The organism is Candidatus Chlorohelix sp. (assembly GCF_037138995.1).
GTDB lineage: Bacteria > Chloroflexota > Chloroflexia > Chloroheliales > Chloroheliaceae > Chlorohelix.
The window spans coordinates 1-109,696 of record NZ_JBAXHI010000011.1 but is presented as its reverse complement, the minus strand read 5'-3'; the positions used below and the strand labels follow the sequence as shown (position 1 = coordinate 109,696).

The window sequence follows — 109,696 nt, the reverse complement described above, 5'->3', positions numbered from 1 at the left end:
GACCTTGATAAAACTACCGAATATGCTCTTAAAATTGCAATGAAGGTACTAGGGGCAGAGCGTGGTTCAATTCATTTGGTAAATCGGAATAACCCGCAACGCCTCGATTTAGAAATCTTCCTAGATACCTCTCAACAGCTTAAGGAGGGAGATGCTTCACGTTATACCAGAGACGATGCCCATATACCAGATTGGCTTAGAGAAATGAAAGTCGGAGTCGGGATTGCCGGTAATGTGGCGCTTCTAAAGCAAACCTTGATGATTCCAGATTTAACCTCACTCCAGCAGCATCTAACTGGCATATCTATTGATCCGAACCCACAATGGAAATCTGGAATATTTATACCAATGTTTGCAGCAGACCAATTTTTAGGAGTATTAAGCTTGCTTTCTTATGAGAGCAAAATTTTCTTTAAAGATGACGAACGTTATGCTGAAATGTTGACAGCTCAAATTTCTTATGCCGTTCAATATGCCCGGCAAATTGAAAACCAGCATAAGCAAGAACAATTACAAGCGGCTCTGATTATGGCGCGTACCGCGGCACATGAGCTTAGCCAGCCTCTCACCTTGTTGCAGGCAGAAATAGAGTTGATTACCGATTTTGGAGAAGAACCCACTCCCGAAGTTTTTGAAGTGATGAAGAAAGCAATTTCCGAGATGACCGAGCGTATCCGTGCCTATCAGAAAATTGCTCGGTTGGCAACTACCGAACCAGCACCGGGTATTCGAGTAATTAACCCCAATCTTAGCCAGTCTTAATTTATCAATTCAAAATTTGTTTTAGACCTTAATCGAAAACTGCCCGCTCCTGGAGACACGCGAACAGTCTTCATTTTGTTAATTCTCTGCTATGCTAACCTCAGCGTGTACTCAAGCGGAATTGGGTAAAACTTGCTTCTACTGCGCCACTATAGCTACCGGCTGCAAAACCAATTGAACCTGAACCTGTAGCTTTAATCGGTTGTGCATTTACCGCTTGGTTATTCACGAAAATCTTCAAACCACCATCAGCGGTCTGGATAGTGAATCGGTTTGAAGTTCCCGCTTTCCATGCTCCAATTTTCGCCCATGCTAAAACTTGTTTCCAGCTACCATTGTTAAACTGGCTAACCTGCACCTGACCGCTTCCTGTTACGCTGGCGAGATAATAACTGCTGGGATTTTGATACCAGAATACAAGCCCATATAGTCCGGTATCTCCATTAATCCCCTGTAGCGTTACTTCTGCGCTGAAAGATTGAGGCTGAATTTTGCTGTTAGGATAAACGCCCCAGACTAACTGGCTGCTATTAGCTTTCACGCTGTAACGTCCGTTTTGATAAAGAGTGGCTCCCACGTTTGGTAGTCCGCTGCTAGTATCCTTGAAAAGATCTTCAAAAGTGACATTACCAATCGGTTGAGGGGTTATCGGCACATCGGTGACGGGCGCTGCTGTGGTAGCGTTGGATGCGCCTGTAGTAGCGGTGACGCTAACCTTGCGGGGTGTTGCTACTGGCGTTGGGTAAGCAAATTGCGAATTTAAAGTTACAATCAAGATTGGATTTATATCCGGTTCTTTATTAAGCGTGGGCGAGGGGGGCAATTTACTCTGCGGTTTGGCGTTGGCTGCGCTCGGATTGCTCCCGGCATCGGCGCGTCCGTATCCGAAAGCTACATCGGGACCTGCCGCGCCTAAGTCTTTGGCGTGTTCCAGCACTACAGTTGTAAAATCGCCTATGGACAGGTTGGGATTAGCGCTTTTCAATACTGCTGCCATACCCGAAATCTGCGGGCAGGCGGCGCTGGTGCCGGGGAAATTACCGCTGCCTTCTTCCTCATAGGCGGCACTGCTTACACTGGCAGGGGCAGAAATCTCAGGTTTAAATACTCCGTTTGTTAATGGTCCCTGACTGCTGTAATACTCGATGGCATCTGTTTTATAATTAGTCGCGCCTACTGCCAACGCGCCTTTAGACGAAGCCGGGTCAGCGATGGCAAGGCGAGGGACCACAAACTGGAGAGGCAAATCGTGACTAAAGATGTGCAGCCTGAAACGTTCAACTTTTCCGCCGGTGCGCTTGGCACAGGCTTTGATATAAACCAATTGCCCCGGATTTAATTTTAAGGGTACATACTCTTTGGGTGTACGGGAACGTTGGTCGCCGGTGCTGCTTATCAAAGTGGTTCCACCCTTACTATCGGTTATAAATAGGTCAAGGTCGGTGGCATTGGGATTGACCCCACCGTTTAACCACTGTTCCCAGTTTAGCATCACATAACCGGGGAACGGTGCGCTTGAAGGGTTTCCCAGCGCCATGCCGGTAACGCCCGGCGCAAACTGATGGCAACCGCTGGCATCAGGTTCATAATAGGCGGTATAGTGCGAATAGCCCTCGTTTCCGGCTGAAAACACGAATAAAATCCCTTTTTCCTGTCTGATACGTTCTATTTGTTTCTCCAGAAAGCTGCTACCGTCTCCGGCAGTTCCGTGTCCGCCCATCGAAACCGAGATAATATTGACGTTCTGTTTGACCATATAATCAATAGCCCGCGAAAACTGGTCATCGCTACCATCAATTGCGGCGGCAAAATACTGGGCATCTGGCGCGTGTGAGTAGATAATTTCCGTCACCGCGCTACCATGCACCGTATCTTCAAGCATGCCATCTCCGCCGACCTCTTTGTCAATATCTACCGGATTGAAGTCGCGAGGTAAATAGCTACCACGTAAATCTTGGAAGAATTTAAACCCACCATCAATAATGCCAATGCGCACGCCTTTACCGGTAAAGCCGGCTTGCTGCCACTTATCGGTTTGCATTATTTTGACACCTTCATTCTTTGCTGAACGCCCCACTTGTTGGAGCGCCTCAAAGGTTTGCGTTAATCCTTCAAATTCCTGAGTTGGGCGCGTATATATGAGATTGATGCTCGTGACACCCTTGAAGCCAGCCAAATCCGAGAGGTAATTATCCTGACTTGTTGTATTGACGTAGTCCACGAACACTTTAACCGGGACTTTAACCCGTAGCTTTACGATATTGCCTTCACTGGCAGAGTTAGTGACTCTACCGCCCATTGTTGCAATTTTTTCGGTTATGGGTTTTTCGGCAGTCGGGTCGTTCAGTTCCAGTTCAAAACTAACCTCGTCTTGGTTGTCAATAATATTCAGTTGGCGAGCATAGTCCATTGTTGTCTGCAATTTTTGCTCTTTCGTACCCTCTGTGGTGGTGTATTTAACCAACACTCCAAGCAGCACCGTGTCAATCTTACTTTCCTTCTGGACGGGTTCTGGGGTGGGCGCAGGCGTTGGTTCCGGACCGCACGCCTGCATCAACAAGCCTGCGAGCAAAGTAATTAAAAGCAGAAATACTACCTTGAACTTGTGGATGGGCATACTTTGGTTTCTCCATTGTCTGTGGTTAATATTTGCTGAGAGTTAGAAATACTGTCCCCTTATTATAAATATAATATGCCAGTCTGAAAAGACTTTGATGTACGGTTTCATTGCCGTGAATAAAGGGCTAGAGTATAATTTGTTTTAATTCTACTCTACTTTGTAATCTGTTCGCATAAATTTTGTAGCTACTTTAAATATTTATCAATATTGTCTCATCATCAAAAGATGAAAGTGAAACTTCGTCCTCATTCACGTCTTTTCTGGAGAAAATTCAATGCAAAATAACACCGAAAAGCTGCCATCTGTTCAGGAGCTTAGGTTTTCACCCACAATGAAGCGTCTTACAGTTTTTATAGTGTTGGGCTTGCTGGTGGCTTTCCTTTTAAAGATAGGTGAAATATTACCTCCCTTTATTTGGGCATTGGTTACTGCTTTTATCTTTAATGACCCTATTAAATATCTTACGTGGCGTACTGGAAAACCTCGCTGGGTTTGGTCGGCGGTTCTTTATTTGATAATTTTTGTGGCGCTGGTGTTGGTAATAGCTTTGTTAGTCCCTGCGGTAAAGCAGGAAGCAAAAATACTATCCGAAGATGTGCCAAAAATCCAGCAATCTGTTAAAGATAATCTGGGTGTAAGCCCGACTATAAATATCGCTGGTATAGAAGTACAATCGGATACCGTAATCAGTGCAGTTGACGGGGTAGTGAACCGCCTCCCTGAAATAGCTCAGGAAATCGGACCTAAATTACTTTCCGGCACTTTCCGTTTCCTCATTGATTTTCTATTATACTTGATTACAACGTTCTATTTTCTGTTAATGGGCGCACGTCCTGTCCTGCACTTTTTTGATACGCTTCCTCTATTGGCGCGAAACGAGATGTTGGGCTTGTTTGAACGTGCCGACCGGGTGTTGGGAGCGTACATCAAAGCGCAATTTTTTCTCGTACTGATAATGAGCGTTAGCTCCTTTATAATAATGGAAATTCTAGGGATTCGTTATGCTATCCTGCTGGCAATTATGGTAGGCGTATTAGAACTTATTCCGTTTGTGGGACCCTATCTTGCAATCGGTATTTCCTGCTTAGTGGCATATTTCCAGCCACACGGGGCGGGTCTTTCCTTTGGGTTGGACGGCGTGATGCTGGCAATAGTGGTTGCGATTGTATTATTTATCTTGCGTCAGATAGAGGATTATCTGGTAATCCCCAATCTAGTTGGCAAAATTCTAGAACTTCCCCCGCTTCTGGTAATTTTCTCGACTATTGCGGGTGCCGCGTTGTTAGGTCCGATGGGTTTGTTATTATCCGTTCCGGTGGTAGCAGTTCTGAAAATCTTGGTTGGTTATCTCTATTACAAATTAGTAGATGCCGACCGCCAGAAAATTATCCTGAAACCAGATACCGAGAGCGAGGAATTGTTAGAGACACTAAATCGTTATGAATCTGGTTCGCGCTTATTACTTGTAGGCGCAAAAGGCGAAGTATTACGCAAACCTGAAGTTCTTACCCGTATCCAGCAGCTAAGAGCCACTCGCAAACTGGATGTAGCATTTTTCGTAGGCGAAGATGAGCCAACCTCGCATGCGCTACGTGGCTCTGGTTTCCCGGTGGTGATGCAGGAACAGGAACATTTCTTGGGTAATGAAGACTGATTATATCCCAAACTTGACGATACAAGGCTTGTGACCCATAATCATTGGGTATTTTTGATATTGGTAATAGCTCTCAGACTGGATTAATGTCACAAGTCAAGTTAACTCCTCCTACCCCACGCCGCTTTAGCGGAGGAATCATCCGGGCGGCAATAATCATTTCTTTGGGTAATATTCTAACCCGCATCTTCGGGCTATTGCGAGATGCAGTGTTGGCGGCATTGTTCGGTACTTCCGCTTTTGCCACTGCCTTTGTTATAGCCGATAACACCCTGAGCATATTTTTTGATTTGCTGGTGAGTGGCGCAATTAGTTCTGCCCTTGTTCCGGTTCTCAGCCGCTATGCCGCCCGCGCCGAAGACCGCGCAGAGTTCTGGCGAGTAGTCAATGTGTTGCTTACGCTGGGTTTGCTCTTTCTCATTGGCGTAGTGGCGTTGCTGCAACTTGTCGCCGACCCCTTAGCCCGTTTTATGGCTACCAAAGAAACGGACGACATAAAAGACCTTACGGTTGGTTTAACCCGCATAATCTTGCTGGCGATTGTATTCTTGGGAGTAAGCTCGATAATGACGGCGGCGTTACAGGCGTTGCAACGTTTCGTCTGGTCGGCAATTTCGCTGGCGGCACGCAATCTGGGCATCATCATAGTGGCAATTTCGCTGGGTTGGTGGTTGGGTGTATGGAGCATGGTGCTGGGCGTATTATTCGGTACTTTCCTGCTGATTGTTTTACAAGCCCCCGGTTTGCGCGATATTCCCTTAAAACCTTCGCTTGAATGGAATCATCCAGCGGTACGGCAAATTCTAAAGCTCTATTTGCCCATATTTCTAGGACTGCTTATAACTAGCCTTGCGCTGGTGGTTGACCGAAATCTGGCTAATCAAGCTGGTTCGGAGGCGATTCCGGCAATGCGCTATGCCACCAATCTTCAGCAATTCGCGTTAGGTCTGGTGGGAAGCGCCATTTCGCTGGCAATTTTGCCCACTCTCTCGCGTTTGGCAGATGATGAGAATAGCGATAGTTTCCGCTTTACCCTTATGAGTGGTTTGCGTCTGTTGCTGGTGTTGGTCATTCCGGCTACGCTTGGGTTACTGGCTTTAGCTTTGCCAACCATCACCGTAATTTATCAACGCGCTGCCTTTAATGACGAGAGCAAGTGGTTTACGCTGGTGGCTTTGCTGGGTTATCTGCCCGGTGTGCCTGCCGCTGCTCTTGACCAAATGCTTATTTTCTCATTTTACGCTCGCAAAAACACCCTTACCCCTGTGTTGGTGGGAGTATTCTCCAATTTGGTTTACCTGTTGGTTGCGCTAATTTGTACATGGTTATTACCCGTGGGCGCATTACGCATGCTCGGTTTGGTGCTGGCGAACAGTTTGCAACAACTGGTACATATGCTAGTGATGTTCGTACTTTTACGCCGTTTGTTCGGAACTTTGCGAGGTAACGGGCTATTCTATATGTTGCTGAAGAGCGGGTTAGGTTCGATACTGATGGCGGTGGTAGCCTTTTTGGTGGCAGGCTTTCTGACGAATGGGTTTAATGCCAGCGGGTTTTTACCCAATTTACTGGGGTTGGCGGTAGGCACAGGCAGCGGGGCAGTGGTGTATTTGCTGGCGTTGCGTCTTTTGAAAGTGGAAGAGCTAAATCTTGTTTTCGGGGCGGTGCGCCGCAAATTGAAGGGCTAAATGGCAAAGTCAATCGCGTTAAAACTAAAAAACTTCCTACTGCATCCCGATGCGCTTTCCTTTTATTTTTTCCTGTTTGTTTCCTTCTTTATAATGTACCCGCTCTCGGCTTATATGGCGGTTTCCACCGTCACCGAAGGAGACAGCCTTCTCCAGATGTGGTCAATGCGCTGGACGATTCACAGCTTGACCACTGACCCTGCCAACCTTTTTAACGCTAATCTGTTTTATCCCTATACCAATTCGCTGGCGTTTGCCGATGCCATGATTGCGCCAGCCCTTCAGGCAATGCCGATTTTCTTCCTAACCAATAATCTTGTGTTGTCGTATAACGTTCTAACTTGGTTCAGTTTTGCCCTGAGCGGTTGGACTATGTATCTTCTGGTGAAAGATATTAGCGGGAGTAAATTGGGTGGGCTTTTGGCGGGCATGGTATTTGCTTTTGCGCCTTATCGAATCGGGCGTATCAGTCAGCTAAATGTACTTTCTACTCAATGGTTGCCCCTCTGTTTTTTGATGTTACGGCGACTGTTGCTACAGGATTCACGCCCTTTCAAAGTATCAATAAAATGCGGTTGGTGGTTGGTAGCCGGGTTTGTTATTTTCTACACCTTGACGGCTTATTCTACTTTTTATTACTTACTTTATACTGCCCCGGTGTTTGCCGTTTTCGTGGTGTTGCTGCAACTTTCTACCAAACGGCTACCCTCTCCAGCCTTGTTGTTAAAATTGGCGGTAGGAGTTGGGTTGGTGGGCTTGCTTGTATTGCCGGTAGCTTCCCCTTATTTTGAGGTTGCCTCTCTCCAATCGGCGGAGCGTACCCGCAGCGAAGCGCAGCAATTTTCAGCCAACTATCGTTTTTATCTGGCAGCTACAGATAACAACCTATTCTGGGGCGCTACCCTGAGCCGTTTCGGCGGTACTGGGGGTGAGCGCAAACTCTTTCCGGGCGCGTTAGGTCTAGTTTTTGGCGCAGTTGGGTTGGTAGGCTCGTTTATTTATGGATTCATGCACCGCAAGAAAAGAGATAGCAGCGCAGTTGCCGAGCCTGAGCCAATAAAGCTGATACGGCGCGAAGGTTGGGTTTGGCTTGGGATAGCAATTTTTGCCCTGCTGATGAGTTTTGGTCCATCGCTGAAGGCTTGGGGCGCAGAAATACCCATGCCTTACGGGTTTTTCTTTGATTATGTGCCGGGCTGGAAGGGCTTGCGTGCCGTAATGCGCTACGGTTTGTTTGTTACGTTGGCGGTGGCAGCGCTGGCGGGTATGGGAGTCGCTTTTCTAGCAGCGAGCGTTACATTCTGGCAGCGTTTTTCTGGCAATATCCGTAGATTCTTACCGTTTGGGCTTATGGCAATCCTATTGTTCGGGGCGTTCTGGGAATACCATAGCGAAATCACCTATATTAACCCTAAAATCCTGCCCAATCCGCCACAGGTTTATAATTGGCTGGCGCAACCTGAAAATTCCGGCGCAGTAATAGAGTTGCCTTTCCAACGTGACCCTCGCAATAGTCCAGCAATTCGCAATTTTTACAGTCTGTCGAATTTCCAACCGTTGGCAGGGGGCATGAGCGGTTATGTGCCGCCTGTTTATGGCGATTTGCGCGATATAACCGATAATTTCCCTTCAAAAGAATCGCTTGCACTGTTACAGGGTATGGGTGTTCGCTGGGTGGTGTACCACCTGAATGATGAGAATACGCCGTTGCCTCCGGGCGCGTGGGATAAAATCGAGCCACGCATAAAAAATACCAAAGAACTGACACTGGCAGCAGATTTCTCGACTGATAAAATCAAGGTTTATGAACTTGCAGATGACCCTTGGATGTTGAATCTGGCGCGTAGTATTCCGACTGGCGAAAATGTTATAACTAGCGACTATCGCCGTACTCAACCCGCTACAATCGAATTTACGCAAACCATTTTCCAGCGTTTCGGGCATAAACTGTACGGCAATGACCGGGTGGGTTATCGCTTTCCGCCTTCCCCACCCACCGGGACAGCGGTAGATTATGGTTTGTTCGGCGCAGATGAAGACCCTTCTCCTTATGGTTTTATCGCAACCGATGAGGTTTGGGGCGGTAACGGGTTAAAATTTTACAAGCGCAAAGAACCCTCTCTTGCCGCCTACGATGTTGGGCGTGACCTTTCGTTGAGAGATTATGCCACTATAAATGGGAAACTTGAGCTTGAAATCGGGAAAAATGAGGTTAAATTCAACGGCAATAGCGTTGGTAAGGGTAAAACAGCGAACGGGGTTACTAGTTACCTGACCCTAACACTGGCAACTCTTTACCCGCAAAAGGCTATTATTCGGCAAGGCAACCGTGAGATTACCCTGAATTTAACAGTTGGGTTAACCAATTGGCGTAGTTCCAATCTCAATACGGGTGACAAAATCTCAATAGAGCCTGCAACCGGACAGAGTTTGCAATTGAGTCGCGTAGAGTTGCTCGATGCTACTTCGCAGACTATCGAATCTTTATCCCCTACCGTTGGTAGCCCCGCTATTCTGAATACTGGCAGTCGGCGGGATGGTGATAAATTTATCAGTGCTTTTGAGATTCTGACTCCTTCTCTTAACGCGGATACTTCCGGCAAATATACCCTGACTTTGGATGTGTATCGCCGTCCTTGGGGTACCCATCCCTCCGGTCATTTTGGCAACTGGTCTATTGCGTTGACAGGTTCGCAAACCGCGCGGAAGGTTGTATTTATTTTTGACCCCAAGCTTCGAGAGACTACTGTTACAGTGGATGGTAATAGGGTGGATATGGGCGCAGAAGTGATACGCCCCGGAGACGGCGATTGGGCAGTATTTATTGCTTTGTGGCGCACCGAACCACAGAATCCCACTCTGAATACGCAGGTGGGCGTGGCGCGTCTGTATGAATTTAGCCTTGAAGGTCAACGGATTAGTGATATTAATATCTTGCCATCTCGTCCTTTGTTCTTTCTACCTCCGCTCAAATAGAAGAGTAACCCTGCGTTCTGTTGATATTTCCACGTTAAGCAGGCATTCTTCTTCCAATTCTTGGGTTCAAAGGAATAGACAAGAGCTATAAAAAATCACAGGTTATTTTTGTAATACTTTGTTAAGCTTTTACCGCTTACTAAATATCCGGCATGTTGTACAATTATCGTATAAATTTGGCTATTAAAAAGCAAATAAGCTGGAGATATATAGATGGCGCTAACAAAGGATACAATCGGGAGCAGTCCCGCTCTTTACAATTTCGAGAATAAAACACATAAATGGGCGATTTTTGGAGCGGGCGCGTTTGCTGCTGCTGCAATGACCCTAACGATGCTTTTTTTGCAGATTATAGGGGTAATTCCTCGCACCCTTGCTAATATCCTCTCGGATAAACTTGCTGCCCTCTTTCCGGCGCAAATTCAGGAGTTTTTCATTCAGTCCATAGGTTCGCTGGGTAAGACTCTGCTATTTTACGGCGTATTGCTGGGACAAATTGGGGCGGGTGGTTTACTGGCAATTTTCTTGTTCTGGTTTGTGCCGAGTGTGGAGAACAGGCAGATACTCTGGCGCAATAGCTTCATTCTAAGCGTCAGTGTTTGGGTGATTACTGCACTTATCGGGTTGCCGTTGATGGGCGTAGGTTTTGCTGGCGCAGATTTAGGGCAAGACCAAACTATTACTTTGATTAGCTCATTCCTGCTATTTCAACTTTACGGCTTGGCTTTAGGTTATTTTATCCTCAAGCTTGTGCCTGAACCTTCTGAAGTTGCTCCTGTCCTTAGCGAAAGGGACGAGAGCGAGGTAGTAATAGGAAATGTGCCGAGTCGCCGCCGTTTTGTGCTAGGCTTGACCGCGTTCTTCGTGGTTGCACTTGCCGCTGGAATTGGAGTTGGGGCGTTCAAGGTCAAAAACCCGGGCTACTGGTTTAATCTAGGCGATGGCTATGAAGGTGACAAGCGCAAGGGAGAAATCACTCCGGTTGATACTTTCTATGGTGTCAGCAAAAATGTGATTGACCCGAATGTAAGTGATGCTGATTGGAAACTTGAAATAAACGGCATGGTAGATAAGCCTATTACTTTTGATTACGCTTCTATAAAAAATTTATCCGCAGTAACCCGCGCTCATACCCTGACCTGCATCAGCAATTCGGTGGGTGGGCAACTAATTGGGAACGGCGAATGGAAAGGTGCTTCGTTAAAGGATATTCTAGCGCAAGCAGGGGTAAAACCGGGTGTGAAAAATTTGGTATTTACCTGTGCGGACGGCTATACCGATAGTATAACTCTTGCTAAAGCGCAAGACCCTAACACTCTATTGGTGTGGGAGATGAATGGCGCACCTTTGCCCCAAGCGCATGGTTTTCCGGTACGCGCCCTGATACCAGACATCTACGGTATGAAAAATGCTAAATGGATTCGCTCAATAACTCTGATTGATACCGAATACGAAGGCTATTGGCAAAGGCAGGGTTGGGATAACCTCGCGGTAATAAAAACCGAATCCGCCATTACTTTCCCCCAATCTAATGACGATTTACGCAGTGGCGAACCTGTCACGGTACGAGGTTTTGCTTTTGCCGGAGAGCGTGGCATCAAAAAAGTGGAAATAAGTAACGATGGAGGGAATACATGGCAAGAGGCGCGGCTTAAAGAAGCTATAAATCAGAATAGCTGGCAACTTTGGCAATTTGCGTGGACTCCGGTTGGCGCAGGCAAGCCTGTGACCCTAACAGTGCGTGCTACTGATGGTACGGGTACACCGCAGCTTAAAGATAATGCTGCGCCTTTCCCCAGCGGATCCAGCGGCTATCATAGCGTAAACGTGCATATTGCTTAACCGATGTGGCTCAGGCGATTGAGAAATTGCTTGAGCCTCTACTCAATTTTGTCGCATTTAGCCAAATTATGGAATGCACATAGCAATTGAATATTAGCGGCAGTCAAAGAAGTCTCGCCTTTTGAAAAGGGAAGGATATGAGCAAAGTGCAAATTATCAGTATTATGCTTACCTGTAGCCTACTTGTTATCGTATGGTCGAAGTAATCCAGCGTGTAAGCAAGCTCCAAAACCCTGATAAAGTGCAAGTAAATGGCTGAGGTCTGGAGACAACTTACCCCTGCTATGGCGGTTTATGGGGCAGGTCGTGAATTGGCTTTGAGCGAGAGCCTTTTACAGAATGTGCAACATCCGGCGCTATGGTGGTATAGCGCACATGTTCCGGCGTTAATTTTGGGTACGGCACAAAAGCCTGCAATTCTTGATAATACGGCTTGTTCTGAGCAAAATCTGGAAATCTATAAACGTGCTTCTGGTGGGGCGTTGGTTCTGGCAGAACCGTCATTTCTGAGTCTAGATGTTGCGCTCCCCCCAGAGCATCCGCTTGCTCCAACTGATGTGGTGGAAACCTATCACTGGTTGGGCGAGGTGTGGCTTGAAAGCCTCTCTAAATTGGGTTTGGTGGGGGCGCGACTCGCTAAAGTTACAGAAGTACGTGAGCAAAGAACCGCCCGCGATAGCGAAATTGAACAGGAACGCGAGGATTATCGTCTTGCCAACCTGATTTGCTTCGGCACGCTTTCCCCTTACGAAGTGGTTAGCGAGGAAGGCTTGAAACTGGTCGGCTTGTCCCAAATAAGGCGGCGCGTTGGTACGCTTTTACAATGCGGGTTGCCTCTACAAAAACAGTCTGGCAGGTTGGTGGAGTCACTTGCGTTGGAGACATCTGAAAAAACTCGGTTGGCGCAGTTGCTCGACACTCGTATGACCGCTCTTGAGTTTGATGTTGACGAGCGTAAGTTTAAACCGGAGGAGATACTTTCAGCTTTTGAGGAGACTCTAGCGCAAAAGCACAATATAATCCTTACCGAATCAGTCTGGACTGAAGCAGAATTGGCACAAGCGCACGAATTGGAAACGGGCAAATATCAACGCCTTATGTAGAGAGTGTCCATCTGGTATAATTCACTCATCAAATTTTGGCTTCATCTGAATATTAACAAGGGTTCCTATTGAAAATTTTACTGAATTTACTTTGGCGGTTGTTGGTTTTGAATTGTGGTTTGTTCATTTTTGCAGTGGGGATTTCATGTTCGGTAGCTTCCAATTTAGGATTACCCGCATGGGACGTGCTGCATCAGGGTATCAGCTTTCATACTCCGCTAACTCTTGGGCAGGTCATACAGGTATCTGGGGTGGTGATTCTTCTTATAGCCTTTTGGCTGGGAGCAAAGCCCGGTATCGGCTCATTCTTCAACATTTTTTTCATTGGGTTCTGGATAGATATAATCCTGAAAAGCGAAATATTGTCCACTTTCAGCGCACTTGGCTTGTGGGCGCAAGGTTTGTTAGTATTGGCGTGTCTTTTGTTGGCTGGTCTAGGCGCTGGCTTATATACTCGCCCTGCTTTGGGAATTGGTCCGCGGGATAGCCTGATGGTGGCGCTGGTTCGTAAAACTGGCTACAGGGTAGCCTTGATTAGAACAATAATGGAAATCTCGGCTATTTTGGCAGGTTGGCTATTGGGGGGTGTGGTCGGAATCGGCACTTTGGTAATTGCCTTCGGAATTGGACCGGCGGTTGAGTTGAGTTACCATCTCTTTGGGGTGCAGGTACATCACGTTCGAAAAATCTCACCAATCGTAGAGAATATTTGAGGTTGTAGTCCTAATAAATACGGTTAAGCTTTAAAGCTCATATATCTAGCATCGGATTCTTGTATGTTGCGCTGGCGTTGGTTGGTTTTCTACTACCGTGTCGCTCTAAGAAACGCAGAATACTACAAAATTGGCAAGAAAAAACCATCGCCTTTTTGATTCAGGGCGATGGTATCGGTTTATAAAACTATTTTACTGCTTGGAATAGAATATTATCCCACGCATCGTCAAACCTTATATTCTTGAAACCTATTTCGCTCATTATTTTTTGATAAGTGTTGTGATGCTTGAATACCATCTGAACGAAATCAGTACCAACCGAACTCAAGTAGTGAGTTAGATAATCGTAATTAGGGCTATGGTCGTCGCTAATGTTCATATCGAGTAGCAGGAAACGTCCACCCGGTTCTAGCGTATCATAGGCTTTCTGGCACAGCATTTGGCTGAATTCTTCACCAAAAGGATAGAGAATCCGACTTATCAATACTGCATCGCACTTGGGGAGTGGTTCGCGGTACATATCAATTGCTACCGGAGTAATCCGATCTGAAAACCCTTTTTCTGCCACATTTTCTTTGACCAAATCAATTGCGCTCGGCAGGTTTATAAGGGTTACGGTGAGATTGGGATTTGCTCGGCAAAGCGCCATAGCAATATCGCCGATACCGCCACCCATATCTACCAGATGCGTTACTCCCGCTAAGTCACCCCGCTCCACTAATAGCTTGGTAGGATAGAAAGTATTGCTGCGATGCAGGGTTTCATAGAAATCACTGTCATCTCTAGTGCGAGGCGGATAAGGTGTGAAGCTGGTAAAATTACGCTCTCCTCGTACTACATCCGCCATATTCAGATAATACGGCTCAATCATTTTGCCGAGATAATCCATAAATGGCACAAATGTCAGGTTCCGGTGCTGTTCTGGAGCAGTGAAGAACTGTACAGAGAAGGGAGTTAATCCCCATTTTCCATCTTTTTGTTCAATTAACCCGATTTGATCCAGAGCCATTAGAAATTTGTTCAAGCGAATCGGCAATGACTTAGTAGCTTTTGCTAGGTCTTCAATACACATTGGTTCGTTTGAAAGGGTATCAAATAAATTGAGGTCTAAAGCACCTTTGAGACAAAAAAAGTCCACAGTGCTTTTGAAGACCATATCATAAACCTTTTGGTTAGCGTCAAAAAGAGATGATTCATCCATATAAGTTTAGCTCCTCACTACCAAAACACACCAAAATAGGGGTGTTAAAGACTGCAATATTTCCTTTGTTATGTTCTTAAGGCAATATATTATCATTCCAAAATCTTATTAAGTGTAGTTTACGCAACACCAAGTCTGTACTACTTGGTTCAATTCTACTAATTTACCAGAATAAAATAAATATAAGTAGCATTATAGGTAGCGGCGGAAGCTATTTTGCGTAAGGCTGTATAATGATATTCTATTTAATAATTGCTAAGGTGAAATATCATGAGTCTGGATAAATTTGATGAAAACTTGCCAAGCGAATGGCATTCCGTATCTGATGAGTTAGTGATTGAAGCCGAATCGGTTACAAGTTTTCGCTCACATCAGACGGTGAGAATCGGCAGACGGATTCTGGGCGTTTTATTCAGGATTGTGATAGCCGGAGTGGTAGCTTATATTCTTCTGCTCTTGCCCGACTCAATTTCGTTACCATTCTATAGCTGGAAAAACCCATTGGTTGTTTTCGTTACCATTGTTTTTATTGGTAAGACGTTGCTGGATACCTTTTACTACGACCATTATCCCTCTTAGCTGATTTTGCCCGGAAGTTTGGGATGTGCTATTCTATCGTTTAAGTTCAAGAGAGCAGAGTATTGTATTGACAGAAATTGCAGCAGTAAAACATCGGGATATAGCAAGGCGTTTTACTTCTTTCTGGGGTGGGGCGCTTGGGTTTGTGACAGGGGCGGCGCTGGCAGCCTTGCTTTTTCGCCGTTTAGGATTATGGCCCCATAGCGATGTGAGAATCCGGTCAGTAAGATGAGATGGAAACGCTTATTTAAGGCTTACGTACACGGTTTCCTAGCGGGATTTCCACTGGGCGCAGCCTATCTTTGCTATGTGTACTGGCGTGCCGGGCTTTTCCCAGCTAACCGGGCGCAACTAAAATTTTACAAGCGGGTTCGAGGGCTTGAGGATTAAACCGCACCCGCACTTTTTAGAGGAGAATTGGCTAATGTTTAAGGTACTGGTAAGCGACCCTATCGCCAAGGAAGGTATTACCCGACTTCAGGCGGAAGCGGGGAATATTCAGGTGGATGTAAAAACTGGATTGCCCAAGGAAGAACTGTTGAAAATCATCTCACAGTATGACGGTTTGGTGGTGAGAAGTGAAACCAAAGTGACCGCCGAAGTTTTAAAAGCTGCTACTCGTTTGAAAGTTGTAGCGCGTGCCGGAGTGGGCATAGATAATGTAAATGTAGAAATAGCTACCGAACGGGGCGTGATTGTAGTTAATACGCCAAGTGGCAATACAATTGCTGCGGCTGAGTTAGCTTTCGCTCTGATGCTGGCAATTTCCCGCAAACTGGCGTTGGCAAATAACACCCTAAAAGGTGGAAAATGGGAACGCAAACAATTTGTTGGCGTGGAATTGATGGGAAAAACGCTTGGTATCGTTGGGTTAGGGAGAATCGGCACAGAAATTGCGCGGCGTGCTATCGCTTTTGGCATGAAGCCTCTTAGTTTTGACCCCTTTGTTTTGCCCGCCTATGCCGAAAAACTCGGTATAGAGATGGTTTCGCTGGAGGAAATATATAGCCGCTCAGACTACATAACGGTACATACCCCGCTAACCCCTGAAACCCATCATATGATTGGTACAGAAGCCTTTGCGAAAATGAAAGATGGCGTTCGTATAATTAATGCGGCACGCGGCGGCATCATTGATGAGGATGCTTTGTATGAGGCTTTGACAAGCGGCAAAGTAGCGGCAGCAGGTCTGGATGTGTTCGAGCAAGAGCCGCCCCCAGCGGACTATAAGTTGTCACGCCTTGATAATGTGATAGTTACGCCACACCTGGGCGCGAGTAGCGAAGAAGCCCAAATCAAAGTAGCGGTAGATGCGGCAGAGTCGGTGATAGCCGCTCTTAATGGAGAGTTGGTGCCGAATGCGGTAAATTTGCCCGGAATGAGTAAGGAAACTCTCTCGGAATTGCGCCCTTATATGCTTTTGGCAGAGAAATTGGGCAGACTTGCCACCGCGCTTTCAGATGGAATATTGCGTAAACTGGAAATTACGGTGCATGGGGAGAAAAGCCCAAATAATGCACGGTTACTCACGGCGGCTACTTTAATGGGCTTGTTAAAAGATGAAAAAAGCGATGAGCCTCTCAATCTGGTAAATGCCGGTTATGTAGCAGAACGGCGGGGATTGGAGATTCTAGACAGTTGCACCGAGCTTGAAGGGCAGTATAGCGGGCGAACTATTAGCCTTAAAGTGCAAAGTGATGGTAACGGTATCGCTAACAATTTTGAGGGGGCAGTGATAAACGGAGAACCGCGCATTGTGCGTATAAACGGCTTTCCATTAGAGGTTGCGCCACTTGGCTATTTGTTGGTGAGCCGTCACAACGACCGTCCCGGTATTATCGGCAAAGTTGGCACACTGCTGGGAGAGTATAATATTAATATCGCCTCTATGGATGTGGGGCGGCGTTCTCGTTCCGGTGAAGCCGTTATGATTTTGAGTATAGATGACCTTGTTCCGGCAGAGGTAGTTGAATCTCTCAGCAAAGTGGATGGAATGCAAAACCTACGCTTTGTAGATTTGGGATAAAAGTAAACCAGAGAAGCCCTCCTTTCAAGGGAGGGTTTTTTTATTGAAACAATCAATTGCTATAAGGTGTCAAATAAAACAGTAACGGAAGAACTGATTTTGAACCGAAAGGGAGGTAGTATGCAACGGGTAGTAGTTCCAATATTATTACTCTTTCTGGTAGCCGAAATCTCCGGTGCAGTTGCAATCGTGATGTATGCACCGGGCGGCTTCAGAGGGCTAATTACCCTTGATATTGGTGACGAAAGACGGCTGATTTTACCGGATGAAACCTTTAACGTTAACTCCGGCGCTACGCTGGACATTCAGAGTGGCAATGGCGCTGTTCAAGTAACAGGAGATGCTACTGCTACTCAGGTAACAGTACATGCGACAAAAGTTACCCGTAGTCTAGGTGAAGATGCGTTTGACCTTATCTCTTATAGCGCCAAGCTTGAGGGTAATAATCTGGTAATTCGGGCTAATACCGATTCTTCCTTTACCGTTGGTCTTAGTTTTGGCGGAAATCGGGTGGATTTGGCTATTACTGCGCCCTCAAATCTGCTAAATCGAATAAAAGCGACTAATGGTGCTATAACGGTAACTAATTTCAATACCGCGAATGGGAATCAAGTTCTAGAAACCGACAATGGTCGTATCACTGTTAGGAATGTGATAGCTCAAAGGCTAGAGCTTACCAGTAGTAATGGCTCAATAAATCTGGATGGAGTAACTGCTACTCTTTCGGCTCAAACCAATAATGGCAGAATAGATGCAATCAACAGTGCTTTAGGTATTGAACAGGTTACTAGCGATAATGGGTCTATAAGCCTTTCCGGCACTCTAAACCAGAATAACAGTGGTAGTGTACAAAGTAGCAACGGTTCGGTTCGATTTAGCTTCAAAGGCACTTCCGACAAAGCCAGCTATGAAATCCGAACCGATAATGGCAGCATTAACTTTAATGTAGCGGGCTTAACTGTGCGGCGCGAGAACAATAACAAAACACTTTTTTCAAATAACAATGCGCCAAACATCAAAATTAAAACCAACAATGGCAGTGTTACTGTCGAGTAACACAAGCATAATAGCCAGAGGTTACAGACCATGAACCCGAAAATGACCATTAAATGGCTGGTGGTTGCGCTGGCAATGGAAATCGGAATCGCCGCAATCCTGTTAATAATCACGGGTCACTGGCTAACTCTGTTAAATTTCGTGTCTAATATTGCAATTCTGGGAGGATTGGGATATTGGGGCATAAAATCAGGCATTTTCAATTCAAATAATTATAACAGGACGTACCAGCGTCCTTACAGGCAACGAGGTGTACAAGGAAATACCATGCAAGTCACAATACCGGGAGTTAAGTTTAATTGGGGTGGCATGGAGCAAACCGAAGCGGTGAATTTAGAATTTGAAGTAAACAGCCAACTGAACAGTATTCAGTTAGATGTACAAGTAGGAAATGTAAAAGTTATAGGCAAGCCCGGTTTGGAAAAAATAACCGTCAATGGTTACAAACGGGTGTGGATTAAAGACCCCTTGCAAGGACGAAGCGAATTTGAAAATTTGCAAGTTAGTGGAATGCAAGAAAACGGTATTTTGCGAATATACGCTGGAACCAGAGAAAAAATAAATGTCGCGCTTGGTCAGGTAAGTAGAGTTGATTTGGAAATAACTGTCCCAGAAAATATACCGGGTGTTTATAATGTACAAAGCGGTGAACTGAGCTTACGGAATATACAAGCTGAGTTATCTGCCCGTTCAAATCTCGGCAATCTTTATGTAGAGAATTTCAGTTCAGGCAAGAACCTTAATGTAACTAGTCAGAGTGGTAGTATTACTCTACAACAAATCGCAGCAGGTCAGGTACATGCTACAACCAATCTGGGCAAAGTTGAATTGACCGGCGGCGGCGCAGAGATGCTTTACCTTGAGTCGAGCGCGGGAAATGTTAGGGCGCGTGGGGTGAATTGCGGAATATATAAAGCTCGAACAAATGCTGGAAGTGTAGAAGTGTACGACCTCAACTCCGATGGAGTAATAGAGCTACGTACCAATGTAGGGCGGGTATATGCTAATAATGTTACTGCCCCCGGTTTCCAACTTACCACCGATGCCGGTTCAGTTTTTTATCAGGGCAGCACGCCCACGATTAATAGTGAAGCGCACAGCAACCTTGGCAGCGTGCAGTTGCGGATTGCGCCCGGCTCATCTTTTGCATTGGAAGCAAGCAGTAATGTAGGCACTGTTTCGGTAGGTTTACCGATTAGCAATGTTTACATGCAAAACAAAAATAACTTCAGGGGAATAATTGGCGCGGGTGGGGCAATGATACAAGCAGGTAGCAACCTAGGAAGCGTACAAATTAGCAATTAGCCCCTCAATAACAAGTCCTTGTCTAATCTAAAGACGAGGGCTTTCTTTAATTATTATTCCAAATATTCGCCAGCACTCGTTTGACTTCTTCAAAGTCCAGCGGTTTATTCAAGAACCCGGCTATTCCCATATCTTTAATCTTTGCCCAATCCATTGAGGAGAGACTATCGGAAGACATCAATACTACCGGAGGATTTATCAGTTGTCCGGGTCGAATATTCAGGTAAGTCCTCAACCGCTCAAGGATTTTGGGTGTATCGCGATTGGTTGTCTTCCAATCTAGCAGTATTAAATCGGGACGCTGTTTTGCTATGGTTTCTACTGCTTCAGCCCCGTTGCGTGCAATGTTAACGCGCCAGCCCGACTCGTTTAAAGAGACTTTTAGCAGTGAAAGTAAATCTCGATTATCGCCGATAAGCAATATCGAAGAACGTTTCAATTCAAAGTCTAAAGCAACCGAAGGAGGAAGTTTATAGGGTGTATGATCCTCTCCGAATTCGGCTAAAGGTGTTGCCATTTCTCGAAAAGGTAGGCTGAAAAATATAGAGAAATTTTTGTCAGCGCTGCTAACCCAAATTTTGCCACCATGTTCTTCGATTGCATTCCGAATGATGGCAAAATTGCCGGTGTATTTGTTGGTGGGTTGGTAAAAATAAAAGGCTTCCTGAAGGTTTCGCTGTTGCTCCTTTGACAGCCTGAGAGTGGGATTGCAAATTTCCACCACTAACCCCTCGTCAACAAGCGACAGATTTAAGGCTAACTCATATTTTTCGGGTGAGTAAGATGCGCTTATTTCAATTAACCGGAGCAAAGCGTTTTCAAGGCAAACTCTATCGCCTCTTATTATAGCCCCGTTCAAGCCTCTAACCTTGATGCGCCCTCGTGGGTTAATTACCGTTGCTTGCCTAGAAACATCGCGTAGCATCTCTCCCAGATCTAATTGCCCAACTTTGAGTCTCATCTGGTTATCCCAACTTTTGGCTATATTTATATATAGCAATTCGGAACTTTCCATCCAAATAGAATTGGAATTCATTTAAAAGGATTCTACCTTATAGAAAATAAATTTTCAAGACTTTTCTTGATAAATTTCCCCATTAGTTTATTTTTCTCAAATCGTCCCAAAAACCCGGGTAAGATACATCGGCGCATCGGTAATCAGCTATTTCTAGCTCCTCTCCTTCCGGGAGTAAAAGTCCGGCAATTGCCAGCGACATCGCCATCCGGTGGTCTCCATAACTCTGTACGGTTGCGCCTCGCAACTTTGCCCCCGCTTTAATGGTCATACCATCCGGGTGGGCTTCAAGATTAGCTCCTAACTGTGCCAGTTCGCTGCAAATAGTAGCAATTCGGTCGGTCTCTTTTACTCTAAGCTCTGCGGCATCGCTGATACGGGTATTGCTACGCGCTAGAATTGCAGCGACTGCCAGCGCCGGAATCTCATCAACTAAGCGGGGAATCAGGTTGCCGCTTACATTGGTGCCGCGCAGTTCCGCCGATATGACTCGGATGTCGGCTACTGGTTCTCCGGCAACTTCTCGCTCATTAAGTAGGGTAATGTTTGCGCCCATCTCATCCAACGCATCAAGGATACCGGTTCGAGTAGGATTGACCCCAACATTTCTAAGAGTCAGGTCGGCATCGGGGTGAACGCTTGCCGCTACCAGCCAAAAAGCTGCGCTGCTGATGTCACCGGGAACGCTTACATTTTGCGCGGTTAATTCGGCGGCAGGACTTTTCATTACCAATTCTCCTGTACTTACCTGTAAGGGCGCACCCATCGCTTTGAGCATCCGTTCGGTATGGTCACGACTGTCAATTAACCCGCTCAGATGGGTTTCTCCCTCGGCATATAACGCCGCCAGCAAAATCGCGCTTTTAAGCTGAGCGCTGGCTACCGGCAAACTATAATTTATACCCTTAAGAGTTGTTCCTTTTATACTGAGCGGAGCAAGGGTATCACCTTTGCGCCCCCAGATTTGCGCTCCCATTTGCTTCAATGGGTTTATCACTCGCGCCATCGGGCGACTACGCAAGGAACTATCTCCAGTTATCACGCTGTAGAAGCTTTGCCCCGCTAGTAAGCCAGTAAGTAGGCGCGTGGTTGTACCACTGTTCCCTGCGTTAAGCGCTTCGGCACTCTCGCTCAAACCCCTGATGCCTTTGCCTTTAACTCGGACGGTGCGGGCTGTTTCGTCTAGCTCTATTTCAACACCCATTGCACGCATACATTCGATGCTGCTCAGGCAATCCTCACCGGGCAGGAAGTTGGTGATAAAAGCTTCGCCACTTGCTACAGCATTAAAAATTACCGAACGGTGGCTGATGGATTTGTCCCCCGGTACGGTTAGCTCTCCTCGCAACCGCGCAGCCCCTCTTATTTTTATTCTATGTTGGTCAATTGGTTCCAGTACCGCTTGATTCCGGCTCATAGGTTCTCCTCAATTAATATGTCGCGTAAAAGGTTTATACCCAATTCAATCAGAGCAGGGCTATTGTGCGCTAAACCGAAAATAATACTATCTAAGGGTGGCAAGTATCTATAAAATTCACTACGTTTCTGCCAGCCTTCCTCCAAATTACCACTATAATACTGTTCAACTCCTTCCGGTATATCTAGCGCCGGGTCGCCAATGCAGCAATCTCCGAAGTCAATAATGCCGCTAACTATTTTATTCTTTAGATCTAGAAGTATATGTTCAGGGTTTATATCCGCGTGTATCAGCTTTGGCTCAAAGGAAAAACCGGGTTCATATTGCAGGTAACTCTCGAAAAGCCGTCTTAATTTTTCGCGCTCATGTTGTGCCAATAACCCATAAACCTGATTTTGCGCCAAATGATAAAAAGCCAGCACATTTTCGCGCCAATTATAAGGCTTAGTCGGTTGCGATACCAGCGCCATATCTCGAACGCCCAATTCTCGCGCTCTTTCAATCGGAAAACGATGCAACGCGCTTAAAAAGTGACCTAGCGATTGTTTCCACCATTCTTCTTTTTCGGTTCCAACCGGGCAATCTTCCAGTGGCGTTCCTATCAACTTGCGATAACCGACAAAGACAAAAGGGAAATACCTTCCACCGCTTTTTGCCATGAATTCAAATTGTGGTATCGGCAAAGGCAAGCGTAGCACTAGTTCCGGTAATAAGGCTATTTCTTTGAGTAGTTCGAGTTCAACCTCTTGGCGTTTGGGAAAGCGGAAAATAAACTGTCCGTTTATCTGACAGGCGACGCTATCCCAACCTTCTGAAAGGTATGCAACCCGCTTGATTTCAAACTCCGGGAATTGTTCTTTAATCGCGGCACGATATTTTCTAAGTCTATAATCCGACATTTATTTGACGTTACCGGCTTCTAATCTTCCCAGCCTAGCCACTGGGTTTTATTCTCGAATTGATTAGGGGTACGCTCGGTATTTGGCATAGCCGGATAGCCTAAATAAACAAAGGCTACAATATGTTCTTCCGGTTCTAAACCCAGAAAAGCCTTAATCGCCGGGTCGTATGCAGGTTCACCTGTTCGCCAGATAGCGACAAGTCCGATTTCTTGCGCTGCCAACAGCATATTTTGTACAGCTGCTGCTACTGCCTCCACGTTTTCAATATCAACAACTTTTGGAGAAGATGGCTTTAGTGACGCAGCTATAATCACTACCGGGGCGCGAAATAGCTTGTTGCCTTCTTTTTCAAGCAGGGCTTGCGCTTTATCGTCAGTAGTATTTTCTAGCTTTGTCGTAAGCGATTCGACCATGATTTTGCTCAGTTCTGCCCGTGCAACCCCCGCAATTACAAAATAACGCCACGGTTCCACCATATGATGATTTGGAGCTTGGCAAGCGGCATCCAACAGGATTTCTATTTGCTCGCGGGTAGGTTTCTTCTCAGTAACCTTGCCCACGCTTCTTCTCACTTTGATAGTTTCCAGTACATTCATCTATAACCTCTCTATTGTTTATTTCAGGGCTTCAGGATTTCATGATACATCTATTATAAATCAGGTGAGGATTTCTCGCTTTTCAAATTATGAACATTAGGCAATAAAAATCGCCCACACCGTGATAGTAAACTGAGGTGCAAGGCGATTAAGCGAATATTTTAAGAATCAGCGTTAAGAGTTACTCGAAGAACCTCTGTCGTTGTTATTCTCGCGCTGTTTGCGAAGCTGTCGCTCCAATTCCTGTATCAGGATGTCTGCGCTTGGCAACTCCCCTTCTTCTTCATGACTACCTTCACCCCAACCTTCTGCCTCATCGTCTCCTTCATCCTCATCCGACATATGCCGAAAACCCCTGTCGTAATTTTCTTCCAATGCTTGTACAAAGGTAGCAATGTCGGTTTGTCGGGCTATTGCTTCGGCGACTTGCGTTTCAAACCGCTGGGAAAGCGAGTGCAACTCACTCAAATCCATATTAAAGTTGTATATTCGGTTTAGGGATGTTAGCAACCGCTCTGCTACTTTCCAATTAGGGCTAACCGATAGGTAACTCGGAGATACGCCCCAGATAGAGGAATAGGGTATATTTTCAGCTTGGAAGCGTGTGAGCAGCGTTCCAACCATTCCAGTTGGACCTTCATAGCGAGAGCGAGTTACACCTAATTGCTCAAGTAGAACTTGATGCTCTGGAATGACGCTCCAGCCACTGAGCGGCACAGGGCGGGTATGGGGTACTGTTGCGACCATCGCTCCTAGCAATAGCACTTCGGTGACGTTGCACCGCTGACATATCTCAATAAATATATCGGTGAAAGTTCGCCATTTCAGATCGGGTTCTATTCCTGTCACCGTAATAAGGGAACGATTTAAGCCCGGCACGTATTTAGCAGCCGAAAATTCGATATTGGGCCAGGTTAGCTGGCGCAAACCTTCATTGGTAAGGCTAATTTCAGGACGGGTATCGGAGAACACATAAAATTCTTCAGGGTCAATCGAAGCAAAAGCTTCTACCTGTGATTTTTCGGAAAGTAGGCGAATTGTAGTTGTAGCGCCGGCAGCTGCATCGTTCCAGCCAGAGAATGCGCCAACAAGCAGAGTGTTCTCAAGCTCGGGCCAATTCTCGCCGATAGTCTGGATAAAACCCATAAAGTTTTGCTCCCAAAAATAAAATTGCGGGCCTTATCGCAGGCCCGCCTCAGCTGCTTGGCGCAGACCTGATTCTATTTAGCCGGACTGTTTGGTCCGCCTAAAGCTCCAGCGAATCCCAGAACAGTTCCAAAGAAAATCCCGGCTAAACCAATAGGTCCTGAATTGCGGAAACCTTCCGCTGCCAGAACACCTATTGCTATAGTTATCAACATCCAGCCAAATGCGCCGGGCCACCAGCGCCCCTTCTTGATAATAATATAAGGAACAACCGCCAGTATTATTGTGGGTATCATGGCCCACCAGCCAATGCCCATATTTGTCCTCCTGCAAAATATTTGCTAGACACTATCCTAGCCCGTGCCATTGCTTGTTAGCTTAACGGGCTAGTATTATTTTTATTTGCCGGTACAGTTTTATATGACAGTGGCAAGTGATACATTACTCATTATAGAGCATAGCTACGCCTATGTAAATTCCTTTTGCGTGAATTTTAAGAGAGAAAGTCTCATCCTGCTAAAGCTACGCCAATAAGCTTGCCAACACCAAACGTTACCCCTGCTGCCAATAAACCGAAAAGCACTTGTCGGAAACCGGAATACAAGGTGTTGCGTCCGGTTAGCAGCGTTATACCTGCTCCTATCAAGAACAGGGCTACTGCGCTCAACGCTCCGCTTATTGTCGCGCCCATCAACCCGGAAACAAAGAAGTAGGGTAACACCGGAATTATTGCGCCTACCGCGAATAATAAAAATGATGTTCCTGCCGCTACCCAAGCGGAACCGCCTAGTTCGTCAGGGTCTATACCCAGTTCTTCGCGGGAGAGTGTATCCAGCGCGGTACTAGTATCGCCGATCAATTTTTGAGCCAGCGCTTGTGCTTCCTCTTTTGGTAATCCTTTAGACTGATAGATTAATGCTAGTTCTTCGGTTTCGACCTCAGGAGCTTCTGCCAACTCCTGTTTTTCAATGCTGATTTGTTTTTGGTACAATTCACGGGCGCTTTGTACGGATAACCATTCCCCCAATGCCATAGAGCATGCGCCTGCCAGTAACCCGGCAATTCCGGTAATGAGAATGGTATGTCCTGCCAAGTCCGCGCCAGCCACGCCCATAACAAGGCTAAGATTTGATACTAACCCATCATTTGAGCCTAATACTGCCGCTCTCAGCGCGTTACCACCAGAGCCTCGATGTCGCCCTTCCAGTTGGGCTACTTGGCTGCCCACCATTCCTTCGGTAGATGCGCCGGTTATGGTGCGTAACAACAAAGCATGTGTCTGTTCGTCGCGCGGAAGATTGGCTGCTTGCGCTTCGGGCTGTTTATCATATGCGTGACTGTCCACCTGTTCTCGATTGGCAATGGTCGGAAGAACAAATTGAGTGCCGAATTTCTGCGCCAGCCAGATAAGCGCTCGCGTTCTCCAACCGGGGTTATGGGCGGGAAACGTAGCGCTGAATTCTTTGAATTTGCTTTCCCATAATTTGGCATGCACCTCTTCTACGTCAGCCATACGTTTGTAAACTTCTTTTAGCTGAGGTTGTTTTTCGATGTCAGAGATGGCGCGATATAACGCCACATTATCCATCTCGGATTGCCAGTTTTCACGATATTGTTTTATTCTATTATTTGTTGCCAATGATTTATCTTTCTATTTGTTTTTAGCATACTTGCAATATTATATCGCTAATTGCGTCTTTTGGTTTTACTAAAAATCTATCTGTAATATCAAATTCGAGAGTTACCGAGTGGTGGTAAGTGAACTCAAAATAGCCTTCCGTCTCAAACCGGAAGGAGCTAACTCAACTTAGCAATTCGTTTGGAAAGCCGGATGCTGGTGGAGCGCCTTTTTCAACCCAATTTCTTAACTCGTTCCATGCAAAACTCATTTGCTCTGGGGTAAAAAAGCAATGCCCGGGACCTGATTCTGGATCGTTAGGTACAATTGGTTTATCCGGCGCTATCCAAACTACCAGTTTGCTTCCGAACTTTCTTGTCATTTCATCCAGCTTTAGCTCGTGTATGAAAGGAACAGCAGGGTCTTTGAGGTTGTGTATTGCCAGCAACTTAGCCCTGAATTTTCCGGTAGGCGTGTACCAGCGTTTAAGGTAGGCAGTAGCAACTCGCTTGCATGGTAATCGCTGCACACCATTGTTCAGGGCTTCTAGAGCTTTTATATCTTCTATAGCGGGCAAATATTCTGGCGGGTAGTTATACAATTTGTTTTCGTTGGAATAACCGTTAGCGCCAGCAGTTTCGATATAATCATCTAATCCTACGCTATTGGTGAGTAACACGGTGCTATATGATATGGGATCGGGATTAACCCCTGTTATCAGCGAAATACGTTTGATAATGTTTATCAAAGTATGGTTTGCTGGAGTTGCATTCATATTTTTTTCTGTCATGTAAAACAATGTGTTTACCGAATTAAGCACTTCGTGGCGGTCAGGTATTGTGGCAGGACACAACACATCGCCACAACTCGATAGTGCAATTGGAGCGTCTAGGGGTTTGGTGAAATAATCATAAATAATTCTGAAATCGGATAGGTATTTTATCTGTTCGTACCAACCGGACATTACTCCACAATAGGTAAGTGCGCCTGCAAATTCACGGGGGTATTTTTCCAGCAAGGCGATTGTAATGTTACCACCCATTGAACGACCGGAAAGATAGGCACGCTCCATTCCTAGCACTTCGGTGAACTTTTTTACGTATAAAGTATGTTTGGCGCCTTCTTCTACTGCATAACCAACTTTACCAAAAGTAGAATAGCCATAGGCAAAGCCTTGTTCAAAAGCGCTATTTAATACCCCTAGATCAATTTTATCAAGTCCAATCTGCTCTAGGCTAATTGGAGTACCCGGATCTATATAACCATGCACCAATAAAACCAATTCATGATTCCATTTTGGCGGAAACTTCAGTAAAAACTTCGATTTGCCGATTGTCCCGGTTAAGGTAAGTGCGCCTACCTTGTCCGATTCAATTACCGGGTCATCTATCAGAATATTGCTTTTCAGATTGCGAAGACTGCTTTTTATAGGTTGGCTGTAATTGAACTTATCAACGGCTCTTAAGAGAACATCAGGGGTTAAGGAGCTATCCAGACCAATATCAGTTTCAGGCTGTTGTGTTAGCGCAAACATATGATTATGCCTCCTGTTGAGAAGGTATGAGTATCCTCTGCCCAACATAAGACAAGCCGAGGGAAGAAAAGAGCAGGAATTAATAAATTACTACCCTGCCTTTATTTCTTATCATAATAGATGAATATAAAACAAAGGGTATATATAAGTAAAAGTTAAAGAAAAACTAAATCAGGTGTCGGCAACCAATTGCCAAGTCTGAAGCTGTCGGGGAGTAAGCTTTTCACAAGGTTACTCTTATTGTTCACATGGCGGCTATAGTTGCCTATTACATGCTTGGAAACAGCAGGGTTTGGATAGGATTGCCTATTGCTATAGGCACCTTTAGCAGATAATAGGTTGTTTCGGCATTATAAATGTCATCCAGATGATAGTGTCGTTTCCGCGGGGATGTGGTTCAATTAAAGTAACTTCATAACCCCGCTTCAAATAAAATTGCTGGTTTTCAGGAAGTGATTGGCGCACTCCCAATCTTATTTCGCGAAGACCATTACGAAATGCAATTTGTTCGAAATAGCGCATTAAAGCCAAGCCAATACCACGTTTGCGATAGGTTGGTAGAACTGAGACTCTTCCAACGTATAAATGATCGGATTTGAGAATATAGCGAGCGCAACCTACCGCTTTTGTGTCCTCATATGCAAGCAACGCTCCGCCTTGTTTCATTATCTCAACTACATTCTCAACGGTTTCTCCTGTCGCAGAAGAAGGCACTTCCAACTTGGTGTCATAAGCTTCAAAAGCTTGCAGCATTATGCTATAGACCAATGGAGCTTCTTTCACTATAGCTTCTTTAATTATTATTTCGGGCGCAGTGTTCATTTCATCCAAATATCAAGAAAATAGTGTTTGAGTCTAATTAATCGCATTTGATAATAATTCTGCCAATTCAGGTGGATTGGATTTTTGGATAATCACCTCTGGAGTCTTATGCCAAATTGCCAGTCGTTTTATGGCTGTCGTAACGTCCTTTATCATTTCATCGGTTATCTGAACTTGAGGTTCAAGGTGGAAGCTTTTAATTTCAAAGAGTCGTTCTCGCCTGTGCGCTTTGGGGTCTAGCCGCCCGATCAATTTTCCTTGCCATAAAATCGGCAAAGAAAAATAGCCATATTGCCGCTTGGAAGCAGGCGTATAACATTCGATAGTATAGTTAAAGTCAAATAATTCCCTTGCTCTATTCCTGTCCCAAACCAGCGGATCAAACGGCGAGAGCAAGGTAGTATGGGTTGCTTCTAGGCTGCCTTTTGCTGCTTGCTCAATTAGCGGTTGATTATCAGAGTGGTAATAGCCGGAACTATCCCAGCCTTCTATCTCGATTAATTCAAGACGGTTTTCTGAAACCAGCCTTTCGAGTAAGGGTGGTATCTCCTTCTTTTTTAGCCTGAAATAATCTGCAATCCAGCGTGGATGTGTAATGCCGAGTGCTTGAACCGCTTTAAGTACCAATCTTTCAATTACTTCGGCATAATCGGGTGTGGAAGAATCCTCCCATTCGGGCAAAACTCGCTCCCTTAGCTCATATACTCGGTGGAAATTTGAGCGTTTCGCAATCATTAACTCTCCTGAATTAAAGAGGTATTCGAGTATAATTTTTTCCGGCTTCCTATCCCACCAACCGCCGGCAGTTAATCCCTCTTTTCGTGAAAAATCAGCGGAACGTACCGTTCCATTATTGCGTATATGTTCCAACACATATTCTATTTCGGCTTTATTTTCTTCAACCCAAGCAGAATCGGGATGCCATCCCTTGCGCTTATCCAGAATTAAACGGCGGTAAAGGGGATAGTCCTCAATTGGTAAAAAACAAGCTTCATGCGACCAATATTCAAAAAGCTGACCTTCCGCCAGCAGATTTTCCAGCAATGTCGGATTATAATCACCAAGCCTGCTCCATAGCACCAAATAGGGGCTTCGCGCTATAACATTGATAGTATCAATTTGTAAAATTCCCATCTGTCGAATGGTGTTAAGTACAACTTCCTTGTCAGGGGTAGCGGTTGGAGGGTTCAGCAAGTTTTGAGTAGCCAACATAATCAGTCGTACCGAGTCGCGGCTCAATTTCATATGCTCAAATCTCCTTTAATTTATCTCATATCGGGAGATATTATATAGCATCTTGATTAATTAAAAACCGGGTTGGAAAATGTTCCTCCCGGCTGTGTTTATTTGATAAAAGAAATAAAAACTAAAAACTCAACTGCTAAATTTCCTCTTTAAAACGACAGGTAACTGAAATCCTTGCTTTTCATTGTAAACATCGATAAAGCGAATAACTTCCGAGCATAAAGCTAACACATCATCGCTTTCTCGACTTCCCAGACCCACTCGGTGTACCACAATTTCTTGCTCATTACGCCGTTCAAAATGCTCAAGAATTGCTGTACCAAAGCCTCCGTTTAATTCGCCACGTTCTAGCGTTATTAAACGCCTAAAGTGGTGCGCTACTGCATTCAAGAGTGGTTCGTCCAGCGGACGCGCCCACCTTGCTTCCAACAGCGCGGCATCGTGTCCCTGCTTTTCAAGTTCTTCCACGATGTGCAAACCAACTTGCACACTATCTCCAAGAGCAACTAACGCCACTTCTTTGCCTTGCCGGAGCATATGCCCTTTACCAAGACCGGGGATAGGTCCGAGGTTTGGTTTGACGATAGCTTTGCCAAACTCGAACGGGATGTAACGAATAACGGTTGGTCCCTCTTCATGGGAGAGAGCAGTTTTAAGCATCTGGCGTAGCTCAATCGTATCGGATGGCTCACCGATATTCAAACTTGGAAGAGTCAAAAGTACCGATAACTCATTTACGGCTGCCGGTTGCCAAGTTTGCCCGTTTTCTTTGCCGGCGATAAGTACACAGGTAATCGGTAAATTAGCCGCGCAAGCCGCCGACAACCCGGCATAATTGCGAGCAAGATCGGTTGTGTTCATTATTACCAATGGATGATAACCCTGCGCGATTAAATTAATAGAGGTAGGTACAAGGTCTTGTAAAAATTCCCCTAATCCAAACAGGCGAGGCGGGTACTTGTTCCCTACTTCCCACGCTATTTGTGCCAGTAGGTTTCCCGGTGTGGGAAAATTATGAGTTGCCTGCCCAGAAGCTAGAAACATCACGTTTCGATTAGACTTGAGTAGGTCAAACAGGCAATGGCGTAAGCCATCACCCTCATAAGTGATGACATGGGGGAGTTTGCGTGGTACAGTTTGTTTGTTTGCATTTCGGCTCAAGGCAACTTTCTCCTTTCGAGCCAGGTGATTACCCGAAATCTGGAGATATATTCTTGCGAACTAATACCGAAATATTATCCTGGGATTCTCCAGATTATTTTGTTGGGCTACCAGTTTATATTGTTGTTTTTATTATCGATTAAAATATATTAACTAACTAAATGGTACTATTAAGTCTCAACAAACAGATACAACTTTAGGGCTTAGATGCTGTAACAATACTTCTGCGAAATTGTTAGGTCGTTCAAGCATAAGAAAATGCCCACAATCGGGAAATGGCACAAGCTTTGCTGTTGGTTTGAAACGTTTAATGTTGTACATTCCCTTTGGAGGAATTGTGCCATCTCTATCACCCACTACCAGCAAAAGAGGTGCTTTAAGCTCACCAACTTCTCGATGGTAGCGTTCCAGATTAACAGGAGTAAGTGAGGAAAGCGCTAATTCACGTGCTATACGTATATCCGAAGCAACCATATCGTTGATAATAATTTGTTCATAGCTGCTTTCGATGGGGCGTGCTGCTAACTTACGGATGGTTAATTGCCGCAAACCCGGTAATTCAAGGATACGTTTTATGTTTACAACTAGTTTGATAAAGGGTACAAGTATTTCGCCCTTGCGATCCTCGATTTCAAAACTTCCGCAATTTACGATAGTTAAGCTTGCCAATTTGCCACGCGACTCTAAAATAGTAGCGAGATGTGTTGCTATAACAACGCCCAGTGAATGACCCACCACATGTAAAGGCTTATCCAACAGTTCCAGATGTTCGATTAATTCAAGCGCTTCGTTGCTGCCGTTATCAATTGTGCCTTTATATGTAGCTGGTAATGGTTTTTCTTTTGAAAGGCTGCGTCCGATACCCGGTTGATCATAAGTTAGGGTTTGAAAACGGGACGAAATCCTTTTTACTGTTTCTTTCCAATATCGCGCTGATGAACACCACGCATTAATGAATACAACAGTGCCTTCCGGTTCTGCGGGTGTACTTAATTCATAAAATATAGGGTTATTAGCTTGTCCTATTTTTACGCTAGGCATTATATTATTACCAAGTTCTAAACGGGTCGTAGCCGCCAAAGCTAAGGGCAGAAACGAAAGCTACGACTGCGATTAAGCCGTTGCCCGTAAGCAAATATTTTTTATATTGTGTATGAGTGGGGTTCTGGTATAGTGGACGTTGTGCAAAAAATTGTAATACTAGAGCTACCACTTGTATTAACGCTATCCAGTAATGCCCGATAGCTGCAAGATAAACTACATATACTGCTTGTGACAAGTCAATATAGATGTAAGAGACCCACAAGGCTTTTTTCACGCCGAGCATCACCGGCAACGTGCGTAAGCCTAGTTTCTTATCTCCTTCGATACTTTTCAGGTCGTTTAGTACCAGTAAACCGGCTGCTACAAAGGCATTTACCAAAGCTACCACGAGTATTTCAGTTTTGAAAGGACCAAAAACCATATTACCTGTAATCCAAGTCATCAGGTTATAGCCTAATCCTACTGAAAGTGGTCCGGTTATGCCGTTGCGCTTGAACTCGAAGGGCGGGATACTGTACATTGCGCCAAGCGCTAGACCTAGAATAGTCAATATTATGATAAACCCGGAGTTTTGACCGCCTAGCAAGCCCAGCAAAACTGCCGAAAATATTGCCAGTAATGCTATCACCGTAAAGTTTAGGATTGCGCCATTTAAAGTTACCAACCCAGCCGGAATCGGACGTGTCGGTTCATTAATGGCATCTAGTTCACGATCGAAAAAGTCATTGATGGATTGGCTGAAACCGATGGTGAGTGGTCCTACCAGAATTGAACCGATAATTATCAGCCCAAGTGTTTGCCAATCCAATTTCATTCCGCCACTTGCTACAGCGCCACTTATAAAGCCTTGTGGACCTGCTACCCATGTTACCGGATCGAGCAAGTCCAGATGACCTCGCAAGGTAGATTTTGCAGGTCGCGGCGTATTAGGCTTATTTTGAGCTAATGTTTCTTGTGATCCCATTCTCAGCAATTTCTTGTTTACAGCATATTTTTTAAGATTATGAGTTTACTACTGACCTCATATTCAGATTATACTACTCAAGTGTTACTTTGCGGTAGTCTAAAACACAAACTATACGGAGCAAACCTTCGTGAAAGTAGATGGATTTTAAGATGGAAATATCTAAAAATAAGATTTCCAAAACAGGCAATATGTACATTTGACCGGGTTGGGTAGTGGTGTTACATTAGGCGCAATAGGATTTGCCCCAATTATTTCAGTAGTTAGAAGGTATTTATAGGGGAAGAAATGTTCTTTAATGCTTAGGATGTTATAGAGACGCTGCGCGGGTGCAACCCCGCATTTTTTTATTCAAAAGATGAATCAAAGAATAACGGATGATTGTTCTCTTATATTATAGACTAAAGTAATAAGGCTTGAAAACAGCCTTTTAGCCCTTTTTTAAGTTCCTTTTTCTAGTAAAATACAGATTCGATAGATATGAAAAATTACTATGAGTTACTCGAACTAAATATAGGGGCGCAACCCGAACAAGTAAAGGCAAACTATCGGCGGTTAGCCAAGAAATTTCATCCTGACTTGAATCCTCATAATCCTAGGGCGGCAGAGCAATTTCTGGCTATACAACAGGCTTATGAAACTCTTGGCAACCCTCAAAAACGGCTTACCTATGATTCCACTCTTCAGAAAAACGCTACATCAAATAGTGTTGAATCTGAAGACGATTGGCTTGGAGTTCGCGCCTATACTGCTGCTGCCGCCAAAACTTACCAGCAAGAGGCGCGTTCAACCCCCAAACGCCGTACTATGAGTAAGCCTCACATGCCACGCCCTTCTTATCTGAATTACCGAGTAAGAATTACTTTACAAGAGCTTTTTAAGGGGGCTAAACGCACTATCAATGTTGGGCAAACCCATACCTGTGGGCGTTGCAAGGGGGCGCGTGTATTACCCCACATGGCTCAAACCTGCCCTCGTTGTGATGGTAACGGGTTTTTGGTTTCTTACGAAATACTGGAAATAAATATCCCACCCGGAATGTTACCGGATATGTCGATGCGAATAGAAATGCGGCATTGGATAGATAATGTTCCGCATCCCCTGCATATGCCCTATGCCACCAGTATTCACGTTTTGGTTGAACTATTGCCGCATCCACAATTCCAGATAGAAGGGCGCGACTTATATACCAGCGTTGAAGTGCCTTTAGAGGTTTTAGCAAAGGGGGGAGAATGGAATTTACCCGCGCCGGAGGGAGGCGAACTAATATTTAAAATACCGGCACACTCTCTTAGCGGTGATACTATCACACTCAGGAGGCATGGGCTTTTGAAAGGTTCTTCACATCGGCGCGGCAACCTGTACTGCAAGCTAATTCCCAAACCCCAATGAAATTTGGCTACTTTTGAAGCACTTGGTAATCGAACGGTAGTTGGAACTGCTCAATTTTCTGGATTATTACATCTTCAAGTCCATCGGGTAAGCTAAGCCTTATCCGCGCTATTTGGTCGGCATAGCCAAAATTACGGACTATTTCGGGTGTTATATGGTAAGTATGAAATTGTCCATCGGCAATAATATCGAAGAAAACAGCCGTTTTGGAAGCGATGTCGGTTGAACTATTAGCTAACCAAGTTACTTCACCCTGATAGGCACGCCCTTTTGAGGCAACTTTCATTGTAATATCCAACGAACCTAATTGAGCCGCCGCAAGTGTAAAATCGGGGCTTTGCAGCAAAACACCCCGCGAGGCGTTGACTGACAGACCAGTATCTTGCGAGACCAATGAACCTGTATTATTCAGGTCAAACCAGTTACCTGAAACAGCACTACCGGAGGTACCACGTACAAAATTCCAGCTAAGAAAAGATTTGCTCTGCTTTAATACCTCGTTGCGTTTTAGCATAGCATCCACGATTTCGGTATGGTTAATCAACCGATTCTCACCTTTGTATTCGAGGAAAATAGAATTTTTAAGGCGATCTTGCAAAATAGGCAGTTTGCCAACCTTTTCTACATCAATAGTGCTGTTTTTGTAGAGTAACCGGATTGCATCAGTATATCCATTTCTGAAAATTAATGCCCCGCTATTACTATCAAGAACACCCTCACTCACAATATGCGTATAGTTTGGTACATTAGGTACCACTTTTTTGGTTAAATTCAGGATTTGACGTGAGGTATTACCGGCATCTAGCCATTGTTGTATTCTGGCAGAACTGGTTGCGCCATATGAACCAAGCAAAGCTATTATCGCAATTACTCTGAGCCAGAAACCCAATTCTATAAAAGTTCGGGTTTTTGGTTGGGTATAGGTTGTAAAAGGAGCTATGATTGCCCCGATAAAGATAGCAAAGCCTGCGCTCGGTAAATAGGTAAAACGTTCTGCGGGTAGCGTAAATAGTACTGGTAAAAGAAAGAGAATTATCCAAAGGAAGCCAAAACCGGCGGAGCGCAAGGTATGGTAGGGCGGTGGAGGAAGCTTTGGAGCAACCGGCACGTCAATAGGTTTGGGCGCGAGTTGGATTTGAGGGAAGTTAGGAAAATTCGGATTTTCCAACTTACCCTCAACAGGCAAAATGGGTTTGGCTACTTCGGAATCAAGGGGCAAACCATGTTGTAAGCGAAATTGCTCCCATTCTTGAACAATACTTAAAGCTATGAACGCAATAATAAGCCCAACCAAAACTAGTCCGGTAGTGCCTGAGAACTGAAAAGGTGTACTTATCCAGTTTGTGTAATTGCTTATGAACAGTCCAAAATCCAGCTTTTGTCCTGCCTCGCCTCCATACCCACCCAGACCTTTAAAAAGCGCAATTCTGAGAATCAGGTATGCAAGAGAAATGAGAAAAACCGGGATATAGGAAATAATCAAGCGTTGCAATGCTACTCTTGAAAACTTTTTGTGTTTCCAAAAGAAATCCAGCCCTCCGGTTACAAAATCATATGACAACAACCCCAGCGGAATAGCTATAGCGGCTTCTTTACTGAGCAGCCCAAATATAAATAGACTTGAAGTTGCAATATACCATTTTAAAGCATGTTTAGGATGTTGCCGATACCTTATCCAGCATAATAAACTGCCAAGCGCAAAAAATGTTGCCAGTAAATCGCCTTGCCCACTTATCCATGCAATCGGTTCGCTATGAATTGGCTGGAGCGCAAACACCAGCCCGGCTACCCCTCCTACCACTATTCGTTTGCTTATCAACCAACCGATTAAATAAATTAGCCCTGCATTAGCGGCGTGTAAGGCTACCGAAACCAGATGCCAACCTGTTGGGTTATCTTGAAAAATTAGAAATTGAAAATAATACCCAAGTCTTACCAAAGGACGATAAAACTGCGCTCCTATACCCCAATCACGCCCAAACCAACTCAAGTTATCGACAAATGAAGGATGGGTAAAGGTAAGTTGCCCTAGAAAAATATAATCATCGGCGAGGAATGTAACTCGCCGAGTAATTGAGTAAAGCAAAGCGGCTGAGAAAACCGTTAACAACAGCCAGATAATTGCAGGTAACGTGGAAAATCTATGATTCAAGGTTGCGGGAATAACTTGCGCCCTGTTTTGAAGATTATCCTGAGAAATGATTGACAAATATCCTCCATCTAAATGCAGACTGGACGTTGGCTAGTGTGTGCCGGCAAGCGACTTGAGCAGATTTCTGGCAATTACCAGCCTTTGAATCTGGCTTGTACCCTCGTATATTTCTGTAACCTTTGCATCGCGGAAGTAACGCTCAACCGGATATTCTTTGATATATCCGTAACCGCCATATATTTGTACGGCATCGGTAGTTACTTTCATAGCGGTTTCGCTGGCGAACAGCTTTGCCATGCTGGCTTCAAGCCCCACGCTTTTGCCTTGGTCGCGCTGGCTTGCCGCTTTATGTACCAGCAAACGTGCTGCTTCTATCCGGGTTGCCATATCCGCTACCATAAACTGAATCGCCTGAAAATCATATATTTTATGCCCGAATTGTTGCCGTTCGTTGGCATATTGCAGAGCAAACTCGTATGCGGCTTGTGCAATACCCAACGCTTGCGTTGCAATTCCGATTCTGCCTCCGTCCAGCAATTGCAAAGCAAGTTTAAACCCCTCTCCTTCATTTCCGAGCAGGTTTTCAACTGGGACTTCACAATTTTCAAAAATTATCTCAGTGGTATCGCTGGCTCGCATCCCTAATTTGTCCAGTTTTTTACCAACCTTGAAACCGGGAAAACTTTTTTCTACTATGAAGCAGGAAATCCCGTTGGAACCCTTCGTTTTGTCGGTAACGGCAAAAGCCAGATATATATGCCCAGAAATGCCACTGGTAATAAACATTTTGGAACCGTTTAGAAGGTATTTATCTCCCTGCAAGGTGGCTGTAGCACGCATTTTAGCGGCATCGCTTCCGCTTTCAGCTTCGGTGAGGCAATACCCGCCTAGCTTTTGACCTTGTGCTAACGGTATCAGATACTTGCGCTTCTGCTCAGTTGTGCCGAATTTCCATATACCGTAGCAAGTTAGCGAGTTGTTTACCGACATAGCGGTACTGAGAGCGGGATTACCCCGCGCTATTTCTTCTAACGCTAACACATAGCTAACCGTATCTACCCCTGCTCCGCCCCATTCTTCGGGTATGAGCAAGCCCATCATGCCCATTTCGCCGAGCTTTTTCCACAGGGCAGTAGGGAACTCCTGCAATTCGTCAAAATGGGCAGCGGTAGGTAAGAGTTCTTTGTCGGCAAACTCGCGTGCTACTTGGCGAATCATTTCCTGTTCTGAAGTAAGCTGTAAGTCCATTATTTTGCCGTTTCCTATTGGTTTTTCAATTCGCGCAGCAAAAGACGCGCAATGACAATTCGCTGTATTTCGGAAGTACCTTCGCCGATTTCGCAGAGGCGAATATCCCGGTAGTAGCGCTCGACATGATATTCTTCTACGTATCCATAGCCCCCATGTATCTGAATCGCCTGATGACAAGCACGCTCACCTACTTCGCTGGCAAACAATTTTGCCATTGCCGCTTCCTTGCTAAAAGGCAATTTTTTATCTTTTAACCACGCAGATTGGTAAATCAAGAGGCGTGCTGCTTCAAGTTGAGTTGCCATATCCGCCAGCTTAAATTGAATTGCCTGAAAATCGCTGATAGGTCGCCCGAATTGGTGGCGTTGGGTGGAGTAGCGAAGCGCGGCTTCATATGCGGCTCGCGCAATACCCAGCGCCATTGCGCCGATACTGATGCGACCAGAATCCAGAATTTGCATAAACTGCCTGAAGCCATCATTAGGTTGTCCCAGAATATTCTCTTTGGGAATACGGCAGTTATCAAAGAAAAGTTGGCTGGTTACAGAGGCTCGCAACCCCATCTTCTCTTCGTTTTTACCATAGGTGAAGCCGGGGGTGCCTTTTTCAATAATAAAATTCGATATACCCCGCGCCCCTTTGTTTTTATCGGTCATTGCGGTAATAATTACAGTATCTGCAAGGCTACCACTGGTTATCCAGTTCTTGGAGCCATTAATAACCCACTCGTCTCCATCAAGCACAGCAGTAGTGCGAGTACCTGCTGCATCGCTTCCGGCGTTAGTTTCTGAAAGACCAAATGCGCCGATTTTTTCGCCCCGCGCCAACGGTATCAGGTATTTTCGCTTTTGTTCTTCCGTACCAAACAAATAGAATGGAGCAGAGCCAAGAGAGGTATGTGCTGCTAGAATAATTCCGGTGCTACCACAGGCACGGCTGATTTCTTCAACCGCCATAGCGTACATTAGGGTATCACCCCCTGCCCCACCCCATTCTTCGGAATAAGGCACCCCTAAAAGCCCTAATGCTGCCATCTTTTTGATATTTTCCCATGGAAATTCGTGGTTCTTATCATAATAAAGAGCTTTAGGAGCTATTTCTTTATCAGCAAAATCACGAACAGTATTTTGGAAAAGCTGATGTTCTTCACTAAGCTGGAAATCCATATGTTTGCACTCCTCGCCACTCCAATGTGGCTTTTCGCACTATTTTTGTACTTATCCTTCGCAACAGCTCAGCCATTTTACCATTTTTAAAATCCGGTTGCATGCCAAACCGTGACTAGCCTAGCCTAGCAAAATAGCAAACCATATGAATGGTCGAAGTTATGGGTTAAGCCGAATAGAAGTAACTTCACATAAATAAAATCGTCTTCACAGTGCATCGGTGTGCCTACTCATACAAAGCCCCTCCGTTAAGGGCTGAATCCTTTTTTGTCCACAATTTTACACCTATCTATACACCAAACTGAAACAATATATGTGGAAAAACCACTTGAAAAGTGAATAGAAAAAGGGGTAGAATAAAAGGTCAGCCAAAAGACGCACAAAATGCTGCTGCGATTATTGGCGCTTACTGCTTGGGCATATCCGATAACCTACTGGTTGCCCTAAATCGAATAGAAAAATCAAAATTGGTTTTGATTTGTCGAACTTGAATTTAAGGGCGGCAGAACTATTTTTATTTATAGGGCTAACCGTTTACGGCTATCGAAGTTTTACCGGCTAAAGGCGATGCGTATGAATGGCTTTGTGCCTAACTACATCGAAGAAATTAAGCGACGCTTAAGCGTGGTGGATCATATTTCCACGCGAGTCCCGCTTAAAAAATCCGGGAAAAATTATAAGGGTCTTTGTCCTTTTCACGGTGAAAAATCCGGGAGTTTTTTTGTATTCCCTCAAACTGAGAGCTACTATTGTTTCGGTTGCCATGAGTCCGGCGATATATTTACCTTTACGATGAAAACCGAAGGGTTGGAATTTAACGAAGCCCTGGAAATGCTGGCGAAGCGGGCGGGAGTAGAATTACCTGAACGCCAGCCACAAATCGCGCCCGACCCCGAAGTCCAATCCCAACAACAGCTTAAAGAACGTCTTAAAGAAATAAATGCAGCGGCGGCAATCTATTTTAGCCACTTGTTGCTCAAATCTAATGAAGGTCAGGCTGCTCGCGCCTATTTGTCAAAACGCGGGGTAACACCAAAGTCTATTGAATTGTTCGGGCTTGGTTATGCTCTGGATAGCTGGGATAATTTATTCAAATATCTTACCGCTAAAGGTCGCTTCTCACCACAAGAATTGGTGCAAGCCGGGTTGGTGGGCGAAAGAGAAAATGGGGAAGGTTATTACGATAGGTTTCGAGGTCGGCTGATTTTTCCGATTAAAGACAGGCAAGGACAGATAATCGCTTTCGGCGGTCGTGTGCTTGAAGGTGCCCCTTCCGATGCGCCAAAGTATCTGAACTCGCCTCAGACTTTTCTGTTCGACAAGAGCGCCACGCTTTATGGGTTTGACCTAGCGCGGGATAGCATCCGCCGCAGCGACTGTGCGGTAGTGGTAGAAGGCTACATGGATGTTATCGCTGCGCACGAAGCAGGTTTTAGTAATGTAATTGCGCCTTTGGGAACGGCTTTGACCGAAAAGCATGTTGTATCATTAAAGAAACTTACCAAACGTATAGTGCTGGCACTTGATGCCGATTATGCCGGACAGAAAGCAACCTTGCAAGGCATTGAAGTGTTAAAACGAGGTTTTGATAGCTATAGCGTAGCGGTTCCTAACCCCAAAGGGCTGATTCAGTTCGAGCAACAACTCGATGCCGATATAAGAGTAGCGATTTTACCGACGGGCAAAGACCCAGATGAAGTGGTTCGCGAGAATCCCAACCGCTGGAAAGAAATGATTGCTCGTGCTGTTCCGGTAGTAGATTACACTTTTACCAGTGTAGCTGCTTCAATGGATTTAAGTAATGCGCGAGGCAAAAGTGAAGCAGTTGAAATCCTTATTCCGGTAATTCTGGAAGTGCGCGATCGTATAGAGCGTGAGCATTATATCCAGAAACTGGCGCGAATAACCAATACTGGCGCGGATTTGCTATATGCGGAGTTAAAGAGGGTTTCAAGAACACAATATTCCAAGCCTTCTATCGAAAAAACTACGAACGATAACGATAGCGATGTTTCTAGTGTTGATATAGCTACAGGTGAAGGAACACCGCCACCTGTTATCCAAATAGGAACACGCCTTCAACTAGATTATGAGGATAAACTCCTTGCTTTCGTGTGGCGCTACTCGAAAGCCCTCGATATTATAGGGCAAGAGGGTAAACAAATCTCTCCTGATGATTTTAGAAAAGGTGAAAACCGATTTCTGTATGAATCACTAATTGAAGCCAAGCAACATGGGGTTTCACTCGCTGAAATAGAAGAATCCTTTGCGCCAGAGATAGCAAGCTATTTTGCACAGCTTATGGCTGATGTAAATTCGCAACCGGAACTTGACCCCTACGTTGAGGTAAGTGCGGCTTTTCAGTTTCAACTGAGGCGTTTGCGTAACTCTAGAGCGATGGATTTCGTACCAACATTAGTAGAGATGCAACGTAATTGCGAAGAGTCTGCAAATACTGGCGAAAATGCGGATGGAACTAGAGAAAATATGTTGGAAAATGAAGATGAGATTTTCCGGCAAGCCGATAAGCTTAGGGTAGAAATTTTTAATAACCAACCCAGCCTGAGTGTGGTTTTTAAGGATAGTCGTGATCGGTAATTAGGGGGTTAATAAAGAATTATAGTTTTGTGTGGGTACGGGCTGAAGCAAACCAACTTAAACAAGGGTCTTTATTGGCGCAAACATTGTGAAACCAAAACTAGACCAAAAAACTAGTGTTTGAGTATATGTGCTTCAAACAAGCTCAATATAACAAATAATAATTACAAACGCAAACTGCTTGATTAAAAATATATTCTTTTAGGGGAGTGCGAAAATAATGGGTAATACAAAGCGCAAGCGGCACTACGAAGGAGATACTCTTGTTGAGGAGGTCAACGATGTAGATCGCTTGCTCGGTCTGGCTGAAAAATCTGCCGAAGAAGAAGTAGAGCCAGAAGATATCTTAGAACCTGATTTGCTGGATGAGGATGTAGTATTAATGGACGATGATGTCCTTAGCCCCGATAAAGCTCTCGAAGCTTTAGCGCCTGTGACCAACCTGAGCGACTTGCTAACACGGGGCAAAAAACAGGGCTACGTTACCCAGGACCAGATTCTGCAAGCGATTCCTGAACCGGAATCGCATCTAGAGCAAATAGAAGATGTTTATGCCGAACTTATTGAACTCGGCATTGAAATATTGGACGATGCTAAAGAATTTAACACTCGCGGTAAGGGTGAAGACTCGAATGAGCCTGACCCTGACCTTGATATTGCTTTCGACCTAGAAGGCATGAGCATTGATGATCCGGTTCGTATGTATCTACGAGAGATTGGGCGAGTTCCTTTGCTAACAGCTGCAAAAGAAGTAGATTTGGCGAAACGGATGGAAGCCGGAGATGATGAAGCGCGTCGTCATCTAACCGAAGCTAACTTGCGGTTGGTTGTTAGCGTTGCCAAAAAGTATATAGGGCGCGGTATGTCACTCTTAGATCTTATTCAAGAAGGCAATATCGGGCTTATCCGTGCGGTTGAGAAATTCGATTATCGCAAAGGCTATAAGTTCAGCACCTACGCTACGTGGTGGATTCGCCAAGCGATTACTCGTGCAATTGCTGACCAAGCACGTACAATCCGTATTCCGGTGCATATGGTTGAGACCATCAATCGTTTAATTCGCACCAGCCGTCGCTTGGTACAGGAACTCGGTCGTGACCCAACCAGCGATGAAATTGCTCGCGAGATGGGTTTGCCGGCTGAAAAAGTGCGCGAGATTATCAAAATTTCGCAAGAGCCGGTTTCGCTTGAAACGCCAATCGGTGAGGAAGAAGATTCACATCTAGGCGATTTTATTGAAGACCAAAAAGCGCTTGCTCCTGCCGATGCTGCCAGCCACCAATTACTTAAAGAACAGGTGGAAGATGTGTTGGACAGCCTGACTCAGCGGGAACGTCGGGTATTGCAACTTCGTTTTGGGCTAGATGATGGGCGTAGTCGCACACTAGAGGAAGTTGGGCGTGAGTTCGGAGTAACCCGCGAGCGTATCCGCCAAATAGAGGCGAAAGCTTTGAGAAAGCTGCGACACCCCAGCCGTAGCAAAAAGCTCAAGGATTATTTAGAGTAAGAAATGCTCCCCCCTTCCAAACTGCGAAGGGGGATTTTTTATCCCCTGTATCCTTTTTCTACAGCGTCACTAATTTCCCCACCCGTTTACTATTGCATCTAAATATACTCCAAAAATGTGGGATTCAAGCTCGAAATGATAGTAATTGACAGTAATCACGCTGTAATATGCAGCCGAATTACAGGTAAACTAAGGTTAGAGAAGGCTTTCTCGTTTGTTTGTAACGCTCTAACCGGAGAATAATATTACTGGCAAAGGAGGTTATCATGAAAAAGGCACGCATCAGGTCAAGGCTACTTTGGCTTATACCCACGATTATACTAATTCTTCTTATAATCATTTATATCGGGGTATCAATTTATGGAGGCGATACTTTCAATAAGGTTGCTCAACGCTTTGGAAAATTCGATGATACGCCTACAAAATATGGCATCTCCTATCAGGATGTAACGTTCTCTTCCGCCGCAACAGATAAGCTAACCTTGCGGGGATGGTGGTTACCGTTGGAGGATTCTAACCGGACGCTTGTAATGGTTCACGGAATAAATCAGAATCGCGCCGAAATGTTGTATTTGGCGAAAGATTTACGAGCGTTAGGTTTTAACCTGCTCTATTTTGATTTGCGGGGACACGGTGATTCGGATGGCAATCGCCGTTTCTATGGGCAGTACGAATCGTGGGATGTGGTGGGGGCTTTCAATTTCGTCAAGAGCTTGGGCTTTTCACCAGATAATATTGGTATATCCGCCCGCAGTTACGGCGCATCCAGCGCGTTGCTGGCAATGGGACATTCTTCGGAGATCAAATCAGTTTTCAGCGACTCCGCTTGGGGTAAATTTGAAAGAGTGGCGGAATGGCGTTTCAGCAAAGATTACGGGCTTCCCAGCTTTTTCCTTCCCGGTATCTATACAGCCGGTAATCTGATGTATGGATTTAAAATCGAAGAAACAGCCCCTGAGACCGTTCTACGCACCCTGAAGGATCGCCGTATCTTTCTGATACATGGCGACCAAGATCAGGAAATCCCCTACCAAGAATTTTACAGCCTGAAAGAGGCAGGCGGATCTAATATAACCGGGAGTTGGTTTCTGACAGGCGCAAAGCATTGCCAATCCCATGACCTGTACCCGCAAGAATATTTTCAGAAGCTCCAGCAGTTCTTTTACACTAATTAAATCCTGTTTGGAATCAAAATAGACTGCTGTTAAAGGGTGGTGCTATAAACTCGGCAAAGAAAGGAAGCTGCCATGAAAATACAAACGACTGTTAATCAGAAGAGCGCCTTTTACAGAACAAAGTGGTTCAAAATTTCTTTGGCAGGGGTGGTACTTAGCGTAATAGCAATCTATATCGGAATCTGTAACTATGCTGCCCGCGTTTTTACCACCAGTGCCACCCGTGATCTAGGACCTAATACTCCTGCTACATTTGGGATGCCTTATGAGGAAATCACTTTCAAAACCAGCGATACAGCGCAACTAACAATTAGAGGGTGGTGGATACCTCGCCAAAATTCACAGAAAACGCTAATTATGGTTCATTCCAAAGATGGCACTCGTACTTTTCTGCTTCCGGTAAGCCAGCGTCTTTGGCAGGAGGGATTTAATATCCTGCTTTTTGATACCAGAGGTCAGGGCTTGTCCGATGGTGAGCGTTATGCCTTTGGTTGGAAAGAAAAATATGATGTAGTTGGGGCAGTGGCATTTCTGAAAAGTAAAGGAATTTCGCCCAATCAAATCGGGGTAGTGGGTTGGAGTATGGGCGCTGCTACCGCGCTAATGGCAATGGCAGAAACGCCCGATATTAAAGCAGGCTTAATCGAATCTAGTTATGGTAGCCTCGACCGGGTGATAAATGAAAAATACTATCCTGATACCGGGATGCCTTTGTTGCTTTATCCCGGAATCAAGCTAATGGCAAAGCTCATGTATGATTTGGATGTAGATCAAGCCAAGCCAGAAGTTGCCATTACCAAACTAGGAGAGCGAAAAGTATTTCTGATTCATGCTGAAAAAGACCAAGAAATCCCCGTCTCCGAATTTCAAATAGTGCTTAAAGCGGGCAGCGCAAATGTGGCAGAAAACTGGTTAGTGCCAGGGTCGAAGCATGTGCGAAGTTTTCAGGAGTATCCCGATGAATATGTCAGGCGGGTTGTAGCTTTTTTCAATAGGGAACTATCATAAAATACATATTTTACAAACGACTTGTTAGCTAACTCACGAAAACGCCAACCGGAAGAATGCTTCAAGCAATAAACGGGGATATGCTATAATTTCCGGCATATGTTTAAATAAAACATTAAGACCAGATGGTAAATCCGGCAGGAGTTTTAGATGATTTTTTCAACGGCATCTTTTTTAGCTTGGGTTGTAGCCTTTATTTTTGGGATTGCAATTCGCGAGTACCTTAAAGCCCTAGTAGCAGACCGTCTTGGCGACAAGCTACCTCGTTCACAGGGAAGGCTTACCCTTAATCCCACTATGCACCATCATGGGCTAGGCTTGGTGCTGGCTTTTATGGCAAGCGTAGGCTACCCAGTTATAACTTGGGGCAAGCCCGTTGAAGTGAATACCCATGCTCTACGTGGTGGGCGCGGCAGTATTACCCTTGTATCGGCAGTGGGCATCCTTGCAAATTTGCTGCTTGGCTGGCTAATTTGGCTGGCGGCAAGTCCATATATCCGAAATGCTAAAAGCACTGATTTGCTGGCAAACTTTCTGTACGGTTTGGTGCTGGTAAATCTTCTTTTGTTCGCTTTCAACCTGCTTCCCATCCCGCCTTTGGACGGCTATTATTTCATTAAGGGCTTGCTTCCTGCTCAATGGGATGTGAAATTACAGAGCTATGAAACTTATGGTATGTTAATACTGGTAATCGTTGTTTTATTCATACCTTTTTTATTCGGTATATTTAGCTCCAGAGGCGGCAACCCAATTTTCGATTTTATTATTTATCCGATAGTACGGGCGGTAGGGGGATTATTGGGAATATCAATAGTATAGTAGATTCAAAAATGGATGTTCGTTACCGTTTCAAGCAATTACTAATGGCGCTCAGGGCGCGTCCTTTTAATAGCGCTGAGTCCGAATTTGTACGCCAAATATTGAACGAGAAGCAAGCCGAGTTATTTTTTGCTTTGCCTTTTTACGAGCAGCATCATGCTTATAGAGTTTGTTGTATGCTGTGGGATAATGGGTATCAGGAAGATAAGGCTTTACTACAAGCAGCGTTGTTGCATGATTTAGGCAAACGTGACCCGGTATCGGGCAGATACATTAGCTTATGGGATAAAATTCTGGTAGTCGCGCTAAAGAAAATCGGTGGAAAGCCCTTACTATATAAGGTGGCAAAGCCTGACCCGCGTAGTTGGCTCTATGTATTTTGGTTACAAACCCGGCATGAACAGCGAAGCGCTGAATTGGCAGAGGCGGTGGGTAGCTTACCGCGCGTGGTTGCGCTTGTAGCGGGGTGTGTTCCTGCTAATGACCCTGCTTTTGTTGCGTTGAAATGGGCAGATGATGCAAACTAGCTTGATAGCGGAAAGCTAAATGGAAAAACAAACTCGCCAGAAAAATGTTTTTGGGATGACGGTTTATCGCTATCAGGTGCGATTGCCGGGCTTTGATTTTGAAGGTCCGTTGGATTTGTTATTGCAATTGATTGAGCGTAACGAATTGCCCATTACAGAAATTTCGTTAGCAAATATCGCTGAAGAATATACCGCTTATATAGACCAACTAACCGAAATAAACCCTGCCGAGCTTTCTGAATTTCTGGTTATCTCTGCTAAATTACTTCTGATAAAAAGCGCAGCCCTGCTACCCGCACCACCTGCTCGTCCGGGCGAACCCGAAGAAAGCACAACCGATGCTAAGGAACTTATTGCCCAATTACGCGAATATAAGCGAATAAAAGAGGCTGTACGGTTTTTGCAACAACGTCACGAATCAGGTTATCGGGCTTATAGCAGCCAACGTAGCGGACCTACGGAATTACATTTGGAACAATTAAACTCAGCGTTGGAAAAAACGGGGCGGGGCAAAAGCGGGCATTCCTTACATGGCGTAAAACTACAAGATTTATTGGCGTTGGTAAAACGCAGATTAGCTGCCCAGCAAAGGGAACAGTTAAAATTGCCGTTGGCGATTAATCAGCAACAATTGGGGCGCCGCGTCAAAATAGAAGAACGTATTGAGTTAGTTGAAGTTCGGTTGAAAGCTGAAAAACAGCTTGCCTTTAGCAGCCTTTTTGAGTCTCGCAGCGATGAAAATCGGCTTGAGCTTGAGATTATAGTCACCTTTATGGCAGTGCTTGAACTGCTTAGAAGGCATGCGGTAGTAGCGCAGCAAGATGAACTTTTTGGTGAAATATACATTACTTCAACGAAGGACGTAGAATGACCGATCTTACTACTTTACCGCAACCGGTATCCGGTGCGGAACGAGTGGCTTTTTTTCAGGAGATGCTCGAAATTTACAGCCCAAGTCATCAGGAAAGCGCTGTTGCCGAATTTTTGGTGCGTAAGATGCAGGCGTGGAATTTCCGAGAAGCCTATGTAGATGAAGCTGGAAATGCGGTAGGTGAAATTGGCGCGACCCAAGAGCAAGCTACCAAAACTGTGGCGCTATTAGGGCATATTGATACGGTACCGGGTTTTATTCCGGTTCAGATTATGGAAGATGGTGATACTATTTACGGGCGCGGTTCGGTTGACGCGAAAGGTCCCTTTGCGGCATTTACTCTAGGCGCTGCCGCATTGGTGCCTCTGCAAGCGCAATTATCCGCCGAAGGCAAGCGTATAGTATTGATAGGTGCAGTCGAAGAAGAAGCCGCCAGCAGTAAGGGGGCGCGTTATGCCGCAAACCGTTATCGCCCGCAATTTTGTGTAATCGGTGAGCCTAGCGGTTGGTCTAATATAACGTTAGGTTACAAAGGACGCTTGCTGGTAGATTATACTTTAAGCCGTGACACCAAACATACTGCTGCCGAGGGCTCTAGCGTATGCGAAGAAGCGGTGGATTTTTGGAATAAAATCAAGGCATATGCAACTGAGTTAAACATGGGCAAAAGTATTTTCGAGACTTTGCAACCCTCACTACGCAATTTTAACAGTCAAGCTAATGGGTTTCAGGAAGTAGCGCATCTATATATTGGATTCCGGATTCCGGTGGGCTTTTCAATACAGGAATTTAAAACTTTGCTGGATGAATGGCGTGGCGATGCGGTACTTGTGCTAAGCGGTGAGGAAGAACCAGTGCGAAGCGAAAAAAACAATCTGTTGGTAAGAGCTTTCCTGTCTGCTATACGTGTTGAAGGTGGGCAACCAAAGTTTCGTTACAAAACGGGAACTAGCGATATGAATGTGCTTGCTCCTGTTTGGCAATGCCCTATCCTAGCATACGGACCGGGCGATAGCAGCCTTGACCATACACCCAATGAGCATGCCAGCCTTAGAGAATTAGAGAAGGGCGCAAATATCATAACTCGCATGCTGCTGGATTTATGAGAAATAATAACTGGGCAGTAGGAAAGCAAGTACGATATATCCCTAAATAGCTTTTTCTACTATATCTTACTTTTAGTGTTAAATAGTTGCGTATCAAACCCTCAGCTTTATTGACAAACCTAATTAACATTATTATAATATTGGATGTACAGTAAACCGAGTATTCTACTCAAGATTTTGCTTTAGAAAAATCAAATCGCACTCTCGCTACTCCTTCATTCCTTTGCACACAGCGAAATCCTGAATATATAGAATATTTATATGGAGAGCAACGAGAGTTCTTTAGTAATGAGGAAAAGGTGAGAGATGAGCCTTGTAGATGCAAGTAATGACCTTGTGCAGCGGCGACGACATCGCCCCAAAATTGCTGCTAATGCTATAGAGTTAATGGGTAATACCCCTCTTGTACGCTTGAATAAAGTTAATGAAAATGGCGTAGCAAATGTGCTTGCCAAGTTAGAGGCTTTTAACCCCGGTTTTTGTGTGAAATGCCGCATCGGGGTTGGTATGATAGAAGACGCGGAACGACGTGGTGTGCTTACTCAGGATACCATTATCATTGAACCGACCAGCGGTAATACCGGTATTGCGCTTGCTTGGGTTTCGGCAGTAAAAGGCTACAAGCTAGTTCTTTGTATGCCCGATACAATGAGCATCGAGCGTCGTATGTTGTTGAAAGCGTATGGCGCAGACCTAGTGCTTACTCCCGGTTCACAGGGTATGCCCGGTGCTATCCGCAAGGCGGAAGAACTGCTGGCGGAAACTCCTAACTCTTGGATGCCTCAGCAATTTAAGAACCCTGCTAATCCTGAAATTCATCGCAATACCACCGCTCTTGAAATCTGGGATGATACCGACGGTCAGGTAGATATAATTGTCGGTGGCGTAGGAACTGGCGGTACAATTACCGGTATTGCGCAGGTTATTAAATCAATCAAACCCGGCGTAAAAATAGTAGCGGTTGAGCCTGTGGATAGTCCTATATTAAGTGGCGGTACTCACAAACCTCATAAGATACAGGGTATTGGCGCCGGATTTGTGCCGGATGTGCTGGCGCGTGACCTTATAGATGAGATTATGCAGGTTAGCAATGATGCTGCTATTCAAACTGCCAGAGAAATTATGCGTAAAGAAGGGTTGCTAGTAGGTATAAGCTGTGGCGCTGCGGCTTGGGTCGCTCTGCAACTCTCAAAACGACCTGAAAACGCCGGGAAAAATATTGTGGTAATATTACCGGATACTGGCGAACGTTATCTCAGCACTATTCTCTTCGCCGATATTCGTGAGGCTTTACAGATTTAATCAGGGGGTAAAATGAAGATTTCTAGTAAAGGGGAATACGGTCTGCGTGCTTTATTTGATTTGGCAATGCATTATGGCAGCCGTCCCCGCCGTAGCCGCGAGATCGCTGAAGCTCAAAAGGTTGCGGAGGATTACCTTAACCAGTTATTGATAGTTTTGCGTAAAGCCGGGCTAATTCACAGCTTACGCGGGCCTCAGGGTGGGCATGTTTTGGCGCGTCCGCCTCATCAAATCACCCTTTATGATGCTTTAAGCGAACTAGAAGGTTCTCTCTCGCCCGTAGAATATTCTAACGATTTGCGAGAAAAAAGCATGGTGGAGGTTGACGAAATTCTCAATCCTATCTGGGACGAGGTAGAGCAGCAAATAATAGCCACGCTCAAATCCACCTCTTTACAAGCTTTAATGGAACGTCACCACTCACTACAAGCACAAGTTATGTATCATATTTAACCTTTGTGTGGCAGGGCGCATATTACATGCGCCCTGTTTTTGTGTTTAAACCCCGCTAATTCTAATCTTGCCAGCTATTACCCAAAGTAGTACAATGCGTCCAACGCACTAAAGACGAATTAGCAGAAAACTGCATCGGAGGAAAAATTAGCATGTCAAAGAAGTGGATTTACCTGTTTAGAGAGGGCAATGCAAGTTGGAAAGATCTGCTTGGTGGCAAAGGCGCTGGTCTTGCAGGTATGACAATTGCGGGAATGCCCGTTCCCCCAGGCTTTACCATAACTACCGAAGTATGTAACGCTTATTATGATGAGGGCAAGAAGTTCCCTGATGGAATGTGGGAACAGGCGATGGATGCTCTGGAGGTTGTAGAGCAACAAATGGATCGTCAATTTGGCGATGCAGTTAATCCATTACTGGTTTCCGTTCGGAGCGGCGCAAAATTCTCAATGCCGGGTATGATGGATACCATCCTCAATCTCGGTTTAAATGACACCACTATTCAAGGTTTGATAGCCAGCACCGGGAATGAGCGCTTTGCTTACGATGCCTACCGCCGTTTCGTGCAGATGTACGGTAACGTGGTGTTGAATATCAACAAGGACAGTTTTGAGCATGTTCTGGATGCACATAAGCACAAGATTGGTCCTAAAGCTAAAGATACAGACCTTACTACGGAAGATTTGCGTGCTATAAAAGATGAGTTTAAAGCGATTGTGCTTAAGGAAACTGGTTCGCCTTTTCCTGAAGAACCGCTGGAACAACTCAAAGGCGCAATCGAAGCCGTATTCGCCAGTTGGAACAATGATCGCGCCATTTATTATCGCCAAGTTAACAAAATTAGCGATGCTCTTGGCACTGCCGTAAACGTGCAAACGATGGTATTCGGCAACATGGGGGACGATAGCGGTACTGGTGTAGCCTTTACCCGCGACCCTGCCACCGGTGAAAATGTGCTGTACGGCGAGTATTTGCCCAATGCACAGGGTGAGGACGTAGTCGCTGGTATTCGTACCCCCCACCCCATTTCTGACATGGAACATGACCCGAACTTTCCCGGCGTTTACAAACAGTTCCGTGAGATTGCTCACCGCTTGGAAGCGTACTATAAAGACGTGCAGGATATGGAGTTTACCATTGAAAAGGGCAGACTTTTCATGCTCCAAACCCGTAACGGTAAACGCACCGGTCCTGCCGCTGTGAAAATTGCGGTTGATCTAGTACGCGAAGGGGTAATTGACGAAGCTACCGCATTGCAACGAGTTCCTGCTGACGATCTGACCCAGTTGTTATTACCACGTGTTGACCCTGCGGCTAGAGTGCATGCCACGTTTATTACCAAAGGGTTAGCTGGTAGTCCCGGCGCGGCAGTTGGGCAAGTTGTTTTTACTGCTGAGGAAGCAGAGGCTCTTGGTAATGCAGGGCAAGATGTGATTTTGGTACGTCGCGAAACCTCGCCCGAAGACCTTCGCGGTATGGTAGCGGCACGCGGTATTTTGACTGCCTTTGGCGGTAAAACCAGTCATGCAGCGGTAGTGGCACGCGGCATGGGCAAGTGCTGTATCGTAGGGGCAGGCTCAATTCATCTTGCCAAAGATGGCTCGGGTTTTAGCATTGATGATACTGATGTGGTGATAAAAAAAGGCGACTGGATTACCCTTGATGTGGACTCAAATGAAGGGCGTGTGTTGGCTGGTAGAGTAAAAACTATCGCTCCCGAAATGAGCGGTGATTTTGCAACACTTATGGAATGGACAGATAAGTTCCGCAAACTTCAGATACGCGCCAATGCCGATACGCCACAAGATGCGCTCAAAGCGCGTGAGTTTGGCGCACAGGGTATTGGTCTTACCCGCACCGAGCATATGTTCTTCGAGGGTAATCGCATTATGGCGATTCGCGAGATGATTCTTTCGGATAATCAAGAAGATCGCAAAAAAGCCCTTGAAAAGATTCTACCCTATCAGAAGGAAGACTTTGTAGGTATTTTCAAGGCGATGGACGGTTTCCCTGTTACCATTCGCACCCTTGACCCGCCGCTACATGAGTTCCTTCCTCATGAGGATGCACAAATTGTAGAACTGGCGCAAGAGATGGGAATCAGCGTTGAGAAGGTCAAGAATCGTATTGAGTATCTAAAAGAGTCTAACCCAATGCTAGGTTTCCGTGGTTGTCGTCTCGGCATCCAATATCCTGAAATTACCGAAATGCAGGCGCGTGCGATTTTCCGGGCTGCGTTAGAGGTAAAGAAGGAAGGGGTACATGTTCACCCTGAAATTATGATTCCGCTGGTTAGTGATGTAAACGAGCTTAAGCTACAGCGTGATATAGTTGAAAGGGTTGCACTGGAAGAAGGCGTTAAGGAGGCGGGCTTAGAATATTCAGTCGGTACTATGATTGAATTGCCAAGAGCCGCTTTAACAGCCGATAAAATTGCCGAAGTAGCCGAGTTCTTCAGCTTTGGTACCAACGACCTGACTCAAACCACTTTCGGCTTGAGCCGTGATGACAGCGGTAAGTTCCTTCCGCTTTACGTAGAGCGCAAAATCCTGAAGGATGACCCCTTCCAAGCGCTTGACCGTGAAGGCGTAGGGCAACTGTTGAAGATTGGGACGGAACGCGGACGCAGCACTCGACCTAATTTAAAGGTCGGTATCTGCGGTGAGCATGGCGGTGAACCAAGCTCGGTAGAGTTCTGTCACCAGATTAACCTCAACTATGTAAGTTGCTCGCCTTTCCGTGTGCCGATTGCGCGTTTGGCTGCGGCACAAGCAGCGATTGGTGAAACTGTGCGCGATAAATAATCTAAGGCTTTACTCACCTCCGTCATCTAATAGCAGATGGCGGAGGTTTTTTTAATTTCTTTAGGAGTTTTGCGATGAGTACCGATTATTTTCTGATTAGAGTTATGGGGGTTTAAAAAGTGACAAGAAAAGACAAAAAAACAAACATCAGCGTTATATTTATGCTTTCTTCACTTTCTCAGGTTCAACCACCGCGATAAAGCTCGCATGATGAAAAAAATGGACGATTCTCTTAACCGAAAGTTCATTAAAATCTGCAATTCTACCCGCTACTTTTTGCCTCTTGCGGTGTTATTAGTAGTAACTGGATAATATCCAAACTAAAACGATTTTTTCTAATAGAGAGGCTCCGCCGTGTTCATAAAAACTAATTTGAAAGAAGAAAAAATTAGCGTTTTGTTGGTGGATGATCACCCTCTATTTATTGTCGGTATAACTTGTATCTGCTTTAATGGGCTAGTAGAAGACTATTACCCGCAATTATAACTATATTCCTCCGATAATAAGGTTTTTGAACCTTTGTGGCGCTGCAATTTTATTAATAGCGTCTGGCTTATTATTATCAATTTTTGAGGAGAAAAGAAGCGTGCAGGAAACTAAGAAAATTTCCCCCGGTATCATACTGGGACTACTGGCGATATTGATTTTCAATATTGGCGTAAACGCTCCTGTTAGGGTACAGGACACCTCAACCGCTGTAGTGGAGGTGCAGACTTCTAGTGGTGATAGTCTGGGGCAACCGCGCCTTTTCAGACCTTTGAAGGATTTCAAGTGGAATGCGTCGGATAACACAGTTTCGCAACCAATGATTAATTTGCCCGGTACCAACGCTTCGCTTGGTATTTCAGAAGGCGCTCGTGTACAAGATAGGGAGAAATAATAATGCTTAAAGAACGAACTGATTTCAGGAATCAGCTTCCTCGCAATCAACTACCGGCTCGCAAATCTCCGGGCTTGATGAAGGTAAATATCGCAACCTTTATGATAGTGGGTTTAATTTTTCTGGTCTTGTGCTACCAAATAGGTTCCGATGTCTCTCGCACCATGAAGGTTGGTCAGGCGGCTACGCAACAGGTCGTTGCTCAGAAAAGCAGCAGCAAGCCCAAGACCAAAATTGCTACGGTTGGCGCTGATGGGGCTGTGATTTCTGGAGCAGCGGGTGTGGATGATACTTCTACCGATGCTACAACGGATGATGGGAGTGACACTACTGATACTTCTGGCGATTCCACTACTGACTCTAATTCGCCGGATGGTAGCTCCATTCCGGGACAAAACCCGATTTCTAAACAGGATCAGACTGTACCCGGTAACACCCCGAATGGTGGGGGTGGTTCCAACACTCCAGCCGCTGGCGCACCTCCGCCTGTAACTACCAAAGGCGTTGTAGTACCGCCTTCAGGTGGAACAACTTCCGTGCCAGTTAATCCGCCGAGCAATGGTAACCAAGCGCCTGTTCAGCAGCCTACCAGCGTACCTGCTCCGAAACAAACAACGGCAGCGCCGCCACCGGCTCAGACAACCAGCGCTCCGCCACCTCCCGTTCAGACAACTAGTGCGCCACCGCCAGCCGCGCCGACTGCAACACCGAAGCCTGCGCCAACCGCAACACCGGTACCCGCGCCAACTGCAACACCGAAGCCTGCGCCAACTGCAACGCCGAAGCCTGCGCCAACTGCAACACCGAAGCCTGCGCCTACTACTAAGCCTTCCTAGAATTGGTTGGTAATTGCTCCCCCCTTTATTGAGGGGAGCAATCTCTATAATGGGTTTCTCTGAGCGGACACGGTATTCTATCTCTTCACGGTGGGGAATAGTATTGTGGATTACTAAATTTTGAAATGGAGACGGCAGTATGAGCGAAAAACATAATATGTTAGACCATCATTTATTTAAAGACCGACGAAGGGTATTGGCGATACCTGCACATGCTGAAAAACCCATGACTCGCACTGGTAAAATGGTGTTAACCAATTTGATGGTAGCCTCCCTTATCTTCGGAGTGTTCCTTGCCGGGACAACCCTTGCAAATAATACTTATCGTGATGCAATTTCTAACTTGCTTGGTCGTCATTGGAAGGACATTTTGAGTTCTCAGATGGGTGCATCTCTGGGTGAAGGCTTTGCCGAAAAAAGCCCGTGGATTATGGCACGCGCTGGTGGCATTATTGCCTATCTGACCTTATATGCCAGTGTAGCGGTTGGTCTATTGTCAAGTTCGCGTCTGCTACCACGCTTCATTCATTCCGCTGCCCTTATTTACTTTCATCGTCTGCTTTCGCTGATTACGTTAGTATTTCTTATTATGCATGTGGTGGGTTTGATGCTGGATAATTACCTTAAATTCAGCCTGTTAGATTGCACTATTCCGTTTACTGGTCCCTATCGTCCACTTCCGACAGGTATCGGCACATTGAGCTTCTATGGAATCGTGGCAGTGGTAATAAGTGTGTACATGTCCGATAAAATTGGCTATAAAGCTTGGAGAATGCTTCATTATCTAAGTTTTGCTGTTTTTGTTGGAAGCTTGGCACATGGCTTATTAACAGGAACCGATAGCAAAGCCGATTGGGCAATCAAGATGTATATATTTACGGGCGTGACCGTATTTATCCTGCTAGAAGTTCGAATTTTCAAAAGCTGGTTCCAAAGTTTAAAGAAGCAAACTGTGAGCTAAGCATTTTAATTCTATTACCTGCTATATTTATGACTGCCCCTGGGTTTTTGCCTAGGGGCATATATTTGATAAGAGTATAGGAAAGTCATTTTTGCTTAATTACTAACGGAATGGTATTCTTTAATACTATAAGCAATTTTCCCAGCTTGAGGGCATCAGTACATGACTTTGCTTCAAACCCGCACTATAGCTACACCCAAAATCTCACGCAGCGAAATTTTAGCTCTAACGGCAGTATTGTTGCTGGCGGCTCTTTTGAATTTTCTGTTTCTTTCCCAAAATGGGTTTGGCAATAGCTACTATGCAGCGGCAGTTAAAAGTATGTTGGTGTCATGGAAAAATTTCTTCTATGTGTCATTTGATGCTGCCGGATTTATAAGTGTAGATAAACCACCCTTAGGTTTATGGCTACAGGCTTCTAGCGCCATGCTTTTCGGCTTTAACGGCTTTAGCCTGATGTTACCGCAAGCGTTGGCAGGTGTTGGATCAGTTGCAATCCTCTATTTTTTGGTGCGAAAAGTTGGCGGGGCGTTTGCGGGATTTATAGCGGCTGTTCTGCTGGCTATTTCACCGATTAATGTGGTCACCAACCGCTCGAACATTCTTGAGAGTCTGGTAGTTCTGACCGTATTGCTGGCAACATGGGCAATCCTGCATTCAATTGAGCAAAAGAGCTTGAGTTGGCTATTGGTTGGCGGAGCGTTTATTGGAATTGGCTTTAATATAAAGGGGCTGGAAACTTGGTTGGTTGTGCCTGTCCTTATCGCTACTTATCTTTTTGGTGTTCAATTGGCTTGGCGCATTCGCTTTCTGAATCTTGGTTTGATGCTTCTTATCATTATATGTGTGTCACTGGCTTGGATTGTTACAGTTGACCTCACGCCCTCTTCGCAACGCCCTTATGTTGATTCCACCCTGACAAATTCAGAATTTGATCTTACCTTTAATTATAACGGGACTCAACGCCTGTTCGGAGAACCTTCTTATGGCGGTAAACCCCCTGTAATCAAACATGATAAGGGCGACCCCGGACCGATTCGCCTTTTTCAATCACCGCTGGCTAGTCAGGTTGGCTGGTTTTTGCCCTTTGCCCTACTTTCTTTAATGGCAGGGCTATGGAAACCTGATTGGGGTAATTTGCGATTGAGCTTAAAGCGCGGCTATTTGTTACAGCCCCAATATTCTTTGCTTTTATGGGGTGGCTGGCTTATTACGGCGGGGTCTTTTTTCAGCGTGGCACTTCGCTTTAACCAATATTATATGGCAGTATTTGCGCCTGCGACTTGCGCTATGGTAGGTTATGGCGTAGTTTCTTTGTGGAGAGATATGGCAAGCCCTGTTTGGCGTGGGTGGCTTCTGCTAATAGCATTTGGAGCAACTGCGCTTGAGCAGATTATTATTATGACTGGTTTCCCTGATTGGAATAATTGGCAACTACCCTTGCTTATAGCTATTTGCGTTGCAGGGGTTTTACTACTTGGTACAATGCGAATTTTGCTACTGCGTAACCTAGCTAAAAGCTATCTTAAAGTTATAAGCGCGGCAACTCTGGTTACGCTTTTGATAGTTCCCTTATGGTGGGTGAGTGTTTCGCTTACTCCCAATAACGCCGGAGAATTCCCATTATCAGGTCCTAATCCTCTTCAACAGGGTAATTTCATAGTGCCTGAACCTGACCAATCTTTGCTTGATTATCTGAAAGCCAATTTGGCGAATGAGCGATTTTTCATTGCCACTTCTTCGATAGAGGATGCCGGTTCGATAGCGCTTGCCACCGACAAAGCGGTAATGGCTATGGGTGGCTATTCGGGCTATGCTGCCATACTTACCCTACAATCGCTGGTGACAAGAGTAAAGGCTGGAGAGGTTAAATTTTTTCTTATTCCTTTTACTAATTTGCAAGAAAGCCAAGCTCAGGCTTTATATTCACAGGAAATCGCCGCTACCGGAAACCCATTTACTACAAGCTACACCAATGCCTTGACCCATTGGATTAGCGATAATTGCCAACCGATACCTCCCAATCAGTGGCAAACTATTCCTCAACTGCTAAAGATGCAGCTTTACAAGTGTATCCCTTTAGCAAGTTAATAATTTAACATATATTAATCCCAATAACATTCACCCAATGTTAACTTTCCTTATAGTTATCTTATGGATTCTTCTCTAATTCTGTACAGAATAAAGCTATAAATGCTGTACAATACTTGTAGAGCATAGGTTATAGCATTTGTATAAATTTTATTCATAGATTGCTATAAAATAAATTTCTATATAGGGTTAGCGCTTAGTATTTCTCAGTTATGGGTGAAGAAAATGTCCAACGCAATGTTAGCAGAACAAGAAATTACAGGAATAGAATTAAGCAATAGCGTGTCGGAAGAGCCTCGCTATAAGCAGAAGTGGGTGAGACTGGCTAATAGCAAAGTAGCTAAAGCTTATAAAAATCGCCCGGCGTTGGATATACCGTTGGCAAGAAATAAGCTTATAAATAAAGCTTATGCTGAAATGTACTTAAGCGACCCTGCAACCTTCAAATGGGCTGGTCTAGCATCATTTGCCTCCCGCAATGTGGGCGAAAAAATGGAATTATTGCGGAATCTCTCTAAAGCTTCTTTTGGTACACTTATTGCTAGTTTTGGTACTGCCCTGCCTTTTTATCTGATTTCCTCAGAAATCAAATATCTTTATAAGGCAGTATCTGAAGGTAACAAACTTATTTTTACCGATATGTACTGGCAGCATCTGGCTTATCGCGATGCCGGACTGGAAGAACTAGAGCGGATTTATTTACAGGGAGACCTTCCTGAAAAAGCTATTAAAGCTTGGAGACTTCTGGACGAAGGCAAGAAAACCGGAAACCAAGATTTAATCTGGCAAGCTAACATTGATATTTTGCAACGCGAACAATGGGATATTGTACATCCTGCCCTTTATGCCGGAAAACGAAATGAGGATTTGTGGGAATTGATTTCTGCTTCTCATAACCTTACCGGTATTCTGATTACTTCACCTGTTCCGGGGGTTGAGAAACGCTTCAAGGATTGTGTGCCTAATGCAAACCTTGCAAAACTTAAAGACCGCTGGAAATGGTGTACTGACTTCATAATGCCTGATTGGAAGGCATTTGAAACCAAGTACCCTAAAAAAGTTGAGTTGCTGCTACGTAAAATAATGGCGTAATTATTCTTTACAGATAGTGTTGTTACATACAACACTTTTAGTGCCTTATCTGTAAAGTTAGTACCTGTTATGAATTTGGAGGATTTCTAATGATTTGGAATATAGATAGCGGAAAATCAACAATCGGATTTGGCGTAAAGCACATGATGTTCTCAACGCTGAAAGGTCGTTTCCACAGAGTAAGCGGAATGGTTGATTGGGATGAAGAAAACCCTACCCACTCAAAAATTGAAGCTATAGTGGAAACTAGCAGCATCCAGACCGATGACAAAAGCCGAGACAAACATCTGCGGTCTGAAGATTTCTTTGATATTAGGAATTATCCCTATATGACCTTCAAAAGCACAAGAATTAAGCCGATTGGGCATAACAAATATCGCTTAACCGGAAACCTGACTATTAAGACTGTAACCAAAGAGGTTAATTTTGAAGTAGATTATGCCGGACGTAACGGTAGGGCTTTCGATGGGAATTTTTCAGCGTTTCGCGCAATTGCTCAAATCAACCGAAAGGAGTTTGGTTTGGTATGGAATGCCGCTATCGAAGCGGGTGGCTTAGCGGTAGGAGAGCAAATCAAAATAGAACTTCTTATCAATACAGCAAAAGAGAGTGCTGTTACTGTCGCTGCCTAATCCCTGTAACGAATATTTTTTATGCGCTGGTATAAACACCGCGCAATTTTTTTGCTTTCAACCTATAATAAATAAAAAAACTTATTGTATTGGCAAGAATTGCTTATGAAGCTAGTTATCGGTAGTACCGGATTTATAGGGCGAGCATTGGTAAAAGCATTAGTGGAACGCTATCCGGGGCAGGTGAGGGCGTTGGTACGCCAGAATAGCAAATTGCTCGACCTAGAGCAGTTGCCCGGTCTGGAACTGGTGAGGGGCGATATACTTGAGCGGGAATCCCTAACTAATGCGATGAAAGGCGTGGACACGCTATTTTATTTTGCGGCAATAACCGCAAATATCAAGAATAAAGAAAATATCTACTGGAGAATCAATGCGGAAGGCACATATAACTCTATCAAAGCCGCCGAGCAGGCAGGAGTAAAACGGGTGGTGCTGTGCAACGGTCTCGGTACCGTAAAAAGCGCACCCGGAAGTTATATGCGTACTCGTTGGGAGATGGAGGAAGCCGTTCGCCAGAGCAATATTCCGTGGATAATTCTGCAACCGGGGGTTGTATTTGGGGCTGGCTCTGAGTTCTTTGAATCACAGGCACGTATTATCAGAAAAGCGCCAATCGCGGCAATGATAGGTGGCTCAAAAATGCGCTTCCAACCCGTTTATGTAGGAGATGTGGTGCGTGCGGCTGTTGAAGCTTCAGAGCGGGCTGATAAAATCGGAAAAACAATCGAGTTGGTAGGCGTTGAAAATTATACATATAAAGAATTGATTGATTTGATTCTTGTTACCATAAAGAAAAAGCGCCTAAAAATCTCTATACCTCTATGGGCGGCAGGAATAGGCGCAACTATTCTTAATATTTTACCCAACCCTCCGCTTACTCCGGCTCTTGTTGAAATGTTCTCATTTGATAATGTTGCTGCTGACCCCAATGTGATTGAGCATGAATTTGGCTTCAAGCCCTCTCCCCTGATTCCATATTTGGAAAAACACGGCATCCGATTTTAGACTTAACAAAGTCAGAGTCAATGAAAAAAACCAGCTTCAAAAGATTGCATTTCGCGTATCAATCGGCTATAATTGTTTGGCTTGAACAGGCAATGTTCGGGTGTCGTCTAATGGTAGGACAGCAGACTTTGAATCTGTCAGTTGGGGTTCGAGTCCCTGCACCCGAGCCATTTGTTTGAGAGTATCGGGTAGGAAGAAGGGCAGTCGCTGGTGCAAACCAGAGGAAAGTCCGAGCTACAAAGAGCGGGGTGTCGTGTGGAGACGAAAGTTTAAGCGCGAGAAGCGACCTTACGAGGTCGTTGACAGTCCAGATTGGGTCGGTCGTTAAGCTTGCTGAAAAGTAAGAGCAACGGCAGGCAGAGCAACAGAGACGAAAACCCTTGTGCAAACAAGGGGGTGAAAAGGGCAATCCTCCCTGTAGCAATCTCCGAGTTGGCGGATAAAGACGGTTGCTCGCCGGAGCCAGAAGACGAGAGCAGTCGTGAAGGCGACGACACGACCGGTGCTGCAAAGTACCGAGATAGATGACTGCCATAAACAGAACTCGGCTTACTCTCTTTCTACCCGTTATGGTGGGTGTAGCTCAATGGCAGAGCACTTGATTGTGGATCAAGGGGTTGTGGGTTCGAAACCCATCATCCACCCTCTAGCTTATTACAAAAGGCTAAATCAGCTTCTATACTCAAGTATAGGAGCTTTTTTATGTATGGAAAAACTCTTAATATTCAAAACCCCCCCAGTTGGATGCACCGTTATTACACTTTTTCGATGTAAAGTATTAATTATGCAAATTAAATGTAATATTCACCCAATATTTACCTATACACACCTCTATTTTTACCTCTGATGATTTATAATGTATAATTACTACCTAATATATCTATTGTACGCAGCAAGAAACCCTCTTAATTATTCTTATAAAATAAAATCTTTCTCCTGAGAAACCAGACTACAAAGCTGGAAATTTATATTTAACAAATGGTTTGTGCTATAGTAGAAAAAGCACATAGCAATCCGGTTTTACCCGTATAAGCCTGAAGCCACTCAAATTTGGTTTTGTGCTTTGCATGGATAGAGTGGATACCTCTTTTTCCGATTAGTAGTAGTGTTAAAATTGGACAATGAAGTGGTTAATTTATTCAAAGGAGAAGCAAATGAGCGGGTCTAATGGTACCCTTTCGTTACAAGTATCTGAGATTGAACGCCTTCAAAACCGCCTCAATGACCCCCAGGTTGCTGCGGCTTTAAATCGCATCCTAGATAACATAGACCTGTTGGCTCTTTCTGTTACAGCCCTTGATGGTTTTCTCAAGCGCGGCGACGTAATCGTCGATAGCATGGCAAAAACCGTCAGTGAATTAAAAAATTCTACCCCTTCTGTAAAGCTGGATATAGCAGAAACCTTGGCTACTGCACTAAAACTCAAAAAAGCCGCGGATGGGGTATTGTCTGTTATTGAGTCTGAGGAATTTACCGCATTGTCAAAATCAGGCGTTTTCGACCCCAAAACGGTAAGTTTAATAGGTGAAGCCGGCACAGCCTTGCAGGAAACCTATGCAACACAGCGAAAAAGCCAGCCAAAACCGTTGGGCTTCTTCGGTTTGCTAAAGACCTTGAAAGACCCGGAAATTCAATGGTCGCTTAACTTCCTAATAGAATTTTCAAAACGGTTTTCCAGAAAAGTCAATGCATGAGCTTTCAATAGCATATAACTTGGTCGAAGTGGCTGAAAAGGCAGCGATTGAGGCAAAGGCTATACGGGTTCAAGCTGTTTATCTCAGGTTAGGTATGCTAACCGGAATTGTCAAAGATGCCTTACTTTTCGGCTACGATGTGGCTGTTCAAGGCACTTTGCTAGAAGGCTCTCAATTAGTAGTAGAAGAACTTCCTGTTATTGTCTATTGTGCTGTTTGCAAAACCGAAACTATATTGCCGGATATTCAGCATTTTCGCTGTTCCTTGTGCAACACCCCCACCGGGGATATTCGGCAAGGCAAAGAGTTGGAACTTGCATCATTGGAGGTAGTAGATGAAGCCCCGGATTCTTGAAATCACACAGGGAGTGTTGGAAAAAAATGACCGATTGGCACAGGCACTTAGAACACGCTTTAAAGCATCGGAAGTTTATGTGATAAACATGGTTTCTAGCCCCGGTACCGGCAAAACTGCTTTTCTGGAAGCTACCTTGCGAATGCTGATAGCAGAAGGACACCCTGCTGCCGCGTTGGTGGGCGACCTTGAAACCGAAAATGATGCGAAACGATTGGCTAGAAGCGGTGCTGCGGTTCGTCAAATATTGACGGGCGGTAATTGCCACCTCGAAGCTGAAATGATTGAAACCAATCTACAGGATTGGGATTTGAACGAACTAGAGTATTTATTTATCGAAAATGTCGGCAATCTAGTTTGTCCTGCCAGCTACGACCTCGGAGAGTCGCTTCGCTTGGTATTGCTTTCAGTAACAGAAGGCGAAGATAAACCTCTGAAATATCCCACCGTGTTTAACTCAGCCGCTGCCGCCATTATTACTAAAGCTGATTTGGCGGAAGCGGTTGAATTTGATAGAGAAGCCGCACTTGAAAATATTGAGTCGGTACGTCCCGGTATGGTTGTTATCGAGACCTCTGCCAAAAAGGGGCAGGGGATGGAGCAATGGTTAGCATATCTCAAAGCGCAGCGTCAAAAGCAATATCCAACAGCGAAAGCAGTTGTAGGTGTAAAATAATTTACATTAAGGAGATTTGGGCATGACCAGTTTATTATGGCTTCAGGGGGGAGCTTGTAGCGGTAATACTATTTCGCTACTGAACGCCGAGGAGCCAAGCATTTGCGACCTTGTCACCGATTTCGGAATTGAATTAATTTGGCATCCTTCGCTGGGACTTGAGCTAGGGGAAAATGCCAGAAAAGTGATACGAGATTGCGCCAGCGGGGCGCGTCCGGTTGACATCTTTGTATTTGAAGGCACGGTTATTCGAGCGCCTAACGGCACAGGGCGGTTTAACATGTTTGCTGGTCGCCCGATGAAAGATTGGGTAACTGAGTTAGCCAGCCAAGCTCAGATTGTGGTGGCTATCGGGGATTGTGCTACTTGGGGTGGCATTCCCACAATGGCACCAAATCCTTCCGACTCGATTGGTCTGCAATATATGAAGCGTGCAAGAGGCGGCTTCTTAGGTCCAGATTTCCGCTCAAAAATGGGTTTGCCAGTTGTTAATATACCGGGCTGCCCTGCTCATCCTGACTGGGTTACTCAGATACTGGTGGCAATTGCCAGCGGACGGGCTAAAGATATTGCTCTTGATGATTTGCAGCGCCCTCAAACCTTCTTTTCCACCTTTACTCAGACTGGTTGTACTCGTAACCAATTCTTTGAATACAAACAATCTACCACTGAATTTGGGCAGGGTACTCGCACCGGTTGTCTCTTTTACGAAATGGGCTGCCGTGGTCCTATGACTCACTCGCCCTGCAACCGTATCCTTTGGAATCGCCAATCTTCTAAGACCCGCGCCGGAATGCCTTGTATCGGTTGTACTGAGCCTGAGTTCCCATTCTTTGATTTGAAGCCCGGAACCGTCTTTAAAACTCAGAAAATTAGCGGCTCTGTGCCTAAAGAAGTGCCTACCGGAACCGACCATCTTACTTATATGGCACATTCGGCAGCTGCCAAGATTGCTGCGCCGCAATGGTCGAAGGAAGACCTTTTCAAAGTTTAACCGTTATTCTTATAGATCAACTCATGGAGATATAGAAATGGCAACAAAGGCAGTTGACCTGCATGTCAGTCCCCTTGGACGGGTTGAGGGAGACTTGGATGTACGAGTAACAATTAATGATGGGGTCGTGACCGATGCTTGGACCGAAGCGGCGATGTTTCGCGGCTTTGAAATTATCCTGAAAGGGAAAGACCCCCAAGCCGGGCTTATCGTAACCCCTCGTATCTGTGGTATTTGTGGCGGTAGTCATCTTTATAAAGCGGTATATGCTCTAGATACCGCATGGAATACCCAAGTTCCCAACAATGCCACCCTGATTCGCAATATAGCGCAAGCTTGCGAAACCATTCAAAGTATTCCACGCTGGTTTTATGCTCTTTTTGCAATTGACCTGACCAATCGGAAATATGCCAAATTCAAAGGCTATGATGAGGCGGTGCGTCGCTTTGCTCCGTTCGTTGGAACGAGCTATGAGCCAAGCATTGTACATTCTAGCAAACCGGTGGAAGTTTACGCTCTGTTCGGCGGACAGTGGCCTCATTCCAGCTTTATGATACCCGGCGGTGTGGTGTCTGCGCCTACCCTTTCGGATGTTACCCGCGCAATCTCAATCCTCGAATTCTGGAAAGATGCGTGGCTGGAAAAAATCTGGCTGGGCTGTTCCATTGATCGCTGGTTGGAGAATAAAACTTGGAACGATGTCCTTAACTGGGTAAATGAAAACGAAAGCCAGTATAACTCGGATTGCGGTTTCTTTATCCGTTTTGCTCAGGAAATTGGGCTGGATAAATTTGGTCAGGGTGTAGGCGGTTTTCTGGCAACCGGTACATTCTTCCAGCCTGAACTTTATCAGAAACCCACCATTGAAGGACGTAATGCTGCATTGATTACCCGTGCTGGCATTTATGACGGTAAAAATTATCACGATTTTGATCAAGCGCAAGTACGGGAAGACCACACCAACTCTTTCTATCGAGGTTCAGGGCAATTGCACCCCTTTGATGGCGTAACTGACCCGATTGACCCTGAAGAAGGGCGCAAGAACGGTAAATACACTTGGGCGAAAGCGCCGCGCTATGAAGTGCCGGGAGTCGGTTCTTTGCCATTAGAGGTCGGACCTTTAGCGCGTCAAGTTATCGCCGGACGTTCGGGGGCAAGCGCCCATCAGGATACTGACCCGCTTTTCCTTGATGCCCTTAAAACAGTTGGTCCAAGCGTATTCATTCGCGCAATGGCTCGTGTACATGAAGCAGCTAAATATTGGAAAATGGCTCGTGGCTGGCTGGATCAGATTGATTTGCACGAAAAGTTTTATATCAAACCGATAGAGCATGCCGAAGGTAAAGGCTTTGGAGCCACTGAAGCCGCCCGTGGCTCGCTTGCAGATTGGATTGTTGTCAAGGATGGCAAAATCGAGAATTATCAGGTAATTACGCCGACTGCTTGGAATATCGGACCACGCGATTCCAAAAATGTTAAAGGTCCTATGGAAACGGCTTTTATCGGTTCAACCATATCTAATATTGATGACCCGATTGAGCTAGGTCATGTGGCGCGTAGCTTTGACTCCTGTTTGGTCTGTACCGTGCATGCCTATGACGAAAAGACCGGCAAAGAGTTGACCCGTTTCAAGGTTAATAACTTCTGTTAATTATCTACGGAGGGTGGGGATTATTAATCTCTGCCCTCTTTTTTGGGAAAATCGGCAATGGGAATAGTCATTATTGGTTGCGGCAACTTGCTACGTGGGGATGATGGCGTAGGTCCGATTTTAATCAGGCATCTGTGGGAAGAGGGTATTCCGCCCCATGTGCGGTTGGTGGATGGCGGTACAGCCGGGATGGATGTAGCCTTTCAGATGCGTGGGGCAGACGAGGTTATTCTGGTAGATGCTTGCCGCAGCAATTCACCACCCGGCACACTTTTCAAAGTACCCGGAGCAGAACTTGAAAATCTACCATCGTTAAACGAAATACATTCTCATGCTTTTAGGTGGGATCATGCGCTGGCTTTCGGACGTTGGTTGTTGAAAGACGAATATCCCAAACACATAACCGTGTATCTGATTGAAGTCAGTGATATAAGCCCAGGTATTGAATTAACCGCTCCGGTAGCGCAGCAGATGAGAAAACTAGCACAACATTTGCTTGAATATGTGAACGCTCCCGGTTAAAACATGATGATTTGAAGTTGGTAAGACTCAATCTATTGGGTTGCTCTTTGAGGGGTAATATGAGCAACAAAGATGAAAGCAAGGTTTCATCTTCAGTAATCGAAGAGAGCGGGCAATGGGCGGTTTATCTGGAAGTGACCTACTTTAAACCCGGTGGGGTTGAAATTGCCCTCATTCACCGTAAATATATTCGGTCTTTCTCGACCCGTAAATCAGCCGAAGTCGCGGCTTACTGGTACAAACGCACGGCAGAGCGCGATCCGGGTTTTGCTGACGAAGGGGTTTAAAAATTTCAGGCTTTTAATAGGACAAATAAAATGCAGCAGTTTCGTTTAAATCCTCAGCCGCTTGGTATTTTCCCATTACCAGTGGGCTATCTCATTTTGCCTTTGGTTGAGCAGAGCAGCGACACTTTGGCGCTCTTATTGAAAGGTGAAATACCGGTAGAAGTTCCGCTGGAGTGGCGTTTTTACATGCTTGCGCTTGCGGGTGATTTAGAGCATGCCTATGATGAACTGGAAAATGACAACTCACCCGAAGCTCAATATAACCGCTTTGTGCTGCAATCCAGCCCTTCTGAGTATGTTCGGCTTAATAATTCTCTGGAAGGTGAATTTAAATTTTTACTTCAGGTAGTAGCTTATACTTTAGGATATATTGCCCAACCTCCGGCAGAAGTTGATGATATTACCCCTGTACTGGCTGCCCTTGTTTTGATGGCGCAGGCAACCTATTGTTTGGAACTAAACGAACCTGAGTATGCCATTACCTTGCTGGAAAGAGCGGTTGAGGTTGCTCGCCCGGTGTCCCCGATATTCGCGGCGCAGTTGCTTGGAACTTTGGCAGATACAAAGCGAACCTCGCAAGGTTCCAATTACACGATTATTCAGGAGTATCAGGAAGCTATCCGATTGTTGGAATCTTCTAATTTGGCGGTTGCGTGTGGGGAATTGTGGCTTAATCTCGGCATAGCCAATCATGAACTTGCACAAGGCAGGCGTTCCGTATTGCTGGAAGCGGCTCGCTGCTATCAGGAGGCTTTGCAGACGCTTGACCGTGAGAAAAGCCCCGAACTTTTCGCGATGGCGCAAAGTAATTTAGCTCTGGCGTATCTGGCAATGCCGTTACAGGAAGCCAGTGACCGTTTAAGAGTGGCAATCGCGGTACAAGCTCTTAGGGCTGCGCTGGAAGTATATCGTCGCGAGACGCACCCGGAAATGTGGGCAAGCACACAGTTGAATTTGGCAAATGCGCTGGTGTATCTACCTTCCGGTCATCCCGAAGATAATCTGGTACAGGCGGTGGAAATTTACGAGGAATTATTAGGGGTGCGGAGTCGCGAAAACGACCCGGCGGGTTATGCTCGGTTGTTGGCAAATCAGGGCAATGTTCTGTCACATTTGGGTATATTTAACCACGCTATTTCAAAATTACAAGAAGCTATAACTTTATTTGAGAGTTGCGGGGAAGCAGAAGCTGCCGCTTCGGTAGCCGGGCTACTAGAACAACTTGAATTGCATCAGACTGCCGGAGCGGGTTTAGACAATGGAAATTCATGAGCAACAGCAGTTTGATTTTCTTCTGGTTACGGCGGTTGCACGCTATACTGAGCGGTTGGCACACCGTAACGCCGGAGCGGAAAACGCTTTGCAAAAGCTAAGGGAAAACCAACAGGGCGATGGCATTTGGTTAAATCAATATGTGGACGCAATCTTTCAAGACTTTTTGCTGGATAATGTGGCTGGAGCTTGTTTCATTCTCAAAGCCCTTTCCAAACGCAACCTTACAAACGATATTACTTTGCAAGGTTCTGTTGAGCAGGTATTGATAAGCATGGCAAAACAGGTTTTTACCGAGCTATTCCGGCAGAAGGTGGAAGAGTCATTGGAACAGGCTACCATATTTTGAGAGGTTTTTAGTATGATTGCTACCGATACAACCGTTACTAATAAGGAATTTGAAGCGCTGGCGCAAAAAGTTGACCTTGCTTTCAAGGAAATCGACACTTTCAGCCGTGAAGACCGGCTAAAAGCGCTGACGCTGAAAAATTCGATTGAAGAATTTCACAAATATGGTCTCACCAAAATAATACAACGCTTAAAAGCTGACCCGCGTGGTAAAGAATTGTTGTTTGAATTGGTGGACGACCCTGCGGTCTATGCCCTTTTCGTGATGCACGACCTGATAAAGATTGATATGACAACTCGCGTGAACAGGGCTTTGGAATTGGTCAGACCCTACATGCAATTGCATAGCGGTGGGGTGGAAGCACTGGAAGTCAAAGAAGGTACACTCTATTTGAAGTTGCTGGGAGCATGCAAAGGTCGTTCCGAGTCTGCCACCACCTTGCGTAATTTAGTGGAAGAAACGCTCAAGGAACATGTGCCGGAAATTATAAATATAATAGAAATACCGGAGGAACCTGCAAAAGGACTGATTCAGGTAGCCTCGCTTCAGAAGTCGAAAAAGAGCGGTTGGTTAAAAGGACCCGCTTTCGAAGAGGTGTCGGAAGGCAAGCCATATTGCTTTGAAATAGGCGATTCCAGCTTTTTACTGGTGAAAATTGGGGAGCAATTGGGCGCTTTCCGCAATCGCTGCGCTCATAAAGGCTTATCGTTGGAACGCGCTGTAATTGACCTAGAAGATGGCACTCTTACTTGCCCTTGGCATGGGCATCGCTATGATGCTTTCACCGGGCAGTGCCTGACTGCACCTCAAGAAGGACTGGAAAGCGTGCAGATTGGGATTATAGAGGATTACATATGGGTGATGCCCTAATGGAACCCTTGCTTTGGTTAGGCGCAACTTCGCCGGGCGGTTTAGCTTTGCCGGATGCTCACCCCACCCCCTCTCAGATGTACGGTCCACGCGGCGTATTTATGGATGATAAGCTACTGGTGGTCGCCGATTCGGGCAACCATCGCATTCTAATTTGGCATAACCTTCCTGACCATGACGGGCAACCCGCCGATGTGGTATTGTGCCAGCCCGATTTTTTCACTGAAGGTACTAATGCCAGTGGGCGCGGCGCACAAAATGGTTTACATCTGCCAACAGGGGTAGGAGTCTGGGGAGGTCGGTTGTATGTGGCGGATGCGTGGCATCATCGGGTGTTGGTCTGGAATGAAGTGCCACAGAAAAACGATACTTCCCCCGATTACGCCCTCGGACAACCTGACCTAGATCTAATCGAACCGAACAGCGGAAACGCAATCAGTGCCTCCGGAATGTACTGGCCCTATGGATTGGGCTATTGCGGCGGTCGTTTTTATGTAGCGGACACCGGAAATCGGCGTGTGTTGGGTTGGCAGGGTTTGCCTGAACCAGGGCAACCTCCCTCATTGATTCTGGGACAGGATTCTTCCCTAACAGGTTTGGAAAACCGAGGCGACCAACTAAACGCGGCTTCTTTCCGTTGGGCGCATGATTTTGCCGGAACCGATGATGTTTTATATGTGGCGGATGCAGGGAATCATCGAGTGTTAGGCTGGTCGCCTGTTCCATCAGAAGATAAACCCGCAAATCTGGTACTAGGGCAGCCCAACTTTGAAACAGGGCTTGAATTGCCGTATGTGCCACAGGGCGCACAGCGTTTGCGTTTTCCCTACGGCATTACATGTGATAACAAACGTTTAGCCGTAGCTGATACCGCCAACAATCGGGTGCTAATCTGGGATAGTTTGCCTGTCGAGGGTTGTTTTGCGGAAGCGCAGGCTGTAATCGGGCAACCAAATTTTAATGCTAACGGTGAAAATCACTGGAAAGCTGTTACTCACTCCACTTTGTGCTGGCCCTATGGCTTGCATCTGCATCGCGACCTCTTGGTTATTGCCGATTCCGGCAACAATCGGGTGGTTATCTGGAAAATAGGGTAAAATAGTTCGCTAACTATAGAATTATTCCGGCTGTAAAATCATAGAAGGAGCTAGATATGTGTTTGGCAGTACCGGGTCAGGTTAAACTGATCTACGAAGTGGGCGATATGCGTATGGGTAAGGTGGATTTTAGCGGAATACAAAAGGAAGTTTGCCTAGCATATTTACCGGATATTCAGGTTGGCGACTATGTGATTGTGCATGTAGGTTTCGCTATAACTAAGCTTGACGAAAAATCGGCGCTAGAAACGCTGGCGCTCTTTCAGGAAATAGGATTGCTGGAAGAAGAGCTTGATTTTAAGGTATAGAAGTAGTAATTATGAAGTATTTGAGCGAATTTCGCGATGAAAATTTAGCAAAGTCAATGCTGGATGAAATACGCCGCGTTACCACCCGCAAATGGGCAATTATGGAAGTATGCGGTGGGCAGACCCATTCCATTATTCGGAACGGTATTGACCAGCTTTTGCCTTCTGAAATCGAACTGATTCATGGACCCGGTTGTCCTGTTTGTGTTACCCCGCTGGAAATGATAGATAAGGCTTTATTGATTGCTTCCCGCCCTGAAGTTATATTCTGCTCGTTTGGCGATATGTTGCGGGTTCCCGGTAGTTCCAAAGATTTGTTTCGAGTGAAAAGCGAGGGAGGGGATGTTCGTATCGTCTATTCCCCATTGGATGCTCTGAAATTAGCCCGTGAGAACCCCACAAAAGAGGTGGTATTTTTCGGCATTGGCTTTGAAACTACTGCTCCCGCCAATGCAATGACCGTTTTTCAGGCAAAGCAACAGGGGTTGAAGAATTTTTCAATGTTGGTGTCACATGTGCTGGTGCCACCAGCCATCGAAGCAATCCTTAACTCTCCTCATAACCGGGTGCAGGGCTTTCTCGCAGCAGGGCATGTGTGTAGTGTAATGGGTTACTGGCAATATGAACCGCTGGCGGAAAAATATAAAGCACCAATCGTTGTTACCGGCTTTGAACCGCTCGATGTGTTGGAAGGAATTCGGCGCACTATCTTACAATTGGAGGCAGGACGCGCCGAGGTTGAGAACGCTTATGAGAGGGCTGTTAATCATGAGGGCAATGTAGCTGCTCAGAATTTGCTGAAACAGGTTTTTGATGTTACCGATCAGAAATGGCGCGGAATTGGGCTGATACCTGCCAGCGGCTGGAAATTGGGCGAAAGTTACCGCGATTTTGATGCTGCTATTAAATTTGCGGTGCATGACATCCAAACCCAAGAGTCGGATTTGTGTCATAGCGGTGAGGTACTTCAGGGGATGCTCAAGCCTAACGAATGTCCTGCCTTTGGCAAAGAATGTACTCCCCGCAAGCCACTAGGGGCAACAATGGTTTCTTCAGAGGGCGCATGTGCTGCCTATTATCAGAATGGTCGCTTTATCAAGCTGGAAGTAGTAAGAAAATGACCGATGAGTTGAATTTTGAAGGTTGGAGTTGCCCGTTACCCTTGCGAGATTATCCTAACATAGTGATGGGACACGGCGGGGGCGGCAAATTATCTGCCGAATTGGTGGAACATCTTTTCCTACCCGCTTTCAAGAATCCGACCCTACAAGCGTTGGGCGATTCTTCTGTGCTTGAAGTTTTGGGTGGGCGGTTGGCTTTTTCCACCGATTCTTTTGTAGTACAACCGCTGTTTTTTCCCGGTGGTAGCATCGGAGATTTGGCAGTAAACGGCACTGTAAATGATTTGGCAATGAGCGGGGCTACTCCCCTTTATTTGAGCGCGGGTTTTATAATCGAGGAAGGCTTATCCGTAGCAGCTTTACATAAAATTGTAGAAGATATGGCAGTAGCCGCCCGAAAAGCCGGGGTTATGCTTGTAACAGGCGATACCAAAGTGGTGGAAAAAGGACATGGCGATGGTATCTATATCAATACCAGTGGCATCGGGCTTATCCCAAATGGGGTTAACATTGCCCCAAACCGCGCCAAACCGGGCGATGTGGTAATTGTCAGCGGTACGCTTGGCGATCACGGTATGGCTATTATGAGCGTGCGCGAAGGTCTGGAATTTGAAACAACTATTGCCAGCGACTCGGCAGCCCTCAATGGTTTGGTGGAAGTGATGCTAGAAATTACCAGCGATATTCATGTGCTGCGTGACCCTACTAGAGGCGGAGTGGCGGCAACTCTGAACGAAATTGCCAAAACCTCACAGGTAGGTATCAGCCTTGATGAGCGGAAAATTCCAGTTAAGCCGGAGGTGGCAGCCGCTTGTGAATTGCTGGGGATGGATCCCTTGCATGTAGCCAATGAGGGCAAACTTATTGCAATTGTGCCTCAACACAGCGCGGATAAATTGCTTGAAGGCATGCGAAAGCATCCGCATGGCGAAGGCGCGGTTGTAATTGGCGCGGTTGTGGCGCAGCATCCCGGCGTGGTGGTAGCAAAAACAGGCATTGGCGGTACTCGGGTAGTTGATATGCAGATTGGCGAACAATTGCCCAGAATTTGTTAGCTTACCACTACAAATTGATGGTTGTCAGATACATGTACAACTATTCCTATTGTCTTTTCGTTTGTCCCTGTGCAGACGCTTGAAAAATCTCGGTGTTCCTCAAAGGTCTGCCATCTCGCGCTATTTCTTATCGGCGGCGCGGCGCTGGTAAAAAGCTGATTCGTTTAGCTCGACCATGAACACTTCGTTGGAGCGAAGGGGGAGCGGATGTGGGCTGTAGCCCGTGATGACCCCTTTCGATTGGAGTTTGTCCAACGCCTTTTGCAAAATCTGGGTGGCGCGGGTCACGTTTTTGGTGGTGATACCCGCTTTCTCCAGCGCAGTGCTTCGCGCAATCCCAATGCTCAGCTTGCTGTATTTTAACTCTTTGTAGCGGGTGTAAAGATAGCTTTCCATACGATCTTCGGTGCGGGTGTGAACCGGGTTTGCCAGCGTCTTAGGTTCGGCGAGGCGTGGTACTAGCGTATAATTGTTGCCCGGTCTGCCGTCTCGCCGTCGCACTCCTTCGTACCATTCCTGCCCGATTTGCACCTGAATAATATCGCCCGGCACGCCTTTTTCGAACAATTCCCAAGTGGAGAGGTTGCGGTTCGCTTCTTCCTCGTTATCGTAGAGGGTGCGGATGCTGGTCAGTAGTGCTTGCAAAACGGTGGCGCGATAGCTCTTGCCCTTGTCGTACACTGGGCGTTCTGCCGCAATCTGGGTGGTCAGCAATGCCACCAGCGTTCGCATCAGGTAACGGCGGTTCTTGCTGTAGTGAATGCCGCGCTTGTCACGGGCGTAACCTAAACGGTCGAGAAAATCGTTGACGGAGAAGGTAATATTGGGGGTGCGCCAGTGCGGGTAATCGTTGGCAATCTCAAAGAGCAGGTGCATCACACGAGCGGCGTAATCGCCTAGAGCGGCGCGGGCAATTTCCGTGACTGTCACCATCGCCATTTCACGCCGAACCTCATGTTCGGTCAGCAGCGGCGGGTTCTCATCCTCATCTAGCGGCTCGAAACCGGGCAAGGGGATTTGTAGGCTCAGCCGACCTTCCTTGCGTTGCAGGATAAATTTGTTGCCTTGCACAACGCCCTCACCCCGTTCAAACTGATGAATGTCCGGGCGCAGGTAGTTATACACCGTATCCATTGCAATTAAACCGCGTGCGCTATCGGTTTCGATTTCGTGGCGTAGCCTCGCCTCGTCTGGGTCGAGAACCTCCTCGCCTCGCAGACGCGCCAAGTAATCCTGAGTAACCTTGATTTTATCGCGTACTTCTTCTAGGCGCGAATTTAAGGTGGGTTCGTCCAGAAGGTTATTATTGAGCAGTTCTTGCTCTTCGGTGTGGCACTGTTGCAGATAACGTTCGGCAACTGCCTCCACCTCAGCCTCGCTGTAACCGGTGCGGGCAAATCGATCCATTTTCCCCTCGCTATCGCTAAAATTGTCGGGTAATTTCAGCATGACAAATTGTAACTCATATAGAGGAGTCCTTCAACATGTCATACTTGAAGGGGCTAGGGTTTGGTTGAGCTAATATAGGAGGAAAGGTTACTAGGACTTGGGATAGACCCGGAGAGTGTGTTAAATAACAAAAAAGCAAGGAGTTCTAAAACCCCTTGCCTGACCCTATGCTTATCCTTAACCGCGGTTAGGGCGCTCTACATTGTGGCGTGTCACCAGCGATTTTTGGGTTATCTTGTCGAACACATGTATTTGGTTCAGTTCAAACACTACCTTCATATCATCGTTCGGGCGGGTGCGGGTGCGAGAGTCGAGACGGGCGATAAAGCTATGCTTGCCGCTGGCTAGGTACACATAAACTTCACTACCCATTGGCTCAACCACTTCCACCTTCACGTTGGCGGTACTGAATTCGTTTGAATCTTGCCCGGATAGAGCTTGGTCGCTGATATGCTCAGGACGAATACCCATAACTACTTCCTTATTGAGGTAAGGAATGAGGTCACGCTTGAATTGCTCTGGAACTTTGACTTTGAAAGAACTGGCATCGAGAAACTGAGTTTGGCTGTCCCCGGTGAGAACCGCATCGAAGAAGTTCATGGGCGGGCTACCAATGAAACCAGCGACAAACATATTGTCAGGGAAGTCATAAAGGTTTTGCGGGGTGTCAGGTTCTTGCTGCAAAATACCATCTTTGAGAACCACGATACGGTCAGCCATCGTCATAGCCTCAGTTTGGTCGTGGGTAACATAGATGATAGTGGTCATCAGGCGCTGGTGCAATTTGCTAATCTGGGTGCGGGTGGCTACGCGCAATTTAGCGTCAAGGTTCGAGAGCGGCTCATCCATCAAGAACACTTTCGGCTCACGCACGATAGCTCGACCAAGCGCCACGCGCTGGCGTTGACCACCGGAGAGTTGTTTCGGCTTGCGATCTAGCAAATGACCGATTTCGAGCATATCGGCGGCTTCCTGCACTTTTTTCTTAATCTGGTCTTTGGGGGTGTGGCGCAACTTCAACCCGAACGCCATATTATCGTAAACGCTCATATGAGGATAAAGCGCGTAGCTTTGGAATACCATCGCGATGTCGCGGTCTTTGGGGGGTACATCATTGACGCGCTTGCCCGCGATTACGAGGTTGCCGGATGAGATTTCTTCCAAGCCCGCTACCATGCGAAGTGCGGTGGATTTACCGCAACCGCTAGGACCTACCAGAACCAGAAATTCCTGATCTTTGATTTCGAGGTTAAGGTCTTTAACCGCGATAAATTCGTTGCTGTACTTTTTGTACACGTGTTCGAGCGTTAGACCTGCCATGGGTCATTTCTCCTTTGCATATCAAAAACAGAACTTTTCGGTAAAACCGACGCGCCAGCCACTGAGTCGTACTCAGGCACCGGGTATCGTCGGGGGGTGATTAAAAAAACGCAATCACCGGAAACCGCTTATTGATAAACCGCTCGCCAGACCATCGGGTTGGTTTGAAGTATGGGGAGAATCCCGGTATTCTTCAAATATAGAAACTGAGAAACTTTGCGAGGGTTTTACCCTATTAGCCTATAGGTTTCTGAGCATTTTGTCAATTAGCAATGTGTAAATTTATTCACCAAAACCTTATGATATAATTCTCAGTGAAACCTAAAAAAAACTGAAAAGGTAAATAAGCGTGAATCAAACCTATAACCCGTTAAACCCGCTGATTATCCAAAGCGATAAGAGCGTTTTGCTGGAAGTAAATAATCCTCAGTATGAGGATGCCAGAAACGAATTGAGCCGTTTCGCCGAACTGGAGAAAAGCCCTGAGTATATCCATACCTACCGGATAACTCCATTATCTCTGTGGAATGCGGCGGCGGCGGGCATGGGTGCAGATTCAATCGTGGAAGCTCTCGCCCGCTACAGCAAATTCCCCTTGCCCGGCAATATCATAGTTGATATTAAAGATTATATCTCCCGCTATGGGCGCATCAAACTGGAAGTAGATAACGGGCGTATGGTTTTGCGTAGCACGGACAAGCTACTAATTACGGAGGTGGAACGCAGCAAAAGCGTTTCGGAATATGTCTGGAAACGGCTGGACGAACACACCATTGAAATTGACCCGGCGCGGCGGGGGTTTGTAAAACAGGCGTTGGTGGCTTTCGGCTATCCTGCCGAAGACCTTGCGGGTTATGTGGATGGGGAGCGGTTGGAGGTGGCGCTGCGAAATGTTACCCTAAGCGGTAAAGCCTTTGGTTTGCGCGATTATCAAATGGATGCGGCGGGCAGTTTTTATGCGGGTGGTAGTTCTAGCGGCGGTAGCGGGGTAATAGTGTTACCTTGCGGTGCGGGTAAAACCGTCGTGGGTATGGGCGTGATGGATTTGGTGCAAGCCCAAACTCTCATATTGACTACCAACACCATCGCGGTGCGCCAATGGATTACCGAAATACTGGATAAAACCACACTTACCGCCGATCAGGTGGGTGAATATACTGGTGATAAGAAAGAAATCAAGCCCGTTACTGTCACCACCTACCAAATGATTACCTACCGCCCTATGACGGTTAATCGCGAAACGGGCGAAGTGGGAGCGTTCCCCCACTTGCAATTGTTTACCGCTTACGATTGGGGTTTGATTATCTATGATGAGGTGCATTTGCTACCCGCTCCGGTTTTCAGAATTACCGCCGAAATACAAGCACGTCGCCGTTTGGGGCTTACCGCTACGTTGGTGCGCGAGGATAATCACGAAACCGATGTATTTTCCCTTATTGGTCCAAAGAAATATGATATGCCTTGGAAAGAACTGGAAGAAAGTGGGTGGATTGCCACCGCTGAGTGCTACGAGATTCGCACCGATCTACCGCAAGAAGAACGGATGGAGTATGTGCTGGAAGAAGATAACCGCGTCAAATATCGCATCTCTGCCATAAGCTCACGAAAATATGCTCTGGTAAACGCTATTCTGCGAAAGCACACCGAAGATCATGTGCTGGTTATCGGGCAATATCTGGAGCAATTAGGGCGCATTTCCGCCATGATTGGAGCACCCCTGATTACCGGAAAAACTCCCAACACAGAACGCGCCAAATTGTACTCAAAATTTAAATCGGGCGAAATCAAGGCACTGGTGGTAAGCCGGGTTGCCAATTTTGCTATAGACCTGCCAGATGCGAATGTGGCGATTCAGGTTTCCGGCTTGTTCGGTTCGCGACAAGAAGAGGCGCAACGCTTGGGTCGTATTTTGCGCCCTAAATCAAACGGGTTGCCCGCTTACTTCTATTCGATTGTGACACGCGATACCCGCGATCAGGATTTTGCCAGCAACCGCCAATTGTTCCTAACCGAGCAAGGCTACCGCTACACTATAATTGACTCTAAAGAATTTCTGGAACAAATTTTAGGCGTTTACGGTGAGGAAGTTACCGTAAAAGATTTGGAAACGCGCCTGTTGCCACCACCACCGATAGAAACTGCCTATCTTGAGGCATTACATCACCCGCCCATGCCTGACCAAGATGAGGATAGCTCCAACGAAGAGGAAGCCGAATTTCAAGAGCTTGAAAAGCGCGTGGAACAGCAAGCAAATTCTAACGTTGAGAAAAAGAGCGAACGAAAACGCGACCATTTGCGTATCATAAAGTAGGCTTCTAATGGATTGGGAGCAGGCGCTGAAGAACATCGGCGCGATGACGGGCTTGCTGGCGCTAATGTTGGCATGGCTCGTTCAGGCGGTGTGGATGATGGTAGAAGCGGACAAGCGCGGGATGCAGGGCTGGCTATGGGCTTTTATCGGTATAATCACACCACCGGTGGGGCTGGTTTTTTTCCTGTTCTGGCGCGTTCGTTACCAGGTTCTTGCAGAAGTAGCCGAGCGCGATGCTATTTTCAGAGAGATGGCAGAACGCAAAGTGACTTATTACCAGATTTTGCAAGAAAAAGACTGTGCCGAAACTGAAAAAGAAGAAACTTCTCCCGAAGCGTAATTGCGCCCATTTCGCCATGAAATGAATAAATAAAAAAGCCGGGTGGGTAGTCCGACTTTTGTTTTAGACTGCTTGGTGGCGGGGAGGTATTAGGAGGAGTATTTTTTATTTCAAGGTGGGGAAATAACTTCTCAACTTAGGTACTATGTTAGGCTTGCTGATAACTCCTTTTAGCTGGATACCAGAAGTATCTACTATCTCATTCTCAAAATCAGTAAAAATTAAAAATTCTGTGGTTTCCAAACCCGGAATTGCCTGAATATTCTTACAAACACCAATGCAATGACTTGAGTCAATAATGTTATCCATTACCACAATCTGCGGTTTGTATTCAATTGCTTGTGAATAAGCTTCACCAGAATGACTGGCTTCTACCACATCGTATCCTTGCAATTCACAGAATGTACGCACGACTTTTCGTAAGGCAGGAGTTTCATTAACAACAAGAACCACCATGTCACCTATTTCCTTTATGGCAAAATTTGGCATACGTAAAATAAGCGGGGTAGCGGATTAGCGCTACCCCTGATTACATAATGTGGCGGTAAACTTCTCTATCGCGCCATTGAGATAGAGAACATAACGCAACCTACCGCACCGTTGAAGTAGGTCGAATCAAAAGATATGTCTATTAAACCACAGAACTATAAACCAAAGTGATGCTTGCTATAACGAAGGATTATGAGCCATTGCTTTAGGTCGAATTAGATTGCTAATAGAATCTTATAATAAAATAATTGCCGCATATAATGTTCCACTTGCTACTTACCTAGAATTAATCTAAGTGGAACCTAAAAATATAAAGAAAAAGCTTTATAACAGCCTGATTCCATATTAACATTTAAACGAAAATTTGTAAATCCCCTACAATAAATCTAAATGATTCTAAATACACTCTAAAAGAATAAAGAACATAATTATAAAAAAGTCTAATTTTATAACAACACTTAAATCTAACTTTATAAACTTTTCAGCAAAAAAGCAGCTCTATAATCCGACATTAACCTTGAATCGCTCATTTTGACACTGCCGTTATTCCAACACGGCACAGTTACTGCACTGAAAACCCCAACTTTCTCATTTAGTAAATCAAGATGGGCTAAATACTGGGTCAATAAAAAGCAATGGTGCTTTCGAGCCTGCCATTGCAGAGCTTTAGCCAGTTTCTAACGTAGGCAACCCTACGCCAATAAAGATTAGAGATGTTGAAAGACAGGACTTCGTTTGTTAAGACTTCCGGTTTGTCCTGAACTGTCAAAAACCGCTCAATCTGTTTTAGGGTAAATTCCAATTAAGCCATTAAAAAAAATTTAATTACTTTGTAATGTTGCAATTAATATTTAAATGAAAAAACGAGTTATAATGATATTGGTGTTATGTGTATTAACTAAATATACATAACGAGTATATGCTTTGGTATAAATAGGGTTTTGCTTCATTAACTTATACCTGTCCAATGTCAGAGGAGTTACCTAGCTGCGACAGGTATTCGAGCGGAAAGGATGGTATTGATTTTATGAAGATTCAACGTTCCCATCGGTTGGTAGCGCCCGGAATTTTCGTGGTACTATCGCTATTATTGAGCCTTATGGTGGCTGCTTTTAGCCCCTTAACTAAGGCGAATTTTTCCGAAACTCCTGTTGTGAAACAAGCTTCTATGATTTGTAATATGGCGGTTGTACCAGACCGTTCTTTGAAACCTGCTCAGGAAACGGTGGTGGGCGCATCTTTCAAAATCACCAACGAGGGGAATGGTCGCAGTTTTGACCAACACATCGAAATGCCCTTCGATGCTACGCTGGTGACGGGCTACACTACTTTCTCCGATCCCGGAATGTGGGTAAACTCAGTTGAAGCGGGCTTGCTGAGAATCAATTTACCGGCTTTGGAACCGGGCAACTCGTTGAGCGGTACGGTTTTCTTCCGCCCGAACCCAGATAATATGCCTGCTGTAGGTAAGGAACTGAGTTTCTTTTACTACTTGAAATATACTACCGGGGAGGATCTACCGGTTTTTACAGCGGATAGTATCTATAATTTCTCTAGCGCTCTTGGATATTTCAGGACACAAGGCATAACCAACGGTACTTGCACCAGCAATACCGTAAAAGTCAGCTTTGCAAGTGACAATCGCAATGAGACTGACGGCAAGGTTATGCCGTTAACCCCAAGCGAAACCGCTGTGAACGCCGGAACTCTAGTGACTTTGACAGGCGACATGTTTATCGCAGGTGATTTGCTGAGCACTTGGATTACCAACCCTAACGGTCAGAGTACGGCATTAGCAAATGGTAGAGCCAATGATAAGGGCGTAGGCAGCTTGACGGTGGATACCACCGGGCTGGCGGCAGGTTCTTATGTAATCGCTATTTATGGTCAGCATACAGAAATAACAGGTCGTACCATTCTGACAATCAAATAACCTGTTTAAGCTATTTTAGCCCCTTTTCGTTTGTCTTCGGGAAGGGGTTTTTTGTTGGGAAGGAGCTTAAACGCAGTATATGCTAATAAAAATTAATAAGGCTGTTAGGCTTCCTGTAATGTTTATTTGGGAAAATTAAGTATAATTAAAAAATAAGACGAGGTTTGAGACGATGGAAGCCTAAAGATGAAATCTGGCAGTTTTACACGACAATCAATATTGGTGGCGCTGGTTATATTTTTTGCTTTTCCCTTACTGGGACTTTCGTTTTGGTATAAGTATGCTTCCAAAGAAACCGGGATGGCAATACTATTTTTAGGCAATAGTTATACTTCTAACAATTCACTACCTACTCTTTTTCAGAATATTGCAGATAGCGCCGGTTATGACCGTCCTGCGGTTAGCGCATATACGCCCGGCGGTTACACCTTCAATCTTTTTTTGGCAGACCCCGCAGCGCAAGCGTTAATAAAATCCGGTGAGAAACAATGGGAAGTCGTTATTTTGCAGGAGCAAAGCGAAATTCCGGCTTATTCAAGTGCAAACCCCACTCTTCAACGCTCGTCAATTACCGCAGCGGTGGGTTTAGCCCGGCTTATCAAGCAATCCAACCCGCATGCTCGAATTATTCTTTTTGAAACATGGGCGCGGGATGCTCGGCTTTGGCGCACAAATGTCGTAAATACGGATGGGGTTGGCGCAAACTCCGATGAGATGCAAACGCGCTTGCGGTTATGGTATGAAGAAGCGGCAAACGCCATGTCTGCTTCCATCGGCGAGCCGATAAGTATTGCGCGAGTAGGCGACCTCTGGCAAACCAATTATCACTCTGCCCGTCCCATTCAGTTGCACGATAAGGATGGTTCGCATCCGAACCCGGCAGGTTCATATCTGGCGGCTCTGGAAATCTTTTCAGAGGTGTATCGCACCTCTCCGCAAAAGGCGCAGTATCAGGGTGAACTCACCCACGCGAATATGACAGCGTTAAAGAATATTGTAATCCAACACTATACCAATGTCCCATGATAAATCTGACAAAGGTTAAATATCAACAAGTTCTGGGCGAATCGGGTTAGTACCTGCTCCGTTCAATTCGCGGTGCATCCGATTGGATTTTATAAAGGCGGGCGCACCCATCGCCAACCCTGCCATTTCCACCATCACTAGTTGCATGGGGTATTTTTCACGTCCTCGCAAGATTCGGTAAATGCGTTTAGCATACCACAATGGTAAATCGTAGAAAAGCTTATGATAAACTCGTTTATCTCTGTCACTAATCAGACAGCGTAACTGGTAACTAACTTGTCCTTTGAGATAACCATATAGCTGTTTACGCAAGGCTTTCATGCTATTGCGGTGTTTGTGCCAGACATAGGCGGCAGGTTCGTAGTAGCAAAGATGCCCAAGCTTGAGAATACGGTAAAACATATAAATGGCTTCGCCCTCTCCTGTAGGGGAGCCAGTACCTAGTGTTTCGTCAAACATCCCGGTTTCGCGTATAACGCTCTTGCGAATCGCCACATTGGCAGTACCGCCAAGTTCCCAGCTTTGTACCACATGTTTGGTGTTGAAGAATTCGCTGCCGAAGACTCGCGGGACGTAACCGCGCCCCAATCCGCCGTATTTCTCGAACATTTCTTGGCTATCGGATTCCAGTTCCAGCGGCAAAACTAATCCACTGACACACATTACCCGTTCATCGCTGAAAGGGGCTAGGATTCGGCGCAACCAACCGGACGTTACAACTACATCATCATCAACGACGGCTACAATATCGCCTCTTGAAGCTCGCAAACCTTTGTTTCGGGCATAGGATACGCCCTGTCTGGGTTCCGGTTCGTAGCGTACCCCCGTAAATTCTTTTACTATCGGTGCAATCTTGCCGGAAGAAGGATGGTTATCCACAACGATTAGTTCAAAGCGATGCTTGCCAGCTTCTAGTTTAATTAGGTTTTGTAGGCAGCGGCGCAAATCGTCCGGGCGGTCATAAGTGCAGACGATAATGCTCAGGAAGTGGGTTTGTCCAACAATCGGCTTCAGGGTGGGCAGCAGCCTTGCCAGTTCTGGTTCTTCGGCAAATTCGGGCGGAAGCGGCTTTTCAAATTGCGCTTTATCCCGGAAATCTTTGCCGCTTGTCAACGTCCAATTCATCTGGCGCACTATTTCGCTGCGTAAAAATTCTTGCGAAACAGGCATATGCCCGTTATCAATAACCGTTACCCCTAAAGGTACGCCCTCCCGCATAGCAATTGCCCAAACGGAGTCGTAGTTTTCCGCTCCTTCGATTGTATTCGGTAAAGGCTTGCTCAATTCTACAGTCACAATTTTGGTGGACATTTAAGATTAGAACTCCTAGATTATAACAATTGGTTTTGGTACACCCCTACGCGCCTATTCCCCGTGTTTACCAAAGCCAACGTGGAATCATCGGAATGCGCCCTTGCCTAAATATTAGTAATTTCTTTGGCGCGTTTTACGGCGCGGCGATAATTGCGCGGGCCGGATAGCGCACCCTTAATTGAAGAGAGTAAAATCCGTTGCTCTGGAGAAAGTTTTTTCAGGCGCAGGGCAATAGTAGTTAGTTCGGCAAGGCCAAATTCTTTGGCAAGGCTCTGTAGATACCACCTGAAAAAAACAGCAATGCTCTCTTTCAAGACAGCGAGTCGGTTAGAAGGTTCTTTGATAAAGCGCTTGGTTAGGAAAGCGAAAAAGCCGTTTGCTCCCAGAATTTCATGGTTTATCAGACATTGGAAATCATCGGGATAGCTGATTCTGACGCATGCAGAAGGCTCGTACATGATTGTTTCGTATTCGCGCACCATACGGTAAAATAAATCGGTATCAGATGTGCCGTCTTCTAGCACTACATTAAAGCCCCCGTATCTTTCCAATACACCTCGCCAAGCTGCTAGGCTATAGGCTACCCCATAAGTATTGGCATTGAAAAGGTTAGCCGGAACGTCTTGTGCTAACTGCGAATATTCCTTGCGAACAAAGCCATTGTCATGTCCCCAATTAAAGGCACAATGTAGCTGAGCTTCGTTATTAATTTCCAATGGGTAGGTAGCGCCTAACACTAGACTGGTGGCGGGACGCTGTAAGTAAGCTACTAACGTGAGTAACCAAAGCGGGTCAGGGCGGGCATCATCATCAGTAAAGGCAATTATATCGCCCTGCGCTTCCCGTATAACACGGTTACGCGCCCAACTAACGCCCGGATGCGGCTCAACGATGTAGCGAATCTTTGGCGAATTATAGCGTTCCACCACTCGCCAGGTGGAATCATCTTCAGGCGCATTGTCTATCACCAGAATTTCAAAGTTAGGGTAATCTAATTTTGCCAGCGCATCGAGGCAAGAACCCAAACGCTTTGCGCCGTTGCGGGTGTATAAGCCCACCGTGACCGACCAAGTAGCTTTCGCACGCCTCCAGCGAATGCAGGGTGGCTCAATTCCTTCTTGAGTTTGCAGGCTCGCCAGCAGGCTGACAAGACGTTCGCGCTCTGGTTTTTCGCCCGCTGTAACTTCCGGGATAAAGTCGGCAGAATAGCAAGATTGCGTCAGCAGGCTATCTTCCAGCAAGTGCAGCAGAATGTTCCAGCCCAGTTTGGTTACAATTTTTTCTATCAGAAAATCAGGCTCAAGGGGTGGAATTGCATAGGGGATTTTTACATCACCTACAGGTAAGCCGTGCAATTTGACCAGTAGCCAAACTTCACCGTTTCTTTCCAGTGTAGTGAGCGGGAGCAGCGGCTCGGATAGCTCAATTTCAATTATATTGATTTTTTCCGGCTTATGAGTTTTCAAGAGTAATATTTTACCTTAAAGTTTTTGTATGCCACGCCGTACAGTGGTTTCGCGCCAATTTGCTGCCCCAATACGATTTGCTTCTCGGCGAGCTATCAAGTAAGAGATAGGACCTTGTAATGCGCCAATTGCTTCAACTAGGCGTAGTTTGCGATGAGTCTCTTCTGATTTGAAGATGCGCTTGACGTATCGCTGCCAGTACCATACTATTCCTAGCCTAAACACATCCCAACGCATTTCGGGGTCGGTCAGAAAAACTTTTGTCCAGAAAGCGTAAGAACCACGCCCCCAACTGTTTAATTGCCTTTCAAGCGCCTTGTAGTCGCTGCGATGATAGTGCCAGACTAAAGCTTCCGGTTCGTAAATCATTGTGTAGCCGTTGCGAATAGTTCTATAGTACATCTCAAGATCGCTCCCCCCGTGTGTGGGAGTACCTACGCCTAACGACTCATCGAAGCCGCCCGTTACCTCAAACAGGCTTTTGCGGAATGCCATATTTGCCCCGGTGCCGAACATACCGGCTCTGAGCGCGAAGGCTGCGCCCTTGCGCCTTTTTTCGGGCGTGTAGCAGCGTTTCTCGAAGCCCTTGCCAAACCCGTTGTATTGCTCGAAAAGTTCTTGGGCGAGAGTGTCACGTTCGGCGGGCGCAACCAGCCCGTTTACGCACATCACATTAGGTTCTTCAAACGGACGGACTACGGCTTTGAGCCAAAGGCTGTCAACTGCCACGTCATCATCAGTATAGGCGATAATCTCGCCCTGTGCCTCTTTGATGGCACGATTACGCGCCCAATCCAGCCCGGGTCGCGGCTCAACCACGTAACTGAATTGAGGGAAGCGGGCTACCACTTTTTCGGTAGCATCATCGGGTGGGGCGTTATCAACTACTAGCACTTCCAACTTGTCGGCGGGATAATCTAGTAACAGTAGGGATTTGAGAGCGCGTTCGAGGCTTTCAGGTCGTCCCCGTGTGCAGATTGCCACCGTGACATTGGGTAGGTAAGGTTGAGGTAAGCTGTTATGGCTCAATAAATCCTTACGTAGCATATCTAGCATAATGGGCATACTCACATGATAGGCGATTTGCAGGGTAATTACGTTTGGCTCAGGGGGTACGGCAGTTAGCTTGAGCCAGCAGTAACCGAGCGGTCTGCCTACTTGCTTCACCAATATTTGCAGCCAATCGTGCCGTGCCAAATCTAGTTCTGCCGGGTTCAGGGCGGCGATTTTATCCAGTTCAGTTTCAATGATTTTAGTTGCCATGCCCTAACTACTCCTATTGGAGAGAACAGTTTCTGGTTTGCCCCTTCGTACAGTGGTTTCGCGCCAAGTTGCAGTCGCAATGCGTTTTGCCTTTCGGCGAGCTATCAAGTAAGAGATAGGACCTTGTAATGCGCCAATTGCTTCACAAGCACTGAGTTTACGATGAGAACCATGCGGTTTGAGGATGCGTTTGACGAATCGCCGCCAGTACCATAGTATCCCTAACCATAATGTTAGCCAGCGCATTTCGGGGTCAGTCAGAAAAACTTTAGTCCAGAAAGCATAAGAGCCACGTCCCCAACTCCGAATTTGCCATTTTAGCGCTTCGTAATCGCGACGATGATAGTGCCAGATTAACGCTTGCGGCTCGTAAACTAGTGTGTAGTCCTTGCGAATAGTGCGATAGTACATTTCAAGATCGCCCCCGCCGTGTGTGAGCGTGCCTACATCCAATGCCACATCAAAGCCGCCCACTTGCTCAAACAGGCTTTTGCGAAATGCCATATTTGCCCCGGTGCCAAAACCACCCGCGCCAAGCGGGAAGAAAGCCCAATTTCGGCGCATGCCCTGCACGTAGTAGCGCTTCTCGAAGCCCTTCCCAAAGCCGCTATATTCTTCGAAAGCCTTCTGGGCGGGGGTCTCACGTTCGGCAGGCGCAACCAGACCAGTTACGCACATTACATTAGGTTCTTCAAAGGGGCGGACGATAGCTTTGAGCCAAAGGCTGTCAACTGCCACGTCATCATCGGTGTAGGCGATAATCTCACCCTGCGCCTCCTTGATGGCACGATTACGCGCCCAATCTAGTCCGGGGCGTGGCTCTACCACGTAGCTGAATTGGGGAAAGCGGGCTACCACTTTTTCGGTGGCATCATCAGGTGGGGCGTTATCAACTACCAGCACTTCAAGCTTGTCGGTGGGATAATCTAGCAACAGCAGCGATTTGAGGGCGCGTTCGAGGCTCTCTGGTCGTCCTCGTGTACATAAACCAACCGTAACACTGGGCCAGTTGTAAGTCTCATCTTTCCAAACTCCAATCGGTTGCGTTCCAAGTTGGCGTTCCAATTCTACAAGGTTGAGGCTGTCATATAATTGCTTTTCAATTTCAATCTGAATAAACTCTTCTCGCAAAAAATACTGGCTGCGGACATGTATAAAAGCATAACCGATAGGCTGCCCCTGTTTTCGCACTAGTATTTGAAGATGTGGGTAATGTTCAATATCGTGGTTGGTGAGGGATGGTAAAGGCTTATCTAAATCTATTTCCAGAACTTTGACGATCAAAATCATCACTCCTTAACTTCGGGCGAAATAGGTGAAAAGGTGGAAGTTATACCTTAACCCAATAATGGCTTATTCTACAAGCGCCGATACAGTAGGTGTTATTCCGCACAAAGCCCCACTTATACTATACAACTATACTTAATTGTAGCAATGCTACATATTTTATGCAATAACTCTTTTGCTCTTTCACAGGGCAGTTGCAAGAAAGAAATTGTTTCCTATAATACCCTTCTCAAAGGGGTTTGGGCGGGATGCGCCCTTGTTGGATAAGTTCATTCGGGAAGGGCTTATTCAAATACACCACTACAAAAACGATTTTCTTGCGCTCGCTGTTTTTAGAGTGGGATTCACCTTAAAGATTAAAAATGTATAAAAATATAAAAAATGACATGAAATAGAGGTAGTATTAGACTACTTATATACTATATAATCTCCATGAAGCAGAGAATTTAGACAAAGAGAGTTTGGTGTAAGGTATGTAATAAAGGCTATGACAACATCTAGAAAAAAGCATTCACCCAACTCACTTCTGCTCCAATCACTAAAACCGCGCTTTTCAACCAATCATTAAAGAGTGTGGCGCACTTTTTCAGATTGTAACATAGCCTTCCGTTATGTCGTTCAATCATACGATTAATTTTTTATTAAAAATCGTTTTTGTGGAGCAATTCTTTGTACACATCTGTCAGGATTGAAGAATGTGGTGAGGTAACTTTTACTTCACCCTCATGGGGGATAAACCACTTTCAAAGCTTGACTGTAGTTATTCCCGCATATAATGAGGAGCGTTTTATCGGAAGCGTGGTTATTCATGCTCTTCGCTACGCTCCAAGAGTAGTTGTTATAGATGATGGTAGCTCTGATGCTACTGCCTATATTGCCGAACAAGCCGGAGCAACAGTTATAAAGCATGAAACTAATCTGGGTAAAAGTGAGGCGGTAAATACTGCGCTTAAGTGGGCTAAGCAAAACGGTACCCAAGCACTCGTTTTCATAGATGGCGATGGGCAGCATAAACCAGACGAAATTTTAAGAGTTTTTGAACCGATTCTGGCAGGCAAAGCCGATTTGGTGGTAGGCTCACGCTTTTTAACGATTAAAAGTGAAATCCCAGTATATCGGCAAATTGGTCAGCATTTACTAACCTCCTTTATCAACCTAGCAAGTAATGTTGCAGTTACTGACTCACAGAGCGGTTTTAGAGCTTATTCACGCCGCGCGATTGAGGTATTACATTTTAATGGTTCGGGTCTATCGGTTGAATCAGAAATGCAATTTCTGATCGAAGAGCATACTTTGCGAGTGGTTGAAGTGCCAATCAGCGTTATTTACAAAGAAAAGTCCAAGCGCAACCCCTTTTCACATGGTATGCAGATAGTTTCAAATGTGGCACGTTTAATGGGACAGCATCGCCCTCTCTTAATGTTTGGGTTACCCGGTTTGTTTGCCCTAGTGGTGGGCGTTATAATGGGGCTTCTAGTATTTGACATATACTCCAAAACCCATGAAGTAGCATTGGGGTACTCTTTAATCACTATTATGCTAATAATACTGGGTGTATTATCAATCTTTGTAGGGCTAATTCTTCATTCGGTAAGAGCCTTTTTTTTGGATTTGAAGAAGACGGTGCAACATAACTGCGTACTTTCCAATGGAATCGGCAGGAGGTAAAGCGGTTTTTGGCAGGAAAGCATTCATTTGAGTTAGGATATATGGGTTCGTCTGTGCAAAACCCTCAAACAAGGGCTTACTTTTACCAAAATACCCAAGAATATTCAAAGATTGCCACTATTACAATAGTTTGTTTTAACCATAGCCATCATATAGAAGCCTGTCTTTCTTCCGTACTAAAAACGCTTCCGGCAGATTGTGAAGTAATAGTGGTAGACAATGCTTCTACAGATGGAAGCGCCGAACTGGTGGAGAAGCATTTCCCTCAGTTTAGGCTTATAAAGAATAAGGTAAATGAGGGATTTGCCGGAGCCAATAATACCGCTTTTAAAGAAGCTCATGGTCGTTACCTGGTTGCACTCAATCCCGATACAGTCGTTAATGAGGGGTGGCTGGAAGCTCTAGTGGCTCCTTTCAAGGAGGCTGAAACCGGACTGACTACTGCCCGGATAATGCTGATGCAACAACCAAGTCAGGCAAATACATGTGGTAATGAAATGCATTTCACCGGCATAACCACCTGTCGAGGGCTGGGTTGGTCTTTAGATGAACCCGAACTTTATCGCTCCACAATAGTTCCGGCTATTTCAGGGGCATGTTTTGCAATCAGGGCGGAGTTGTGGAAAGAGTTGGGCGGGTTTGACCCCACTTTCTTTACTTACCTAGAAGATACCGATTTATCGCTTAGAGTACGTTTGTCTGGTTATAAATGTATCTATGTACCGGACTCAGTGATATATCATGATTACACCAATAAATTTTCTTCCCGCAAGCTCTATTTTCTGGAACGCAACCGCCTGTTATTACTATTAAAATGCTATTCAATGCGCTCTCTATTGCTTTTATTACCGGCTCTTTTGTTGGCAGAGGCACTGGTTTGGGGCTATGCGTTTACCCATGGCACTACTCGCTCAATTCTGGAGGCATATGGCTGGGTTTTTATGCATCGCAAGGAGATACTCCAGAAACGGAGGATTGTAAAATCATACAGGCGGATAAATGATTATGACTTGTTCCGTGAAATGCAATGGAGGCTAAGTATCGGGCAGTTAAGCGGTCCAACATTGGCTAAACTTGCAGATTTAGCTCTAAATCCGCTCTTTTGGCTTACTTATAAAGCCTTCCAGCTTAAGATGTGGCGTTGATGAGTGAGGTTGTTACTCCAACAACTGCCCGTACTACCCCCAACTGGCGACCGCTTCGCATCGCGCAGGTCACTGCTACCTTCCCACCTTATCATGGCGGCACCGGAAATGTCTGTTATTATAGCTCTAGAGAACTGGGTAAGCTCGGTCACCAAGTGCATGTTTTTACCCGAACATTGAAAGGGCTTCCCGCTCAAGAAAAGGGGGATGGGTTTACGATTCATCGCCTCAGACCTCTTATAAGAATTGGGAATGCTCCGGTTTTGCCGGGGCTTTTGAAAGAGTTGCAAGGTTTTGATATTATCCACCTCCATTATCCCTTCTTCGGAGGCGAGTTGTCGGCTCTTAGCGCGGTCTTGAGCGGTGTACCCCTCGTAATAACTTATCACCAAGATGTATTGCTAACGGGGGTTTTAGGAGTAGTTGAAAACATATTGAGCCACACCACAGGGCGCATGACCCTCCGTAGCGCCGCCAAGCTTCTTTTCACCTCCACCGATTATGCAACCTATTCTAACGCTCGCCCACTGCTTAAAGGGCGTGAGGCTATCATAGGTGAGTTACCAAATGGGGTTGATACTACTATCTTTACACCCGGCGTACCTCGTTTGGATTTGCTGGCTCGGTACAAGCTAGAGCCTCAGAATCGAATTGCGCTTCTTGTAGCGGCATTGGATCGCCCCCACTATTTTAAAGGGGTCAATGTTTTCCTCGATGCTATGGCGTTGCTTCCGCCCTCGTACAAAGGGTTAATAGTAGGCGAGGGGGAATTGCGACAGGAATACGAGAAACATGCCGAAGAGCTAGGAATTAAAGCTCGGATAACTTTTGTCGGTAGGGTTAGTCAGGAAGAGTTGCCGGATTATTACAGGCTGGCGCATATCACCATCCTTCCTTCAATAACAAGAGGCGAAGCCTTTGGCATGGCACTGCTGGAATCCCTAGCCTGTGGAATCCCGGTGATAGCTACCGATATGCCGGGTGTGCGTACAGTGGTTGCATCGGGCAGCGATGGGTTGCTGGTCAAACCGGGTGATTCGCTACAATTGAGTCAAGCGATTGCACAGCTTTTAGAATCGGATGCGCTGCGTCTGACAATGGGAATACAAGGGCGGGCTAGAGTTGAAAAGCATTACAACTGGCTTTCGCTCATTTCCCGTTTGGAAAAAATTTATTTTCAGGTGCTGAGTGAAGTCGGAACAGACCAGCGAGGTTTAGCTTGACAGCGGATGTCTCACATATCCCATTTGAGTATTTGTATGCGCTGGATGCTGTGATGCCGTTGCTTGCGAAAAACGGCTATAAAACAGTTCTGTGTAATAGTCAGGAATTACTCTCAGAACTGAATATGCGTTTGGAAAGCGTTGAAAATAGAGCGGTTGGGGGCGCAAGCTTATGGATAGAACCTCAAGCCGATGATTGGCAAGCACAATTGAGCCATTTTTCAACTTTAATTACAAGCGGAAATACTTTGCTTATAATTGCTTCAAGACCACTGGCGCGGCTATTACCGGAACGACGTTTATGGCAGGGCAACCCGCTGGGATTGCAACCGGGAGGTATCCGCCAGCTTAAGAAAAGACTGCCGCTGTCAGGTTTTCGGCTTGAAGCTGAACACGGGATTCACACGCTTTTATCAACCGGGATAAATAGCTTTAGTACGGTGCTTGGTAAGGCTCAGTTGCCTTCTCTCTTCGACCGCTTGTACTTTGCCGCCCGGCTTACTTACAGGGCGAGCGGTTGGCTTTCATCTCTTTCCACTGTTTCGCTGATAGAAGCAACTGCCCTGTAAATCTGTAACCCTATATTGGAAAAAATAATCTGGAAAAACTTAGAGCCGTGTCCGAACTGACTAATAGCCCTATTGATAACGCGCTTGTCCTATTGGAAGCTTGGCTGGAAACTATGCGCTGCCCCGGCGGGTACGGTGGACCTGTGGCGCACTGGTGGCAACAGAGCCTTCTCTATACCGGTCCCGGCTTGGATTGGCGCTACGAGGGTATAATTCTTGGGTATTTGCTGCTATGGAAAAATACTGGACAAGCACAATGGCTGGAGAAAGCTTGTCGGGCTGGAAATGATTTGCTGCAAGGGCAGCTAAAAAGTAAAAATTTCAAAGCTTCTTCCTTCGAAAGAAATCCGGCTATAGCGGGGACACCGCATGAAGCAGCTTGCGATATAGGGTTGCTATCTTTGGCATTAGCCCTAGGGGAAATTGACCAGCCTAAGTATGTCATCTGCGCCGAGCAAAATATCAAAGAGTTTCTGATAGAAAAGCTCTGGGATGAACAATCCCGTTCTTTCTGCGATAACATTGCCAAAAACACCTTTGTACCAAATAAGGCGGCTACCATTTGCGAAGCCCTTTTTCTGTTGGCAGAAGTGACCGGGGAGTCTCGTTGGGTGGACTATTACGCTTTACCTACCCTCAACCGCATATTACAATATCAGTGCGGGAAAGAACAGGGCAGGTTGGAAGGCGCGGTAGCTCAGAACAGTATAGATAATCAGATGGTGTTAAAATATTTCCCGCTGTATAACGCCAGATGTGTAACTGCTCTGCTAAAAGGCTATCGGTGGAGTGGGCAGGCGCGTTTCCTAGATTCGGCTATAAAGATTATGCGCTTTATTACAAGCTGGTCTTTCGGCGAAGGCAGTTTTCCTACTGTGGTATATTCCAATGGGACAACCAATACTGCTCCGAACTGGATAGCGGCGTTAGGTGATATATTACGGGCTAATGCTGAATTAGCGACCTTTGGCGCAGATTTCAAAATGGATGGGTCGCTTCAGAGATTACTGAATGGTCAAGATGATACGGGCGGTATCCAAACGGCGAGTGGCTTTGCTCGCCAAGCTGGAAGAAACAGGTTAAACTTGCCAGATGTGCGCGATGTTTTGCATGTGGCTGGATGGTGTGATAAAGCGTTTCGCTTTTTGGCAGGGTACGTTTCAAAAGCCCCTTTGCCTGAAGCAACAAGCGGAACATTTGAAGTAGCGTGTGTGTTAAAGGGACAGGTTCTTAAGGTGGTAGAAACCCCGGAATTCCTAGAAGTCAAAAACCGCCAATCACAAATCCGGTATCGCTGGCAGAAGGGCAAGATGTGGCCGATGGTAGCTGAAGCTGAATTTTGGCTGAAGTGACACAACCTAATTATAATGACAATATATAAAATGCCCGAATCTTCTATTTTAAAGAAACTGCTACAGAAAAAGCATGTAGGTAAAACCATTTTGTCAGTCGGCATGGCTGCGGTTGCGTTTCTAAATTTGCGCCTGTGGCAACGCGATAAGCGACTATTGACTGAGTTAAAAGCCGAAATAAATCGGGAAGCTTTACTGAGTTACACCCCTAAAATAAGTGTGTTGGTAGCGGCTTGGAATGAGCGAGCTAATATAGAAGCGCATCTGCTTTCTTTCAAAAATCTGACCTATCCTGATATTGAGCTTATTTTGTGTGCCGGTGGCGCTGATAACACCTTAGAACTGGCATGCCGCCATGTCGCGGAGAACATCCTTATTTTGGAACAGTTTCCCGGCGAAGGCAAACAACACTCTTTGTCCCGTTGTTATGAACACGCAAGTGGTGAACTTATTTACCTGACCGATGCCGATTGCCTGTACCAAGATAGAACGCTGCTATATTTGCTGGAGCCTGTTACAGAGAATGGAGAACAGGCTGTTACTGGCGCTTCCCGCCCATGGGATTGTCAACTGGGCAAGCCCCTGCCGGACTACCTCTGGGCTTCTGATGCGGTTTCAAGTGCGCGTAGCCCTCATTATATTCAGGGGTTACTCGGTCGGAATACGGTTATTACACGCCAAGCTCTTGAACGCAGCGGTGGAATGAATTTCCCGGCTTCCAGCGGCACCGATTACCAACTCGCACGGCGTTTGGTTAGCAGTGGCGTTCGGATACGCTATGTCCGCGTCAGCCAGATACCCACGGTTTACCCGGAAACTTTAGGGGTTTATCGGCGCAAGCAATCTCGCTGGTTGCGCAATCTGCTGCAATACGGGTGGCAGTATCGTGCAAAACAAGACTTGTGGCTAACCGTCAAAACTGTATCAATCGGCTTGGTAATGCTGGTTTGTCCACTGTTCGCGCTATTATTCAGGTCTAAAACCCTAGCAATCTGGTTCATAGTGTTAACGCATTCTGTTTTTTCAAAAATGCGTTATCTTAGGTTTACTGCCAAGCTTTACCAGCGTCCGATTTCGCCCCGCACCCTTTTGTATTTATTGCCTCTGACGCTTGCGGATTTTGTCGTTTGGGCATCACCTTTGCTTGACCTGTTTCTGTCTAGGAATCGCATTCGATGGTAGAAACTTTTATGCTAAAGACTTCGGTGAAAACTTCATCGCCCAAAAATGAAGCTCTAGCTATAAGGCTTGTGGGCTACAATCCCAACCGCCCCATTTCCGGTGGCGGCATTACAAATTATATACAACAACTGGCAGCCAATTTGCAGAATTTGGAGTCTAGCTTCCAACTTCAAGGCGCAGAAGTGCAGCAGCTTTTCCGGGTATATCCCTACTGTCGAGGAGAAATTTTGCATATTCCAATGATAATGGGAGCGCAGGTATTGCTGACAAGACGGTTCACTCCGGCAGTGGTGACTGTGCATGACCTAGGAGGCTTGCTTTTCCCCTCCGATTTTACCAACCGTAAGCTGCTTGATAAAGTAATTTTCCAGTTGGCTTTATCCGGCATGCGAAAAGCTACGCATATTTTAGCCGTCTCTTTTCACACTAAAATGACTTTAATAAACCATCTGGCAATACCTGAAAATAAAATAACAGTGATTCCGCAAGGCGTTGACCACGCACACTTTGCGCCACAAGATAAAGCTTACGCCCGTAGCCAACTTGAGACCCGCTTTGGTTTATTCTTTCCAGAAAACCAGCCTACCTTGCTCTATGTAGGAAGTGAGTTGCCTCGTAAAAACTTGGTCGTACTATGGCAAGCCCTTAATCACATACGAAAGAACTATCCGAAAGCAATGCTCTTAAAAGTTGGAAAGCCCGGCGGAGCATTTCGGGTGAGAACCAAACGTGAAATTGAGCAGTCCCATGTTTCAGAGGCGGTACATTTTCTGGATGAAGTGGCAGACGAGCATTTGCCCTTGTTTTATAGCGCTGCCGATATCCTCATACAGCCCTCTCTCTACGAGGGTTTCAGTTTGCCAACTGTGGAAGCTATGGCAAGCGGTTGTCCTGTTTTGGCAGCAAGAGCAACTTGTTTACCGGAAGTGATTGGAGAAGGTGGCATCTTTTTTGACCCCTATTCGTTTGAGGAACTGGCTATGCTTATAGAGAGTCTATATCAGGATGAATGGCGAAAGAAGCTCTTGAGTGAATACGGGCAAAAACAAGCTCTTAAATACGATTGGGCAACAGTTGCAAACCAAACTCTCGGTGTTTATTATAAAATAGCTGAGTCTAACAATAAGAACCACCCTAAAAGGCGCATAGGTTTTTAGCAAAATGACCGTACAAAGCAAGAATCAGGGAGGGCAAATCGCTAAGCCTGACGGAAAAACTGCTCTGGCAAAAACTACTATTCTGATGTCCTTTGTTAGCGCCCTGATGGTATTTCTAAATGCCCTCAGCGGTTTCTATGTAGCGCGAAATCTAATACCTTATGAATACGGGCGGCTCACCTACTTTACAAGCCTTTTTCTAGTCGTTTCACTTGTTTTCGGTTTTGGTCTGACCGTTTCTGCAATTCAGCATCTCTCCCGCTATAACGCCGTGAAAAATTACTCCGAACTGAACCGGATGTTTTACTCCTTGCTTCTTATGAGGCTTTCGGTGCTGATACCATTGTTGCTGTTAAGCGGGTGTCTGTCGCTGATTACAGGGGATGAATTATATTTCCTAGTTGGTTTGGCGGCTAGTCTATCGGTGGTAGCGGACTTCCTGTGCGGGGTATTTCAGGGATTACAGCAAATCTGGCGAACCGCCTTGCTTTATCTGCTGCAACCCATCGCCTTTATAGCGTTGCTGGTAGCAGGTTTGAATCACTCCAGCAAATCTGTAATATTAGCGCTTGAGCTATCTTTTGGACTTGGCTGTTTGTTAGGCATATTATTATTATGGGGAACAGGTATTGCGCGTCCCTTGCTGAAATTTTTTTCGCTGCTGCATATCAAAGATGCTTTGCCTATTTCCGGTCAGTCTTACATTATTTCTCTTTTTCAGACGTTATATTACACTTATGCGCTGGTGTGGCTTGGTAGTCTGAACCAGTATGGTGAGGCAGCTTTACTCAACATCGCGTGGACTTTGGTGAGGATTTTGCCGCTTGGGCTAACTCCCTTGCTAAATACTGTGCTGTTCCCCCGTCTTAGAAATTTGGTAATTTCGACCGATGACCTTAATGATAGGAAGAAGGCTGTCTCCAATCTGGTAGCAATCTATTTCAAGGGGGTTGTAGTTCTGGGGATAAGCGTTTCTGCGCTTATGGCGTTTTTCCCTGAGATAGTAATTGAGTTCTTCTATACCTCGAAATATCTTGCAACTGCTCCTATCCTAGTAATCCTAGCTCCTACTGTCCTGTTTTTAGGGCTTGAGCCGCTGTTGACCGTTACTTTGATTGCGCTTGAAAAAACCATGTTGCCTATAATGGCTAACCTGTTGCGCCTTTTGCTGGTGGGGGTTATTGGGCTGGGTGGTTATATGCTGGGCTCTTTGGATTTGAATCTTTTGCTGGCTTTAGCTTATCTATTGTCTGCGTTTGCCGGAACTGCCTTGCTGGCTTTTTACTATTTCAGGATGTCATGCGCCTTTCACCCCGGTTTGTTGTTTGGCTTTGCCGCTTCAAGCATGGGTATTGCCGCGACTTGCCGACTTTTACTCCCGGAAATTTCGGGCGACTTTATAGTGCGCCTTTACCGTCCTGCTGTGAGCGGTCTTTTAATGGTAGGGATAGCGGTGGTTTTTCTGAGGCAGGATTTCAAATTCAATTTTCCCCGAATAACTTCGGCAAAAAAAATAGGAGCGCTTGCTCTGTTAGGGTTGTTACCTCTGACATTCATTGCTGCCCCTACTCAATCTACCGCCCTGGCTCAATCAGATTTGAATTGCAGCGGAGCCGCGCAATCACCTCGAATATTAAAACTAGATTGTCTCTCGGAAAGTGCCACCGCCAATTTCTTGATTACAATGTATTCCAGAATAGACCTGCCGCCCGCTGTAAGCTGGGAAAAGCAACTGAATTATGAGGATTCCCTCTGGCTAATCAGGGTTGCTAACGATGAGCGGGTTAAATTGGCGCTGGATTTTCATCGCGAAGGGAAAATGCAGTACGCCGATCTGTATGACGATGGGGACGGTGATGGTAACGTTCGCTACGACCTATATGCCGGTAGCCCACGAATATTAGAAAATCAAGGTCGCTGGACTGTGCGAGTAACGGCACAGGAGGGTTGGTGGAAACCAAATGGCAAGCTCAATTTCAATCTGGATATTTTGGTGGATGGCTCGCTTAGAGGCTCTTATGGGTCTGGTTTTATTTATGATTATAAGAAATTACTAAAAAATGACGGTCAAATTGATTTTGAGATTCATGTGCGTGACCCTAATAATAGCGGTTTTCCAAAATACGAGTGGAGGCAAGATCGGTCTCCTCTGCCAGAAGACCCTTCAATTAGCGGACAGTATCGTACAGAAATTAATGCAAACTTTGAAGGAAATGAAGCTCCTATTAGCGGAGCTCTTCTCTGGCCCTATTTAAGCCAAATAGCCGGGAATTATAATAAGGGCTATAACGTAAGCGCATCCCCAATTCAGGTGGACTGGGAAAAGGGCAAAATTATTCAGATTTCCGAGTTTGTAGCTTCACGCGCGAAACCGGGCAATTTTTTTGTCTATTCCTTAAACCGAATCAAAGAGGGAGAGCTTAATTCTACCAATTTTGAGAATCCTTTTGCTTTTTATGACCTTTCTGGAGTAAAAGATGGGTGGCCCGATACAGCGATTCGCTTTGAAGCTGCGCTACCATTTCAATTGCCCGGTGATTTGTCTATTCCGAAACCGATTAATATTCTAGAATACGCTTGGGGAAAAGAACACAATCATAACCTGACTTATCAGGTGAGCCTTTGCGGGACAAAGCCGATAGATCAAATAATTTCCTTCCCGGAATTTTCAATAAAGGCAGTGCCTCCTCAAAAGCTACCCGGTTGGGTAACAGGGCAAAACTGGGATGCGGCTACTTTTGTGGAAGTAGAAAAACAGCCCTACTGGACTTCAGAGATAATATACGAATGGACGGTGGAACAGGCTGATAGTAAAGGTCGCGAAAAGGTATTGCCTTGGCGCTATATTACCGGACTTGAAAATACCCCTCCTGCCGATGCTTTTTCCCATATACAAGCTGGATTTCGCGGGGAGTATTCGCTTAACTTGCAGGCAAAACCTTACTTGTATTTCAGCCCGGTGGATCATAAACTTCACTTGTTAAAAGCGGATGGAGGAATCTGGAATTTAGATGGGCAGTCGGAAATTAGCTACACTGACCTTGACCACGATGGTTATACCGATATGTGGCGTTATACCTCGCTAACCCCAATTGATAGCACGATTCCTGAAATTCGCCAGCTAAATTTGGCGGGAGATTATTTAGTTTATCAGGATGGGTCGCAAGTATTACTCCGCAAAGCGCAGGTAAAAGCCTTTTCTTTTGTCACCTTACCCCCTACCAATCAAACTGAGTGGGAGAATTTGGGCAAAAAACTTAAGGAACAGCAGACAAGTTTTCAGCCTACAGATTTTAAGGCGATGCTGAATCAGTTCGAGGGACAGGATATACTATTTTCCCATGCTAGTTTCAGTGATTTTCGGTCTCTTAAAAACGGTTCTTTCAGATTTATTCTTGAACTTAGAGAGGCTTTCCACTCTCAGGACAAAGCTTTACCCGGTATTACAGACCTCAAGCCCGGTAATTATGTGGTGGAATATTTGGATGGTACATTAAGAATCACGCCCTCCACCCCTCCTGTGCTAAGTATAGCTCTTTCCACTCAACCTAAACGCTATCTGGAGCAGAATGAAGTTCTAATAGCTATAAATAATGATGGGGGGGAAGATATTACCGAGGGTCAACTGGAACTATGGGTCTCGCGCCCTCAAGAAGAGCTGCGCCTAGTAAGTTCGCAGACTATCTCACTACCCGCCAAGAGCAAAATTTCGCTGCCATTTATCTGGACTCCCAGTAGCGCTGGTCTATGGTTGCTTACTCCCAAGCTGAACTATAAAAATGAGGTGCTACTCGGTCACGTTTCTGAACAGATTACGGTTTTACCTGAGAAAGAGGCTTCATCGGATAGCATAGCGCAAATACTCTGGGCTGACACGAACTTATTATTTGTGTTGCTTTGTCTAGTGGCAATCGCTACCCTAGGCGGGTTAGTTTTCTGGAAGTATTGGCAAACTTCAGGGCAGGCGCATGATGCTGAATAGACAGAAACCACCTCGAAGCAACCCACCTCAAGTTGCGACTAATTATCTCGTTTGTAGCACACTGGTTGGGTATGTTTTACTTTTAGCCATCTATTATGTAGGTCGCTATGGTGGGAACTGGGCAGAGTTGGACTCTAGCGTATTGAGCAAGATAACCCGAAATTTTATTGAAAATAGGCAATTGGTGCCGAACAGTGGTGAAGTTTATCCAAATGGCTATTCTTACCAATCTCTCACCACCTTTATCACAATCCTTACGGGTCTGGCTGTTGCAGATTTACAGCAGTTGGTCTATCCTTTGACCGCCATACTAGCAGTTCTACCGGCATGGTTGCTCTATTATGAGCTTACCGGTAGCCTTAAAGGTACTATTCTTGCTACGCTTTTACTTTTCACCCAGCCAGAATTTTTGTTTGTGTTATTTCGCAGTTCCCATGAAAAGTTTACCAGAAGCTTGATGTTGCTTTCCCTGTTTTTTTTGGTGAAAAGCTTTGAAAAACAGCGGCACTCCGGAAAATCCATTCCTTATGTTATTCTTTTTTATTTCGCAATTTACACCCTGATGAGCTTTAATAACCTCATGGGAGCTTCTTTTATTTTTGCGCTATTCCTGACTGCTGTAATAGCGGTACCCGTTGGTAAAAGAGGGTTGCAACTGTGGCATCAGGCGTTGCTCCGCTTTCGCTATATAGTTTTAACCTGTCTAGTTCTAGCCTACCTGTTCACCTTTTATATATACCCTCCGGCAACGCACGACCTTGTATTCCTCAGAAATATCTGGGACCGCGCTATAGCTCTATTCTTGAGTACCCCCAAAGAGCCTGATATTCCGGTTAGCGATTTGATTGGATGGATAAATCCGATAGTTTACCTGTTATTGAGTTTATCCACTTGGCTTATTACGTTAGCCGCGTTTGGTATTTGGTTGGGAATGGGTTGGAAATGGCTGGTAAAGCAAGAAAAGCCCGATTCATCGGTACTCTCTTTTGTATGGCTTTTATATCTTGGGTTTGGTATTCAAGGCGTATTATCATGGGTAGCGGATAAAAGCGGCAGTGGCGGTCATTTGGTGTATCGCCTTTTCCCTTCAATTTCTCTGTTGTCTGTGGCGCTGGTTGGTCGTTTCCTTGCAAACTGGAAACCTCACAACTATATTAGAGTCTGGAAGGTAGGGCTTGCGTTTGCAATTGCCTGTCTGGCGTTTGTTTCTATCTTAAAAGTCACAAACGAGCCTGCGCTTAGCAATAAATGGACTTTCTATTCTATTTCAGAACTGGCAGCGTTGGATTGGACTGATAAAACTATTCAATATTCACAAGTTTGGACAGATTTTGATGAGCGGCTTTCGGTCGCTTATGCAATTGCAAGGGGGGAATCAAAAAACCATAACGATTTTTATGGTTATGAGCTACGAGAAACGATTACACGCTACTTGCTGGATACTAGCCTTAACAGATTGCGGAGTAAGCGTTTGCAAAAAGTTATGCCATTTCCGCCGGGTACTCTGCTAATATATGATAATGGAGAAGCGCAATTACACCGATTATATCCAAAAACCCCTTTTCAGGATTAATGCTCTGATGAGAATTGGCTATCTAACTTATGGTCTTGACCGCTATCCCACCGGAATCGGGCGCTATGTCACCGAGCTTTTAAAAGGGTTTTATGCCTTACCCGAATCCCCCGATATTGTATTGCTGACCACAGAACAAGAAGATAAAGCAGGGTTATGGAATCATTTTGAGCGTTACCCTTTAACAGGTTGCCGTTTGTTACCAGCGCTTATGGCAGTAGGAAATCTGGCACTTTCCCGCGCTTCCAAAAAATATAAGTTGGATCTGATTCATGACCCAAACGGAATTGCCCCTTTCTTTGGTTATGCTGCGGGAGTTGCCCGCGTAGTTACAATCCATGATGCTTTTACGTACATTTATCCCGAAAAACATAATTGGCTGGATAATTGGCGGTATAGATACTATTTTCCTCACACTGCCCGTAAAGCTGATGCCGTTATTACAGCCAGTAACTGTTCTAGGCAAGATATTATCCGCTATTTAAAACTAGACCCTGACAAGGTTTTTGTTATTCCGGAAGGGGTGGGGGCAGATTTTAAAGCGCAACCAGACGGCAAGAAAAGGCGGCAAATACTTGAGCGGTATGGGATTAAACAACCATATTTGTTATATGTTGGAGCAATAAACGGACGTAAAAACTTGGAGGGGCTTCTCAACGCCTATGCGCTTTTGCTCTTGCGCTATCCAGCCCTTAACCTAACTATCGTAGGTAAGCGACAATGGAAAACTGGAGGTGTGGAAACCGCTTTACAGCGTCTTAAACTTGAAAATCGAATAAACTTAACCGGATACATAGAAGATGGACATCTGCCGGATATATATAGTGCCGCTGAAGTTTTTGTATTTCCTTCGTTGTATGAAGGCTTTGGTCTGCCCCCACTAGAGGCGATGTCATGCGGCGTACCTGTAGTTACCTCAAATGTCGGATCGCTCCCAGAGGTAGTGGGTAGTGCTGGTCTTATGGTTGACCCATACGATGTACCAAGCCTTGCCGATGCCATTGAGAAGGCTATGATAGATAGTGAATTGAGAGCAAGGCTAATAAGAGAAGGTTTCGCCCGAGTTGCAGGGTTTACTTGGGAAAATGCGGCGGCGAAAACCTTTGAGGTGTATCGAAAACTGGGTAAAATATGACGAGTCATAATATGCCAAGCCAATTTACTGTAAGGATGGTCGGACTAAGCGAAGGTAGTTCCACAGGCTTATCGCGCTATGCTCGAAGCCTTTACCAAGAATTGACCCGGCAAGGAGTTGCAGTAGGGCTAACCGAATTTAAGAACCCCCCCATTCCCTCTTTTGTTGGAAAACTGGGATTTGATTCGGCTAAGTTTTTTAGCACTTTCCCCGTAGCATTACCTGACTCTGTGGGTAACACCGTAACGCATTTGACTACCCAGAATCACGCCTCCGCCGTAGTCTTTAAAAAGGTCGAGCGGTTGGTGGTTACGGTTCACGACCTGATTACCCTGTGCTATAATCACTACCCTGAGTTTACTACCCATTTAAAATTTTACGATAAATTCTTTAATCGGTTGGCTGCGCATGGTTTGAAGAAAGCTGGTATGCTAATTGCCGATTCTGAATATACGCGCCAGGACATTATTCGACATTTAGCTTACCCATCCGACCGGATTAAAGTGGTATATGCAGGAGTAAATCACCAGAATTTTAGAGTCAAAGAAGTGCCGCCCAATTTCTATCAACGTTATAATCTACGTGAAGATATACCCTATTTGCTAAACGTTGGCTCCGAAGATCCCCGCAAAAATATACGGCGGCTTTTAGCGGCATTTGCCATGGTTTCAACAGAATTGCCAGCTGTAAGATTGCTAAAAGTTGGAGCTGCCGAGTTCCGGCATGAAAGGCAATCTTTGTTGGATGCGGCAAGACAGCTAGGAATAAGTGACAAGGTGGATTTTTTTGACCGGGTTTCTGATACAGACTTGGCTTATTTCTATAATATTGCGACAGCCTTTGTTTTCCCCTCGCTCTATGAGGGTTTCGGATTGCCTGCTTTGGAAGCTATGGCTTGCGGAATTCCGGTAATATGTTCCAACGCCACTTCCCTTCCTGAAGTGGTGGGAGATGCTGCCTTGTTGTTCAGTCCAACCGATACAGTGGAAATGGCTACCTTGATAAAGTGGGTACTTAGCGAACCTGATTTACAAAAGCATTTGCGCCGCTTAAGTCTTGAACAAGCCGCTTTGTTTAGCTGGGAGAAAACTGCCATAGAGACAGCCAAAATTTACAGGCAAGTGGTGGAGTTAGAAAAAGAGGCTTCCTTGAAAAGAGAAACACACCTATGCTAAAAGGTTTGAAAACACAGTCAAATAATTATGACTTGCTATTGATAACCTTGCTGGCTCTTTTGCTACCTGTTGTGGTACAACTGTCTTTACCATGGGTTAGGGTGCCTTTTGGACTGGTTATGGTGTTGCTGGTGCCGGGTTATGCCCTGTTACAGGCAATTTTCAACCCCGAAGTTGCGCCTGACTGGATATCGCGGCTTGCCATCAGTTTTGGTTTAAGCCTTACAGCAGTAGCCCTACTGGTTCTTATTCTCAACTTACTACCCCAAGGCATCAACCTGTGGTCTATTACCATCTCTATTTCATTATGGGTTATACTTTTCAGCGCAATTGCTGTTATCAGGCGCGGGATTCAGACACGGTTAATAATAGAAGAACCGAAGGAGACAAATTCTCTGGAAAGAGGGCTACCTGCCCAAAAATCGCCATCCCGTTTTACTTATATAGTAGGCGGTCTGGTTATAGTGGTACTCCTCAGTCTTTTGCTAATAGAGTTGCAATCCTCTCGTTCGGAGCATTTGACTGAATTTTATATTCTGGGGTCAACCGGTAAAGCAGAATTTTATCCTTATAGCGCGGTAACGGGGCAGCCTATAGAGATTCAAGCAGGAATTACTAACCGGGAAAATCGGCAGGTAAGTTATCGGATTGAAGTACGAGACGGTCTTGAAGTTCTTTCCAGAACGGAAATAATAAATCTGGAAAACGGAGGTTTCTGGTTACAACCTCTGCAATTTAATGTCGGTTCTCAGGCAGGAATTCGCACAATTGATGTGTTGCTTTATTGCGATAACAATCCTGATCCTTACCGCCAACTAAGACTACGCCTTAACGTAAATTAGCCCTACTAAAAGGAACCCATAAACCTGTGAAAGCCAGAAACATTGCTACTCCCACGCCTTTTGGGCATTATAGGTTAAGTTGGATTTATCTGGCTCTTTTCGCAGGGGCAGAACTGTTAATAGCTACTGCTAACCCATTGCCCGGTCTTGCGTTGCATTGTTTAATTCTTTCAGCCCTTATCCTGCATAGCGCTTTTATAGCAAACTCTGACCTAGCCAATTTATACCGCTCTCTGATGGTGATAGCGATTTTGCGAATACTCTCGATGAGCTTACCGTTGGATTTATTCCTACCTATAGCCCGTTACCCACTGATATACCTGCCTGTATTATTTTCAATTTGGCAGGTTGCTAGGCTGTCTGGACTTCGCGCCAGTGAGTTAAGACTAAGAACCAGTAATTTATTTCTACAACTCCTTATTGCGTCTGGCGGGTTTGGGCTAGGCGCTTTGGAATACCTTATATTACAACCCTCGATACTGTCCGAACCTTTTGCTTGGGTCTCTTTTCTGACATGGACTCTGGTTTTATTATTATGCGCCGGTTTTTGCGAACAATTATTGTTTTCGGGTCTATTGTTAACTTTTTCCACCCGAACTTTTGGAAAATATGCCATTCTATATGTTTCATTGCTTTATGCAGCCTTGACCATCAGTTCCGGCTCCTTACTCCGGTGCCTATTTGCATTTGGAATAGGGCTGAGCTTTGCTTTCCTAGCAAAGTGGGGAAATTCACTGCTAAGTGTGTCACTTGCTCAGGGGACAGCAAACCTAACGGTACTTTTGTTAATGCCTTATCTGGAGGGAAATAGTACAAACTGGTTGGCAACGCTGACGCGCTGGGTCATTTGGGTCAGTTTACCAGCATCTATCGGTGGTGTATTCGTCCTCTGGTGGCACTTCAGGCAAGGAAAGGTCGAAAGCTCGATACAATGAATATTAGCTTAATACCCAGCAAAATATTATCTAGTACTGGTGATTCTATGTTAGCCCTAGTCGGAATCGTTACATTATTGCTAGTGCTGTTAGCTAAGGAAATCACAATATTTAGCGCAAATCCCCGTGTGAAATTTATCAATAAAAGTTTGAATATAGTTCTTATACCCCTCTTACTCGTTATATTGGTAAATGCTTTAAGCAAGTTGCTGGATCAGATACGGTGTTGTCAAGGTCTATAGCACATTAAAATAATAAAAACTTGTATCCTTTCTAAAAATAGGGGTAGAGATGACAAAATAGAAACGGGCTAAAATAACGCCCGTTTGAGCAAGGTCTGACTAACAGGAAAGTATGGATTTGTTGAGACAGTGGGCTGGGTTGTAACTTTTCTCAAAATGCTATAAGCGTAGCTGTTCACACCTAGTTTCTTGGCAATCCCAAGCTGCCAATTCTGTCTCACTGAAAACTGATAAACTCACAGCTAACTTCCGCCTTCGTAAGCCCCCTTTTTTTGAGACAATAATAATTTGCGGAATTTTGCAACTTTAGGAGCTACTACAGCCCTGCAATAAGGTTGCTGAGAATTATTAGCGTAATATTCCTGATGATAATCCTCTGCCGGATAATATTCTGATAATGGTGTAACTTCTGTAACAATCGGCGCATCCCAGATTTTGGAACTATTCTGTTCGGCAATTACTTTTTCGGCAATAGCCTTTTGTTCATTGCTATGGTAAAAAATTGCAGAACGATATTGAGTGCCTACATCATGCCCCTGCCGATTCAAAGTAGTGGGGTCGTGGATGGTGAAAAAGACCTGTAAGATTTTCTCAAAGGTGATTATCTCCGGGTTGAAAGTAAGCTGAACTACTTCGGCATGCCCGGTGGTTCCGGCACAAACCTGTTTGTAGGTTGGGTTTTTAACCTTCCCACCCGCGTAGCCTGATACTACGTCCAAAACACCCTTTAGCTCATCGTAAACCGCTTCCAAACACCAGAAGCAACCGCCAGCAAGGGTTGCCAATTCTTTTTTACTTCCATTTTGCATATATATTTCTATCCTTTAACTTGAGTAAGTTACCATTCAGGCGAACAACATCGGTTCTCCAAGTTTGGAGTATAGGCATTATATTGAAGTATGCTGCTTATAGCTATATGCCAACGGTACGGTTAGCCGCTAGAATTTCATTTTGATATAAAATCGGTAAGGGTAGCCTAGTTTCATTGAACCTGTATGGCTTTTTCTGTTACTATGCTCTACGCATACTGAAAATAATGTTATTCTGAACCTTGTATTTATTTTCACGATTTGTAAGTCTTGCTACCTCACCTTAATGAGATTTACATTAATATAAATCGAAGACGCTGTAGGTGTTTTCTTAACTTGTCTAAATTACCTAGGGGAATTTTATGAAAAAACGGATAATAGTCATTGGTAGTGGATTCGGCGGTTTGGCAGCAGCCATTCGCCTTGCTGCACAGGGACACGAAGTCGAGATTTTTGAAAAAAGAGATAAACCCGGTGGGCGGGCTTATGTCTTTGAAAAAGACGGTTTCAAGTTCGATGCCGGACCAACCGTAGTTACCGCGCCGTTCATGCTCGATGACCTTTGGAAGGCTGCCGGAAAGAAACGCGAAGACTATTTTGACCTAGTTTTATGCAATCCCTATTACCGCATCTTTGACCATATTGGCAGGCATTTTGATTACACCAGTAATGAAGAAGATGTATTAAAGGAAATCGCTAAAATAAGCCCGGCAGATAGAGATGCTTATGAGCCTTTCATGAAAGCATCCTACGCTATTTTCAAGAAAGGTTTCCTCGAATTATCGGATAAACCCTTCTTGAAATTTACCGATATGCTCAAGGTTGCGCCCGACCTTATCAAGCTAAAATCCTATCTAAGCGTGTACACCTATGTATCCAAGTTCTTCAAGGATGAATTTCTGCGCCGCTGCTTTTCCTTCCATCCGCTTTTGATTGGCGGCAACCCCTTTGTAGCATCCTCAATCTATGCGCTGGTGGATTACCTAGAGCAAAAATGGGGTATTCTCTACGCAATGGGTGGCACAAATGCTATCGTCTCTGCTATGGTAAAGCTTTTTGAGGAACTGGGCGGCAAGTTGAACTTAAATAGCGAGGTGCAACAGATACTGGTACAGGATGGAAAAGCTACCGGAATATTGCTACGTGGTGGTACAATTCACCATTCCGACATCGTTATCTCAAATGGGGATGTGGCAAATACATACCGTGAATTGATTGCTCCGCAAGCTAGAAAAAAGAATACCAACCACCGTTATGAGAAGCGGACGGCTTATAGTATGTCGCTGATGGTAATATATTTCGGTACAAACAAACGCTACAACGATGGAAAGCTGGCGCATCACAACATCATTCTAGACGAGAGTTATCGAGAGTTGTTAAAAGACATCTTCAAGACCAAAAAACTTTCCAAAAACTTTTCCCTGTACCTGCATATGCCCACCAAAACTGACCCAAGCGTTGCGCCGGAAGGACATGAGACCTTTTATGTGCTTTCACCCGTACCTAACCAGCGGTCAGGTATAGACTGGAGTACACAGGCGAAGCCTTACCGAGATGCGATTATGAATTTCCTTGAAAAGAATTATTTGCCCGATTTGAGCAAGCATATTGTTATGGAGCATATGGTTGACCCGCGCTATTTCGAGAACGAGCTTAACACCTATTTAGGCACGGGCTTTTCAGTGCAACCGACTTTGCTGCAATCGGCGTGGTTTAGACCGCATAACCGCTCTGAGGATATTCCAAACCTGTACATTGTAGGGGCTGGTACACATCCCGGCGCGGGTATTCCGGGGGTGCTTTCTTCGGCGGTAGTAACGGCAAATCTTATAGGACCTGCCTAAGCAGGGCTTTTGCTTTGCAGTCAAGGGGTTTAAGCCCCTTGTCTCTACCACCGCTTTTTTTCACCACTCCACTGTTATTTTTTTTCTATAGCCCGGTATGTCGCGGCGAGGATAAAACCCGGTGATATGATTTTGCACCAGCGCAAGCAATCTGCTCATGCGGGCGGTTTCTTCGCCGCCTTCTATGCGGGTGAAACTAAGCTGAACCTCATTGGAATTGACTTCAATCACGGGGAAATTCAGACAGTTAAGGGGTGCGTTTAATTGAACTAACAACCAGTTATCCCGGCGTACCAACCTATGCGTATGGGTATGCCCGCAAAAATAAAAGCCCGGTCCTTTACGCCAACTTTCGAGTATTTCCAACACTTCATTACTGTTGGTAATATGGAAATCAGAAATGCGTTTGCGATGTATTAATTCGCTTAAAGGGTGATGGGCAATAACAAATACAGGTCCATTTGGAGTGCTGGCAAGTTGTTGAGAGAGCCAATCTAATTGTTCTTGGTCAACTTTACCTCTTGTATCAGCGCAATGTCTTGGCGTTGAAGTGTCTAGTACCAAAAACTTACCAGTTTTTCTGGTCGAAGAAAGACCAGCTATAGTTCTTTCAACAACTGGGTCTATAGCATAATAACTGGGGGATGGATTAGATGTATAGTAAGCTACTTCTCTTCGGCTCATTCGCCAGAGGTCATGATTGCCATTTGCAAGATATAGTTGCTCTATACCCGCCCGCCTAGCACAAGTTCGCAGACCATTAAACTCATCTGGATGGCTATTATGTGAAGCGTCTCCCGCTAGAAAAACTAATTCTGGCTCGAACTTTTTGACTGTACGAAAAAGACGCAAATAAAACTCATCTCGTATTTTTCGTAACGAGCCTAGCGGGTATTCGCAGAAATGTAAATCCGGCAATACTACGAAACGCAATTCTATCCAACCTATTTTCTATCAAATATTTTAAGTTAGTATAGCATAATAGAAGGAAATTATTTGTAGCCAGAGTTAGAATGTTAAAAAAGCGATAAAGCTCAAACTCTCGAAAGAACCAAAAGTTTAGTTATTTAAAAGGTCAAAAAATTCAAAATAAAGTATTTGACAGACCGAATTCCTTTGCTATAATGTAGATGGAGCGTGTACGCTCCACGTGGTTAAACCGCGTTCTCTTAGTCTATCGCTTACTGAAGAATAGTTGGCTAGTAGAGTTCCATCCTCAAAAATGCAAGAGCAAGCTTGGCACTCGAACCTCGAATCTGATTCGTGTTCACTTCCCGGAAAACAGTGGGGCTTTCTGTTTTACTGTCCCGCAGACAGGTTTAAGCCGGTTCGAACCCGTTTTGAGTATGAGCTTATCCGGACTTGATTCCTAAAGTCTAGGCATGGCTGTGCTATTTTCACAGCCTGATTTAGCTTATAGCTGTATCCGTTATTTTTTCTCGTTATCTCTTCCCCTAGGGGAAAGAAAGTGAAGGTTAGTTTTAGTATGACGGTTAAACTGTTTGTCGGCAACCTGTCTTTTAAAGCCACTGAGGACTCTCTGCAACAACTGTTTGAACAAGCAGGTGAAGTTGTGTCCACCCGTATTGTGACAGATCGCGAAACGCAGCGCCCTCGCGGTTTTGGCTTTGTAGAAATGAACACCAAAGAAGATGCGGATAAAGCAATCCAGATGTTCGATGGTTATATGCTTATGGGTCGCCCTATTGCAGTAAACGAAGCTCGCCCTCGTGAAGAAGGCGCCCCTCGCGGTGGTGGCGGTAATCGAGGCGGCGGTGGTCGTGGGGGTTATGG

92 protein-coding genes, 2 tRNA genes and 1 other RNA gene are annotated in these 109,696 nt (G+C 45.5%); 68 read left to right on the top strand and 27 right to left on the bottom strand.

The annotated features are described in order from the left end of the window. Positions 1-762, top strand: a 762-nt coding sequence (locus WCK19_RS07615; protein ID WP_342396775.1) for a GAF domain-containing protein, incomplete at its 5' end; no start/stop codon positions are given. A gap of 100 nt (positions 763-862) precedes the next feature. Here WCK19_RS07615 and WCK19_RS07610 read toward each other — a convergent pair. Continuing rightward, positions 863-3,379: a S8 family serine peptidase gene (locus WCK19_RS07610; RefSeq protein WP_342396774.1), complete on the bottom strand. Its 2,517-nt coding sequence runs from the start codon at positions 3,377-3,379 to the stop codon at positions 863-865. 277 nt (positions 3,380-3,656) lie between these two features. On the opposite strand from WCK19_RS07610, the gene WCK19_RS07605 reads away from it, so the two are divergent. From WCK19_RS07605 to WCK19_RS07580, 6 genes are all read left to right on the top strand, one after another. Continuing rightward, on the top strand, positions 3,657-5,036 hold the full coding sequence (locus WCK19_RS07605; RefSeq protein ID WP_342396773.1) for an AI-2E family transporter: 1,380 nt from the start codon (positions 3,657-3,659) through the stop codon (positions 5,034-5,036). 86 nt (positions 5,037-5,122) lie between these two features. Next, positions 5,123-6,724 (top strand): murein biosynthesis integral membrane protein MurJ, encoded by a 1,602-nt coding sequence (murJ, locus tag WCK19_RS07600; protein ID WP_342396772.1) that lies wholly within the window; start codon positions 5,123-5,125, stop codon positions 6,722-6,724. Next, positions 6,725-9,700 carry a hypothetical protein gene (locus tag WCK19_RS07595; RefSeq protein WP_342396771.1) on the top strand — a complete coding sequence of 992 codons (2,976 nt, stop codon included), beginning with the start codon at positions 6,725-6,727 and terminating at the stop codon, positions 9,698-9,700. It abuts the gene before it with no gap. 213 nt (positions 9,701-9,913) lie between these two features. Further along, complete coding sequence (locus WCK19_RS07590) at positions 9,914-11,542, top strand: molybdopterin-dependent oxidoreductase (protein ID WP_342396770.1); 1,629 nt, start codon at positions 9,914-9,916, stop codon at positions 11,540-11,542. A 251-nt stretch (positions 11,543-11,793) separates the two neighbouring features. Next, complete coding sequence (locus tag WCK19_RS07585; RefSeq protein ID WP_342396769.1) at positions 11,794-12,645, top strand: hypothetical protein; 852 nt, start codon at positions 11,794-11,796, stop codon at positions 12,643-12,645. A 68-nt stretch (positions 12,646-12,713) separates the two neighbouring features. Then, the gene (locus WCK19_RS07580; protein ID WP_342396768.1) at positions 12,714-13,358 is read left to right on the top strand and encodes a hypothetical protein; all 645 of its coding nucleotides are present in this window, start codon (positions 12,714-12,716) and stop codon (positions 13,356-13,358) included. A 187-nt stretch (positions 13,359-13,545) separates the two neighbouring features. Here the strand turns inward: WCK19_RS07580 and bchU are convergent, their stop codons facing one another. Beyond that, the gene (bchU, locus tag WCK19_RS07575) at positions 13,546-14,559 is read right to left on the bottom strand and encodes a bacteriochlorophyllide d C-20 methyltransferase BchU (RefSeq protein ID WP_342396767.1); all 1,014 of its coding nucleotides are present in this window, start codon (positions 14,557-14,559) and stop codon (positions 13,546-13,548) included. A gap of 270 nt (positions 14,560-14,829) precedes the next feature. Here bchU and WCK19_RS07570 point away from each other — a divergent pair, with 270 nt between their 5' ends. The 6 genes from WCK19_RS07570 to WCK19_RS07545 all read left to right on the top strand — a co-directional run bounded on the left by WCK19_RS07570 (position 14,830) and on the right by WCK19_RS07545 (position 19,525). Continuing rightward, on the top strand, positions 14,830-15,138 hold the full coding sequence (locus WCK19_RS07570; RefSeq protein WP_342396766.1) for a hypothetical protein: 309 nt from the start codon (positions 14,830-14,832) through the stop codon (positions 15,136-15,138). Positions 15,139-15,205: 67 nt separating this feature from the next. Beyond that, positions 15,206-15,370: a hypothetical protein gene (locus tag WCK19_RS07565; RefSeq protein WP_342396765.1), complete on the top strand. Its 165-nt coding sequence runs from the start codon at positions 15,206-15,208 to the stop codon at positions 15,368-15,370. Beyond that, entirely contained in the window at positions 15,367-15,528 is a 162-nt protein-coding gene (locus WCK19_RS07560) for a hypothetical protein (RefSeq protein ID WP_342396764.1), read from the top strand. The genes WCK19_RS07565 and WCK19_RS07560 overlap by 4 nt, the downstream gene beginning before the upstream one ends. Positions 15,529-15,562: 34 nt before the next feature. Next, complete coding sequence (gene serA, locus WCK19_RS07555; RefSeq protein ID WP_342396763.1) at positions 15,563-17,164, top strand: phosphoglycerate dehydrogenase; 1,602 nt, start codon at positions 15,563-15,565, stop codon at positions 17,162-17,164. 120 nt (positions 17,165-17,284) lie between these two features. Further along, positions 17,285-18,220: a DUF4097 family beta strand repeat-containing protein gene (locus tag WCK19_RS07550; protein ID WP_342396762.1), complete on the top strand. Its 936-nt coding sequence runs from the start codon at positions 17,285-17,287 to the stop codon at positions 18,218-18,220. Positions 18,221-18,250: 30 nt separating this feature from the next. After that, positions 18,251-19,525 carry a DUF4097 family beta strand repeat-containing protein gene (locus WCK19_RS07545; RefSeq protein ID WP_342396761.1) on the top strand — a complete coding sequence of 425 codons (1,275 nt, stop codon included), beginning with the start codon at positions 18,251-18,253 and terminating at the stop codon, positions 19,523-19,525. A gap of 46 nt (positions 19,526-19,571) precedes the next feature. On the opposite strand, the gene WCK19_RS07540 is transcribed toward WCK19_RS07545, so the two are convergent. From WCK19_RS07540 to bchG, 13 genes are all read right to left on the bottom strand, one after another. Further along, positions 19,572-20,561, bottom strand: a complete 990-nt coding sequence (locus tag WCK19_RS07540) for a response regulator (protein ID WP_342396760.1) — start codon at positions 20,559-20,561, stop codon at positions 19,572-19,574. Between the two features lie 61 nt (positions 20,562-20,622). After that, the gene (gene aroA, locus WCK19_RS07535; RefSeq protein WP_342396759.1) at positions 20,623-21,957 is read right to left on the bottom strand and encodes a 3-phosphoshikimate 1-carboxyvinyltransferase; all 1,335 of its coding nucleotides are present in this window, start codon (positions 21,955-21,957) and stop codon (positions 20,623-20,625) included. Next, positions 21,954-22,856 carry a phosphotransferase gene (locus WCK19_RS07530; protein ID WP_342396758.1) on the bottom strand — a complete coding sequence of 301 codons (903 nt, stop codon included), beginning with the start codon at positions 22,854-22,856 and terminating at the stop codon, positions 21,954-21,956. Before WCK19_RS07530 ends, aroA begins: the two co-directional genes overlap by 4 nt. A gap of 20 nt (positions 22,857-22,876) precedes the next feature. Beyond that, positions 22,877-23,455 (bottom strand): nitroreductase, encoded by a 579-nt coding sequence (locus WCK19_RS07525; protein WP_342396757.1) that lies wholly within the window; start codon positions 23,453-23,455, stop codon positions 22,877-22,879. Between the two features lie 174 nt (positions 23,456-23,629). Continuing rightward, on the bottom strand, positions 23,630-24,601 hold the full coding sequence (locus tag WCK19_RS07520; RefSeq protein WP_342396756.1) for a PAC2 family protein: 972 nt from the start codon (positions 24,599-24,601) through the stop codon (positions 23,630-23,632). A 74-nt stretch (positions 24,602-24,675) separates the two neighbouring features. Next, positions 24,676-24,918: a hypothetical protein gene (locus tag WCK19_RS07515; protein WP_342396755.1), complete on the bottom strand. Its 243-nt coding sequence runs from the start codon at positions 24,916-24,918 to the stop codon at positions 24,676-24,678. Between the two features lie 191 nt (positions 24,919-25,109). Beyond that, a complete protein-coding gene (locus tag WCK19_RS07510) occupies positions 25,110-26,240 on the bottom strand; it encodes a VIT1/CCC1 transporter family protein (RefSeq protein WP_342396754.1) in 1,131 nt (376 codons plus the stop codon). 163 nt (positions 26,241-26,403) lie between these two features. Then, entirely contained in the window at positions 26,404-27,753 is a 1,350-nt protein-coding gene (locus tag WCK19_RS07505) for a hypothetical protein (protein WP_342396753.1), read from the bottom strand. 324 nt (positions 27,754-28,077) lie between these two features. Then, on the bottom strand, positions 28,078-28,575 hold the full coding sequence (locus WCK19_RS07500) for a GNAT family N-acetyltransferase (protein WP_342396752.1): 498 nt from the start codon (positions 28,573-28,575) through the stop codon (positions 28,078-28,080). A gap of 33 nt (positions 28,576-28,608) precedes the next feature. Continuing rightward, on the bottom strand, positions 28,609-29,820 hold the full coding sequence (locus WCK19_RS07495) for a crosslink repair DNA glycosylase YcaQ family protein (protein ID WP_342396751.1): 1,212 nt from the start codon (positions 29,818-29,820) through the stop codon (positions 28,609-28,611). 129 nt (positions 29,821-29,949) lie between these two features. Beyond that, positions 29,950-30,981, bottom strand: a complete 1,032-nt coding sequence (locus tag WCK19_RS07490) for a transketolase C-terminal domain-containing protein (RefSeq protein ID WP_342396750.1) — start codon at positions 30,979-30,981, stop codon at positions 29,950-29,952. Between the two features lie 177 nt (positions 30,982-31,158). Beyond that, positions 31,159-32,022 carry an alpha/beta hydrolase gene (locus WCK19_RS07485; RefSeq protein ID WP_342396749.1) on the bottom strand — a complete coding sequence of 288 codons (864 nt, stop codon included), beginning with the start codon at positions 32,020-32,022 and terminating at the stop codon, positions 31,159-31,161. 7 nt (positions 32,023-32,029) lie between these two features. Then, positions 32,030-32,989 (bottom strand): (bacterio)chlorophyll synthase, encoded by a 960-nt coding sequence (gene bchG, locus WCK19_RS07480; RefSeq protein ID WP_342396748.1) that lies wholly within the window; start codon positions 32,987-32,989, stop codon positions 32,030-32,032. Between the two features lie 480 nt (positions 32,990-33,469). On the opposite strand from bchG, the gene WCK19_RS07475 reads away from it, so the two are divergent. Continuing rightward, entirely contained in the window at positions 33,470-34,381 is a 912-nt protein-coding gene (locus WCK19_RS07475) for a DnaJ domain-containing protein (protein ID WP_342396747.1), read from the top strand. A 7-nt stretch (positions 34,382-34,388) separates the two neighbouring features. Here the strand turns inward: WCK19_RS07475 and WCK19_RS07470 are convergent, their stop codons facing one another. The 3 genes from WCK19_RS07470 to WCK19_RS07460 are packed head-to-tail and all read right to left on the bottom strand — an operon-like array spanning position 34,389 to position 38,950. Next, positions 34,389-36,590 (bottom strand): hypothetical protein, encoded by a 2,202-nt coding sequence (locus WCK19_RS07470; RefSeq protein WP_342396746.1) that lies wholly within the window; start codon positions 36,588-36,590, stop codon positions 34,389-34,391. 33 nt (positions 36,591-36,623) lie between these two features. Continuing rightward, complete coding sequence (locus tag WCK19_RS07465) at positions 36,624-37,781, bottom strand: acyl-CoA dehydrogenase (protein WP_342396745.1); 1,158 nt, start codon at positions 37,779-37,781, stop codon at positions 36,624-36,626. Between the two features lie 14 nt (positions 37,782-37,795). Beyond that, positions 37,796-38,950 carry an acyl-CoA dehydrogenase gene (locus tag WCK19_RS07460; RefSeq protein WP_342396744.1) on the bottom strand — a complete coding sequence of 385 codons (1,155 nt, stop codon included), beginning with the start codon at positions 38,948-38,950 and terminating at the stop codon, positions 37,796-37,798. 573 nt (positions 38,951-39,523) lie between these two features. On the opposite strand from WCK19_RS07460, the gene dnaG reads away from it, so the two are divergent. From dnaG to hypE, 35 genes are all read left to right on the top strand, one after another. Then, complete coding sequence (gene dnaG, locus WCK19_RS07455) at positions 39,524-41,548, top strand: DNA primase (protein ID WP_342396743.1); 2,025 nt, start codon at positions 39,524-39,526, stop codon at positions 41,546-41,548. Between the two features lie 220 nt (positions 41,549-41,768). Next, positions 41,769-43,055 carry an RNA polymerase sigma factor RpoD gene (gene rpoD / locus WCK19_RS07450; RefSeq protein WP_342396742.1) on the top strand — a complete coding sequence of 429 codons (1,287 nt, stop codon included), beginning with the start codon at positions 41,769-41,771 and terminating at the stop codon, positions 43,053-43,055. Positions 43,056-43,321: 266 nt separating this feature from the next. Further along, on the top strand, positions 43,322-44,230 hold the full coding sequence (locus tag WCK19_RS07445) for an alpha/beta hydrolase (protein ID WP_342396741.1): 909 nt from the start codon (positions 43,322-43,324) through the stop codon (positions 44,228-44,230). 72 nt (positions 44,231-44,302) lie between these two features. Further along, a complete protein-coding gene (locus WCK19_RS07440) occupies positions 44,303-45,238 on the top strand; it encodes an alpha/beta fold hydrolase (RefSeq protein WP_342396740.1) in 936 nt (311 codons plus the stop codon). Positions 45,239-45,388: 150 nt separating this feature from the next. Further along, positions 45,389-46,057 (top strand): site-2 protease family protein, encoded by a 669-nt coding sequence (locus WCK19_RS07435; RefSeq protein ID WP_342396739.1) that lies wholly within the window; start codon positions 45,389-45,391, stop codon positions 46,055-46,057. Positions 46,058-46,068: 11 nt separating this feature from the next. After that, the gene (locus WCK19_RS07430; RefSeq protein WP_342396738.1) at positions 46,069-46,584 is read left to right on the top strand and encodes a hypothetical protein; all 516 of its coding nucleotides are present in this window, start codon (positions 46,069-46,071) and stop codon (positions 46,582-46,584) included. A 19-nt stretch (positions 46,585-46,603) separates the two neighbouring features. Further along, complete coding sequence (locus tag WCK19_RS07425; RefSeq protein ID WP_342396737.1) at positions 46,604-47,455, top strand: segregation/condensation protein A; 852 nt, start codon at positions 46,604-46,606, stop codon at positions 47,453-47,455. Further along, on the top strand, positions 47,452-48,561 hold the full coding sequence (locus WCK19_RS07420) for a [LysW]-lysine hydrolase (RefSeq protein ID WP_342396736.1): 1,110 nt from the start codon (positions 47,452-47,454) through the stop codon (positions 48,559-48,561). Before WCK19_RS07425 ends, WCK19_RS07420 begins: the two co-directional genes overlap by 4 nt. A gap of 306 nt (positions 48,562-48,867) precedes the next feature. Next, complete coding sequence (gene cysK / locus WCK19_RS07415) at positions 48,868-49,863, top strand: cysteine synthase A (RefSeq protein ID WP_342396735.1); 996 nt, start codon at positions 48,868-48,870, stop codon at positions 49,861-49,863. Between the two features lie 12 nt (positions 49,864-49,875). Further along, positions 49,876-50,316 (top strand): Rrf2 family transcriptional regulator, encoded by a 441-nt coding sequence (locus tag WCK19_RS07410; RefSeq protein ID WP_342396734.1) that lies wholly within the window; start codon positions 49,876-49,878, stop codon positions 50,314-50,316. A gap of 152 nt (positions 50,317-50,468) precedes the next feature. After that, positions 50,469-53,120 carry a pyruvate, phosphate dikinase gene (gene ppdK / locus WCK19_RS07405; RefSeq protein ID WP_342396733.1) on the top strand — a complete coding sequence of 884 codons (2,652 nt, stop codon included), beginning with the start codon at positions 50,469-50,471 and terminating at the stop codon, positions 53,118-53,120. 586 nt (positions 53,121-53,706) lie between these two features. Continuing rightward, the gene (locus WCK19_RS07400) at positions 53,707-54,000 is read left to right on the top strand and encodes a hypothetical protein (protein ID WP_342396732.1); all 294 of its coding nucleotides are present in this window, start codon (positions 53,707-53,709) and stop codon (positions 53,998-54,000) included. Positions 54,001-54,002: 2 nt separating this feature from the next. Further along, entirely contained in the window at positions 54,003-54,836 is an 834-nt protein-coding gene (locus tag WCK19_RS07395) for a hypothetical protein (protein WP_342396731.1), read from the top strand. Positions 54,837-54,975: 139 nt separating this feature from the next. Further along, positions 54,976-55,797, top strand: a complete 822-nt coding sequence (locus tag WCK19_RS07390) for a ferric reductase-like transmembrane domain-containing protein (RefSeq protein ID WP_342396730.1) — start codon at positions 54,976-54,978, stop codon at positions 55,795-55,797. Positions 55,798-55,959: 162 nt separating this feature from the next. Next, positions 55,960-57,888, top strand: a complete 1,929-nt coding sequence (locus tag WCK19_RS07385; protein ID WP_342396729.1) for a glycosyltransferase family 39 protein — start codon at positions 55,960-55,962, stop codon at positions 57,886-57,888. Between the two features lie 225 nt (positions 57,889-58,113). Continuing rightward, entirely contained in the window at positions 58,114-58,980 is an 867-nt protein-coding gene (locus WCK19_RS07380) for a DUF2515 family protein (RefSeq protein WP_342396728.1), read from the top strand. An 89-nt stretch (positions 58,981-59,069) separates the two neighbouring features. After that, positions 59,070-59,612, top strand: coding sequence for a YceI family protein (locus tag WCK19_RS07375; protein WP_342396727.1), 543 nt, complete (start codon positions 59,070-59,072; stop codon positions 59,610-59,612). 105 nt (positions 59,613-59,717) lie between these two features. After that, positions 59,718-60,620 carry an NAD(P)H-binding protein gene (locus WCK19_RS07370; RefSeq protein WP_342396726.1) on the top strand — a complete coding sequence of 301 codons (903 nt, stop codon included), beginning with the start codon at positions 59,718-59,720 and terminating at the stop codon, positions 60,618-60,620. Positions 60,621-60,716: 96 nt separating this feature from the next. Beyond that, positions 60,717-60,790 (top strand) — tRNA-Gln (locus WCK19_RS07365). Between the two features lie 18 nt (positions 60,791-60,808). Beyond that, positions 60,809-61,188: RNase P RNA component class A (gene rnpB, locus WCK19_RS07360), an RNA gene on the top strand. 4 nt (positions 61,189-61,192) lie between these two features. Continuing rightward, positions 61,193-61,264: transfer RNA gene (locus WCK19_RS07355), tRNA-His, on the top strand. Between the two features lie 510 nt (positions 61,265-61,774). Then, positions 61,775-62,314: a DUF1641 domain-containing protein gene (locus tag WCK19_RS07350; protein ID WP_342396725.1), complete on the top strand. Its 540-nt coding sequence runs from the start codon at positions 61,775-61,777 to the stop codon at positions 62,312-62,314. Further along, positions 62,307-62,669 carry a hydrogenase maturation nickel metallochaperone HypA gene (locus WCK19_RS07345; RefSeq protein ID WP_342396724.1) on the top strand — a complete coding sequence of 121 codons (363 nt, stop codon included), beginning with the start codon at positions 62,307-62,309 and terminating at the stop codon, positions 62,667-62,669. Before WCK19_RS07350 ends, WCK19_RS07345 begins: the two co-directional genes overlap by 8 nt. Next, the gene (hypB, locus tag WCK19_RS07340) at positions 62,650-63,345 is read left to right on the top strand and encodes a hydrogenase nickel incorporation protein HypB (RefSeq protein ID WP_342396723.1); all 696 of its coding nucleotides are present in this window, start codon (positions 62,650-62,652) and stop codon (positions 63,343-63,345) included. Before WCK19_RS07345 ends, hypB begins: the two co-directional genes overlap by 20 nt. A gap of 22 nt (positions 63,346-63,367) precedes the next feature. Next, positions 63,368-64,339 (top strand): hypothetical protein, encoded by a 972-nt coding sequence (locus WCK19_RS07335; protein ID WP_342396722.1) that lies wholly within the window; start codon positions 63,368-63,370, stop codon positions 64,337-64,339. A 37-nt stretch (positions 64,340-64,376) separates the two neighbouring features. Then, entirely contained in the window at positions 64,377-65,990 is a 1,614-nt protein-coding gene (locus WCK19_RS07330) for a nickel-dependent hydrogenase large subunit (RefSeq protein WP_342396721.1), read from the top strand. Positions 65,991-66,047: 57 nt separating this feature from the next. After that, positions 66,048-66,512: a hydrogenase maturation protease gene (locus WCK19_RS07325; RefSeq protein ID WP_342396720.1), complete on the top strand. Its 465-nt coding sequence runs from the start codon at positions 66,048-66,050 to the stop codon at positions 66,510-66,512. Positions 66,513-66,571: 59 nt separating this feature from the next. Next, entirely contained in the window at positions 66,572-66,799 is a 228-nt protein-coding gene (locus WCK19_RS07320) for a hypothetical protein (RefSeq protein WP_342396719.1), read from the top strand. Positions 66,800-66,829: 30 nt separating this feature from the next. Next, entirely contained in the window at positions 66,830-68,071 is a 1,242-nt protein-coding gene (locus WCK19_RS07315) for a hypothetical protein (protein WP_342396718.1), read from the top strand. Further along, a complete protein-coding gene (locus WCK19_RS07310) occupies positions 68,058-68,420 on the top strand; it encodes a hypothetical protein (protein ID WP_342396717.1) in 363 nt (120 codons plus the stop codon). The genes WCK19_RS07315 and WCK19_RS07310 overlap by 14 nt, the downstream gene beginning before the upstream one ends. Positions 68,421-68,432: 12 nt before the next feature. Then, positions 68,433-69,290, top strand: a complete 858-nt coding sequence (locus tag WCK19_RS07305; RefSeq protein WP_342396716.1) for a NifU family protein — start codon at positions 68,433-68,435, stop codon at positions 69,288-69,290. After that, positions 69,290-70,387 (top strand): NHL repeat-containing protein, encoded by a 1,098-nt coding sequence (locus tag WCK19_RS07300; protein ID WP_342396715.1) that lies wholly within the window; start codon positions 69,290-69,292, stop codon positions 70,385-70,387. Before WCK19_RS07305 ends, WCK19_RS07300 begins: the two co-directional genes overlap by 1 nt. Positions 70,388-70,443: 56 nt before the next feature. Next, a complete protein-coding gene (locus tag WCK19_RS07295) occupies positions 70,444-70,695 on the top strand; it encodes a HypC/HybG/HupF family hydrogenase formation chaperone (RefSeq protein WP_342396714.1) in 252 nt (83 codons plus the stop codon). 11 nt (positions 70,696-70,706) lie between these two features. Then, complete coding sequence (hypD, locus tag WCK19_RS07290) at positions 70,707-71,816, top strand: hydrogenase formation protein HypD (protein WP_342396713.1); 1,110 nt, start codon at positions 70,707-70,709, stop codon at positions 71,814-71,816. Further along, the gene (gene hypE / locus WCK19_RS07285) at positions 71,813-72,871 is read left to right on the top strand and encodes a hydrogenase expression/formation protein HypE (protein WP_342396712.1); all 1,059 of its coding nucleotides are present in this window, start codon (positions 71,813-71,815) and stop codon (positions 72,869-72,871) included. The genes hypD and hypE overlap by 4 nt, the downstream gene beginning before the upstream one ends. A gap of 120 nt (positions 72,872-72,991) precedes the next feature. On the opposite strand, the gene WCK19_RS07280 is transcribed toward hypE, so the two are convergent. Then, entirely contained in the window at positions 72,992-74,278 is a 1,287-nt protein-coding gene (locus tag WCK19_RS07280; RefSeq protein ID WP_342396711.1) for a hypothetical protein, read from the bottom strand. Positions 74,279-74,497: 219 nt separating this feature from the next. Beyond that, the gene (ugpC, locus tag WCK19_RS07275) at positions 74,498-75,640 is read right to left on the bottom strand and encodes a sn-glycerol-3-phosphate ABC transporter ATP-binding protein UgpC (RefSeq protein WP_342396710.1); all 1,143 of its coding nucleotides are present in this window, start codon (positions 75,638-75,640) and stop codon (positions 74,498-74,500) included. 349 nt (positions 75,641-75,989) lie between these two features. Here ugpC and WCK19_RS07270 point away from each other — a divergent pair, with 349 nt between their 5' ends. Next, entirely contained in the window at positions 75,990-77,951 is a 1,962-nt protein-coding gene (locus WCK19_RS07270; protein WP_342396709.1) for a DNA repair helicase XPB, read from the top strand. 7 nt (positions 77,952-77,958) lie between these two features. Then, positions 77,959-78,291: a hypothetical protein gene (locus tag WCK19_RS07265; protein WP_342396708.1), complete on the top strand. Its 333-nt coding sequence runs from the start codon at positions 77,959-77,961 to the stop codon at positions 78,289-78,291. 105 nt (positions 78,292-78,396) lie between these two features. On the opposite strand, the gene WCK19_RS07260 is transcribed toward WCK19_RS07265, so the two are convergent. Next, on the bottom strand, positions 78,397-78,747 hold the full coding sequence (locus tag WCK19_RS07260; RefSeq protein ID WP_342396707.1) for a response regulator: 351 nt from the start codon (positions 78,745-78,747) through the stop codon (positions 78,397-78,399). Between the two features lie 1,060 nt (positions 78,748-79,807). Between WCK19_RS07260 and WCK19_RS07255 the strand changes: the two genes are divergently transcribed. Both WCK19_RS07255 and WCK19_RS07250 read left to right on the top strand, forming a co-directional pair. After that, the gene (locus tag WCK19_RS07255) at positions 79,808-80,713 is read left to right on the top strand and encodes a hypothetical protein (protein ID WP_342396706.1); all 906 of its coding nucleotides are present in this window, start codon (positions 79,808-79,810) and stop codon (positions 80,711-80,713) included. Positions 80,714-80,899: 186 nt separating this feature from the next. Further along, positions 80,900-81,739 (top strand): hypothetical protein, encoded by an 840-nt coding sequence (locus tag WCK19_RS07250; RefSeq protein WP_342396705.1) that lies wholly within the window; start codon positions 80,900-80,902, stop codon positions 81,737-81,739. Positions 81,740-81,754: 15 nt separating this feature from the next. Here the strand turns inward: WCK19_RS07250 and WCK19_RS07245 are convergent, their stop codons facing one another. The 4 genes from WCK19_RS07245 to WCK19_RS07230 all read right to left on the bottom strand — a co-directional run bounded on the left by WCK19_RS07245 (position 81,755) and on the right by WCK19_RS07230 (position 87,066). Then, positions 81,755-83,050, bottom strand: a complete 1,296-nt coding sequence (locus tag WCK19_RS07245; RefSeq protein ID WP_342396704.1) for a glycosyltransferase — start codon at positions 83,048-83,050, stop codon at positions 81,755-81,757. A gap of 107 nt (positions 83,051-83,157) precedes the next feature. Further along, the gene (locus WCK19_RS07240) at positions 83,158-84,519 is read right to left on the bottom strand and encodes a glycosyltransferase (RefSeq protein ID WP_342396703.1); all 1,362 of its coding nucleotides are present in this window, start codon (positions 84,517-84,519) and stop codon (positions 83,158-83,160) included. Positions 84,520-84,534: 15 nt separating this feature from the next. Continuing rightward, entirely contained in the window at positions 84,535-85,782 is a 1,248-nt protein-coding gene (locus WCK19_RS07235) for a glycosyltransferase (RefSeq protein ID WP_342396702.1), read from the bottom strand. A gap of 3 nt (positions 85,783-85,785) precedes the next feature. Then, on the bottom strand, positions 85,786-87,066 hold the full coding sequence (locus WCK19_RS07230) for a glycosyltransferase (protein ID WP_342396701.1): 1,281 nt from the start codon (positions 87,064-87,066) through the stop codon (positions 85,786-85,788). A gap of 672 nt (positions 87,067-87,738) precedes the next feature. Between WCK19_RS07230 and WCK19_RS07225 the strand changes: the two genes are divergently transcribed. From WCK19_RS07225 to WCK19_RS07165, 13 genes are read left to right on the top strand one after another with little or no spacing between them, the layout of a single operon-like run. Further along, a complete protein-coding gene (locus WCK19_RS07225) occupies positions 87,739-88,737 on the top strand; it encodes a glycosyltransferase family 2 protein (RefSeq protein ID WP_342396700.1) in 999 nt (332 codons plus the stop codon). A gap of 8 nt (positions 88,738-88,745) precedes the next feature. After that, entirely contained in the window at positions 88,746-89,882 is a 1,137-nt protein-coding gene (locus WCK19_RS07220; RefSeq protein WP_342396699.1) for a glycosyltransferase family 2 protein, read from the top strand. After that, positions 89,882-91,105, top strand: coding sequence for a glycosyltransferase family 4 protein (locus WCK19_RS07215; RefSeq protein WP_342396698.1), 1,224 nt, complete (start codon positions 89,882-89,884; stop codon positions 91,103-91,105). Before WCK19_RS07220 ends, WCK19_RS07215 begins: the two co-directional genes overlap by 1 nt. Continuing rightward, entirely contained in the window at positions 91,102-91,674 is a 573-nt protein-coding gene (locus WCK19_RS07210; protein ID WP_342396697.1) for a hypothetical protein, read from the top strand. Before WCK19_RS07215 ends, WCK19_RS07210 begins: the two co-directional genes overlap by 4 nt. Positions 91,675-91,721: 47 nt before the next feature. Further along, positions 91,722-93,026: a hypothetical protein gene (locus WCK19_RS07205; protein ID WP_342396696.1), complete on the top strand. Its 1,305-nt coding sequence runs from the start codon at positions 91,722-91,724 to the stop codon at positions 93,024-93,026. A 30-nt stretch (positions 93,027-93,056) separates the two neighbouring features. Beyond that, positions 93,057-94,208, top strand: a complete 1,152-nt coding sequence (locus WCK19_RS07200; RefSeq protein WP_342396695.1) for a glycosyltransferase family 2 protein — start codon at positions 93,057-93,059, stop codon at positions 94,206-94,208. Further along, the gene (locus WCK19_RS07195; RefSeq protein WP_342396694.1) at positions 94,202-95,365 is read left to right on the top strand and encodes a glycosyltransferase family 1 protein; all 1,164 of its coding nucleotides are present in this window, start codon (positions 94,202-94,204) and stop codon (positions 95,363-95,365) included. Before WCK19_RS07200 ends, WCK19_RS07195 begins: the two co-directional genes overlap by 7 nt. A gap of 4 nt (positions 95,366-95,369) precedes the next feature. Further along, positions 95,370-99,347, top strand: a complete 3,978-nt coding sequence (locus WCK19_RS07190; RefSeq protein WP_342396693.1) for an oligosaccharide flippase family protein — start codon at positions 95,370-95,372, stop codon at positions 99,345-99,347. Then, a complete protein-coding gene (locus WCK19_RS07185; protein WP_342396692.1) occupies positions 99,334-100,920 on the top strand; it encodes a hypothetical protein in 1,587 nt (528 codons plus the stop codon). Before WCK19_RS07190 ends, WCK19_RS07185 begins: the two co-directional genes overlap by 14 nt. Before the next feature lie 7 nt (positions 100,921-100,927). Continuing rightward, positions 100,928-102,055: a glycosyltransferase family 1 protein gene (locus WCK19_RS07180; RefSeq protein ID WP_342396691.1), complete on the top strand. Its 1,128-nt coding sequence runs from the start codon at positions 100,928-100,930 to the stop codon at positions 102,053-102,055. 11 nt (positions 102,056-102,066) lie between these two features. Continuing rightward, entirely contained in the window at positions 102,067-103,230 is a 1,164-nt protein-coding gene (locus WCK19_RS07175) for a glycosyltransferase family 1 protein (protein ID WP_342396690.1), read from the top strand. Beyond that, complete coding sequence (locus tag WCK19_RS07170) at positions 103,224-104,072, top strand: DUF1616 domain-containing protein (RefSeq protein WP_342396689.1); 849 nt, start codon at positions 103,224-103,226, stop codon at positions 104,070-104,072. Before WCK19_RS07175 ends, WCK19_RS07170 begins: the two co-directional genes overlap by 7 nt. A gap of 26 nt (positions 104,073-104,098) precedes the next feature. Beyond that, on the top strand, positions 104,099-105,007 hold the full coding sequence (locus WCK19_RS07165; protein ID WP_342396688.1) for a CPBP family intramembrane glutamic endopeptidase: 909 nt from the start codon (positions 104,099-104,101) through the stop codon (positions 105,005-105,007). A 484-nt stretch (positions 105,008-105,491) separates the two neighbouring features. On the opposite strand, the gene msrA is transcribed toward WCK19_RS07165, so the two are convergent. Next, positions 105,492-106,058, bottom strand: coding sequence for a peptide-methionine (S)-S-oxide reductase MsrA (gene msrA, locus WCK19_RS07160; protein WP_342396687.1), 567 nt, complete (start codon positions 106,056-106,058; stop codon positions 105,492-105,494). A 362-nt stretch (positions 106,059-106,420) separates the two neighbouring features. Here msrA and WCK19_RS07155 point away from each other — a divergent pair, with 362 nt between their 5' ends. Continuing rightward, positions 106,421-107,902, top strand: a complete 1,482-nt coding sequence (locus tag WCK19_RS07155) for a phytoene desaturase (protein WP_342396686.1) — start codon at positions 106,421-106,423, stop codon at positions 107,900-107,902. A gap of 60 nt (positions 107,903-107,962) precedes the next feature. On the opposite strand, the gene WCK19_RS07150 is transcribed toward WCK19_RS07155, so the two are convergent. Next, on the bottom strand, positions 107,963-108,835 hold the full coding sequence (locus WCK19_RS07150) for a metallophosphoesterase (RefSeq protein WP_342396685.1): 873 nt from the start codon (positions 108,833-108,835) through the stop codon (positions 107,963-107,965). A gap of 535 nt (positions 108,836-109,370) precedes the next feature. Between WCK19_RS07150 and WCK19_RS07145 the strand changes: the two genes are divergently transcribed. Next, positions 109,371-109,696 (top strand): RNA-binding protein (locus WCK19_RS07145; RefSeq protein WP_342396684.1); only part of this gene is annotated, 326 nt, incomplete at its 3' end.

Coding starts and splice junctions, on each gene's coding strand:
- WCK19_RS07610 (WP_342396774.1), bottom strand. CDS start 3,379: ATGCCCATCCACAAGTTCAAGGTAGTATTTCTGCTTTTAATTACTTTG.
- WCK19_RS07605 (WP_342396773.1), top strand. CDS start 3,657: ATGCAAAATAACACCGAAAAGCTGCCATCTGTTCAGGAGCTTAGGTTT.
- murJ (WP_342396772.1), top strand. CDS start 5,123: ATGTCACAAGTCAAGTTAACTCCTCCTACCCCACGCCGCTTTAGCGGA.
- WCK19_RS07595 (WP_342396771.1), top strand. CDS start 6,725: ATGGCAAAGTCAATCGCGTTAAAACTAAAAAACTTCCTACTGCATCCC.
- WCK19_RS07590 (WP_342396770.1), top strand. CDS start 9,914: ATGGCGCTAACAAAGGATACAATCGGGAGCAGTCCCGCTCTTTACAAT.
- WCK19_RS07585 (WP_342396769.1), top strand. CDS start 11,794: ATGGCTGAGGTCTGGAGACAACTTACCCCTGCTATGGCGGTTTATGGG.
- bchU (WP_342396767.1), bottom strand. CDS start 14,559: ATGGATGAATCATCTCTTTTTGACGCTAACCAAAAGGTTTATGATATG.
- WCK19_RS07570 (WP_342396766.1), top strand. CDS start 14,830: ATGAGTCTGGATAAATTTGATGAAAACTTGCCAAGCGAATGGCATTCC.
- WCK19_RS07560 (WP_342396764.1), top strand. CDS start 15,367: ATGAGATGGAAACGCTTATTTAAGGCTTACGTACACGGTTTCCTAGCG.
- serA (WP_342396763.1), top strand. CDS start 15,563: ATGTTTAAGGTACTGGTAAGCGACCCTATCGCCAAGGAAGGTATTACC.
- WCK19_RS07550 (WP_342396762.1), top strand. CDS start 17,285: ATGCAACGGGTAGTAGTTCCAATATTATTACTCTTTCTGGTAGCCGAA.
- WCK19_RS07545 (WP_342396761.1), top strand. CDS start 18,251: ATGAACCCGAAAATGACCATTAAATGGCTGGTGGTTGCGCTGGCAATG.
- WCK19_RS07540 (WP_342396760.1), bottom strand. CDS start 20,561: ATGAATTCCAATTCTATTTGGATGGAAAGTTCCGAATTGCTATATATA.
- aroA (WP_342396759.1), bottom strand. CDS start 21,957: ATGAGCCGGAATCAAGCGGTACTGGAACCAATTGACCAACATAGAATA.
- WCK19_RS07530 (WP_342396758.1), bottom strand. CDS start 22,856: ATGTCGGATTATAGACTTAGAAAATATCGTGCCGCGATTAAAGAACAA.
- WCK19_RS07525 (WP_342396757.1), bottom strand. CDS start 23,455: ATGAATGTACTGGAAACTATCAAAGTGAGAAGAAGCGTGGGCAAGGTT.
- WCK19_RS07520 (WP_342396756.1), bottom strand. CDS start 24,601: ATGGGTTTTATCCAGACTATCGGCGAGAATTGGCCCGAGCTTGAGAAC.
- WCK19_RS07515 (WP_342396755.1), bottom strand. CDS start 24,918: ATGGGCATTGGCTGGTGGGCCATGATACCCACAATAATACTGGCGGTT.
- WCK19_RS07505 (WP_342396753.1), bottom strand. CDS start 27,753: ATGTTTGCGCTAACACAACAGCCTGAAACTGATATTGGTCTGGATAGC.
- WCK19_RS07500 (WP_342396752.1), bottom strand. CDS start 28,575: ATGAACACTGCGCCCGAAATAATAATTAAAGAAGCTATAGTGAAAGAA.
- WCK19_RS07495 (WP_342396751.1), bottom strand. CDS start 29,820: ATGAAATTGAGCCGCGACTCGGTACGACTGATTATGTTGGCTACTCAA.
- WCK19_RS07485 (WP_342396749.1), bottom strand. CDS start 32,022: ATGCCTAGCGTAAAAATAGGACAAGCTAATAACCCTATATTTTATGAA.
- bchG (WP_342396748.1), bottom strand. CDS start 32,989: ATGGGATCACAAGAAACATTAGCTCAAAATAAGCCTAATACGCCGCGA.
- WCK19_RS07475 (WP_342396747.1), top strand. CDS start 33,470: ATGAAAAATTACTATGAGTTACTCGAACTAAATATAGGGGCGCAACCC.
- WCK19_RS07465 (WP_342396745.1), bottom strand. CDS start 37,781: ATGGACTTACAGCTTACTTCAGAACAGGAAATGATTCGCCAAGTAGCA.
- WCK19_RS07460 (WP_342396744.1), bottom strand. CDS start 38,950: ATGGATTTCCAGCTTAGTGAAGAACATCAGCTTTTCCAAAATACTGTT.
- dnaG (WP_342396743.1), top strand. CDS start 39,524: ATGAATGGCTTTGTGCCTAACTACATCGAAGAAATTAAGCGACGCTTA.
- rpoD (WP_342396742.1), top strand. CDS start 41,769: ATGGGTAATACAAAGCGCAAGCGGCACTACGAAGGAGATACTCTTGTT.
- WCK19_RS07445 (WP_342396741.1), top strand. CDS start 43,322: ATGAAAAAGGCACGCATCAGGTCAAGGCTACTTTGGCTTATACCCACG.
- WCK19_RS07440 (WP_342396740.1), top strand. CDS start 44,303: ATGAAAATACAAACGACTGTTAATCAGAAGAGCGCCTTTTACAGAACA.
- WCK19_RS07435 (WP_342396739.1), top strand. CDS start 45,389: ATGATTTTTTCAACGGCATCTTTTTTAGCTTGGGTTGTAGCCTTTATT.
- WCK19_RS07430 (WP_342396738.1), top strand. CDS start 46,069: ATGGATGTTCGTTACCGTTTCAAGCAATTACTAATGGCGCTCAGGGCG.
- WCK19_RS07425 (WP_342396737.1), top strand. CDS start 46,604: ATGGAAAAACAAACTCGCCAGAAAAATGTTTTTGGGATGACGGTTTAT.
- WCK19_RS07420 (WP_342396736.1), top strand. CDS start 47,452: ATGACCGATCTTACTACTTTACCGCAACCGGTATCCGGTGCGGAACGA.
- cysK (WP_342396735.1), top strand. CDS start 48,868: ATGAGCCTTGTAGATGCAAGTAATGACCTTGTGCAGCGGCGACGACAT.
- WCK19_RS07410 (WP_342396734.1), top strand. CDS start 49,876: ATGAAGATTTCTAGTAAAGGGGAATACGGTCTGCGTGCTTTATTTGAT.
- ppdK (WP_342396733.1), top strand. CDS start 50,469: ATGTCAAAGAAGTGGATTTACCTGTTTAGAGAGGGCAATGCAAGTTGG.
- WCK19_RS07395 (WP_342396731.1), top strand. CDS start 54,003: ATGCTTAAAGAACGAACTGATTTCAGGAATCAGCTTCCTCGCAATCAA.
- WCK19_RS07390 (WP_342396730.1), top strand. CDS start 54,976: ATGAGCGAAAAACATAATATGTTAGACCATCATTTATTTAAAGACCGA.
- WCK19_RS07385 (WP_342396729.1), top strand. CDS start 55,960: ATGACTTTGCTTCAAACCCGCACTATAGCTACACCCAAAATCTCACGC.
- WCK19_RS07380 (WP_342396728.1), top strand. CDS start 58,114: ATGTCCAACGCAATGTTAGCAGAACAAGAAATTACAGGAATAGAATTA.
- WCK19_RS07375 (WP_342396727.1), top strand. CDS start 59,070: ATGATTTGGAATATAGATAGCGGAAAATCAACAATCGGATTTGGCGTA.
- WCK19_RS07370 (WP_342396726.1), top strand. CDS start 59,718: ATGAAGCTAGTTATCGGTAGTACCGGATTTATAGGGCGAGCATTGGTA.
- WCK19_RS07350 (WP_342396725.1), top strand. CDS start 61,775: ATGAGCGGGTCTAATGGTACCCTTTCGTTACAAGTATCTGAGATTGAA.
- WCK19_RS07345 (WP_342396724.1), top strand. CDS start 62,307: ATGCATGAGCTTTCAATAGCATATAACTTGGTCGAAGTGGCTGAAAAG.
- hypB (WP_342396723.1), top strand. CDS start 62,650: ATGAAGCCCCGGATTCTTGAAATCACACAGGGAGTGTTGGAAAAAAAT.
- WCK19_RS07335 (WP_342396722.1), top strand. CDS start 63,368: ATGACCAGTTTATTATGGCTTCAGGGGGGAGCTTGTAGCGGTAATACT.
- WCK19_RS07330 (WP_342396721.1), top strand. CDS start 64,377: ATGGCAACAAAGGCAGTTGACCTGCATGTCAGTCCCCTTGGACGGGTT.
- WCK19_RS07325 (WP_342396720.1), top strand. CDS start 66,048: ATGGGAATAGTCATTATTGGTTGCGGCAACTTGCTACGTGGGGATGAT.
- WCK19_RS07320 (WP_342396719.1), top strand. CDS start 66,572: ATGAGCAACAAAGATGAAAGCAAGGTTTCATCTTCAGTAATCGAAGAG.
- WCK19_RS07315 (WP_342396718.1), top strand. CDS start 66,830: ATGCAGCAGTTTCGTTTAAATCCTCAGCCGCTTGGTATTTTCCCATTA.
- WCK19_RS07310 (WP_342396717.1), top strand. CDS start 68,058: ATGGAAATTCATGAGCAACAGCAGTTTGATTTTCTTCTGGTTACGGCG.
- WCK19_RS07305 (WP_342396716.1), top strand. CDS start 68,433: ATGATTGCTACCGATACAACCGTTACTAATAAGGAATTTGAAGCGCTG.
- WCK19_RS07300 (WP_342396715.1), top strand. CDS start 69,290: ATGGAACCCTTGCTTTGGTTAGGCGCAACTTCGCCGGGCGGTTTAGCT.
- WCK19_RS07295 (WP_342396714.1), top strand. CDS start 70,444: ATGTGTTTGGCAGTACCGGGTCAGGTTAAACTGATCTACGAAGTGGGC.
- hypD (WP_342396713.1), top strand. CDS start 70,707: ATGAAGTATTTGAGCGAATTTCGCGATGAAAATTTAGCAAAGTCAATG.
- hypE (WP_342396712.1), top strand. CDS start 71,813: ATGACCGATGAGTTGAATTTTGAAGGTTGGAGTTGCCCGTTACCCTTG.
- WCK19_RS07280 (WP_342396711.1), bottom strand. CDS start 74,278: ATGGATCGATTTGCCCGCACCGGTTACAGCGAGGCTGAGGTGGAGGCA.
- ugpC (WP_342396710.1), bottom strand. CDS start 75,640: ATGGCAGGTCTAACGCTCGAACACGTGTACAAAAAGTACAGCAACGAA.
- WCK19_RS07265 (WP_342396708.1), top strand. CDS start 77,959: ATGGATTGGGAGCAGGCGCTGAAGAACATCGGCGCGATGACGGGCTTG.
- WCK19_RS07260 (WP_342396707.1), bottom strand. CDS start 78,747: ATGGTGGTTCTTGTTGTTAATGAAACTCCTGCCTTACGAAAAGTCGTG.
- WCK19_RS07255 (WP_342396706.1), top strand. CDS start 79,808: ATGAAGATTCAACGTTCCCATCGGTTGGTAGCGCCCGGAATTTTCGTG.
- WCK19_RS07250 (WP_342396705.1), top strand. CDS start 80,900: ATGAAATCTGGCAGTTTTACACGACAATCAATATTGGTGGCGCTGGTT.
- WCK19_RS07245 (WP_342396704.1), bottom strand. CDS start 83,050: ATGTCCACCAAAATTGTGACTGTAGAATTGAGCAAGCCTTTACCGAAT.
- WCK19_RS07235 (WP_342396702.1), bottom strand. CDS start 85,782: ATGGCAACTAAAATCATTGAAACTGAACTGGATAAAATCGCCGCCCTG.
- WCK19_RS07215 (WP_342396698.1), top strand. CDS start 89,882: ATGAGTGAGGTTGTTACTCCAACAACTGCCCGTACTACCCCCAACTGG.
- WCK19_RS07200 (WP_342396695.1), top strand. CDS start 93,057: ATGCCCGAATCTTCTATTTTAAAGAAACTGCTACAGAAAAAGCATGTA.
- WCK19_RS07195 (WP_342396694.1), top strand. CDS start 94,202: ATGGTAGAAACTTTTATGCTAAAGACTTCGGTGAAAACTTCATCGCCC.
- WCK19_RS07190 (WP_342396693.1), top strand. CDS start 95,370: ATGACCGTACAAAGCAAGAATCAGGGAGGGCAAATCGCTAAGCCTGAC.
- WCK19_RS07185 (WP_342396692.1), top strand. CDS start 99,334: ATGATGCTGAATAGACAGAAACCACCTCGAAGCAACCCACCTCAAGTT.
- WCK19_RS07180 (WP_342396691.1), top strand. CDS start 100,928: ATGAGAATTGGCTATCTAACTTATGGTCTTGACCGCTATCCCACCGGA.
- WCK19_RS07175 (WP_342396690.1), top strand. CDS start 102,067: ATGCCAAGCCAATTTACTGTAAGGATGGTCGGACTAAGCGAAGGTAGT.
- WCK19_RS07170 (WP_342396689.1), top strand. CDS start 103,224: ATGCTAAAAGGTTTGAAAACACAGTCAAATAATTATGACTTGCTATTG.
- msrA (WP_342396687.1), bottom strand. CDS start 106,058: ATGCAAAATGGAAGTAAAAAAGAATTGGCAACCCTTGCTGGCGGTTGC.
- WCK19_RS07155 (WP_342396686.1), top strand. CDS start 106,421: ATGAAAAAACGGATAATAGTCATTGGTAGTGGATTCGGCGGTTTGGCA.